The sequence below is a fragment of the Methyloprofundus sedimenti genome, from assembly GCF_002072955.1.
GTDB lineage: Bacteria > Pseudomonadota > Gammaproteobacteria > Methylococcales > Methylomonadaceae > Methyloprofundus > Methyloprofundus sedimenti.
This window is the reverse complement of sequence record NZ_LPUF01000002.1, coordinates 230,687-346,029: the sequence shown is the minus strand read 5'-3', so window position 1 is coordinate 346,029 and position 115,343 is coordinate 230,687. Positions and strand designations below refer to the sequence as shown.

General features: G+C 41.5%; 114 protein-coding genes and 3 pseudogenes (2 of these 117 running past the window's edge). 71 read left to right on the top strand and 46 right to left on the bottom strand.

What is annotated here, in order from left to right:
* The 7 genes from AU255_RS14550 to AU255_RS14520 form a co-directional block, all read left to right on the top strand.
* On the top strand, positions 1 to 615 hold the 3' portion of the coding sequence (locus AU255_RS14550; protein WP_198942646.1) for a sulfite exporter TauE/SafE family protein. The gene continues 339 nt to the left of window position 1, outside the view; the window shows 615 of its 954 coding nt (coding positions 340–954); the start codon falls outside the window, past its left edge; its stop codon occupies positions 613 to 615.
* Between the two features lie 12 nt (positions 616 to 627).
* On the top strand, positions 628 to 1,407 hold the full coding sequence (locus tag AU255_RS14545; RefSeq protein ID WP_080523654.1) for a lysophospholipid acyltransferase family protein: 780 nt from the start codon (positions 628 to 630) through the stop codon (positions 1,405 to 1,407).
* Positions 1,397 to 2,158: a glycosyltransferase family 2 protein gene (locus tag AU255_RS14540; RefSeq protein ID WP_080523653.1), complete on the top strand. Its 762-nt coding sequence runs from the start codon at positions 1,397 to 1,399 to the stop codon at positions 2,156 to 2,158. The genes AU255_RS14545 and AU255_RS14540 overlap by 11 nt, the downstream gene beginning before the upstream one ends.
* Before the next feature lie 165 nt (positions 2,159 to 2,323).
* Positions 2,324 to 2,587, top strand: coding sequence for a phosphopantetheine-binding protein (locus tag AU255_RS14535; protein ID WP_080523652.1), 264 nt, complete (start codon positions 2,324 to 2,326; stop codon positions 2,585 to 2,587).
* Positions 2,562 to 3,239: a COG4648 family protein gene (locus tag AU255_RS14530; RefSeq protein WP_158083141.1), complete on the top strand. Its 678-nt coding sequence runs from the start codon at positions 2,562 to 2,564 to the stop codon at positions 3,237 to 3,239. The genes AU255_RS14535 and AU255_RS14530 overlap by 26 nt, the downstream gene beginning before the upstream one ends.
* Positions 3,240 to 3,872 (top strand): LolA family protein, encoded by a 633-nt coding sequence (locus tag AU255_RS14525; RefSeq protein WP_080523650.1) that lies wholly within the window; start codon positions 3,240 to 3,242, stop codon positions 3,870 to 3,872.
* A 2-nt stretch (positions 3,873 to 3,874) separates the two neighbouring features.
* Positions 3,875 to 6,169, top strand: coding sequence for an MMPL family transporter (locus tag AU255_RS14520; RefSeq protein ID WP_080523649.1), 2,295 nt, complete (start codon positions 3,875 to 3,877; stop codon positions 6,167 to 6,169).
* A 91-nt stretch (positions 6,170 to 6,260) separates the two neighbouring features.
* Here AU255_RS14520 and AU255_RS14515 read toward each other — a convergent pair whose 3' ends face one another.
* The 14 genes from AU255_RS14515 to AU255_RS14450 form a co-directional block, all read right to left on the bottom strand.
* Complete coding sequence (locus AU255_RS14515; RefSeq protein WP_233144690.1) at positions 6,261 to 7,124, bottom strand: sterol desaturase family protein; 864 nt, start codon at positions 7,122 to 7,124, stop codon at positions 6,261 to 6,263.
* Positions 7,125 to 7,219: 95 nt separating this feature from the next.
* Complete coding sequence (locus AU255_RS14510; RefSeq protein ID WP_080523648.1) at positions 7,220 to 7,666, bottom strand: PAS domain-containing protein; 447 nt, start codon at positions 7,664 to 7,666, stop codon at positions 7,220 to 7,222.
* An 84-nt stretch (positions 7,667 to 7,750) separates the two neighbouring features.
* Positions 7,751 to 8,236: an SRPBCC family protein gene (locus AU255_RS14505; protein ID WP_080523647.1), complete on the bottom strand. Its 486-nt coding sequence runs from the start codon at positions 8,234 to 8,236 to the stop codon at positions 7,751 to 7,753.
* Between the two features lie 413 nt (positions 8,237 to 8,649).
* Positions 8,650 to 9,195: a hypothetical protein gene (locus AU255_RS14500; RefSeq protein WP_143735977.1), complete on the bottom strand. Its 546-nt coding sequence runs from the start codon at positions 9,193 to 9,195 to the stop codon at positions 8,650 to 8,652.
* 44 nt (positions 9,196 to 9,239) lie between these two features.
* Complete coding sequence (locus AU255_RS14495; RefSeq protein WP_080523645.1) at positions 9,240 to 10,193, bottom strand: YbgA family protein; 954 nt, start codon at positions 10,191 to 10,193, stop codon at positions 9,240 to 9,242.
* Positions 10,194 to 10,323: 130 nt separating this feature from the next.
* Positions 10,324 to 11,199 (bottom strand): phosphate-starvation-inducible PsiE family protein, encoded by an 876-nt coding sequence (locus tag AU255_RS14490; RefSeq protein WP_080523644.1) that lies wholly within the window; start codon positions 11,197 to 11,199, stop codon positions 10,324 to 10,326.
* A 173-nt stretch (positions 11,200 to 11,372) separates the two neighbouring features.
* Positions 11,373 to 12,665: a sensor histidine kinase gene (locus AU255_RS14485; RefSeq protein WP_080523643.1), complete on the bottom strand. Its 1,293-nt coding sequence runs from the start codon at positions 12,663 to 12,665 to the stop codon at positions 11,373 to 11,375.
* Between the two features lie 5 nt (positions 12,666 to 12,670).
* Entirely contained in the window at positions 12,671 to 13,699 is a 1,029-nt protein-coding gene (locus AU255_RS14480) for an SAM-dependent methyltransferase (protein WP_080523642.1), read from the bottom strand.
* Between the two features lie 12 nt (positions 13,700 to 13,711).
* Positions 13,712 to 14,488, bottom strand: coding sequence for a DUF1295 domain-containing protein (locus AU255_RS14475; RefSeq protein ID WP_080523641.1), 777 nt, complete (start codon positions 14,486 to 14,488; stop codon positions 13,712 to 13,714).
* 41 nt (positions 14,489 to 14,529) lie between these two features.
* Positions 14,530 to 15,057, bottom strand: coding sequence for a DUF2878 domain-containing protein (locus AU255_RS14470; protein WP_080523640.1), 528 nt, complete (start codon positions 15,055 to 15,057; stop codon positions 14,530 to 14,532).
* Positions 15,047 to 16,309: an SAM-dependent methyltransferase gene (locus AU255_RS14465; protein ID WP_080523639.1), complete on the bottom strand. Its 1,263-nt coding sequence runs from the start codon at positions 16,307 to 16,309 to the stop codon at positions 15,047 to 15,049. Before AU255_RS14465 ends, AU255_RS14470 begins: the two co-directional genes overlap by 11 nt.
* An 18-nt stretch (positions 16,310 to 16,327) precedes the next feature.
* Positions 16,328 to 17,086 (bottom strand): DUF1365 domain-containing protein, encoded by a 759-nt coding sequence (locus AU255_RS14460; RefSeq protein WP_080523638.1) that lies wholly within the window; start codon positions 17,084 to 17,086, stop codon positions 16,328 to 16,330.
* On the bottom strand, positions 17,079 to 18,323 hold the full coding sequence (locus AU255_RS14455) for an NAD(P)/FAD-dependent oxidoreductase (protein ID WP_080523637.1): 1,245 nt from the start codon (positions 18,321 to 18,323) through the stop codon (positions 17,079 to 17,081). The genes AU255_RS14460 and AU255_RS14455 overlap by 8 nt, the downstream gene beginning before the upstream one ends.
* Positions 18,320 to 19,267, bottom strand: a complete 948-nt coding sequence (locus tag AU255_RS14450) for an acyl-CoA desaturase (RefSeq protein WP_198942645.1) — start codon at positions 19,265 to 19,267, stop codon at positions 18,320 to 18,322. The genes AU255_RS14455 and AU255_RS14450 overlap by 4 nt, the downstream gene beginning before the upstream one ends.
* A 260-nt stretch (positions 19,268 to 19,527) precedes the next feature.
* Here AU255_RS14450 and AU255_RS14445 point away from each other — a divergent pair, with 260 nt between their 5' ends.
* The 16 genes from AU255_RS14445 to AU255_RS14370 all read left to right on the top strand — a co-directional run bounded on the left by AU255_RS14445 (position 19,528) and on the right by AU255_RS14370 (position 32,835).
* Entirely contained in the window at positions 19,528 to 19,956 is a 429-nt protein-coding gene (locus AU255_RS14445; RefSeq protein WP_158083140.1) for a nuclear transport factor 2 family protein, read from the top strand.
* A complete protein-coding gene (locus tag AU255_RS14440; RefSeq protein WP_080523634.1) occupies positions 19,932 to 20,492 on the top strand; it encodes a chalcone isomerase family protein in 561 nt (186 codons plus the stop codon). Before AU255_RS14445 ends, AU255_RS14440 begins: the two co-directional genes overlap by 25 nt.
* Before the next feature lie 106 nt (positions 20,493 to 20,598).
* A complete protein-coding gene (locus AU255_RS14435; protein ID WP_080523704.1) occupies positions 20,599 to 21,495 on the top strand; it encodes a TIGR01777 family oxidoreductase in 897 nt (298 codons plus the stop codon).
* Between the two features lie 396 nt (positions 21,496 to 21,891).
* Complete coding sequence (locus AU255_RS14430; RefSeq protein WP_080523633.1) at positions 21,892 to 22,518, top strand: SOUL family heme-binding protein; 627 nt, start codon at positions 21,892 to 21,894, stop codon at positions 22,516 to 22,518.
* 127 nt (positions 22,519 to 22,645) lie between these two features.
* Complete coding sequence (locus AU255_RS14425) at positions 22,646 to 23,077, top strand: thiol-disulfide oxidoreductase DCC family protein (protein ID WP_080523703.1); 432 nt, start codon at positions 22,646 to 22,648, stop codon at positions 23,075 to 23,077.
* 91 nt (positions 23,078 to 23,168) lie between these two features.
* Positions 23,169 to 24,611, top strand: coding sequence for a cryptochrome/photolyase family protein (locus AU255_RS14420; protein WP_080523632.1), 1,443 nt, complete (start codon positions 23,169 to 23,171; stop codon positions 24,609 to 24,611).
* A 43-nt stretch (positions 24,612 to 24,654) separates the two neighbouring features.
* Positions 24,655 to 24,918 carry a type II toxin-antitoxin system Phd/YefM family antitoxin gene (locus AU255_RS14415; protein WP_080523631.1) on the top strand — a complete coding sequence of 88 codons (264 nt, stop codon included), beginning with the start codon at positions 24,655 to 24,657 and terminating at the stop codon, positions 24,916 to 24,918.
* Between the two features lie 107 nt (positions 24,919 to 25,025).
* Positions 25,026 to 25,727: a hypothetical protein gene (locus tag AU255_RS14410; protein ID WP_143735975.1), complete on the top strand. Its 702-nt coding sequence runs from the start codon at positions 25,026 to 25,028 to the stop codon at positions 25,725 to 25,727.
* 120 nt (positions 25,728 to 25,847) lie between these two features.
* Positions 25,848 to 26,081 carry a DUF2188 domain-containing protein gene (locus AU255_RS14405; protein WP_080523629.1) on the top strand — a complete coding sequence of 78 codons (234 nt, stop codon included), beginning with the start codon at positions 25,848 to 25,850 and terminating at the stop codon, positions 26,079 to 26,081.
* Positions 26,082 to 26,084: 3 nt separating this feature from the next.
* Positions 26,085 to 26,696, top strand: a complete 612-nt coding sequence (locus tag AU255_RS14400) for a hypothetical protein (protein ID WP_080523628.1) — start codon at positions 26,085 to 26,087, stop codon at positions 26,694 to 26,696.
* A gap of 162 nt (positions 26,697 to 26,858) precedes the next feature.
* The gene (locus AU255_RS14395; RefSeq protein WP_080523627.1) at positions 26,859 to 28,067 is read left to right on the top strand and encodes a beta-ketoacyl-ACP synthase; all 1,209 of its coding nucleotides are present in this window, start codon (positions 26,859 to 26,861) and stop codon (positions 28,065 to 28,067) included.
* A complete protein-coding gene (locus AU255_RS14390; protein ID WP_080523626.1) occupies positions 28,064 to 28,813 on the top strand; it encodes a beta-ketoacyl synthase chain length factor in 750 nt (249 codons plus the stop codon). Before AU255_RS14395 ends, AU255_RS14390 begins: the two co-directional genes overlap by 4 nt.
* 156 nt (positions 28,814 to 28,969) lie before the next feature.
* The gene (locus AU255_RS14385) at positions 28,970 to 30,163 is read left to right on the top strand and encodes an NAD(P)/FAD-dependent oxidoreductase (protein WP_233144689.1); all 1,194 of its coding nucleotides are present in this window, start codon (positions 28,970 to 28,972) and stop codon (positions 30,161 to 30,163) included.
* A gap of 107 nt (positions 30,164 to 30,270) precedes the next feature.
* On the top strand, positions 30,271 to 30,834 hold the full coding sequence (locus AU255_RS14380; protein ID WP_080523624.1) for a hypothetical protein: 564 nt from the start codon (positions 30,271 to 30,273) through the stop codon (positions 30,832 to 30,834).
* A 96-nt stretch (positions 30,835 to 30,930) separates the two neighbouring features.
* On the top strand, positions 30,931 to 31,485 hold the full coding sequence (locus AU255_RS14375; RefSeq protein ID WP_080523623.1) for a hypothetical protein: 555 nt from the start codon (positions 30,931 to 30,933) through the stop codon (positions 31,483 to 31,485).
* A 27-nt stretch (positions 31,486 to 31,512) separates the two neighbouring features.
* Positions 31,513 to 32,835, top strand: a complete 1,323-nt coding sequence (locus AU255_RS14370; RefSeq protein ID WP_080523622.1) for an NAD(P)/FAD-dependent oxidoreductase — start codon at positions 31,513 to 31,515, stop codon at positions 32,833 to 32,835.
* 1 nt (position 32,836) lies between these two features.
* Here the strand turns inward: AU255_RS14370 and AU255_RS14365 are convergent, their stop codons facing one another.
* From AU255_RS14365 to AU255_RS14335, 7 genes and pseudogenes are all read right to left on the bottom strand, one after another.
* A complete protein-coding gene (locus AU255_RS14365; protein WP_158083139.1) occupies positions 32,837 to 33,313 on the bottom strand; it encodes a methyltransferase family protein in 477 nt (158 codons plus the stop codon).
* Between the two features lie 115 nt (positions 33,314 to 33,428).
* The gene (locus AU255_RS14360; protein ID WP_080523620.1) at positions 33,429 to 33,824 is read right to left on the bottom strand and encodes a type II toxin-antitoxin system VapC family toxin; all 396 of its coding nucleotides are present in this window, start codon (positions 33,822 to 33,824) and stop codon (positions 33,429 to 33,431) included.
* On the bottom strand, positions 33,808 to 34,047 hold the full coding sequence (locus AU255_RS14355; RefSeq protein WP_080523619.1) for a type II toxin-antitoxin system Phd/YefM family antitoxin: 240 nt from the start codon (positions 34,045 to 34,047) through the stop codon (positions 33,808 to 33,810). The genes AU255_RS14360 and AU255_RS14355 overlap by 17 nt, the downstream gene beginning before the upstream one ends.
* Positions 34,048 to 34,112: 65 nt before the next feature.
* Positions 34,113 to 35,207 carry an acyl-CoA dehydrogenase family protein gene (locus AU255_RS14350; protein WP_080523618.1) on the bottom strand — a complete coding sequence of 365 codons (1,095 nt, stop codon included), beginning with the start codon at positions 35,205 to 35,207 and terminating at the stop codon, positions 34,113 to 34,115.
* A gap of 34 nt (positions 35,208 to 35,241) precedes the next feature.
* Positions 35,242 to 36,681: an amino acid adenylation domain-containing protein gene (locus AU255_RS14345; RefSeq protein WP_233144688.1), complete on the bottom strand. Its 1,440-nt coding sequence runs from the start codon at positions 36,679 to 36,681 to the stop codon at positions 35,242 to 35,244.
* Between the two features lie 354 nt (positions 36,682 to 37,035).
* On the bottom strand, positions 37,036 to 37,971 hold the full coding sequence (locus AU255_RS14340; protein ID WP_143735974.1) for a hypothetical protein: 936 nt from the start codon (positions 37,969 to 37,971) through the stop codon (positions 37,036 to 37,038).
* 277 nt (positions 37,972 to 38,248) lie between these two features.
* Positions 38,249 to 39,095: pseudogene (locus tag AU255_RS14335) on the bottom strand (IS1595 family transposase).
* A 999-nt stretch (positions 39,096 to 40,094) separates the two neighbouring features.
* On the opposite strand from AU255_RS14335, the gene AU255_RS14330 reads away from it, so the two are divergent.
* A complete protein-coding gene (locus AU255_RS14330; protein WP_080523615.1) occupies positions 40,095 to 40,934 on the top strand; it encodes an outer membrane beta-barrel protein in 840 nt (279 codons plus the stop codon).
* Positions 40,935 to 41,350: 416 nt separating this feature from the next.
* Here AU255_RS14330 and pyk read toward each other — a convergent pair whose 3' ends face one another.
* Both pyk and AU255_RS14315 read right to left on the bottom strand, forming a co-directional pair.
* Positions 41,351 to 42,835: a pyruvate kinase gene (pyk, locus tag AU255_RS14320; protein WP_233144687.1), complete on the bottom strand. Its 1,485-nt coding sequence runs from the start codon at positions 42,833 to 42,835 to the stop codon at positions 41,351 to 41,353.
* An 814-nt stretch (positions 42,836 to 43,649) separates the two neighbouring features.
* Positions 43,650 to 44,762 carry a mechanosensitive ion channel family protein gene (locus tag AU255_RS14315; RefSeq protein WP_080523613.1) on the bottom strand — a complete coding sequence of 371 codons (1,113 nt, stop codon included), beginning with the start codon at positions 44,760 to 44,762 and terminating at the stop codon, positions 43,650 to 43,652.
* Positions 44,763 to 45,216: 454 nt separating this feature from the next.
* On the opposite strand from AU255_RS14315, the gene AU255_RS20155 reads away from it, so the two are divergent.
* A complete protein-coding gene (locus tag AU255_RS20155) occupies positions 45,217 to 45,375 on the top strand; it encodes a hypothetical protein (RefSeq protein WP_158083138.1) in 159 nt (52 codons plus the stop codon).
* Positions 45,376 to 45,420: 45 nt separating this feature from the next.
* On the opposite strand, the gene AU255_RS14310 is transcribed toward AU255_RS20155, so the two are convergent.
* From AU255_RS14310 to ppx, 11 genes are all read right to left on the bottom strand, one after another.
* Entirely contained in the window at positions 45,421 to 45,756 is a 336-nt protein-coding gene (locus AU255_RS14310) for a type II toxin-antitoxin system HicB family antitoxin (RefSeq protein WP_080523612.1), read from the bottom strand.
* On the bottom strand, positions 45,753 to 46,007 hold the full coding sequence (locus tag AU255_RS14305; RefSeq protein WP_080523611.1) for a type II toxin-antitoxin system HicA family toxin: 255 nt from the start codon (positions 46,005 to 46,007) through the stop codon (positions 45,753 to 45,755). The genes AU255_RS14310 and AU255_RS14305 overlap by 4 nt, the downstream gene beginning before the upstream one ends.
* Positions 46,008 to 46,086: 79 nt before the next feature.
* Positions 46,087 to 46,248 (bottom strand): hypothetical protein, encoded by a 162-nt coding sequence (locus AU255_RS20150; RefSeq protein WP_158083137.1) that lies wholly within the window; start codon positions 46,246 to 46,248, stop codon positions 46,087 to 46,089.
* Positions 46,245 to 46,394, bottom strand: a complete 150-nt coding sequence (locus tag AU255_RS20145; protein ID WP_158083136.1) for a hypothetical protein — start codon at positions 46,392 to 46,394, stop codon at positions 46,245 to 46,247. Before AU255_RS20145 ends, AU255_RS20150 begins: the two co-directional genes overlap by 4 nt.
* A 174-nt stretch (positions 46,395 to 46,568) precedes the next feature.
* Positions 46,569 to 47,900: a hypothetical protein gene (locus AU255_RS14300; protein ID WP_080523610.1), complete on the bottom strand. Its 1,332-nt coding sequence runs from the start codon at positions 47,898 to 47,900 to the stop codon at positions 46,569 to 46,571.
* The gene (locus tag AU255_RS14295; RefSeq protein ID WP_080523609.1) at positions 47,897 to 48,133 is read right to left on the bottom strand and encodes a phosphopantetheine-binding protein; all 237 of its coding nucleotides are present in this window, start codon (positions 48,131 to 48,133) and stop codon (positions 47,897 to 47,899) included. Before AU255_RS14295 ends, AU255_RS14300 begins: the two co-directional genes overlap by 4 nt.
* Before the next feature lie 112 nt (positions 48,134 to 48,245).
* Positions 48,246 to 49,217 carry a Tim44 domain-containing protein gene (locus tag AU255_RS14290; RefSeq protein WP_080523608.1) on the bottom strand — a complete coding sequence of 324 codons (972 nt, stop codon included), beginning with the start codon at positions 49,215 to 49,217 and terminating at the stop codon, positions 48,246 to 48,248.
* A gap of 187 nt (positions 49,218 to 49,404) precedes the next feature.
* Entirely contained in the window at positions 49,405 to 50,454 is a 1,050-nt protein-coding gene (gene purM / locus AU255_RS14285) for a phosphoribosylformylglycinamidine cyclo-ligase (protein WP_080523607.1), read from the bottom strand.
* A 455-nt stretch (positions 50,455 to 50,909) separates the two neighbouring features.
* Entirely contained in the window at positions 50,910 to 51,734 is an 825-nt protein-coding gene (gene rlmA, locus AU255_RS14280; protein WP_080523606.1) for a 23S rRNA (guanine(745)-N(1))-methyltransferase, read from the bottom strand.
* Positions 51,735 to 51,925: 191 nt separating this feature from the next.
* Positions 51,926 to 53,182 carry a hypothetical protein gene (locus tag AU255_RS14275; RefSeq protein WP_080523605.1) on the bottom strand — a complete coding sequence of 419 codons (1,257 nt, stop codon included), beginning with the start codon at positions 53,180 to 53,182 and terminating at the stop codon, positions 51,926 to 51,928.
* Between the two features lie 5 nt (positions 53,183 to 53,187).
* Positions 53,188 to 54,699 carry an exopolyphosphatase gene (gene ppx / locus AU255_RS14270; protein ID WP_080523604.1) on the bottom strand — a complete coding sequence of 504 codons (1,512 nt, stop codon included), beginning with the start codon at positions 54,697 to 54,699 and terminating at the stop codon, positions 53,188 to 53,190.
* A 226-nt stretch (positions 54,700 to 54,925) separates the two neighbouring features.
* Between ppx and AU255_RS14265 the strand changes: the two genes are divergently transcribed.
* From AU255_RS14265 to AU255_RS14240, 6 genes are all read left to right on the top strand, one after another.
* Positions 54,926 to 55,846, top strand: a complete 921-nt coding sequence (locus AU255_RS14265; protein ID WP_080523603.1) for an ABC transporter ATP-binding protein — start codon at positions 54,926 to 54,928, stop codon at positions 55,844 to 55,846.
* Between the two features lie 140 nt (positions 55,847 to 55,986).
* A complete protein-coding gene (gene mutL, locus AU255_RS14260; RefSeq protein ID WP_080523602.1) occupies positions 55,987 to 57,834 on the top strand; it encodes a DNA mismatch repair endonuclease MutL in 1,848 nt (615 codons plus the stop codon).
* A gap of 401 nt (positions 57,835 to 58,235) precedes the next feature.
* Complete coding sequence (locus AU255_RS14255; protein ID WP_198942643.1) at positions 58,236 to 58,526, top strand: PIN domain-containing protein; 291 nt, start codon at positions 58,236 to 58,238, stop codon at positions 58,524 to 58,526.
* Complete coding sequence (locus AU255_RS14250) at positions 58,523 to 58,723, top strand: hypothetical protein (RefSeq protein ID WP_080523601.1); 201 nt, start codon at positions 58,523 to 58,525, stop codon at positions 58,721 to 58,723. Before AU255_RS14255 ends, AU255_RS14250 begins: the two co-directional genes overlap by 4 nt.
* Positions 58,724 to 58,916: 193 nt before the next feature.
* Positions 58,917 to 59,861 (top strand): tRNA (adenosine(37)-N6)-dimethylallyltransferase MiaA, encoded by a 945-nt coding sequence (gene miaA, locus AU255_RS14245; protein ID WP_080523600.1) that lies wholly within the window; start codon positions 58,917 to 58,919, stop codon positions 59,859 to 59,861.
* 24 nt (positions 59,862 to 59,885) lie between these two features.
* Entirely contained in the window at positions 59,886 to 60,473 is a 588-nt protein-coding gene (locus tag AU255_RS14240; RefSeq protein WP_080523599.1) for a hypothetical protein, read from the top strand.
* A gap of 112 nt (positions 60,474 to 60,585) precedes the next feature.
* On the opposite strand, the gene AU255_RS14235 is transcribed toward AU255_RS14240, so the two are convergent.
* Entirely contained in the window at positions 60,586 to 61,713 is a 1,128-nt protein-coding gene (locus tag AU255_RS14235; RefSeq protein WP_080523598.1) for a PQQ-dependent sugar dehydrogenase, read from the bottom strand.
* Between the two features lie 191 nt (positions 61,714 to 61,904).
* Between AU255_RS14235 and AU255_RS14230 the strand changes: the two genes are divergently transcribed.
* From AU255_RS14230 to pglX, 10 genes are all read left to right on the top strand, one after another.
* On the top strand, positions 61,905 to 62,384 hold the full coding sequence (locus AU255_RS14230; protein WP_158083135.1) for a DUF4136 domain-containing protein: 480 nt from the start codon (positions 61,905 to 61,907) through the stop codon (positions 62,382 to 62,384).
* Between the two features lie 40 nt (positions 62,385 to 62,424).
* A complete protein-coding gene (locus AU255_RS14225; protein WP_080523596.1) occupies positions 62,425 to 62,685 on the top strand; it encodes a hypothetical protein in 261 nt (86 codons plus the stop codon).
* Positions 62,686 to 63,409: 724 nt separating this feature from the next.
* Positions 63,410 to 64,009, top strand: coding sequence for a DUF1819 family protein (locus AU255_RS14220; protein WP_080523595.1), 600 nt, complete (start codon positions 63,410 to 63,412; stop codon positions 64,007 to 64,009).
* The gene (locus AU255_RS14215) at positions 64,009 to 64,629 is read left to right on the top strand and encodes a DUF1788 domain-containing protein (protein WP_080523594.1); all 621 of its coding nucleotides are present in this window, start codon (positions 64,009 to 64,011) and stop codon (positions 64,627 to 64,629) included. Before AU255_RS14220 ends, AU255_RS14215 begins: the two co-directional genes overlap by 1 nt.
* An 18-nt stretch (positions 64,630 to 64,647) precedes the next feature.
* Complete coding sequence (gene brxC, locus AU255_RS14210; protein WP_080523593.1) at positions 64,648 to 68,268, top strand: BREX system P-loop protein BrxC; 3,621 nt, start codon at positions 64,648 to 64,650, stop codon at positions 68,266 to 68,268.
* A 112-nt stretch (positions 68,269 to 68,380) separates the two neighbouring features.
* On the top strand, positions 68,381 to 68,656 hold the full coding sequence (locus AU255_RS14205) for a type II toxin-antitoxin system TacA family antitoxin (RefSeq protein WP_080523592.1): 276 nt from the start codon (positions 68,381 to 68,383) through the stop codon (positions 68,654 to 68,656).
* Entirely contained in the window at positions 68,653 to 69,150 is a 498-nt protein-coding gene (locus AU255_RS14200; RefSeq protein ID WP_233144685.1) for a GNAT family N-acetyltransferase, read from the top strand. Before AU255_RS14205 ends, AU255_RS14200 begins: the two co-directional genes overlap by 4 nt.
* A gap of 189 nt (positions 69,151 to 69,339) precedes the next feature.
* The gene (locus AU255_RS14195; protein WP_080523591.1) at positions 69,340 to 69,570 is read left to right on the top strand and encodes a hypothetical protein; all 231 of its coding nucleotides are present in this window, start codon (positions 69,340 to 69,342) and stop codon (positions 69,568 to 69,570) included.
* On the top strand, positions 69,558 to 70,007 hold the full coding sequence (locus AU255_RS14190; protein ID WP_080523590.1) for a type II toxin-antitoxin system VapC family toxin: 450 nt from the start codon (positions 69,558 to 69,560) through the stop codon (positions 70,005 to 70,007). Before AU255_RS14195 ends, AU255_RS14190 begins: the two co-directional genes overlap by 13 nt.
* Positions 70,004 to 73,240, top strand: coding sequence for a BREX-1 system adenine-specific DNA-methyltransferase PglX (pglX, locus tag AU255_RS14185; RefSeq protein ID WP_080523589.1), 3,237 nt, complete (start codon positions 70,004 to 70,006; stop codon positions 73,238 to 73,240). The genes AU255_RS14190 and pglX overlap by 4 nt, the downstream gene beginning before the upstream one ends.
* On the opposite strand, the gene AU255_RS14180 is transcribed toward pglX, so the two are convergent.
* A protein-coding gene (locus AU255_RS14180; RefSeq protein WP_143735875.1) for an IS3 family transposase occupies positions 73,205 to 74,346 on the bottom strand; the annotation gives its coding sequence in 2 pieces (ribosomal slippage) (positions 73,205 to 74,091 and positions 74,091 to 74,346; 1,143 coding nt in all). The two genes, pglX and AU255_RS14180, sit on opposite strands and share 36 nt — an antisense overlap.
* Positions 74,347 to 74,522: 176 nt before the next feature.
* On the opposite strand from AU255_RS14180, the gene AU255_RS14175 reads away from it, so the two are divergent.
* From AU255_RS14175 to brxL, 8 genes are all read left to right on the top strand, one after another.
* Positions 74,523 to 75,062, top strand: a complete 540-nt coding sequence (locus tag AU255_RS14175; RefSeq protein ID WP_080523588.1) for a BREX-1 system adenine-specific DNA-methyltransferase PglX — start codon at positions 74,523 to 74,525, stop codon at positions 75,060 to 75,062.
* Positions 75,063 to 75,104: 42 nt separating this feature from the next.
* The gene (locus AU255_RS14170) at positions 75,105 to 75,374 is read left to right on the top strand and encodes a DUF4160 domain-containing protein (protein ID WP_080523587.1); all 270 of its coding nucleotides are present in this window, start codon (positions 75,105 to 75,107) and stop codon (positions 75,372 to 75,374) included.
* A gap of 12 nt (positions 75,375 to 75,386) precedes the next feature.
* The gene (locus AU255_RS14165) at positions 75,387 to 75,623 is read left to right on the top strand and encodes a DUF2442 domain-containing protein (RefSeq protein ID WP_080523586.1); all 237 of its coding nucleotides are present in this window, start codon (positions 75,387 to 75,389) and stop codon (positions 75,621 to 75,623) included.
* A 220-nt stretch (positions 75,624 to 75,843) separates the two neighbouring features.
* Positions 75,844 to 75,981, top strand: a complete 138-nt coding sequence (locus AU255_RS20140; RefSeq protein ID WP_158083134.1) for a hypothetical protein — start codon at positions 75,844 to 75,846, stop codon at positions 75,979 to 75,981.
* A gap of 105 nt (positions 75,982 to 76,086) precedes the next feature.
* The gene (locus AU255_RS20135; RefSeq protein WP_233144684.1) at positions 76,087 to 76,257 is read left to right on the top strand and encodes a hypothetical protein; all 171 of its coding nucleotides are present in this window, start codon (positions 76,087 to 76,089) and stop codon (positions 76,255 to 76,257) included.
* A gap of 8 nt (positions 76,258 to 76,265) precedes the next feature.
* A complete protein-coding gene (locus tag AU255_RS14155) occupies positions 76,266 to 76,706 on the top strand; it encodes a Fic family protein (protein ID WP_158083133.1) in 441 nt (146 codons plus the stop codon).
* 20 nt (positions 76,707 to 76,726) lie between these two features.
* Positions 76,727 to 79,321 (top strand): BREX-1 system phosphatase PglZ type A, encoded by a 2,595-nt coding sequence (gene pglZ, locus AU255_RS14150; RefSeq protein ID WP_080523583.1) that lies wholly within the window; start codon positions 76,727 to 76,729, stop codon positions 79,319 to 79,321.
* Positions 79,321 to 81,117, top strand: a complete 1,797-nt coding sequence (brxL, locus tag AU255_RS14145) for a protease Lon-related BREX system protein BrxL (protein ID WP_233144683.1) — start codon at positions 79,321 to 79,323, stop codon at positions 81,115 to 81,117. Before pglZ ends, brxL begins: the two co-directional genes overlap by 1 nt.
* Here brxL and AU255_RS14140 read toward each other — a convergent pair.
* On the bottom strand, positions 81,097 to 81,621 hold the full coding sequence (locus AU255_RS14140) for an IS630 family transposase (RefSeq protein WP_269844818.1): 525 nt from the start codon (positions 81,619 to 81,621) through the stop codon (positions 81,097 to 81,099). The two genes, brxL and AU255_RS14140, sit on opposite strands and share 21 nt — an antisense overlap.
* A 55-nt stretch (positions 81,622 to 81,676) precedes the next feature.
* Entirely contained in the window at positions 81,677 to 82,048 is a 372-nt protein-coding gene (locus AU255_RS14135; protein WP_158083035.1) for a helix-turn-helix domain-containing protein, read from the bottom strand.
* A gap of 118 nt (positions 82,049 to 82,166) precedes the next feature.
* Between AU255_RS14135 and AU255_RS14130 the strand changes: the two genes are divergently transcribed.
* Complete coding sequence (locus tag AU255_RS14130) at positions 82,167 to 82,436, top strand: S16 family serine protease (protein ID WP_269844817.1); 270 nt, start codon at positions 82,167 to 82,169, stop codon at positions 82,434 to 82,436.
* A 63-nt stretch (positions 82,437 to 82,499) separates the two neighbouring features.
* Here the strand turns inward: AU255_RS14130 and AU255_RS19850 are convergent.
* The 5 genes and pseudogenes from AU255_RS19850 to AU255_RS14110 all read right to left on the bottom strand — a co-directional run.
* Positions 82,500 to 82,616 (bottom strand): annotated as a pseudogene (locus AU255_RS19850) (IS6 family transposase); the annotation flags it as partial.
* A 130-nt stretch (positions 82,617 to 82,746) separates the two neighbouring features.
* A complete protein-coding gene (gene topA / locus AU255_RS14125) occupies positions 82,747 to 85,065 on the bottom strand; it encodes a type I DNA topoisomerase (protein ID WP_080523581.1) in 2,319 nt (772 codons plus the stop codon).
* An 18-nt stretch (positions 85,066 to 85,083) separates the two neighbouring features.
* Positions 85,084 to 85,551: a DUF494 family protein gene (locus AU255_RS14120; protein WP_080523580.1), complete on the bottom strand. Its 468-nt coding sequence runs from the start codon at positions 85,549 to 85,551 to the stop codon at positions 85,084 to 85,086.
* 39 nt (positions 85,552 to 85,590) lie between these two features.
* Positions 85,591 to 86,652: a DNA-processing protein DprA gene (dprA, locus tag AU255_RS14115; RefSeq protein ID WP_080523579.1), complete on the bottom strand. Its 1,062-nt coding sequence runs from the start codon at positions 86,650 to 86,652 to the stop codon at positions 85,591 to 85,593.
* Positions 86,653 to 86,698: 46 nt separating this feature from the next.
* Positions 86,699 to 87,568: a hypothetical protein gene (locus tag AU255_RS14110; protein ID WP_080523578.1), complete on the bottom strand. Its 870-nt coding sequence runs from the start codon at positions 87,566 to 87,568 to the stop codon at positions 86,699 to 86,701.
* A 156-nt stretch (positions 87,569 to 87,724) separates the two neighbouring features.
* On the opposite strand from AU255_RS14110, the gene def reads away from it, so the two are divergent.
* From def to rplS, 11 genes are all read left to right on the top strand, one after another.
* Complete coding sequence (def, locus tag AU255_RS14105) at positions 87,725 to 88,228, top strand: peptide deformylase (RefSeq protein ID WP_080523577.1); 504 nt, start codon at positions 87,725 to 87,727, stop codon at positions 88,226 to 88,228.
* Positions 88,229 to 88,232: 4 nt separating this feature from the next.
* On the top strand, positions 88,233 to 89,156 hold the full coding sequence (fmt, locus tag AU255_RS14100; protein WP_080523576.1) for a methionyl-tRNA formyltransferase: 924 nt from the start codon (positions 88,233 to 88,235) through the stop codon (positions 89,154 to 89,156).
* A 25-nt stretch (positions 89,157 to 89,181) separates the two neighbouring features.
* Positions 89,182 to 90,468 carry a 16S rRNA (cytosine(967)-C(5))-methyltransferase RsmB gene (gene rsmB, locus AU255_RS14095; RefSeq protein ID WP_080523575.1) on the top strand — a complete coding sequence of 429 codons (1,287 nt, stop codon included), beginning with the start codon at positions 89,182 to 89,184 and terminating at the stop codon, positions 90,466 to 90,468.
* A complete protein-coding gene (locus AU255_RS14090) occupies positions 90,446 to 91,009 on the top strand; it encodes a DUF4390 domain-containing protein (RefSeq protein ID WP_158083132.1) in 564 nt (187 codons plus the stop codon). The genes rsmB and AU255_RS14090 overlap by 23 nt, the downstream gene beginning before the upstream one ends.
* Entirely contained in the window at positions 90,997 to 93,147 is a 2,151-nt protein-coding gene (locus AU255_RS14085; protein WP_080523573.1) for an ATP-binding protein, read from the top strand. The genes AU255_RS14090 and AU255_RS14085 overlap by 13 nt, the downstream gene beginning before the upstream one ends.
* Positions 93,144 to 94,511: a sigma-54-dependent transcriptional regulator gene (locus AU255_RS14080; protein WP_080523572.1), complete on the top strand. Its 1,368-nt coding sequence runs from the start codon at positions 93,144 to 93,146 to the stop codon at positions 94,509 to 94,511. Before AU255_RS14085 ends, AU255_RS14080 begins: the two co-directional genes overlap by 4 nt.
* 381 nt (positions 94,512 to 94,892) lie before the next feature.
* Entirely contained in the window at positions 94,893 to 96,248 is a 1,356-nt protein-coding gene (gene ffh / locus AU255_RS14075; RefSeq protein WP_080523571.1) for a signal recognition particle protein, read from the top strand.
* Between the two features lie 106 nt (positions 96,249 to 96,354).
* On the top strand, positions 96,355 to 96,612 hold the full coding sequence (gene rpsP, locus AU255_RS14070) for a 30S ribosomal protein S16 (protein WP_080523570.1): 258 nt from the start codon (positions 96,355 to 96,357) through the stop codon (positions 96,610 to 96,612).
* Between the two features lie 2 nt (positions 96,613 to 96,614).
* Positions 96,615 to 97,118, top strand: coding sequence for a ribosome maturation factor RimM (rimM, locus tag AU255_RS14065; protein WP_080523569.1), 504 nt, complete (start codon positions 96,615 to 96,617; stop codon positions 97,116 to 97,118).
* Positions 97,118 to 97,864 carry a tRNA (guanosine(37)-N1)-methyltransferase TrmD gene (trmD, locus tag AU255_RS14060; protein WP_080523568.1) on the top strand — a complete coding sequence of 249 codons (747 nt, stop codon included), beginning with the start codon at positions 97,118 to 97,120 and terminating at the stop codon, positions 97,862 to 97,864. Before rimM ends, trmD begins: the two co-directional genes overlap by 1 nt.
* Before the next feature lie 9 nt (positions 97,865 to 97,873).
* Positions 97,874 to 98,218 carry a 50S ribosomal protein L19 gene (rplS, locus tag AU255_RS14055; RefSeq protein ID WP_080523567.1) on the top strand — a complete coding sequence of 115 codons (345 nt, stop codon included), beginning with the start codon at positions 97,874 to 97,876 and terminating at the stop codon, positions 98,216 to 98,218.
* 160 nt (positions 98,219 to 98,378) lie between these two features.
* Here the strand turns inward: rplS and AU255_RS14050 are convergent, their stop codons facing one another.
* Entirely contained in the window at positions 98,379 to 98,600 is a 222-nt protein-coding gene (locus AU255_RS14050) for a hypothetical protein (RefSeq protein ID WP_080523566.1), read from the bottom strand.
* Between the two features lie 222 nt (positions 98,601 to 98,822).
* Between AU255_RS14050 and AU255_RS14045 the strand changes: the two genes are divergently transcribed.
* The 3 genes from AU255_RS14045 to AU255_RS14035 are packed head-to-tail and all read left to right on the top strand — an operon-like array spanning position 98,823 to position 104,476.
* Positions 98,823 to 100,796 carry a multiheme c-type cytochrome gene (locus tag AU255_RS14045; RefSeq protein WP_080523565.1) on the top strand — a complete coding sequence of 658 codons (1,974 nt, stop codon included), beginning with the start codon at positions 98,823 to 98,825 and terminating at the stop codon, positions 100,794 to 100,796.
* A gap of 47 nt (positions 100,797 to 100,843) precedes the next feature.
* Entirely contained in the window at positions 100,844 to 102,742 is a 1,899-nt protein-coding gene (locus AU255_RS14040; protein ID WP_080523564.1) for a hypothetical protein, read from the top strand.
* 21 nt (positions 102,743 to 102,763) lie between these two features.
* On the top strand, positions 102,764 to 104,476 hold the full coding sequence (locus AU255_RS14035; protein ID WP_080523563.1) for a ferric reductase-like transmembrane domain-containing protein: 1,713 nt from the start codon (positions 102,764 to 102,766) through the stop codon (positions 104,474 to 104,476).
* Between the two features lie 265 nt (positions 104,477 to 104,741).
* On the opposite strand, the gene AU255_RS14030 is transcribed toward AU255_RS14035, so the two are convergent.
* Positions 104,742 to 104,936 carry a CPXCG motif-containing cysteine-rich protein gene (locus tag AU255_RS14030; RefSeq protein WP_080523562.1) on the bottom strand — a complete coding sequence of 65 codons (195 nt, stop codon included), beginning with the start codon at positions 104,934 to 104,936 and terminating at the stop codon, positions 104,742 to 104,744.
* Between the two features lie 223 nt (positions 104,937 to 105,159).
* Between AU255_RS14030 and htpG the strand changes: the two genes are divergently transcribed.
* A complete protein-coding gene (gene htpG / locus AU255_RS14025) occupies positions 105,160 to 107,088 on the top strand; it encodes a molecular chaperone HtpG (protein WP_080523561.1) in 1,929 nt (642 codons plus the stop codon).
* Positions 107,089 to 107,163: 75 nt separating this feature from the next.
* Here htpG and AU255_RS14020 read toward each other — a convergent pair whose 3' ends face one another.
* Positions 107,164 to 107,823, bottom strand: a complete 660-nt coding sequence (locus AU255_RS14020; RefSeq protein ID WP_080523560.1) for an OmpA family protein — start codon at positions 107,821 to 107,823, stop codon at positions 107,164 to 107,166.
* A gap of 197 nt (positions 107,824 to 108,020) precedes the next feature.
* Here AU255_RS14020 and AU255_RS14015 point away from each other — a divergent pair, with 197 nt between their 5' ends.
* The 6 genes and pseudogenes from AU255_RS14015 to aceF all read left to right on the top strand — a co-directional run.
* Positions 108,021 to 109,106, top strand: a complete 1,086-nt coding sequence (locus AU255_RS14015) for a TRAP transporter substrate-binding protein (protein ID WP_080523559.1) — start codon at positions 108,021 to 108,023, stop codon at positions 109,104 to 109,106.
* Positions 109,107 to 109,318: 212 nt separating this feature from the next.
* Positions 109,319 to 111,166 carry a phosphogluconate dehydratase gene (gene edd, locus AU255_RS14010; protein ID WP_080523558.1) on the top strand — a complete coding sequence of 616 codons (1,848 nt, stop codon included), beginning with the start codon at positions 109,319 to 109,321 and terminating at the stop codon, positions 111,164 to 111,166.
* A gap of 124 nt (positions 111,167 to 111,290) precedes the next feature.
* Entirely contained in the window at positions 111,291 to 111,938 is a 648-nt protein-coding gene (locus tag AU255_RS14005; RefSeq protein WP_080523557.1) for a bifunctional 4-hydroxy-2-oxoglutarate aldolase/2-dehydro-3-deoxy-phosphogluconate aldolase, read from the top strand.
* 102 nt (positions 111,939 to 112,040) lie between these two features.
* Positions 112,041 to 114,722, top strand: coding sequence for a pyruvate dehydrogenase (acetyl-transferring), homodimeric type (aceE, locus tag AU255_RS14000; RefSeq protein WP_080523556.1), 2,682 nt, complete (start codon positions 112,041 to 112,043; stop codon positions 114,720 to 114,722).
* 14 nt (positions 114,723 to 114,736) lie between these two features.
* Positions 114,737 to 114,955: pseudogene (locus tag AU255_RS21445) on the top strand (biotin/lipoyl-containing protein); the annotation flags it as partial.
* Positions 114,956 to 115,063: 108 nt separating this feature from the next.
* On the top strand, positions 115,064 to 115,343 hold the 5' portion of the coding sequence (aceF, locus tag AU255_RS13995) for a dihydrolipoyllysine-residue acetyltransferase (RefSeq protein WP_233144696.1). 1,016 nt of this gene lie beyond the right edge of the window; 280 of the gene's 1,296 nt are visible here — the first part of the coding sequence; the start codon lies at positions 115,064 to 115,066; the stop codon falls past the right edge of the window.

The window sequence follows — 115,343 nt, the reverse complement described above, 5'->3', positions numbered from 1 at the left end:
GCCCTCTTATTAGCTCCTGTATTAGCGCCCGAAGTAATCAGGATGCTATTTACCGTGATGGCGGTTAGTTTGGCGCTTACGCTGACTTTTCTAAACTCGGGGTTTCGTCTGAGTAATAATGCAATGCCTGAGATAAACACCAAAGAAGCCGGTATTCTATTAATGGCAGGAGTGGTGGGTGGCGTAATCTCTGGCTTGGTAGGCAGTGGTATTGATATGATTTGCTTCTCGGTTCTGGTGTTGTTGTTTCGTGTCTGTGAAAGTGTTGCCACACCCACTTCAGTGGTTTTAATGGCAATTAATTCGCTACTAGGTGTTTTATTGCACCTTATTGTTCTGGATGGAATTAATGCACAAGTGCATGCCTATTGGTTGGCGGCAGTTCCTGTGGTTGTGGTCGGCGCACCATTGGGCGCGTTTTGTTGTAGCCGTATGCATCATCTGCAAATTCGCTATTTGTTAATTTTTTTGATTAGCATTGAACTATTTAGTTCTATATGGATACTTTCTTTTGATATGACCTTGGTTATTTTTAGTGTAACTCTGTTGATGGTTTTCTCCAGTTTAATGTTTTGGATGAGTAAGAGCGCTGTTTATGTGCGTAAAACTGAGTAAGAATGCCGTTAAATGAAATCTTTATTGGAATGGCTATTATTAATCGCAGGTTTTATTTATTGGGCTGTCGCAGGGTTGTCGATTACTTTAATAGCTAATATATTGACGCTATTATTACCACCGCGATATGCACTGGTGTGCGGACGATTTATTTTACAAAAGGTATTTCAGCTATTTATCGCGTATTTGAAAATAACCGGTTTGCTCATTTTAGAGGACAGCGATTTAAAAACGTTAGCCGGACAACAGGGGGCTGCTATTATTGCGCCAAACCATTTGGCTTTGTGGGATGCAGTCTTTATTATTGCTCAAATACCTGAGGTCGTATGTATTATGAAAGGTGCTATTTTGAGAAACCCTTTTCTGGGCGGAGGGGCCAGATTGGCAGGCTATATTCCTAATGACTCGATCAGCAAGATGCTGAAATTAGCCGCATTACGCTTACAAACACGGGAAAAATTACTGATGTTTCCCGAAGGAACTCGAACTAAATCTGCAGTACAATGGTTGAATCCTTTAAAAGGGGGAGTTGCTTTGCTGGCAAAGCGCACGAAGGTTCCCGTTGTGCCGGTGTTTATACGTAGCAATACCCGCTTTTTTGAAAAAGGCTGGCCTCTATATCGTAAACCCGTATTTCCATTAAAAATTTCCATCACTGTTGGTGAACCGGTGATTTTCGGTAAACATGAAACTGCACAAACATTTAGCCAGCGCCTCGAGCAAATATATATAGCTGAACTTGCTAGCCCTCATCCTCTCCGTAGACAAGCCGTAGATTCAAATGGACGATAAACAAATACTTTCAAATAGCCATGTGCTTATGATTCCAAGTTATAACACCGGCGCGTTGTTAAAAGTGACTGTAACAGAAGCATTACAACAATGGTTGCCTGTCTGGGTGATTATTGATGGTAGTGATGATGGTAGCGAAGCTTTATTGGAGCCATTGCAAGCGCAGTATTGTGATACTTTTGTGGTGATTAAATTAGCAAAAAATCACGGTAAGGGGGCGGCGATATTAGCAGGCATTACTCAAGCACAAGAGCAAGGCTATTCGCATGTATTAACTATGGATGCCGATCACCAGCATTCTGCGGATTATATTAAGCAATTTATGCAGTTGTCTATCGAAAATCCTGATGCGATGATTTTAGGTGAGCCAGTGTTCGATGATTCGGCCCCAATGATACGCGTTAAAGGGCGACGTATTTCTAATTGGTGGGCAAATTTAGAAACTTTAGGTTGGGGCATTCATGATTCACTGTTTGGTATGCGTGTTTATCCTATTCAGGATTTAATTTCTGTGATGCATTCTACAGCTTGGGCTCGACGATTTGATTTTGATCCTGAAATAGCAGTACGCATGGCCTGGCGCGCTGTACCTATAGTAAATATTCCTACCCCAGTATGCTATATTGCAAAAGAAGATGGCGGTGTTAGTCAGTTTAGATATGGACGCGATAATGTCTTGTTAATCGGTATGCATATCCGTTTATTTACTGGATTTTTGCTGCGCCTGCCTAAGTTGTTTTTGAAGAAGTAGCCAGGGCAGACTTTAGTCCGCTTGTTTGGTGCTTGTTTACATCAGCGGACTAAAGTCCGCCCTACGGTGAGGTATTTGCCGAAACAAATTAAGTCAATAACAGTGACCCGAAGAGTAAATAAGTTAAAATACTCATATTTGGTTTTGGTTTAAGTAAGGAAAAGCATGTCTCAAGAATTGATTGCGGAATTAAAAACACTATTTATTGAAGGTTTACATTTAGAGGATGTTAGTGCAGAGGACATTGCTGCCGATGAGCCCTTGTTTGGTGAGGGTCTAGGTTTGGATTCGATTGATGCCTTGGAAATAGCAGTGTTGTTAGATCGGCAATACGGCGTTAAAATCACCTCCGAAGATGATCGCAATCAAGACATTTTTGCCTCATTAAATTCATTAGCTGAATTTGTCACGGAAAATAGAAGCAAATAATTTTTCCATGCAAACCATTCTACGTAGCATCATTAGCGGTATCATTTTTTTACTTTACCCCTATCTTGTATACAGGGGCGTAAAGGAAGGTGTGGTCTGGTTTGCGCCTGCAGCAATAGCCAGTCTATATTTCTACCAGGCAGTAAAAGCACGCTCAAAGCGCGTGCGAATTCAAAAAACAGGTATTGTCATCATTCTATTTTTCGGTGCTATTTTTTATCAGGATGTAATGGCAAAGCTTGTTCCCATTGTCATTCAGCTCAGTTTAATGTTGTTTTTTGGTAAAACATTACTCAGGGGTAAAGGTCCCTCTCTGGTTGAACGCTTTGCATCACTTGAGTTTCCAGTTATGCCTTCCGCTCTCAGTCGTTATTGTCGTCATTTAACCATTATGTGGACCAGTTTTTTTGCTTTTAATGTCGTGACTTGTATCTTATTAGCCTTTTTTGCGCCGGTAGAGTGGTGGGCAATTTTTACCGGAGTGCTCATTTTTATGTTAACGGCGCTATTAATGGTCGCAGAATATATCTGGCGCTTTTTCTTGTTTCGCAGAATTGATCTACCCGAAGATCAGATTCCAGGAATTAAAGAGTCAGCCAAAGCTATGCTGGTTAATGGTCGAAAAATCTGGCTGGATGTACAGGCGAGTTAAATGCGAATTTTGAAAATATATTTATTCTTGTTTTTGAGTAGTCTTAGCTTAAACTGCCTGGCTCAGGATACTATTGAAAGTGTTATGGCGCGGATGAAACCAGAACTTGCTGTGCAAATAGCCTATCAAGAAACGCGCTACATGGGCTTATTTGATGAGGATTGGCAAGGCAGTGGCTTTTTATACGCGGCAAGTCCCAATACCCTACTTAAGCAGCAATTAAAACCAGAGATTGAGATGATGGCTGCCGAGGGACGTTTGTTGACATACTATAAACCTGTTACTCAGACCTTTCATCAACTACAGTTAGATGAAAGCAACCCGATGATGGCTAGCCTGGTTGCATTTAAAGCGATGCTAACGGGTAATCTGGTTTCTTTACGCCAGCAGTATTTGCTGAAATTTATCACCTCGAAGTCATCCTGGAAGTTAGAAATGACGGCAAAAGAATACGCTGAAGATGAAGCGCCACTGAAAATTATTATGCAAGGTTTGAATGAACAGGCGGCGAATAATATGGAAGTTATTTTGCCTGATGGTGATCGCAGTCAGTATGATTTAAGCCAGCCGCAACAGGGATTAGAGATCCAGCATAATTTGCTGAATTTATTACAGACACTCAAAAATCATTAAGCGTGCGTCCTGCTTTAGTTTCCTTATCTTTTTTCCTGTGTATACCACTGCTGGTTTGCCTGGCTGTTTTTACCACCCAATTTAAGACCGACATTTCCGCTTTTGTTATTGCGGGTGATAATGCCGAAGAAATTTTATTGGCCAGTGAAATACAGTCCGGTGCATTATCCCGGCGCTATATTCTCTCGGTTGATGCAGGAGAAGGGCAGCAAGTTTCTGCCGTCTTTATTGAGCTCTGGCTAAAATATTTAAAGTCTATTTCCGGCGTAGTTGATGTCTGGACAACTGATGAAAAAAGAGGCGCTTTAGAGGCTTTGTCCAGCGTATATGCTAAACATGGAGCGCAGTTATATAGCCGAAATCCCGGGCAGGATTTAGCAGAAATATTCACCGAGACAGCTTTGTTAGCACGAGCTGCGGGTTTAAAACAAGCATTACTCTCTCCGCAGGGACAGTTAATTAAAAAAATAGCAGTACAAGACCCTTTGCTTTTATCTTTAAATGGATTTAAAACCTTCGCAACACAGTTACAAAACCAGACATTCAGACATTCACAGTACGCTAATTTTATATTGGAAACACAAATGTCGGGCATGGATGTACCAGAACAGCGAGAAATTCAGCAACAGATTAAGGATTCTTTTGCCACTGAAGCAACGGGCTATCATTATCAGCTAGATATGACCGGTGTCCCGTTATTTGCTGTAGCAACTCAGACCATGATTGAGGATGATGTCAGATTTATAAGCATTTTCTCTTCACTTGCTCTCATGCTGTTATTTCTGTTTATTTTTCGTTCATTTCGAGTTTTGTTCTGGGTGTTTTCTTTACTGATAACGGTAATGTCTGTTGCTGTGTTAGTGACTAACTTTATCTTTGGTTCAGTGCATGGTATGACTATTGCCATCGGCTCTACCTTAATAGGCGTTTGCATTGACTATCCTATTCACGCCTTGGTTCATGCGCAGGGATTACAGCAGGCGCAGCGAATTAAGGTGATAAAGAAGATTTTTCCCAGCTTGTTAATGGGCGCGCTAACTACGTTAATTGGGTATGTTGCGTTAGGGTTGTCAGGTTATCCGGGCTTTCAACAAGTTGCTGTATACACCGGAACCGGAATTATTGTCTCTCTGTTTTTAACCCGCTATTTATTTCCGCGACTGATGACCGGGGAAGCAAAAAATATTAAACCCTCACGATTTATTGTTTTTTGGCCCATGTTTTGTCAGCGTTACCGACTGGGCCTGTTAGCTGGAGTGGTGCTATTGTCAGTCATCGGAGCTTTGCAATTAGACCGTTTACAATGGATGCAGGATTTACAACAATTAACGCCAGAACTGGATTATTTAAAGCTAACCGATAAAAAAATTCGGGAACGTATCATCAGCGTGGAGCCCGGACGTTTTGTGCTAGTCAGTGGTGAAACAGTTGAACAGACATTGCAAAACGCCGAACAGGTTTATCAGCGACTGGATGTCATAAAAAAAGCGGGAGATTTAGACGATTATTTTGGGCTTTACCCCTGGCTTTTATCCGCGCAACAGCAGCTAGTAAACCAAAAGTTATTATTAAACTCTTTAAATGAAGAACAGCGCAAATCCTGGCGGAGTGCCTTGCAAGCTCATGGCCTGTCAATACGCCGTTTAGGCGAACTGGATTACACGCAGAACGAGACCTTGACGTTGGAACAGGTTTTACAATCACCTATTGCTAAATTAATCAGTAATCAAATTGTTGTTGCTGATCACAGGACTTTGTTAATTATCTGGCTTAGCGAACATAAGCCGGAAGCCATACAACGCGCCCTGGCAGATTTACAGCATGTACAGTATTTTAGTCAACGCGATATGCTGAATCATATGGCGATAGATTATCAGCATCGTGCTGAAATCACTTTACTATCAGGATTGGTTTTAATTACATTATTGTTATGGTTACGCTATAAAAGCCTGGTGCTTACCATGCAAACGCTATCGCCAGCATTTTTAGCGGCCTTAATGATTTTAGCTCTTTGGGCATGGACCGGGGAAGCTATTAGCTTTTTACACTTAGTGGGGTTCTTATTAGCCGTCGCAATCTGTGTTGATTATGGTATTTTCTATCAGGAAAACCGCAGTGGTCATTTGACCATGACTTATCAGGCGATGGCCGCATCCATGCTGACCAGTGCGTTGGTCTTTGGCTGTTTGATTCTTGCCCAGACATCAATGTTACAGACTTTGGCTAAAGTGGTAAGCTGTGGTGTGATATTGGGCTTTTTATTGTGCCCTATATTGATCAAACCTGATAGAGTGTAGTTGCTTAAATCACAGTGATCATCTAGCAAAAAAACATTCAGGCTTGATTAATCAAGTATTAAAACTGTGCTATCCAATTCAAGCACATTGCTTATCTTTTCCCCCTAGGAATTAGATGCAATAGATTTTTCATTTGCTTTTCTGTAAGAAATGCAAGAAAGAATAATTGAATCAAGTTCTCTGCTTCTATAAGATCCAGGCCTATCTTTTTAGGAACAACTTCTTTCCGAGTTCCAAATAACTGATCCCAAATAGACAACACAATGCCATAGTTACTATCATGCTCACTACGTAGAGTAGAATGATGGGTGCGATGTAGTGATGACGTAATAATAAACCGGGAAATAATGCTTTCTTGCGCAAATGATAAATTAGAGTGATGAAAGAAGATAAATGACATTTCAAGCAACTCAATTGCAAGAACTAAATAAGCATTGACACCTATCACTATGACAAAAATGCATTTTAAAATAATTTCCAGAAACAGATCGAATATATGGAAACGAAAGCCAGTTGTTACATTAAAGGCTTTATCGCTGTGATGAATTTTATGAATACGCCATAAAAATTCATATTTATGGCTTGCAAAATGCCAAAGATAAATAGTCAGGTCATATAAGAGAAAAGTAAGCAACCATTTTACGGGGCCATTTTGCATGGTATTTAAAATACCGACATTAGCAAACTGTTGGGCAATAAAAAACAAGGATAAAGCCCTTAGTGCCGTTAAAATGAGATTATTAAAGAGAAAAGCGCTAGTGTTGGTTGCAATAGAATTTTTAGCCACTTTATGCTCAAAACGGCGGTAAGGCTTAAATCCTTCCATAAATAACAAAATAACAAAACTAATCAAGGCGATAATCAAAAAAATCTCATTAAAGAATAGTCCTTCGCTATTTTGTATATTCGGGTTAGTTGCTTGCAATATAGATTCAGAAGTTTTCATGGCTGGCATTTATAAGTGCTGAAAAATAAGGCAGTTGATTGATATGCCGTGATGAACTGAAATAAATTAAGAGTCATAAGTCCTGGCTTATTAACTCAGCTATTTTACTGCTGATTCAGGCGGATATTAAGCGCATCAATTTCCTGCTCAGCTTTAAGCTGGTCGCTGACATCGTATTGTATGCCAAGAAAATAAATTACCTGCCCCTTACGATCAAACAACGGTGTTATCTTCAGCCGGTTATAAAATAATTCGCCATTTTTCTTATAATTACGCAAGGTAACCACCTGCTCTTTTTTTTCTTTAAGGGCTTCTGTTAGTTGATTTATTGCCTCCTGATGTCGGTCGTCGCCTTGCAAAAACCGACAATTGCGACCAATCACTTCATCCTGGCTATACCCGGTCATGTGTTCAAATGCTTTATTTGCATAAACGATGGGCATATCTTCCTCATCAGGGTCCGCCAGGGTAACGCCATTAACGCATTCATCCAAAATAACAGAGAGAATTTGCGGAATAAGCCCGGGATCTTTTTCAGCAATAAAAGTCATACTTGTGCTCCAATGAGTAGAAACTAAATACGTTATTATTTAAATCAAATTATTGAGCTATTATTGAAAATTAGCATATATATCTTACTTGCTTTCAGTTGCTACCTCAGTTTCGAGTAACATTTTAATATTTTCCACAGTATTATGAGCGCCTTCTTCAATAGCGGCACTTATCAATTTAATAAAAGGCCGCATATATACTTCAATTTGCATGATTTCTACAGAAAAAGTTAATAATGTGGCCTCATCATGATGGACAGACTGAAAATGATAGCTGTTTTTAAAAGGTGCAGAAAGCCCACTTAAAACCAGTAACTCATTGTTTTGTAGTGCTTCGACTTCAAAGGTTGTTTCCGCTTTCTGGCCTTGCTCAATTCGAGTTTGCCTTGCTAGTGCCCCTACTTGCATGGGGTTGCTGTTGATGGCTTTAAATTCGATAACTTCTAAAGCCCATTTCGGGTAATTTTCAAAAAAATCAAGAGCAACATAACCGAAAACACGGCTAATAGGTTGCGCAATTTTGATACCGGCATCGCCTGTCACCGATTTTCTCAATTCAAACCGATACATATAACCAATGCTCCAGAATAATCATTACATAAATCAAATGCTTATTAATAATTTATTTCAGTTGAATAGTAAAAAATCTTAACTCAGCAAAGAAAATAAAGGAAGGAATTTATTATATTTTGACAGAAAAATTATTGAGATAATGCAGCCAGATTCATTGTATAGTCAGAGCATTATTGAGCCCGATTTCATTCAGTAGAAGTAAGCTAGTGAAGAAAAATTTTATCAAGCTATTAGTTATGAAATGCATTTGTTTATCTGCAACATATGTGATTCAAACGACTGTATTTATTAATAATACTGGACCTGAAGTAGCTTGATTACTGGAAGTGCACTTCAGAGTTGAAACCACCCATTATTAAATTAATCCAGCAGTTAATAATAAATCCTTCAATATCATGCACTAAGACTAGCTAAACCGCTGTCGCTGTCGATTTATGCTTGTCATAGTAAAAACCAAAGAAAATAATGGGCAAAGCAATTAGAATCGTAAAACCAAAAACGCCTTCAAATTGTGTTGTTATACCGGCTGTTAAAAACAGGAAAAGACCGATAAGATAAAAGCGCACGCCAGCTATTGTACCCAGCAAAAACATGGTTTGAGCAACTATCACATGGCTTGCAAGTGATGCTGATACAGCATTTAAGGCGTCTGCATGCCAGAGAAACATGACCAGTAAGATGGAGATCAATGCACTTAGCCAGTATAAAAAACTGGTGCGCATAAAGTCTTCTATAATCCGCCCTGTTTTCAACTCCCTGGCTTTTTCTTTAACCAGCGTGATTAGGAAAAAAACAGGCACCATAAATATCCAGTAAAAAATAGCGCCCCGGCCAGAAACATCTCCTAGTAAATCCCCGATAAAACAAAGCACTATAAGTGTCATAAAGAATATTTCATTAATGTGTGGATAGTGGGTTAATGTTTCTGTTCTTGAATCAAATTCATTTTTTAACATTTTTATCATTACTGAATACTCGCTATGTGATTTAAATTGAATAACTAAATATCATTTAATACTGCTAACTCTTGCGGATAAGGATTCATATAATAGGATTGGTCAATAAACGGATCCGGCTGTTTACGAAAATGATGGCGTAGTAAGGTAATAGGTACAATCAGTGGCAATTGCCCCAAGCGATAACGTTCAATTGTTTCTATCAATTCAGCTTTATCATCAGTTTCCAGTGTTTTTTTCAGATAACCCTGAATATGTTGCAGGGTGTTGACATGATTACCTCGAGTAGCAGTAATTTTCAGGCAGCGCATCAACCAAAGTATATAATTTTGCGTAACATCTCCAATATTTTGTTTATTGGCACTGGCTACCAGCTGCCCTAAACTTTTGGCCATATTTTGCTCATGACTCATGGCAATCAACTTATGCTGTGAGTGAAAGACCTGTAGCCGGTTTGGAGTTACTGTTTCCAGGCTGAACTGTTTCCAGCGATAATAAACATACACACGTTGAATAAAATTTTCACGTAACTTGGCATCGCCTAAGCGTCCTTCCTCTTCTATCGGCAATAAGGGATAGTGATCTTTAAGGTATTGCGCAAATATACCTGTGCCACTACGATCCGGATATTCATTTCGGTAGACTTTAACCCTCTCCATACCACAACTAGGAGAGTCTTTTTTTAATATATAACCATACAAATCTTTCAACCAGTGATCCTGCATATGATTGCACGATTGCAATTGTTCGGTGACGTCCAGCTTATGATCTTTGATACCTACACAACGGATACCTTGCTCCGTGTGTCTTAGTTGAATAGGGGGGCGGGGAACACCCATACCGCTTTCCAGTTCAGGGCAAAAAGGCTTGAATTCGAAATACTGACATAAGGTTTTCCGAATATAGTCATTACTCTTATGCCCGCCATCATAACGGACTTCATTACCTAACAGGCAACTGCTAATACCTACTTTTATTTTATGTTGATCATCAATCATAAGAACCTTTTGAAATGTAATGTTAATAAATTATTTTGTATGCTCATAAAAGAATATGGACTTAAGAACACTTGAAAGTTTGATGCGCTAACACGATAATAGGATGTTAGTCTGCATCGAGCCTGCAGTATTATGGCAAATCTTTTTTGTCAATAAGCCAATACGTCACGCCTAAAGCCAATACAACCAGCGATGTTGCTGCGATATATTCAGGCTCAAGCTGTTTAAAGTCAAAAACAATAACTTTTCGGGATATAGCCATTAAAGCAGTTGCTACCACCAGTTTTACCGGTATCACATCACTGCGTATATAAAGTGTAATATTGATAAATATTTCAATTGCAATCAGCACGGCAAGAAAGGCACCAAAGGTTGCTAAAAGGTCATTAATAGACAGGAACAAAAAGGGAGGTGAAATCACTTTTTCATAAATCACATGCATGACATCCAGAACTCCGATAATAATCACCCCGACCATCAGCAGAGCCATAAATTTTACTGCGACTCGAATTGTGCGGTGCAACATACTGATAAAAGGATCATCATGTTTTATCGGCAATTCTTCATGTGAGACCTCTTTGACCTGATCGATCAACTTACCTTTCAGCATTTTGATTAAGGGTGAAATAATGGCTTTATGGGCTAAAAAGCCGGCTGGATTAAAATCCTCTTCGGAAAATTCATCTATGCCTTCAAGGTTTTTAAAATCCATCTGATCGAGTTTTTGAAAGCCCATGTTCCAATAAGGAAATTCTCTCTCACTGATAGTTTTTTTTTCAATCAGGGTGACGTCTTTGTGTCGAGGATCTTTTTTTATCTTTTCAAATAACGCTATAAGCTGTTCTTCTTCTCCCTCTAACGCCTGAAAAAAAGTGCGCTTGGAGTAAAGTAGAATGCCGGTTATATCGTTAGCGCTATTATTTTTCCGGCAAGACTTTAAAATTTGCAGCAAATCTTCGGTTTTTAAATCTTTAACTGCAGTACTGGTATAGACAATACGTATCATTTTAACTTCCTCATAATGGGTGTTTTAATCCCAGGCATTTATTTTTATAATTATTAAAGTTTCTTCAGTCTAATCGCTTTGCACCTGTTTTTTTGAAAATAATTTTTATAAATCAGTGGTTTGAGGTGTTTCAAATATTCATCGCAATATAAGCCTGATCAGATGTCATCCAGTTAAGAATTCTTCCTGTTTCCACTAAAGATGACACTCACACAGGTACCTTCATTGAGTTTGCTATGTACTTTCAGAGACCAGCCAAAACGATCACACAAACGCTTGACTATTGCCAGACCTAATCCATGTCCCTTGTTATCGCAGCTGACCCGATAAAATGAATCAAAAACTTTTTGCAGCTTATCCGCGGGAATGCCGACCCCACTATCACAGATATTGAGCTGAAGCGTGTCAATGCTAATCAGAATCTGTCCTTTTTCAGTGTAACTAAAGGCATTCTTCAAGATATTGGTCAGTAAAATACTCAGTACTTTTTCCGGTGCTTTGATAACGAGCAATTGATTTTCCTCAATAATGATCTGTATCTGTGGCTTATTGATAGTGCGTTGCAGTTGTTCAATTAATGTTTTCAGCAGATCATTAACGATAATATTTTCTTCCGGTAAGGGAGAAGATTCCTCGCGTGCTAAAAGTAATAAAGTCTCAATCAGGCTTTCCATGTCACGCACTGTCCGCGCTATTAAAACCACTGCCTTATTTTCATTCGGCAGAAAATCTGTACGTTTTTCTAATAAGGCCAGAGAACTTTTGATCACCGCCAATGGAGTGCGCAACTCATGGCTGGCATCGCGGGTAAAATTGCGCTCACGTTCAATAAAAGCATCTATTTTTTGGGTAAAATGAATCAGCGCATCAATCAGAGTAAGCACTTCACTGTCGGCAGATTCAGGCAGACTAGTCAGGTCAAGTTTATCAAGACTTTGTTCCCGAAAATTAAACTGTTCCACCTGACGAGCTAACTTGATGATTGGAGAGATCGCCTGATGCGTTTGTCGGTAGGCGAGCCAGGCAAATAAATAAATCAGTATCAACACCAGGCTTAAAGGCACAATGCCAAAATAAAAAGCCAGATTGGCTACTTGTTCTTCATCAAAAACCAGAAACAGGCGAGCAGCGTTTAAATCTTCCACATAAACGATAGGCTGGCGACCTGCAAAATCGACACGTGTATAACCCGGTTGTAGATGGCGCAATGCCTCAGGCACTTCGGAAAAATCAGCACCGACAGCCAGATACCCAGTCATATTCAACGTATTCGGTCTGGGATAATCCGTGTCATGTTGATATAGCTTCCAGAAATAAGCGGCTTCACCTTCCAGGGCCGATTGTAACAACACATCCTCGACGACTTTTGCCGCAGCAAATACGCCAAACAGCGTGGCAGCGCTGATCAGAATAATTTGCAATAAAAATACCTTGATCAGTTTGTACTGCAACCCATTCTTACTCATTGTGATTAAGCCTTGCGAAAACGGTAATGTGCCACCAGCCATTCATTGCCCTGGTGATAGCCAAATAGTTCGGCGCAGGACATAAAGAAAATACGCCAGCGTTGCAGCCATAATTTCGCCTCCCTCGGACCATAGCGTTCACTAAATAGCGCTATTATTGCCTGTTGATGCTGGTCAGTATTTTGTAACCAGGCTTCGGCGGTTTTTTGGTAGTGTACGCCGGATAAGTCCCATTGGCATTCTATCTTTAAATGCTGCTGGAAATGCAATAAGGTATCACGCGCGGGCATCAATCCACCAGTAAAGAAGTAACGCCCCATCCAATTATCATCGCCTTCGGTTTCAAACGGGTAAGCGAGATAGCGATGACAGAATAAATGCACAAATAATTTACCTTGCGGTCTCAGCCAGTGGCCTATCCGGCTCAGAAGATGCGCATAATTACGCATATGTTCAAACATTTCGATAGAGACGATGCGGTCAAATTCGCGGTTCAGTTCCAGCTGATTAACATCACAGGTGATCACTTCGATATTGCCAAGCCCTCGTTCCTGAGCTTGTTGCATAATGTAATCGCGCTGCGAATGCGAATTAGACACGGCAGTAATACGGCTATTTGGCAGATTTTTAGCCATAAATAAGGTCAATGAACCCCAGCCGCAACCTAATTCCAGAATGTCCTGATTATCGTTTAATTCAGCTCTTTGCAGATACAATGCCAGCATTTTTGCTTCAGCCTGATTCAGATTTTCGGTGTACTCATCCCAGTAACAGGAAGAATACTTCAGGTGTTCACCTAAAGCCAGGCGAAAAAAACCGGCCGGCACTTCATAATGCTGCTCATTGGCAGCAGCGGTTGCAATGGCAATGGGGCTCTCACGCAGCTCATCAAGCAAGGTGCGATAACGCTCACTCTGCCGTTCAACATCCCGATCAAATTCATCACGCAAACGCACTTTTAATAATTGTCGTATGCCTAAACGAATAAAATAATCGGGTAATTTTTGCTGTTCTGCAAGCGTAATCAGTTGCATGATCTATCTCCTTCAATCTTGTTTATTGCGTGGTGGCCACGGAAAAAATGCGGATGTTGTTTGTTGATAATGGCGGTAATCCTCACCACGACTTAATAAAGCCTGGCGTTCGGTATAAGGAATGCCGGTCAAAAAATATAAAAAAGCAAACATAACCAGCGGTGCTAGGCAAAGCTGCAACTGATATTCGCTGCCCCAGCCCAGCAAGGGATAAACAAACCAGTGCAGCCATTCAAAAAAGTAATTGGGATGACGTGAATAGCGCCACCAGCCCTGGCGACAAGTATGTCCTCTATTTTCCAGTTGCGTTCTAAATTCGGCGAGTTGTTGATCGGCCCTACTTTCTCCCCACAGAGCAATTAACGCGAGCAATAAGCCACTACTGATGGCTAAGGTATTAGGCGTTGTATTTTGCGCAACAGCCCAGAAAGGCAGGGATAATCCCCAGATAAATCCGGCTTGCACTTGAAAGAACACAAAAAATCCAGGACCTGAATAATTGCCCAGTGTTTTACGCAGGGTTTGATAGCGCCCATCTTCCTGTTCTACTTTAAAGCGTTTTAGCAAATGCCAACCTAAACGTAAAAACCAGGCAAACGTTAGCGCGGCCAAAACGGATTGTAATCCTGAGGGAGCTGAGCCTGTAAAAGCATAATAAGGCCCTGCGAGCATCATGCCGAATGCCCAGATGACATCGACAATACCTGCGTTTTTAGTGTGTTGCTGCCAAAGCCAGGCGATAAACATAGCAAGGCTGGCAAGCATGGCTACGATGATTAATTCAGTCATTAAAACATCTCCTTAGGATCTTGAAGTCAAAAGCTAAGCAACTACATTGCATTTGAGCTGCGTAAATTACGCGCCAGCCACAATAAAAACGGCACGACTATCGCCCAGCTTGTTGCAATACAGAAAAAACCTGACCAGAAATGATCGTTAAACTGTAATGCACCCAAACGCTCAGCACCTAAATAAGAAAGTGGACTGCTAATTGCGCTGCATACTGCCGCAAGCCCAAGTCTATGCTGTAACCAGGCTAATGAATGATTAAGCGTCAATGCCAGCCCCACCCATAATAAAAGTATCCACAAAGGTGCCAGGTTGTTAATCGTATTGGGGCTTGAAAACTGAATCAGGCCTAAGCTTATCCAGCTACTATCTAATATAAAACCGATCAATAAAGCGACTAACACCAGGGGAAAATCGCCTTGTATATGATTTGCCGGGTGTAGTTGCCAAACGATAAAAGCATTAAGCATCACAAATGCAGGCCAGACAAGGCCTGATGCCGCACCAATCACGGCCACAAACCACAAGCCCTGCAGCCAGAGCAGGTTGATTAAATTTTTACGCTGCATTATGGGGTAACCACTGCTTACGTCGGTTGCCTGGTTTGGCAAACATCAACTGCACACTGGAGGTCGATTTTTCCAGAAATCCACCTTCGCAATAACACAGGTAAAACTCCCACATGCGAATAAATTCTTCGCTATAGTCTTGTTGCCTGACTGTTTTAAGACGGCTCATAAAACGCTGACGCCAATGATTTAAGGTCAGTGCATAACTCGCACCTTGATCTTCCAGATTAAGCAAACGCATATCACTTTGAGTGGCGCTGCTGTTAACAATGGCGCTGACTGACGGTATAAAACTGCCAGGAAATATATAGCGTTGAATAAAATCGACGCTGTTCAAGGCTTGCTGATAACGATGATCTTCGATGGTAATCGCCTGAATCAAAGCCAGTCCCTGCGGTTTTAAAAGGCTGGCGCACTTATGCATATAAGTATCTAAAAATTGCTGACCAACGGCCTCAATCATTTCTATCGACACCAGCTTGTCATACTGACCTTGTAACTCGCGATAATCCTGCATGATGACGGTGACCTTATCAGCAACACCTTCCCTTAACATACGTTGCTGGGCGGCATTAAACTGTTCCACAGAAATGGTCGTGGTGGTGATCTTACAAGCGTAATTTTTAGCGGCGTAAGCAGCAAAACCACCCCAGCCGGTACCTATTTCAATAAGATGATCGCTTGACTGTAAATCCAGTTTTTGACAGATACGTTCCAGTTTTGCTGTAGAGGCGTCTTCCAGCGTCATATCCGGGCTATAAAAAGTACCTGCTGAATACATGCCATGTTGATCAAGAAATAAAGCAAAAAAATCATTACCTAAATCATAATGTGCCGCGATATTTTTCCGGCTACCGGTTGTGGTATTCTGATTTTTTTCATGCCAGAAAGTCAGCATCTTGTTCGCCAGAGTGGCAAAGCCACCCTCTATACTGTCCAGCAAATCACGGTTACGCACCATGATCTGAATTACTTTAGTTAAATCATTTGCCGTCCAGAGTTTATCCATATAGGCTTCGGCGGCACCAATAGAGCCACCCAAGGCTAATTTACGATAAAATGCCAGATCGGTGACCACGATACTCGCGCTAAGATCGCTTGCTAAATCCGAACCAAATTCGTAATAACCAATCGGGTCATTAATACTTAAACGAACATGTTCAATTTTTGTCAGCTTTTCCAGCAAGGAGCGTCGCAAGAATAAATCCAGTCGGCTGGCAGGTTTTGTTAACGGTTCTACTGATGCATTCATATTGATTCCTCGTATTAGTTAGTTTGCGGGGTGGTCAAATACAGGCAAGCGCTTAAGCCACAAACGCAAAGCCTGCCAGTAAATACCAAAGACTACGCTCAAGGTCATAAAGGGAAAGTGTAACGGTATAGCGCGTAAAGTCTGCGGGTTAATAGCGACACTTTGTAATTGCAGTGTGGCATCAAAACAACGTTGCTGGTCTTGTAACAGTGTCATGTGCACGGTGGTTGACTCATGCTGCAGATTAAAGTGCCAGAAATATTCAATATTCATCGGCATAAAAGGCGAAACATGAAATTGTTTAGTAAAGCGAAAAGCATATTTACCCTGTTTATTAGGCGCAGCAAGACAGTCCAGTACATAACAGTGACGTTCATTCCATGGTGTGTTGGTGATTTCGGAGAGTATATAGTCAGGATTATTAGCCCCGCTTGCATAGCACAGATAAAAACTGACTGAATTAAAACCAAACCCCAGGTAGCGTAAATTAGTTAATAAGCAAATGCGCCCGCTAAAATCCTTACCGGTCTGCTGTTTGATTTTTTCATGCACAGCAAACTTGATAGTCTGCCCCGGCTTACCTATATAATCACGCCGATAAAAACTGACCAGATTAAAGCGTTCTTTTGACCACCATCGGCTGGTGGCAATTACTTGATCCAGCTCATCCAGGTCAATCAGACTCATAAATAGCGGATAGCAAAAATTATGCTTTTTTGGACTAAAGCGGCGGTGGCGCACCGTACCGACCAGTAAACGGCTGTGTAAGTTAGTCATAATCAGCGAGTATACTGTCAACTACATCCTGTGCACTCTTGGCGCCATCTTCATGAAATCCCCATCCCCAGTATGCACCGACATAATAAGTCCGGTTGTGACCGTTAATTTCATGCCGCCGCTTCTGTGCCGCCAGACTTTGAGGGGTATACACGGGGTGATGGTAATTGCGCTTTACAAGAATTGTTTGTGGATCGATCTTGTCATTACAATTTAAAGTGACAATTAACGGCTCCGGGCAATCAATATCTTGCAACAGGTTCATATAATAACTCACCGTACATTGGCTATGTTGTTGATCCAGCTTCAATGCATTCCAGCTGGCCCAGGCTTTAGGGTGTTTGGGCAATAGCCGTGCATCGGTATGCAGGGCAACTTGATTATCCTGATAGGTGATTGCACCTAATATTTGCATTTCTGCTGGCGTCGGGTCAGATAATAAAGCTAAAGCCTGATCGCTATGACACGCCATAATGACTTGATCATAGCTTTTATGGTCTTTTGCCGTGCTGATACTGACACTGTTTTTGCTGCGACTGATAATTTCTACCGGTGTATGCAAACGCACCTGTCCTTTGAAATGTTTGCTAAACGCCTGCACATAACTATCTGACCCACCTTTAATCGTGCGCCACTGCGGGCGCTCATCAACCTGCAGCATTTGATGATTATTTAAAAAAGCGACTAGATAGCGGGCCGGAAACTGTTGCAAAATATGCGCTGGTCCGGACCACAAAGCACATGCCATAGGCAATATGTGGTCGTCAATAAAGGTCTGGCTATAATGATGGCTATGCAGATAGGCGCCGATGGTTTGCTGATCATCTTCGCTGTGCAAAAGCGCAGGGGCTTGTTTATAAAATCGAATAATATCCCAGACCATGCGATAAAATCGTGGGCTGAGTAAATTCTTGCGCTGGCAAAATAACTTATCCAGGGTCGTCGCATTATATTCCAGGCCACTTATCTTGTCGCTGACACTGAAAGTCATATCAGTCGCCTGCGAATCTACGCCCAGTTGCTTAATAAAACGGCAGAAGTTCAGATAATTATGTTCGTTAAAAACAATAAATCCGGTATCCACCGCATAGCTGCGATCGTTTAACATTAAGTGATGCGTGTCAGTATGACCGCCTAGATAAGCATTGGCCTCATACAAGGTTACATCATGTTGTTTACTTAGATAATATGCCGCATAGAGACCGGATATACCACTACCTACGATTGCAATTTTCATATTTTATTCTCTGGTAAACGTTTACTTGTTAGTCGGTGAGCAGGGACTTCCTTTAAATCCCAAATCAGACCCAGCAACGCCATTAAGCGTAATAAATAATAACTAATATCAATTTCCCACCAGTAAAAGCCCTGTTTTGCAGATACCGGATAATGATGATGATTGTTATGCCAGCCTTCGCCCAGAGAAATTAATGCCAGCAAGCTATTGTTACGACTGTCATCGCCGGTGTCAAAGCGCTGACTGCCGTAGATATGTGCCAGGGAGTTAATCATCAAAGTGCAATGAATCAAGACAACAGTAGAAATAATGTAGCCCCAGATGAATAACTGCCAGCCATTGGTATGCAACTGCGGGTAATAATCTTCCAGCCATGCCCCCAGGCACCACATGCTAATCCCATAAATAACCGGCACCACTACATCGAAACGATCCAGCCAGTGTAACTCGGGATATTTCTGTAAATCACGCACACACTGTGTTTTAGTATTAAAGTGTTTCAGAGTCAGAAACCAGCCCATATGACTCCATATAAATCCGTGTCGCGGACTATGTGTATCTTTATCGGTATCCGAATAGCGGTGATGGTAACGGTGATTAGCTGCCCACCAGACAGGGCCCCTTTGTGTCGCTGCTGCACCGAGGACACCAAAGATAAATTGACATACGCGGCTGGTTTTAAAGGCTTTATGCGAAAAATAACGATGATAAAAAGCGGTAATGGCAAACATGCGTAATAAATAAGAAGCCAAGGCAACCCATAAGGCAACAGGACTCCAGCCGACAACAAAAACCAGTAAACAGGCCAAGTGCATAAGAATAAAAGGAATGACTCGCATCCAGTCTATCGCATCAATATTAGCGTAACTACCCGCCTCTTTGCTGCTGTCAAACCACTGCAGTAAAGTGTTTTTTCTGGATTTATCTGCTGTCTCGCTATTCATATATAGTACCTCTGTCATCCTGATGGAACATTTGAGTTGCAGTTTAAGTTATTGAGCGTGAACATCATGTGAACGATAAATAAATAAATGTTCACGCGATGTTCACACGCTATCCTGAATAATAAACTCCAAACAAAGGAGTTAAGACCATGCGAGTAATGTTAATTGTTGTATTCTTGTTTATCACTGCTTGCAGTTCTAACAAGAGCAGCACTATAAATAAATATCTGGATTTGATCGCGACTGAACAGGAGACCGAAATGGACCCCCGCGTAGCAAACTTTGCTGATCTTTATAATCATTTAAATCATAACCATGTCGCTAACCAGGTGACTAAAACCTATGCAGAATCTTTATACTTTAATGACACGCTGGTTACGATTGATAATCGTGAAGAACTGATCAAATATCTTGAGCAAACCCAGCAAGAAGTCGAATCTATGAGCTTGGAGGTAATTCAAGTATTTTCAAAAGACGAGGATGTCTTTGTGCAATGGAAAATGCAAACGGAGTTTACCATTATGGGTAAGCACAGCAATGTAAACTCTATAGGTATCAGCCATTTACGTTTTAATGAAGAGGGCAAAATAATATTGCATCAGGATTACTGGGACAGTACAAATGGTTTTTTTCAACATATCCCTGTTATAGGAGGACTCATCTTATGGGTAAAAAATCGCTTACATTAATTATCACTGGCTTATTAATATGCCAAAGCAGTATTTCAGTTTTTGCTAATGAAAGCCTCCCGCCTAAGCTGATGGCAAATAAAATGCAGTTAAAACGCTGTAGCCAGGGCGAATTAAAAGCGTTTATGATCATTCATGTGGGGTATGCGGCATTGTATCTCAATGCCTGTGAGCAGTTGAATAATGTCTTATCCCCTGAGCCGAAAAGATTACGCTTTGTCTACGAACGCTCGATCCCTGCGAACGCTTTTCAGGAAGCGGCAGTGGAATATTTAAAATTAAATTTAGGCCGCAAATATGATGTCTGGCAAGCAACAATAGAGCAATTCAATCAGGCTTATCAACCCGTCAAAGATGGCGATTACTATGATTTAAGTTACCATCCAAAAGAAGGTTTGACTTTGGCATTGAATGGAGCGCAACTGGCAACCATCAACGACCCTGAAATTGGTCTCGCTTATCTTAATATCTGGTTTGGTAAAGACGCTTTTTCGGAAAATTTAAAAGCCGCCTTATTAACCCCGGAGAGGATATAATCGCAACCTGGGCATAGCTTGATGATCTGCAACAGCAAATAACGTAGTTTCTCGCTTTTCCGTATAAGGCAACCGCCCTATGCGCTATATTAATAGAGGTTCTGAGATGAAAATACTGATAACAGGCGGCACTGGATTTATAGGCAGTGCTTTGATAAAAACATTACTGCCCCAAAAGCACCAGATTACTGTGCTGAGTAGAAATGCAGACAAAGTTGCCAGGCTATTTGCCGATAGTGTTACCCCGCTAAGCGATTTACATGCGCTAACTGCCAGTGATCATTTCGATATTATCATCAATCTCGCTGGCGCTTCGATCTTTGATAAACGCTGGACAGCAGCGCAGAAAACTATTATTCGCGACAGCCGCATTCAATTAACCCAGCAATTAATTGACAGGATTGCCACTATGCAGCAAAAGCCACAGCTATTGATCAGTGGTTCAGCAATTGGGGTTTATGGTGACCAGGGTGACACTGAACTGACTGAACAAAGTCACAGTGTTGCTGATTTTTCTCAGCAATTATGCGCTGACTGGGAGCAAACCGCCTTGCAGGCACAGCAATATGATGTACGCGTTTGTTTAATGCGTACTGGTCTGGTATTAGGCAAAGACGGTGGTTTATTGCAACGGATGCTATTGCCTTTCAAGCTCGGCCTGGGTGGGCGCATTGGTAGCGGCCGGCAATGGATGTCCTGGATTCATCTGCAAGACTGGATTGCCATTGCCGAAAGCATGATCAATGATAGCAGTATGCAAGGTGTCTACAATGCAACGGCAATTAACCCGGTGACTAATCTGGAATTTAGTAAAACCTTAGCTGAAGTTTTACAAAGACCCGCTTGCCTGCCTTTGCCAGCCTTCGCGTTAAAAACCTTATTGGGCGAAATGTCGGAGCTCGTTTTAGGCAGCCAAAAGGTATTACCCGAGCGTCTGGTACAACATGGTTTTGAATTCCAGTTCAGCCATTTACGCCGTGCCTTAAATGATATTTTGAAGTAGTTTATTATTGTTGTTTATCACCCATTAAATTTATTTAGATTAAGGAAATATTATGCTCAAAATACTATATATCTCAGGTCTTATTTTAGTCCTGGCGATTTCAGGCTGTGAAGACATGAAAATGGATAAAAAAGTAGTGCAACAAATAACGCCTGTGCAGTAAAGCGGCCTATCGCAGTTTTTCCACTATGCGACAGGTCACTTCTGATTATCTGCGAGGCGTGAGCAAATTGCCCATATAAAAGGGCCGCCAGCGCGCATGTTAACCTGGTTGTGCATAAGGAGCAGTGACTGTGACCGTTATCAGCAAATGTTCAAGGTAAGATAATTCCCGATACACTGTGGCTGCTTTTACCGGAAAATATAATCGCTACAGTCATTTCAGGAGATTGAACAATGAAAAAGTTAATAACGCTTATCAGTAGTATGTTTCTAACGGGTTGCACCGTTTTTGGTATACGCACAGCAGCAGAGCCTGACTATCAGGTGCTTAAAAAATATGACTCGATTGAAATCAGGCATTATCCGCCGCTGATTATTGCTGAGACTAAAGTAAACGCCGATTATAAGCAGGCAAGCAATCAAGGTTTTCAGCGACTTGCTGGATATATTTTTGGTGATAACAAGCAAAAGCTCAAGCTGGATATGACTACCCCCGTTATACAAGAGCCACAATCTGAAACGATTAGTATGACGACACCTGTTATCCAGGAAAAAACGGATTCATCCTGGGTAATGGCATTTGTACTGCCACCAGAGTACACATTATCAAATGCACCAGAACCCACTGACCCAGCTGTTTTGATTAAACAACTGCCTGAAAAAACAGTTGCCGTGTTGCAATATTCTGGCAGCCTATCGGAACAAACGATGGTTGAAAAAGCTGCACAACTAAAAGTTTGGTTGATCAGCAACGCATACCATCAGGTTTCCCCTTATCGTTCTGCTGCTTATGATCCACCCTGGACTTTACCGTTTCTGCGCCGTAATGAAATATATATTGAAATAGAGCCAGCAATCTGACAGGGTTTTCTGCTAATGATTTGCATTTCTCCTGTATTGCCAGGCATGAAAGTAAATCTCAATCCTGGCATATTAAACAATGGGTAATATTGATGCTGAAACAACCGCTTTTCAAAGAGTAAAACGAATGACATCTGACGACAAGCTGGATAGCCGCTATAGTAAGCCGCAGAAAAAGCCGGACTTTATTTTGTTTTATGATGGTGCCTGTCCGATCTGCATACAAGAAGTCAGGGGCTTAATGCGTATGAATAAACAGGGCAAGCTGGCATTTCAGGATATCAATGCAGCGAGTTTTAAACCCGAGAACTTTCAGTTAAGCCATGCTGAGCTGATGGCTGAGATTCATGGACTGAAAGTTTCCGGAGAACTGATAAAAGGCATGCCGGTGTTTCGCGAGCTCTATAGTGCAGTTGGTTTAGGCTGGTTAATAGTACCGACTGCCTGGCCTGTATTACAACCATTATTTGATTATCTGTATCAGGTATTTGCAAAACATCGGCACAAACTGGGGCAGCTTTTTTCACATAAGACAGCGTGTCAACGTTGTATCAAATAAACGGAATAAAGATGATAGCTTTTACATTGACTTGCTCTCAGACCCCTCAGATTATGCGCTTATTTTTGTCAATATTAAGCAAGTATTGCTCATGAGCAAAACGATTATCCACTGGTTCCGTCAGGACTTACGTTTACAAGACAATCCAGCGTTATATGCCGCAGTGCAGCAAGGCAAAGTGTTGCCCGTGTACATACTGGATGACGAGTCTGCTGGCATTTACCAAATGGGCGCAGCCAGTCGCTGCTGGTTACACCACTCGCTAAAGGCTTTAAATGCATCATTAGCAAACAAATTGCAGATTTATTCCGGTCATGCAGAGGCCATCTTGCTGGAACTGGTCAAGACATACTCGGCAAATGCAGTACACTGGAATCGCTGCTATGAGCCATGGCGTATTCAACGTGACTCACACATCAAGCATAGCTTAAGTGCGCAAGGTATTGCTGTACACAGTTTTAACGGATCGTTGCTTTGGGAGCCGTGGGATGTTCTGAAGCCTGATGGCACGCCTTACCGGATGTTCACGCCTTTTTATCGCAAGGGTTGCCTGAACACCAGATTTCCGCGTACACCACTTGCACAACCAGAAACTATTGACTTTGTGGTAAATGAAAATACCGGGCAATCCATAGAGAGCCTGATGTTATTACCTAAAATACCGTGGGATCAACCCTTAATGGCAACGTGGCAGAGTGGCGAACAGGGCGCGAGGCAAACTTTGCAGCAATTTCTGGATTCCGGTCTTAATGATTATAAAGTAGGCCGAAACTTCCCGGCGCAACATTTTGTCTCACGTTTATCGCCTTATCTGCATTTTGGCGAATTATCGCCATATCAGGCATGGCATGCACTCGAATTCAGGCAACAAGATGATAATAGTGAGCATTTCCGTAGCGAACTGGGTTGGCGCGAGTTTTCCTATAACCTGTTGTATCATCACCCTGATTTAGCGGAAAAAAATCTGCAAAGTAAATTTGATGCTTTTCCCTGGCAGGAAAACACTACGCACTTAATCGCCTGGCAACAAGGCCAGACCGGTATTCCAATTGTTGATGCAGGCATGCGTGAATTGTGGCAAACCGGTTATATGCATAATCGAGTGCGTATGATCGTCGGTTCATTTTTAGTGAAAAACCTGCTCCAGCCCTGGCAAGCGGGAGAGCGCTGGTTTTGGGATAGCCTGGTGGATGCCGACCTGGCGAATAATAGCGCCAGCTGGCAATGGGTAGCTGGTTGCGGAGCTGATGCTGCACCTTATTTTCGTATTTTTAATCCGGTCTTACAAGGTCAAAAATTTGATGCTCAGGGTCAATATACACGTCAGTATGTACCGGAATTAATAAAACTACCGGATAAATATCTGTTTAATCCGTGGGAAGCGCCGGATAGGATTTTGCAGGCTGCCGGAATTCTGTTAGGTAGAGATTATCCAGCGCCGATTGTCGAACTTAAGCAGTCAAGGCTAAGAGCGTTAGCAGCGTTCAAATCGCTTGGGAATATGCATGATAATAGTCGTGCAAAATTATTTTAATAAAAGGCTATGTCTGCATTAACTGTTATTTTGCACTTGTGACTTGAATCCACGCACTAATATTTCTGATGCAAAAGTAAGTCTATCTCAGTTAATAAAAATAGTTCAAGAAACTAATGAACCTATTATTATTGGCAAGACCGACAATCCAGTCGCTATTCTTTTTGTATTTAAAGAAAGTCCATCACCTCGAAAACTAGGTGGAAGCTGGAAAGTAAAGGTAGAAATATGGGATAATTTTGACGAGTCTGCTGATGAATTATCTGATCATTTTTGTAATTCCGTTATTTTTCCAGATAAAAAATGAATTTTTTCTTGGTTCTCATATTACTAGGGGATTAAAAACAACTCTATACAATCAATTATGTGTTTAGTTCTTACTATTTTATTATCTTTATTTGTCCCAAAAAACTTATGAAAAAAAAGATTTTTCTTGCATTATTATCCTTTAGCTACCCACTTCTTCAGGGATGCTATCCTGGGTGGCAAACAGTAAAAATAGAGCCATCCGTAGTTAATCAACCATGTGTATTGCAAGGAAAAATGGAAGTGTGCAAAAGTGTGGATTCTAACTGCGAAATATGGTTTAAGAAACGGGCAACAAAGGTAGATGCTAATACTATAAGTATTGAAACATATGATGAAGTGAGTTTTGGAAGGTACTATAACTGTCAACCAGGTTTCCCACCATATAAGAAGCTGAGGTTTTCTAAAGAAGATTATACACAAGGTTCAAATACCGTTACTGGTCAAGCTTTTTTGAGGCAGAGAGGTGGCGGTGTGGTCACCTGTGCAGGAAACACAGTTATTATGTACCCAAATAATCTCTATTTTTTAGCAAAACGTAATGGTTCACCTGAAGTAGAAATAAACGATGAATCATCCTTCATGGAAAAATCTACTCAATGCGATGCAACTGGAAACTTTGAATTTTCTAATATTCAAAATGGAGAATGGGTTATTGAAACAACTGTAGGATGGGATGTTCCAGAAATCATCCGTATTGGCTATTACTATAGTATTCATACAAATAGGCAAGGTGGGTTGATGAGAAAAGAAATTACAGTAAGAAGTAATGAAAAAAATAGGTTTATTATATCCAACACATCCGAGTAAAAAAATTAAAGGGGAAAATAGCTGAAAAGCCAAAATGTAGAACTTAAGTCTGTTATGTGCAAAGTAACTAAGGTAAAGTTGATTGGTTAATTTAATTGTTATTTTTAAGAGAGAAAAATTATGGAAACAATTTCGCAACATGTTGTAAAAGATGCAGATGGTGGCTGGTCTGTGAAAAAGGGAGGAGCATCAAGAGCCTCTAAGCATTTTGATACGCAAAATGAAGCTATAGTTTGGGGGCGTAATGTAGCCAAAAATCAACATGCAGAATTTTATATTCATGGTAAAGATGGAAAGATTCGCGAAAAAGATAGTTATGGAAATGATTCTTTTACCTCAAAAGATAAGAAGTAGTTAGTGGAGGAGTTTGAAAAAAACATTTTTGTAAATTGTCCATTTGATGATGACTTCCGGCAATTACTCATTTCTATAGTATTTACTATAAAATATTTTAATTATATGCCAAAACTGGCACTAGAAAGTGCAAATTCAGGTGAAAGTAGAATTGATAAAATTGTAAATCTAATCGAAGAATCAAAGCTTGGAATACATGATTTGTCAAGAATAGTTTCTACTAGTGAGAATGAACATTACAGAATGAATATGCCATTTGAATTAGGTGTTGATTATGGTTGCCAAAAATTCAAAGGTGGAATATGGAAGAAAAAGAAAATACTCATTCTTGAAAAAGAAAGGTATAGGTATCAGAAAGCATTGTCTGACTTATCTGGGTCTGATATAAAAAATCATGATGATGAACCTATAAAAATTATTACAGCGGTCAGAGACTGGTTGGTTACGGAAGAGTTACATGCTGGAGCAAGTGGTAGAAAAGTTTGGTATAAATTTAATGACTTCCAAACATATTTATATGAAAAAGTAATCGAAGAAGATGGACATGAGTCAGTTGATGCGGTGCCAATTCCCGAAGTTATTTTTCACATGTCAAATTGGTTTAAAGCTCGGTAGGTTGCGGTGAAATACGAATCCCAATACAACACAATATGCCAAAACCCTAAAAAACCAACCCCCGATTCAACGAAAACACCTTCTCCTGAAATTTATACCGCTTTGCAACTATAAACTGTTAGGGTTCGTACCTCACTCCAAGCTACTACGCTACTGTATTTTATGGACAATAATCACGCTTATATCGCCCCCGTGGCAATAACAGCCTATTCGGCTTTAAGTGCCTGTGGTATGGGCAATAAAGCTTTATACCAATGCCTGGCAGAGAATCAGTCCAGACTGGAGCCATTATCTTTATTTAATATCCCGTTTCCTGCTTATGTAGGAGAAATCAAACAGCCATTATTGGACATTCGTGATCAATTAGCAGAATATAATTGCCGCAATGCACGAGTTGCTTTAACCGCTTTAAATGACAAACAAGGGGGGGGTCGTGATGCTGTCGAAGTGGCGAAAGAAAAATATGGCGCGCATCGAATCGGAGTTATTATTGGCACCAGCACCTCGGGGCTTTATGAAACAGAAGCGGCTTATGGAATTTTGTTGGACACGGGTAAAATGCCGGATGATTTTCATTTTGTAACTGAACATGCTTACCAGGCAACGGCACGATTTGTACAACTGGAATTAGGCTTAACGGGTATTTGTTATGCTATTTCCACCGCCTGCTCATCAGGTGCTAAAGCGATTGCTGCTGGACAGCGTTTAATTAATGGCGGGCTTTGTGACGCGGTCATAGTCGGCGGTGTTGATACCTTATGTCGCTTAACTTTGCGTGGTTTCCGCAGTCTGGAATTAGTTTCAAACCAGCCCTGTACCCCTATGGATAGAGACCGGAAAGGGATCAGTATTGGTGAAGCCGCTGGCCTGTTAGTGCTAGAAACAGTGCATGCTGATAATCGCGATGCGATGAAAGTACTGTCTGTGGGTGAGTCTTCGGATGCCCATCATATGAGTACCCCGCATCCGGAAGGAAAGGGCGCTGCCCTGGCAATGAATAATGCCTTACAGCTGGCAGGTTTAACAGCTGACAACATTGATTATTTGAATTTACACGCTACAGGAACAAAAATAAATGACAGCGTGGAAAGCCGTGCGGTGTTCAGTGTTTTTGCAGACAGGCTGGCATGTAGCGGAACCAAAGGTCTTACCGGGCATACGTTGGGTGCAGCGGGTGCCTTAGAAACAATAATTGCTTTAATAGCATTACAGCAACAGTTTATTCCCGGTACTCAGGGTTTACGGGAACTTGATGATGACTGCCAGTGTCAGGTCATCCAGGCGCCATTACATGCGCAGACATTGCAAATTGCGATGAGTAATTCTTTTGGTTTTGGCGGCAATAATGCCAGTGTAGTTGTATCGCTATGATGAAACAGTTATTTATTAAATCTGCAGTTGTGTGTTGCCCGGATAGAGAACTACTCAGCCATTTCAATTTGCCTGGTAGCGATATAGATAATAGCTTTATTCCGGCCGGAATACGCAGACGCACAAGCATGACCACGCGGATGGCTATTACTGCAGCAAAATTAGCGTGTTTGCAGGCGAATACTGATCCACAAAACCTTGCGTCGGTTTTTGCCTCATTAGGGGGCGAAATACAGGTAACTGATGCACTTTGTCGTTTACTGCCCGATGATAACGAGCTACTTTCTCCAACTCAGTTTCATAATTCCGTACATAATACTACGGCCGGTTATTGGGGGATTTTAAATAAATGCCAGGCACCTACTACAGCGATTGCTGCAGCTGATGATACTTTTGCAATGGGCTTGATCGAGGTATGGGCGCAATTGCAACAAGGGAAAGGTGAGCGATTGTTGGTCTGTTATGATGAACTATGGCCACAATATCTGGCACCCCCTATCGGGCAAACGGCGTTTGCCTGTGCTTTTGTCTTGAGTTCAGAGGCTGAGCAAGCAATAGGTGCGATTACTATGCCCCAGGTTGCGCAACAGTATAAGCAAGATATGCAGGCGGAATGGCTTAAGCTGGCAGAGACTGCACCAGCCGCGGCAGTCATTCCTTTGTTGCTGGCAGTGCAGCACAAGCAGGTGGGTTTAGTGCCGTTAAATATTAAAGCACCTGTCTGGGCGTGCCAGTTTAAAAGCTGATTTTCTCGCTTATACGGGATGATAATTGAATTAACACGGGGCGTAGGCGTTAGTTTACATTGTTATTGCATGTGCAGGCTATAAAGCCCGCACTCCTTACTTTACCTTATTACGCAAAGAGAACAAGGTACAGCTCAGAGTTAAGAGAGATTGAAATTGGACGTAAAGAATTATGATGTCATTATTGCCGGAGCAGGTCCTGCGGGTACAACGGCAGCTACATTACTAGCACAATATGGGCATAGTGTTTTACTGCTTGAACGCGATCTGCTCCCGCGTTTTCATATTGGTGAGTCTATGCTGCCAATGATTGAACCGGTTATGAACAGGTTAGGAATAGACTGGAGCCAGGGCAATTTAAGAAAAGGCGGTGCAGAATTTATTGATGAAGCGACTGGGCGCAGTACTTTTTTTTCTTTTGAAGGCATTTATCGTACGTTTCAAATAGAGCGTTCGGTATTTGATAAAAAGTTGTTGGATAATGCTATTAAGCATGGCGTTGTGGCACATCAGCAAGAACAAGTCATTAGCGTGCAATGTATGGCGCTTGAAGTGCAGGTTGGTACTGATAAAGCGCAGTATCGGGGACGCTATTTTATTGATGCTACTGGTCGTAATGCCTTAATGGGTAAAAAATTAAGTAGTATCAATAAAATAAATCATTTGGGTAAATTTGCCTTGTATAAGCACTATAAGCTGGCAAGCTCTCCTGACGCTGAAAAGCTCTTTGCACAGGGTAATGTACAAATATTTCTTTCTGAAATAGGCTGGATATGGGGCATACCTTTAATGGATGGTCGTTTGAGTGTCGGGTTGGTGGTGCAAAAAACAGCGCCTGTCGGCTTAAAGCAGGAGGCATTATTTGAACATTATATTAATGCTTCGCCGCGCATGAATAGCCTATTGGCGGGGGCAGAAGTACTATCTGAGCTGCGTATGGAGGCGGACTTTAGTTATCTGAATAAGCAGCGTTTTGGACAGCGCTTTGCTTGTTGCGGTGATGCTGCAGGTTTTCTTGATCCTGTGTTTTCCTCAGGATTTTTATTCGCGGTGAAAACCGCTGAGTTGGTCGCAGATCAATTGCATGAAGCTTTGCTGGCAAGTAATGAGGCCGATCCAGAAATACAGATCAGTGGAGATGAGTCTTATCAGGTTGGGTTCAAAACCATGTATTTAATGATAGAGCGATTTTATTGTTCTGGTATCATGCAAAATTTGTTTTTTGAACAGGATCGGCATGTGCGTATAAGAAAAGACATTGCCGCGATTCTGGCAGGTGATTTATGGCGCGAGGATAATGTATTTCAGCAAGGATTACTACGTGGCAGGAGCAAGATTATAGCTTCGTAAGTTTATTGTTTCTTTGGGGGAGTAGACTTGAGTTATGCGGACTCAAGCCATACTCAACTGCATTCTGAATGGTTACACTGTAACTGTTTTAATTTAAGGAGTTTATTATGCAACGCTTAATACAAGTAATGATGCTGTGTCTACTTTTTAGTTTAACAGCTTGTCAGCTTATGTCTCCAGAGCCAGTGCAACTACCAGAGGGTGCGCAGTTAGGAGATAAATTTTACACTCAGGTGACGATGCAATATGAAAAAGGCAAATACCGTACTACCAATTATCGGCGTGGTACTTTATTAGCTGTTAATACAGAAGTAGAGTTACTGGACGTAACGCCAAAGTCAATTAAGGTTAAGCTCATTGCCGCCAATCAAGATTTATTAATAGAAAATGTTTCCAGACATACCAGTGAGAATGTTGATCAGGCTTTTGCCAAATTATTCGCTAAAACAAAAGTAAATTTATCTCAGTTTAGCGCACTGGAACAGAAAAATATCCAGCAGGGAACTGTTAACGTAGGAATGAGTAAACTGGCTGTCCAGGTCGCTATCGGTTACCCGCCTGCTATCAGAACACCTTCGCTGGAGTCGGATTCCTGGACATACTGGAGCAATCGTTTTCAAACCTTTATTGTGGTTTTTGAGCACGATAAAGTGACAGGTATTCAGAAATAAGTTAATTAGCAATGCCATCATGTTAAGCCGAAAGACTGTCAGCCATTCAGAGGCTGGCAGTCTTTCAGGATAATATTTTATCTTCAGGAGACGCGTATGAAATTTTTTAAACTATTGCCTATGTTGTTAATTTTATTCCTTGTTGCATGTGCAAGTAACAAGTCAAACGATAGCCCGAGTATCGGCAAAGATACTGTAAGTTATTCGGGGACGGGGGTTTTAAAAATCGCCCCAGTGGTATTTGCAAAAGACCTGGAGGTCAGGGAGGCGGTACGTAATGAATGCCAATTATTAACCAAGCTGCCTGGTTTTATACAAAGTTATGCCCAAGATCAATATGCTGGAATAGATCTGGATGCGCAAAGATCTAACTCAGCTGATTTTCTGGAAATCGAAATTGTTGATCTGCCAAAATATAACAAGAATGTCTGGGCTGGTCGTGGTGGCCAGTGGGTTACAGTCAAAGGTACTTTACTAAGAAAAGGGAAGGAAACGCTTTCATTTACTGCGAATCGTGGTTCTATGGGTGGTTTTATGGGAGCCTACAAAGGCACTTGTGCATTATTGGGGCGTTGTACCAAAGCTTTAGGTAGCGATATTGCTGAGTGGCTAAAGAATCCTGTAGACGGTGCCACTTTAGGTGATATGTAAGCTTTCTAATGAGGAATTAACATTAAAATGCAACAAACAATCCCCCCAAAATGCACCGTACTCATTATCGGCGGCGGCCCTGCAGGGAGTAGTGCAGCAACACATCTGGCAAAAAAAGGCGTGGATGTAGTATTACTTGAACGTGCAGAATTTCCGCGCAATCAGGTAGGAGAAAGTTTAATTCCTCATTTCTGGAAATTTACTGATCAACTTGGTGTTTCAGAAAAAATTCAGCAGCAAGGTTTCATCAGTAAAGCCGGCGGTATTACCGTCTGGAATGACAAGATTCATCAGATTTTGTTTTCCGACTACGGTTACAAACGTCCGGGTTTACATATAGAACGCGATATTTTTGATCAACTCTTACTGGCGTATTCTGAGGAGCAGGGGGCACAGGTTTTTAATCAGGTCGTGGTCAAAAAAGTTGATTTATCGGGTCCTGAACCTGTTGTTGCATATACTGATACGCGCGGAACCCCTAATCTGGAAGGAAGCATACAGTGTCAGTATGTTGTTGATGCCAGTGGACATAGTTCCTTATTGGCACACCAGTTAGAAACACGGCAAACAATTAGTTCGGCAATGAATTTCTTGTCGCTATGGGGTTATTTCAAAAATTCACGTTACGTAGGCGTGGATCGTCAAAGTCATTCTAATGCAGAATTAAAGACGGTGGCGCCTGTGACTTTTGTGATGTCTCATGATGATGGCTGGCTGTGGCATATTATTTTACGGGAGAAAACCAGTGTCGGTTTGATTGTGCATACTGATAAATTAGCGGGTATGAATAAGGTCCAGCGCGAAGCGTATTTTAAACAGAGTTGCGCCCGGATACCTTATTTAAAAGATTTATTAAGCGATGCCGGGTTTATTGAAAATTCTTTACAGTACCGTCCTGATTATTCCTATTATGCAAGTCAGACCTGCCGTGAGAACTATTATTGCATCGGTGATGCCGCAGGGTTTGTGGACCCCATTTTTTCGCATGGCGTACAGAATGCTTTTTATAATGCAGCGGTTGCCACTTTAGCTATTATGGAAGGATTAAAAAATACTAAAAAAAGAGTGCGTTTTGCCGCTTTATGTGAAAACCGTATGCAGCAGTTTTATAGCTTTTCCAGGGCATTGTCATTAGGTGATTTTGGTTGTAATGGTGTGCACCGTGATTTGGTTAAATCGTTAATGAAGTCAATGCCTACGCTGGAATTAGAATTAATGCTGGTAGCCTCTGAAATGACTAACCGCTCGGAAAATTTTAAACAACTCGCGCGAGAAGCAGGTGTCTGGGAACAATTTTCGGAGCAGTTTGAACAGCAAAAGCGTGGCGTTATAGAAGAGCTACATTTTTAAATTACTTGTCAGGGTAATAGCCTTTAAGTTGTGGTATCCATCGAGGTACATTATTTTTATAATCCAGCCATTGGTCAGCAAAAGTTCTCTCCGCCCAGGGTTCTTCATGAAGTCTCACTCTGACGTAAAAGGCTGTAAACATAAACAGCGAAAACCCTGAAACAATGGGTGATGCTGTGATAATCGCCCAACCGGAAAGAATCAATAAAACGCCGACATACATGGGGTTTCTTACATGTCGATATAATCCAGTTGTAACAAGATTCTTAGGGGGATCCCAGGGTGCCAGGGTGCCTTTTCCAGAGACATAAAAATCGCGTACACACCACACAAGAATGAACAGGCCAATGCCTAGAAGCAGCAAGCCGGCATAGTTTCCATTCGCTTTGTACGGGTCATAGGCGGCGAGCATAAAAGGAACAAATCCAGCAACAACAACTGGAACCATTAAAAAAGCTAAAAGAGCGCGTAGAAACATTATTTTTCCTTGAGTGTGTTGTATAGGAGTTGTAGCCCTGTATTCCGCAAGCTCCATACAGGGCTACATTAAAACTGGAACACGGACTTTATAGCGTTTGAAATAGGCAGTATTATTACCAAATAATGCTTAAGGCATCAATATTCTGTAACTTTGTATCAGCAGATATTAAAGGCGCGTTATTAACGATTGCAGTTGATGCGATTAATCGGTCAGCGGGATCTTTATGGATAAATAAACCTTGTTGTGACAAGGTAGCAATTTGAGGTGTCACTGGCAGCACATTGAGTGTCATAGCCAGGATAATGTCATTCATATATTGCTCAGCAGGAACATCATTTCTTAAGCGACCTGCTTTGAATAACATGGCTATCTCCCAAAAAGAAATATCGGAACATGCCAGGGACTTTGTTGCTAATGAATTTTCTATTGCTTGCGTTGCTTTTGAAGATAAGCGATTGGGTGCATCTTGCCAAAAAATCAAAACATGGGTGTCACAAATTGTCAGCATCGGCACTCCACTCGTTGTCTAATGGCTGCAGAATGTCTCCAACTATCATGGTGCCGCGCAGTGCATCCAGCCTTTTTTTTGCTGCATCTACTTGGTCAATTTCTGGAATAATTCTAGCAATAGTTTTTCCATGGCTGGTAATTTGAATTTGTTCGCCATTACTAACTTTCTTCAAAAAATCAGGCAGATGAGCTCTTAAATCAGTGATTTTAACCTGTAGCATAACGGAAGTCCTTTGTGTACATAAATTATGTACAATTATAAGCTTTGACTAAGCAATAGCATAGTTTATTTTCGTACTTGATTCTTAAATCCCGTTCCAGTGCCAATTAATGCCGCAATGATATTCTTCTGTATTTCCGAAGAACCGGAAAATAAACGACTAGCCATGGCATCCTGAACCAAGCCTGTCATTTTACTTTCTTTGAGTAAACCGGTCGCCCCTAATATTTGCACGGCATCCAGGCTTGATTGTAAAAAAGCTTCACTGGCGATTAATTTAGTTTGCGCACTGGCCAGGCTGATACGTTTACCCGTATCTTTTAAGCGTGCACACTCATTCACCCATAATAAGCAGGAATCCAGGCGGCATTGCATATCTGCAATTTTATGGCTGATCGCTTGATTCGCGCCTAAATGTACGCCATTGCTTTGTCGCTTGCGGCTGAATTGTACAACTTGTGCTAACTGCCATTGCATGATGCCGATAATCCCGGCAAAAATGAACGCTCTTTCCAATTCCAGAGCGTTTTGTATCATCATGCCGCCAGCGCCTGTTTTTCCTAAATGGCGGTCTAAGGATATAAAACAGTTTTGCAGGATAATATCGCCCATCGTGGCGCTGGCACAGCCAGTTACGCTAGGTTGATCGCTGAAATCAGCGCCGATGTCCGTTTTTCTAACTAAAAATGCAGAGAGCTTGCCTTCTAGTTTAGCGTAAATCAGCAATGCATCAGCAATCGGTGTATTGGTGATGAAACGTTTATGACCGTTTAAAATGAAACCGGATTCTGTTGTGACTGCTGATGTTGTAAGCGCATTAACATCAGAGCCGGCTTGAGGTTCGGTAATTGCATGGCCAGCAATCATATCTCCCGATAATAAGGCGGGCAGCCACAATTGTTTTTGTGTTTCGCTACCATAAAGTATTAACGGGAAGATTAAGCCCCAAATATGCGCATTTAGGGATAAAATTAAACCTGTATCCTGGCAGTACCTGCCCAGGCTTAAATGTGTTTTAACCAGCTCTTGAAAACCATCGCCGTATCCATTGAATTCGGTGGCAACAGCATGTCTGAATAGCCCTTGCTGAGCACAATATCGCAGGCGAAGTCTGGAGGCGTTAAGGTCGCCACCAGGGGGAAGTTGCTGATATTCAATCATAAGGTTTATTTTCCAGGTAGAGCGGTTAGATCAGCTATTGATCAAATAAGTCTTGTATCGCCTGATAATCTGTTTTGCCATTAGATAGTACGGGTAAACTATCCACCACTATAAATTTACACGGTTGCATATAAGGTGCGAGCAACTGGCGTAAAGGTTTTATTGCTTCTGCCAGAGAGGCGCCTGCTATTAAGACCACAACTGCTGCAGGGCGTTGTCCGCTGGCTGAGTCTTTAATGCCAATCACCGCGCAGCTTTCAATAAGCTCTAGTTGATTAATGCACTGTTCAATTTCAGCCGGTTCAACGCGATAACCAGAGCATTTTAACATGCAGTCCAGTCGCCCGTGATAGTCGTATTCACCATACTGATTGAGTGAAACTTTATCGCCAGTTGCATAAGTCGAAGGGCTGAGCACCTGGAGATTGCCATGTTGCCAGTAGCCTGAAAAATTATTCAGACTGTTGACCTGCAATTCGCCGGTGTTAGCATCTATCATCAGCTTTGCATTGCAGGCAGCTAGTCCAATAGGAATAGTATGTTCGATATTTAAACGCTGTCGATCCACCTGCCAATAGCAACACACATTAGTTTCCGTTGGACCGTACAAATTATACAGTTCGGTTTCTGGAAGTAAGTTTGCCAGTTTGATTAAGTGTTGCGTGGGGAAAACTTCACCGGCAAACAGAATGCGTTTCAGACTAGGTACTGGCGTGGTATCTAAAGCACCTTTAAGAGCCATAAAGCTTAATAAAGAAGGTACGGTGTACCAGCTGGTAATCTGCTTTTCAGCTAGCCAGGCTGTTAAACGACTAGGCGATAAACTCAGGCGGGAGGGTATAAAGTAAACGCTAGAGCCAGAGGCCAGGCTAGTGAACAAATCAAAAACAGAGAGATCAAAATGAAACGGTGCAAGGCTGGCAATGCGGTCCTGGCTGTTAATAGCAAAGGTTTGTCTTGCCCAGGTAGAAAAATTATCCAGCGCCTGATGACTTAACGCGACGCCTTTGGGATGACCCGTAGAGCCGGAAGTATAAAGAATAGCGGCTAATGCGTCGGATTTGACGACCGTTGGCGTTATCTTGCTGACTGTCGTGCAAAGCAGAGTATCGATATCCAGCCATATTTCTGCTTTACCTAACCACGCAGGCGCTTCGCCCTGCCCAATAACATAACCTGGTTGTGCATCCTGGATAATAAAGCTTAAGCGTGTCGCGGGATTTTTAATATCTAAAGGCAGATAAATCGCGCTTGCACTTAAAACCCCATAAATAGCACACGCAGCATTAATACCACGATCCAGGGCAATGGCGATGCATTGCTTCTGAACTTGTTTGGCTTGCAGAAAAGCCGCTATCTTGCCAATACGCGATTTAAATTCGGCGTAAGTAATGCTTTGGTCTTCTTCAACGAATGCTGTTGCTTCGGGAGTTAGAGCGCATTGCTGAAAAAAAGGAGTAACGATATTCATCATAGGGGGGGGGGCTATTTTTTATGTGTTTAGCAAGTCGCATTATCCGTGACCAGCAATATGCTGGAAAATGCTACGCTATTCCAGCATATGTGTGCACATTTTTTCCCTGTATTGTGCAATACCAGCCAGATAAAGTTTAGCAAGTTATAATACCCCAGCCTTGTATGTTAAACACATCTCAAAAAAGACATTAGTTAAGAAAGCGTTAGCAATGAGTTGCGTAGATAGAATTTTATATGATGACATAAAAGGTAACGCTTGTATTCCTAAGAACCTTGAAGTGTTTTAGTTCTTGGGAGATCACTATAACAAGTAGCTTCCTCATCGCTACACAGCCGTATAACCACATAACAATCAATTCATAATGAAATCTATAAAACTATTGAAGGGTAATTTGTGATTAGCGCCATCGATAATCTTAACAATATCAGGTAAGTCATAAATGCTATACAATCCGGTGCCGTCATATTCACTTGTAAGTTCCTGTATCCAGTCATCTGTAACCTTGTGCATTGATACGTCGCAAGGAGAGTCATACTTACATAAAAGATGGTCACTGCCGCCTATAACAATTCTAACCCCTCCTCCGTTTATTAGCTTATCCAGATACATAGTCCAACGATCATGTACAGTCAAGCTAGTGTCTAATGATGTTAATGTAGTTAAATCATATTGATCCATTAAATCCAGAATAAAAGCACTTTGAAAATCGCTGTTTTCCTGAGCGTTATTATGAGGCCCTGAAAGCATAACAACCCGCCCTACATTATCAATTAACCGTTGGTTTGTTATCTCTCCTTTCTGATTAAAATCAAACATACTTGAAATCATAAACGTACCTGCTGCACCACCAATTAATGTATAGTTTTTTTTTAAAAAACCAGTAGCAAGAGCAACATCAATAATATTTAAAACCTCTTGTGAAGCCATTTTTATAGTATTTCTCCCCTCTGCGAAGTATGGCAAATGTACAAAAACCAACTGCTTTCCTCTAGCTGCATACGCGGCACCCAACTCATTTTGACCCTTAAGAGTTGCTTTAATTTCAGTTGTTGAACCATGAGTAATACCAGATCCACCCGGTAATAAAATCACCTTATCGGCAGATGCGTTTCCGTATTCATTAATTAAAACACGCGTCCCTGATATATAAAAAATATGGCTCACCCAATTATCAGCGTAAAAAACTTGTGTCGCTTGGACAGTAAAAGAACAAATATACAAATAAATAAATACAATAATAATTTGTCTTTTCATCTTAACTAGTTCCATATTTAATAAAATCTCCATTAGAATCATTTCAACAATGGTGAATTTAACTCTGAAGTGCATTCTAGTCTTCAAGCAGCCTCACCTTCACAAGTTAATGCATGTAAAAAATACGGCATGAATAGTTGCATAGTTTAGAGTTTTTCGTAGCCGATAGACGAATATATTTATAACTTCCTGAGCTGTTATCAACTCTGGTGTATGGCTTAATCAAGCAGTTTCCTGTCTTTGAACGCCCGTTTGTTTAATTCCGTCGAGAAACTTAAAACCTGCTATTGCATTGGCTAAATGCTTATGATTACCCATAACCTTCAGTTAATTTCAATAGGTGCCCAGGCATAGGCGGAGTCCGCATAGTCATATGATCCATCCGCAGTAACATGTCATCTAATTGGAAGCGCTGATTAAATCGGTAGCAGAATTCTGCAAGGTAGCGCGGCAAGTGTTTTTTGCCGACGAAGTGATCAGTTCAGTCATTGCCGTTTTTACATTACCAATCACTGTATTCACCCAGGTAAATTCCTTTAAAGTAGCGCAATTATGCTCTCCTTCGGTGATCATATTGGTATGTATGCAGCCTGCCTTTTCGGCAGCCAAATGCTTTTGTATCCACCATTCAATTTCTTTCGATTGAAAATATTAGACTAACACTTATGTTCATGGTCATTGGGTGCCTTTCTCCATTCACTTGAACAGCAGCAATAAAAGCCACTTTATTTTCTGATCCACGTCCTCGTTAACCTCCGCTCCACGGCACCCACTACCTCAATATACATCATCTAACTGAATGATACCTACCAAGGGTTTGCTGTCATCTCGCTCCTTCAGTACCTGCATAATTTTGTGCTTAAACTCCATGTTGTACTACAGGAAACGTCAGTGACGCATCAATGAAAATGAGGATAAACCTGTTTTCGCTTGGCTAATCAAATGTATCACCAAAAACCAAGTTATGGACGGCAATTTGGTGTGTTCAAAGATCGTTCCGCAAATCAATTCCATATACAACCGCATTCAGGGTACTTGAAATAATCAGGCTAACACCACGTAAATAATGTCTCGACACGCGGAGCTTCAGTACTAAATTTACCAAATAAATCAGTTAAACTAAAGCCTGATTGAAACTGCACTTTATTTTTGCTCATTTCCTCGCCTTACATTTTAAATTTATTGTTTCAGTATAGCTTTTTTCATGAAACTTGCTGAAGAGTCTGCCAGATTAAACAGCCTAAAATGATAAAATAAGGCCTCTAATAAATTGCAGTGACAAAAAAATAGAGATGGCAAACTTTATTATATCGTGATAGATCGAAATACTCCCTATATCTTCCCCCTGGCGTTCAAGATTATGTATCTGCAGATTATTTAGCCCGCTTTGCTGTGGATATAGTTGACCAACTGGACTTAGGTAGTCTCACAGGTCCTTATCAAGGAAAAAGAAAAAGGCCCTATCACCTATAGCCATGTTGCATTCATTACTATTCTACGGTTATGTCACGGCACTAATTTGCAGTCGTAAACTGGAAAAGGTCTCCTATGATTCAATGGCGTTCAAATTTATTACCGCTAATAAACATCCTGGTCGCAATACCCATAATATCTTTCGTATTCATCTTTGATTAAATTCTTCCAGATTCCGCATTCTTTTTTCCGTTTGTGGCTACTTATCACGCTCATTCAAAGTCATATTTTTGAAAAGTGCGTTTTAATTAACCGCCAGTGCGTTGAACAACTATGATCACCTTCGGGTAATCGCCAAATACACTGTAAATGTTCGGGTAAAATAACGCTGGCTCTAATCATAAAAGGATGATGACTGTTTAGTCAGACAGAAAACTTCACACAACAATTCAATATTAGAGATCGGCCAATTATTATGGCTACGTTCAGCCAAGTTAACGGTAAAAAAATAGCCCCTCCTGTTGATTTAGCTCGTATGTAATTTCCCACCTTTTTTCCTGATATTTCAATACCAGTCAGATAAGGTTGAACAAGGTATGATAACCACGCCAAATGCTGGATTACGTCATTTTTCTACGCGCAATAAGCTAACTCAGTGTACGGGCTTGGTATTATTATAATACTGCTCACTAAGGCAACAATATACATAATGTTTTGATCAAACCTATTACTGGAAAATAAAAATGAAAAACAAAACTGCGCTTATCCGAGTTCCAATGAAGGTTCTTTTGTGCTCCTTTTCGCTTATCAATGTATGTCACGCTGAAGCATCGACTGATGGTAGAAGCGTCTATCTTGGATTACTCGGTGGTGGCGGGTCTCTTTCAAGTACCAGTATAGAGCAGACTGGAATATCCTTTGGACAAAACGGCCAAGCAAACACTGATGTGGCCGCTCAAGGAACATCCGGAAATACTGGGGCATCAATTGGCGGTGCTCATGTTGGTTACGAGTTTGATGGCTGGGACTTAGGTGGTGAGGAATCGGGATGGGCATTGAACCCAGCCGTAGAAATTGAGGGCTATTATTTGGGAAGCAATCCATCTGCTTATGCAGTCAATCCCTTGGCTACAAATGAGCACGATTTTTCAATCAGAATGCCTATAAATGCAGGCGTTTTTCTCGCAAATACAATTTTCAGCTTTAAAACACCTTATTCAAAAATTATCATTCCATATTTTGGCGGTGGAATTGGTGGGGCTACTCTGTCAGTCAAGGGAGCTTCATCTGAACAGCTATCACCTGCCGAACCTGGATTGAATCATTTCAATACAAATCCAAATGCATCAAGCTCAGCATTTGCCGCATCTGCCAAGGTCGGTCTAAGGGCTGAGGTCTATAATCACTTTTCCTTGTTCGCGGAATATCGTTATCTCTTTATAAATTCTTCGAGTTACACTTTTGGGAGTACTAATGGGGCTTCTCAGGGATATCCTAATCACAATGTTACAACCCCTTGGCATGTTAATTTTGGTAGTCAAAACTACCATATGGCTGTTGCAGGTTTCGAATACAGTTTCTAGAAAAGCTTGGTATCCTAGCCATTAGGTGGCCGTCTGAAAGCCACCAATTACTCCTTCAATAACCCCTGTTGAGGGAGTAAATTTGCATCGTTTAACCTATAAACTGCAGTTGAGTACGGATTTTGTGGAAAATCTGAGTGTGAAAGACAAGGCACTGCTCGAAGGTAATGGCCGTAGTCTTTGGCAATAGCTATAACGCAGTATTTCGTATTCAGATTTATCCACAAAACCGTGAAGCGGAGTATAGTTACTTAACAGGTGACAAGTATCACTTGATGTTAAAAGTGGCCGACCCTTTTGATTTAAGGCAGCAAATAAATGCGGCCATGCCAAGCTGTCTAAAATGTAATTTCTTTAATAATTAAGTTCATCCCGTTTGCGTATCCGGCTCGATAATTTTTTACCCACACAGACACTCATTCTACAGAACGTATTTGTAAGGTATCGATTATCTTTTCTTTGGCTAGAGCATTGCTGATAACAATCAATGTTTGCCCTTCTTTCACCCAGTTTTTCCTTTTTAAATAAGCAAATGCATCTTTAATAGTGTCTTCAGGGTCATCGGAAAAATCCATTTGAAAAGGCTCAACACCCCACAAAATCAAAAGATTTCTGAATAACTCAGGAATGTCAGTGAAGGCATAAATCGGTACCCTTGGTCTTAACGATGAAAGCATACGCACCAGGTAACCGCTTCTGGAAAAAACGACAATCCCACAATCCTCAATATCATTGGCAAGGTAAACTGCTGAACGAAGCATTTTGCCCTTCGGGGTCGGAAGATCAAGTTCTTTAGTTGGCTCATCGTTATGTAAGCTCTCGATGCGTCTAGAAATTCTTTTAAAAACCTTGATACATTCAACGGGATATTTACCGGTCGTGGTTTCGCCGGATAACATAATCGCATCGGCTTTCTCAAGAACGGCGTTGGCAATATCAGTTACTTCTGCTCGTGTTGGTACAGGTGCAGTAATCATTGATTCCAGCATATGAGTTGCCACAATCACAGGCCGGCTTTTTCTAATACATGCCTTAACGATTTGGTGTTGTATTATGGGTAGTTCCTCATATGGACATTCGATTCCTAAGTCTCCCCTGGCAACCATAATGCCATCGCTGGCCTCGATAATATCTTCAATATTGCAAATCGCCTGCTGGTCTTCAATTTTTGCAATAATTCGGGCTTTTGATCCGTGTTCGGTCAACACTGACCGCAAAGCATGCAGGGCATCTGCATCTCGAACAAAAGACAAGGCAATAAAGTCTATACCTTCGTCCAAACCAATCGCAAGGTCGCCATAATCTTTTTCGGTTAACGATGGAAGACCAACCCGTACTCCCGGGAGGTTGATATGCCGACGGTTACCTAGATGCCCTGGAATAACAACTTTACAGCGAATCCTGTCGTCAAGCATGGCCAAGACTTCTAAACGAATCAAGCCGCTATCGACTAGAACTGTATCACCTATTGAAATATCATTGATAAGGTTAGGATAGTTTACGTTGATACAACGGATACCGTCCTGGATTGAATCGACTACCGGAATTGACATCAGGAAATCAAAATGTTCGCCACTCTCAAGATACAAAGCCTCACCGACATCACCGGTTCGGATTTCCGGTCCTTTGATATCCATCATGATGCCTATTTGACGGCCTGTTTCCTCGCAAACTCGTTTAATCTGCTGAATGATTTTCCGTGTCCAATCATGGCTTGCATGCGCCATATTGATGCGGCAAATATCGACTCGTTCGTTGATGAGTTCCTTGAGCACCTCATCTTGAGATGAAGCTGGCCCAATCGTAAATATGATTTTTGTCTGCTGGTATTTCATTTCCAGGCCTGAACTGTCCATAGTCACGTTGGAAGTCGAAAGTGATGTAAATTTATTGTGATGCATAATTTCCTCCTATATTGGGCGCGGCAACTTCAAAATCGAATATTCAACGCATTTTTTCTATAAAAGCGTGTATTCGATATGGAAAAGTTAGGGAATTACCAGGACTGTTGACCCCCTGTTATTCTTTGATAAACCGCATTTCCTGACAACCGGGATCAATTAAAATTAACAATATCTCTTTAGCGCAGTCATCAATCTACCCTCCGAGTTTTCGTTCTAAAGCGAGCCAGATTTACAAAAAAGGTTTGAAGATACAACAGAGAGGTGACGACATAAATGGTTTAATTGATAAGTGTTGCCATGTTGCTGTATATGGCGTCGCTGACAAAAAACACGTAGAAACTATGAATTCACCGGAAACGAACCCCCATGTACCAGTAAGGAGCAGTAGTCCAATCAAGATTTCTTTAAAAAATTTTCATCGTAAACCCCTATCGTGACAGAATGCAATTTGAACTGTACCGAATTTATCGAGAACTATTTTATGAAAGCACCAGTTATGCCAGTTTTTATCACTACTATGATTTGGTTAATTATTGTATTTAAAAATCAATTCCTTATAGAATAATTGAAACTTAAGTAATCTGAAATCTAAATTTTGGCTAATTAAATTCATTGAAATTTTGCTTGATAGTTGTGCAAAATCCTGGTTGTAATGCACCAACAATAAACATTTTAAATATTTCGGTCAGGTGGAGTTAGCGCAGACGATGTTGAAAGGATATTCTGAGAAGCTGGAGGCAGTCTAAATTCGTGGGGATACCTCAGACTCTGCCCCGAGTTATTGTTAATAATTTGGTAAATTATAAGTACATCAATCGATTCTAACCCCCTGATTCGTGTCCGAGTCCGCTGAAGCGATATATTCAGCGGTAAGTTCATCCTGGCTCGGTTCAACATGGGGTTTCTCCAGGGCTTTAAGTTGTTCATTAGATTCCCTGATTATTTCCTCGAGCCGTTCCTTGTCTTCTTCTGATGCTTTTTCAAGATCTGTTTTGCACTCCTTGATTTTATCCAGGAATTGCTGCTTCAATTTTTCAGTCTGTTCTGCTTTCTCGGCCTTGTCAAAGACAACTTCTTCAGCAACGGAAACACTTTCTATGGGTTCCTGTTTGGCCTCGTCGGCGGGAATGATTTTAAAATCCTCTGGCAATCGACGTTGATTCATGAAGGCAGGTGACATAATTTCAACTCCGTTTCCGTGCAAGGTGTCTAAAACATAACGGCAAAGATTAGAGCGGGCGGTCAAAAGGCTTTTAACGTCCGTTAACATCCCGTTTACTTTGTATGTGATTGAGTAATTGCCAAGTTCCAGGATTTGAATGAACGGTTCTTCAAGACCACATTCTTTAGCTGCATCCAGCAAAAGAGATTCGACCTTTGAATGATGAATATCGTATCCTAAAGATAAGGTTGTTGAAATAATGGTGCCGGAACTGCGGGTTACGGAAATGGGGTTGGTAATCATGTATGTATTCGGCAGCGCGACCAATTCCCGATTCTCGGTTTGTATCTCTGTATCTAATAATCCACGCTCTACAACGCGACCAAAATATTCTCCTACCTTGATGAAGTCTCCGGTACTGAATGGTTTTGTCACGCGAAGCATGATTCCAGCCATAAGATTCGCAAAGATTGTGCTGGATGAAAAGGCGAAGATACCCGAAATTATCAGGCCAATAAGCGCGATAATCTGATTACGAGAGCTCTCGCTGACAGGAAGTGTAAGCGCAATTCCGATCACACCTGCAAAAGTTAATACCAGCATAGCAAGCTGTCTGGGAAACAGACGCTCGTTTCCGATATCAGGGTGTCGTGCGATAAGAATTTGATGGCTTACCCAAAGCAATGGCCCGATAAAAATGAGTGTTGCAAAGAGAGGAAGAAAAGGGGTTATGGATTCAATAGGAGTATTCGAAAATGACATATGCGATCCTTTTTTAAGCCTAACGCAGAGCTAAGGGCCGCGAACCGAAACACGTAGGTGTGTTTAATATACAAGACCGGGTTCGCTTATTGAGCGTAGCGAAATAACCTAACTCGACATTCACCCTCAATCCATATCCAGCTAGTTGCCTAATGTCTGGGATAAACCTCTCGTTCAAAGCGATATTTTTTGAAAAGTGCATTTTTTATTAAGTGCCAGCCCGTTGAAAAATTATAATCACCTTCTAGTAAAATAACGCAGGCTTCAATCATAAAAGGATGCTGTTGTTTAGTCAGACGGAAAGCCTCACGCAACAATTCAATGTTAGATATCAGTATGTCATTATTGCTACGTTTAGATAAATTAACGGTAAAAAAATTCTAATTTAGCCCGTATGTAAGTTCGCACATTTTTTTCTGAATTTCAATACCAGCCAGATAAGGGTTAACAAGGTATGTTAACCACGCCAAATGCTGGGTTACGTTATTTCTCAACGCTCAATAAGCTAACCCAGCCTACAGGCGATTTGTTTTTCAAAATTAAAAAAATGCATGATATTGTGATCGGGTTGTTAATCAATAAAGTAGAATTTGGTCGAGACATTCATGTTTAATAACAGATTTAACCCGCTACCGCCTTTTTCTGCCCCACCCTCGCATTAAAAATGAGAAGCATCACTTAATGTTTCTACAACCCACTGATTTAAACTCTTCCCTTCTGCTATTGCAACACTTGAAATATTAGCGTGTAATTCAGGTGGAATTCGCACATTAAACTTGCCTGAATAATTTTTTCGAGGCTCAACACCGTCCTCTGCACACATTTCAAGAAATACTTTAAGAGAGTTTTCCCCCTCTTCTTTCAAGCCTTTTATATCGCTCGCATAAAAATCAGCTCCGCCATTTAGACCGACAAATTCACCTCTAAACATTTCAATATCGGGGTCATACTGAATTATTGCACGATAGTTATTAATTTCCATTATATTCATCATGGTATCACCTCATTTTCTCTTAACCATTCTCGGATATTCGCTACTGCCCCTTTATCTGTATTTGGAGAAGGATGTGAGCGATGAAAGACTTTCCGATCATTAAATAGACGTACGCCAATACGAGAACCTTCACGTTCACTAATTTCTGCCCCAAGCTCAATAAATAAAGACTCAATATCACTCCATTTAATATTCCCGCTGACTGGACGATGGAAAGTTAATTCAAGTGTTTTCTGGTATTTTCGTTTCATTTAAGAATAGTACTTATTTTTGGTACCAAAATCAATTTTAAATAAAAACTGCTAAATTTAAAAAGTCCAAAAATCCTTGCTAAAACCTCTTAAACTGCACAGAATAACGAAAGCTTTCTGGATCAAAATAATCCAGGGCTTTGCCATTCACTTCGGCATACGGATACATTAAATAATTAACCGGTTTAGACTCTTGAGCAGGCTGCTGGGTAATACCTCGGTCACTTCTTTCAAGTGTCATTCTGTAAGCATCAAGCCCACCAAAAAGTATTCTCTAAGCTCTTTTATATCGGCTAACTCTAACTTATCAACCAGCGTTTTCTTCCTTACATCACTTGGATCAACAGCAATCCAGCCAGTTACTAGCCAGTTACTGTGACACTTCACATTAATTTCCTACCTGGAAAAAGACTTAAGCCCAATAACCCTATACGGGATAACATCTATTTTATACAAGATAAACGGATGGAAATAACATTCAGACCTGTAATCCTGGTTAATGTAAAATGCCGTTTTTCCGTATTCCACGAGCTACATAAGAGCTACGGGATGAAGTGAAAGCTACGGAGTCAATAACTCTTCCAGCATATTTTTATGCAAACGCTCTATCCATGCTTGGGTGAATAATGGCTCAATAAAATTATAGCTAAAGGTCAGTTGTTTATTAAACTGGCAGCTTAAAAAGGCGAGGGCGGGTGGGCTGGAAATCTGGCACAGATGGTATATTTTTGTAATATCGCTGCCAAAAAAAGCACTGTTAGATAAATCAACATGGCCTATATCAGAAAACCAGAATGAGTTACGCTCAGCACCGGTGTATACCGATTTACGCAGTTTTTCGCCGTGTTGCTCTAAAGATAACCAGCTGGCGGCCCACATCACTGGCAGAAACGCATAATCGAGTTTTTCGCGCATAGCCTGTGAGTTTTGCTGTTTTAGATGCTGAAATAGCGCGGCTTTATCATGCAGTAAAGCTTTCGGAGCCTGGGCAAATAAAGGGGCGACATGATTGCTTAATAAGGGGCTTAGAGCTTTGTTTTTACGTAAATTAAAGGCATACGGCGTGCAGTATGCTTCGCCCGGCTGTTCAGGGTTCATCTTGTGCAATGCGCGCATAAAACAGCCGGCATAATATAAGCTAGTGCCGGTTAAGCCGACTTGCTGGCGGGCAAGGGTATTGATCGTCCGGGTGTGTTCCAGGCTGAGCGTGTAAGTATTAAAATTTAATTGCCTGGGTGCCAGGCTGGTATCTGCATGGATAATGCTTTGTAAGCTGTCTAATTTAGCAATATAGCGTTTAGCTTTTAAAAAAAAGCCAATTTTTTGCCACCATTTGTATTTAGCTAATTGAATACTGACCAGAGGTTCAAGTTTGGGGAGGTCAAAGTGATTGCGGGCTTCTAAAGATTCAGTGCAAAGATACTTTAAAATTAAATCAGCACCGCGGGCATCGCAGAAAGGGTGTATCCAGCGCATTAAAAAAGTGTTTTTTGAGGCGCTGTAAATCAGATGGAATTCCAGTGGCGGAAGTGTTTCGCGTTGTTGTTTGTGATTGAGCAGTTTTACAACAGTATCTTTATGGAATGTGTCTTCATCGGCATGATTGACATCAGTGTGCTGATAAAAAAGCGGGTGGCGTTGCTCACGTGTACACCAGAAAAAACGTTTACCGCGTTGCTGTAGGCTGGCAAAAGCCAGCGGAAAGCGATCGCCAAATTCATCGATACGCTGTTCTAATGCTTTAATATCCAGTGTGTGGGCAAGCTCCAGGGCAAAGCCACAAAGACTGCCAGGCATCTGTTCTTTGCGTATTTCTTCATCCATTGCCAAAGTAAAGCAATCGGCTGGATTGAGTATTTGAATAATGTCTTCGCTTGCGCCCGTTGTTTTCATGCTTTATGTTGCAATATCCATTGTTCCAGGGCATTGAAAGAGTTGACGTTATCCGGGTCAATTTCAGAATCGGGCAGCGTGACTGAAAACTGCTCTTCTATGTGCATAATCAGGCGCATGATGCCCATGCTGTCCAGACCAGCATCCAGTAAGTCATCATCATCTGAAAATTTTTCAGGCTCTGCGACAAATATAAGTTCGTTAAAAATAAATTCGCGTATTTTTTGTTTCATAGAAGAGAGGGGCAAGATGATGAATATGTTTTCAAAACATTGGGTAGCCTGAGGCTTAAGCCCGCTGATTGTCAGAAAACAGCAGGCTTATTTAGAGTATGACAGCTAAGACTTAATCTGCAAGTTGCTGTAAACCATCCAGATACCATTTTGCCTGCATACTGTTTTTGGGCTTGATAAAAGTCCAGACTTCACGCACCTGTTCTGCATGTGCGCTAAGGTCCTCGCGCATAAGCGTATCGAATAAAACAACGGCCTCCAGATCATTACCTATCTCTCTGATTTCCAGTAACTCGGCCTCTACTTTTAATACATCGGTATGATTCTCAGTGTTTGACCCTTGCAGTTGCGACTGTATTTCAGCAAAGACTTTGTCGGTAGTCAGGCTGCGAATTTCAGCTAAATCTCTTTTATCCCAGGCTGTTTGCAGCATTTTAAAAGCACCTTTCGCTCCATTCAGAAATTCCTGCTCATCGAAATCCTTAGGTAATACAATTGCATCTTCAATCAGCTTCTCTTCTGTGTCATTGTTAGCAGCATCAAAATGAGTTTGCTGGCTCTTGCGTGAGAATATGTCGGTGTCAAACGCTGCCGGATTGGGGGCTGTACTATTTGAGCGCTGATAATTGCTGCTCAGCGGTTCAGCGTGTGTGCTGCGATCATAGCTATTACGATTATAAGCTGCGCTAGTTGTCGATTTTCCTGCTTTAGCGGCAAATAATCTGAATAATAAATAGGCAATACCGCCAAAAATCAGAATATCCATAAAATTAAAGTTTTCAAAAGCGCCACCAAAAAACAGTGAGCCAAGCAGCCCGCCTAGCGCCAGGCCACCCAGTAAGCCCATTAAGCCGCCGCGTTTAGACATGGTCTGGCGGGCAGACTGATTTTTGTTGTAGGCTTGTTGCTGACTCGGCGTTTTCTGTGCGGGGCTCGATTTGCGTGCATAAGACCTGCTGTATTTTGACGAACTGCCAAATGAGCTGGCACCACCAAAACGTTTGGCTTCTGCATCCGAAATTCCGGCAAAGCTTAAGGTAGCAGTTATCAAAATTGTTAAAAAGAAGCTGGATAATTTATTCATAATGACCTGTGGGTTATTTGTTTTCTATAAAACGGGCTATATATAATATAAGGCTAGATATTTGAAAAACCAATCCCCTCCAAATGATAAACATCTCTTAACACTGACTTCAGATTGCTTGGAAAAACACTGAAATTGTGATCATTAGCATTTGCGTTCTGCAGAAAACGCGGGGGTGAAGTCCTTACTACGCGGTGTAATAATCGACTTGTTTTTTATTGGGTGTATGCGTAATTTTCCCAATAGCAAAGGCTTGCTCGCCTAATTCATTTAATATACTTATAGCTGCGGCTTCATGTTCCGGGGCGATACAAACTATCATGCCGATACCACAGTTAAAGGTCGTCAGCATATTGGCCTGAGTCACATTGCCTTGCTCTTGCAGCCATTGGAAAATAGCCGGCTGCGTCCAGGAATTAAGGTCTATGCTGGCGCTTAAGCCTTCTGGCAGCACGCGAGGCAGATTCTCGGTAATGCCGCCCCCGGTAATATGTGCCATTGCATGCACAGGAAGCTGGCTAATTAATTGCAGTAGTGGCTTAACGTAAATCCGTGTTGGTTCAAGTAAATGCTCGGCAAGTGGCCTGCCTTCGAGTGTTTCAGTTAGCGGGATATTGCTACGTTCAATAATTTTACGAATCAAGGAGTAACCATTCGAGTGCGGTCCTGAAGAGGCTATGCCAATCAGGCTATCGCCAGCGGATACTTTGCTGCCATCAATAATCGCTTCTTTTTCGACAATACCGACACAGAAACCCGCAAGATCATATTCGCCATCGGCATACATGCCTGGCATTTCGGCTGTTTCACCTCCGACTAATGCAGCGCCTGCGAGTTCGCAACCTTTACCTATCCCTTCAATAACTGAGGTAGCGGTATCGACATCTAATTTACCGGTAGCAAAATAATCCAGAAAAAAAAGTGACTCGGCACCTTGCACAATAATGTCATTAACACACATGCCAACCAGGTCTATGCCGACCGTATTGTGCTGGTTTAAATCAATCGCAAGTTTTAATTTTGTGCCCACGCCGTCAGTGCCTGATACCAGGACAGGATGCTTATAGCGATCCAACGGCAGTTCAAACATCGATCCAAACCCGCCTAAGCCAGACATGACGCCTGCCGTCCGGGTTCTGGCAGCAATCGGTTTAATGCGTTCAACAAGCGTGTTGCCTGCTTCTATGTCTACGCCTGCACTTTTATAGTTTAAACTCTCTGCTTTATGTTCGCTCACAAGTGTTCTCTTACCGGTCAAATTAAATTATAGTTAGTGCTTATTGTACAAGACAAACATAGGATACGAAATTGCATATTAGGTTTTTATTGCTTTGTTGTTTATGCATGACGCAAAGTATTTCTGCGCTGGAGTCTGCCGTTTTGTTTACTACAGATGTGACCGCGCGAAGTATATACTGGCGAGCAGGCCTGATAAAGTACTGGCCGTAGCATCACACTACGATGTTGCGACCCTATGATCCGGAAAATTGCAGAAGCAAAGAACTTGCTGGCTTTCAGAATGGGCTTTGTATTTTAGTAATAAGCTTGGGCGCAGGACTAGGCCATGCACCGATTTAACACAAATTTATCCAGTGCATTTGCAAAAGTTTATTAGCATTTGTACGTTTTTTATGCGCTGTGACCAAGAGCATTTAATACAAACCATTAAGCATGGCTCAAAGTCGCCGGTGTCTAGCTCCGCACTGCCAGTGTCAAGATAAAATCTGTTTCAATTTCCAGATGCTTGCTGCGTTGTATATTATTTTGTATTTCCGCATTGGCACGCCAGGCAAAGGGAGTCATTTGTAATAATGCCATGCGCTGATCCTTGTCGGGGTGTATTTTAAAGCTGATTCTCTGGCTTTCTATTTGTGTAAAATCTGCTGGAAGAGGAACGTCTACAGCATGATCCTTGACGTCATGGTAGATGAATTCTTTTAGTTGCCATAAGTGTCTTGGGCCTGGAGTTACGATCAATAATAAGCCGCCAGCCTTAATCAACCGGCTAATTTCTAGTTCATTTGCAGGTGCATACACTTTGAGCAATAAATCAAAATACTGGTCCGCATAGGGCATACTTTTGCTGCTGGCAACGACAAAACGAGCATTTTGCTGTTTTTTTGCGGCTGCAAAGATAGCATTTTTGGCTATGTCCAAGCCGTGTAAATCAAGACTTTCCGGGTGATCTGCAAAGGCTTCAATTTGCCTGCAATAGTAACCTTCGCCACAACCGACATCCAGAATATGCATAGGCTTGGCTGTTGGTTGGTGGGTGTTGATGATATTGGCCAGTGCTTCTGCCATTGGCTGATAAAATCCTGCTTCGAGGAAATTACGCCGGGCGTGCATCATCGCGCGACTGTCGCCAGGTTCTTTTGATTTTTTATGTTGGGCAGGTAACAGGTTCAGGTAGCCTTCTTTTGCCAGGTCAAAATGATGATTTTTGGGGCAATAGTAGCTCTTGGAAGACAGCTGTTGCATAAGTGGATTTTGGCAAATAGGGCAAATATAAGGCATGGTTTATCTGGTATGTTTATTTTGCATCAATTGCAGGAGCGGGCGTAGGCAACCCGCAACAAATCCCTCACCCATCTTGCTGGTCTTTTTGTCCGTCTTCTGCGTTGTAAAAATAGTTACGTAGCCAGCTATGTGCCTATTTCTATGCATTGAAGACAAACAAAAATCCTGCGTACTCTGGGGTAGGTTATTTATTGCGCGGCTGCCTTATATATGTCACATTCGGCAATACGCCGGTCTATGTCATCCAATACACGTTGATATTCAGCGCTTTGGATAGATTGATATTGTGCTGTAAATGTCTGTGAACTAAGGCTTTCAGGCAGGTCTCTAATATCCGGCATAAAGGCCTGGTAATTCTCTATATTAGCCATTTTTTCTTGCATCTGCAGGGCTTGCTCAGGGCTTGCAGTGGCTTGTTTGCCAAATTTCATACCTGCCCGATCAGCGGCGAGGTCGATAAAGCTAAAGCCGCTGCCTTTTTTGGCATCACTCAGTTCTTTTTCTATACCAAGCATGTCTGCTAAATGACTATTTCCCATTGCTGAAAATGTAGCGGACCACATAAAATGCTGTGCCATATCGATGCGTTTATATAAAAATACTGAATACTTGGGGTTTGGATTATTTTGTCCGTGCGCACCGGCGTTCGGGTAATTATTAACATAGCGATTGGCGACAATGATAGCTAGACGATTTTCCTCTATGGCGTTCTTTGCTGTTGAGCGTTGCCGAGCTAACTCAAATAAGGGGCGTAGTACATCACTTAGCGATAAGCGCCAATCAGGGTCATGTTCGCGTATTGCTTGATCCAGTTTTTGCTGGTATTGGTCCTGCGCCTGGTTATTATCTTTCGGTGTCATTAACTGCTGTATATTGCTGCTCGCAGTGGTTGGAGATTGATATACTAAATGCAGTTGATTATCCTGTATACGAAAGACTTTTAAGTCTTGGCGGATTAATTGCAAATATTTGTTTACACGCGTGTGCTCAATGGCGGTATCTATTAATAAACCAGCGTAGGCATCAGGTATAATGATTTTCCCTACCCGAAGTTTGCTTATTTCCGGTGGCCGCGTATCTGGTGTGTGTAATTGGAACTGGATGTCGAGGTAGCGTCCAAAAATATTTTCTGGCAAGGTAAAGCGCAGGATAAATAAAATATAATTTTCGTGTAGTTTGATTTGTGACTGAGTACCCGTATAGACATTAAGTAAATAGGCACTGGCGATATTCAGGTCGCGTTCTGTCAAGTACATGCTAAGCGGTTTGTCCAAGTCGTTTTGATTAGCATGCAAGATACTTTTAGCGCGTTGAATATCCGCGCTGGTCAGTTCCCATTCAGGCAGTGTAAGGTCTTTATTGCTGGTACTAAAGATGACTAATATGGCAACAATAACGGCAGGTATACCTATGCAATATAAGATTGCTCGCAATAGAATAAACACTAGAATTATCGGGCTTGCAAGCTAAATTTGGCTTTTGCCAAATAAGCTTCTTCCAGCATTAGATCGGCCTGTGTTAAGGGAGCATTTTCCAGCCAGTTGTCTGGAAACTGGATGCTTAACGCATTTTGTTCTAGCGTGACTTTAAATTCCGGGGTAGCTGCGCTATTACGGTTTCTCTGTAATATAACGGCAAGCCTTAGGATTATAACCATATAGATAGCAACCTTATTCCATGGAGGGGGAAGTTCTTTTATCTTTTTTAAAGGTATTTTGCGTCGATGGGCTAGAACCAGTGTCGACAACAGGTTTTGATCTTGTTGAGAAAAGCCGGCCAAATCACCATGTTTAATAATATAGGCACCGTGTTTATGATATTGGCTATGCGCTATATTTCGGCCTATTTCATGGAGTTCTGCCGCCCAGTTTAGATATTGGCCTATGATCCGGGCTTGCGCTCCGAGAAAAGGGCTGACCTGTTGTAATATAGAGTCGATTGTCGTTTTGATCAAGGCCGATTGCTGGGTATCGGTGTGGTAATGTTCAGCTAGAAAATGTACAGTATCTGAACGTACATCATGATTAAACATCCGTCCCAGGTAATCGTAAATCAGACCTTCACGTAATGCGCCATCCGAGACACTCATTTTGTCTATATCCAGCGTTTTGAATGTCGTATACAATATCGCCAGACCACCCATAAAGACAGGTAGCCTTTCCGGGTTGAGATCAGGTATGTTCAGTTCAGAGACATGTTTACAGTTCAGCGCATGCTGTTTAAGCTTTTCAAGACCTTCCAGTGTAATTCCCCCCGGACTCCATTCAGTGGCTAGCAGTACCTTGCGGATAGCTCTTATACTACCCGATGCGCCGATGGCTTCATCCCATTGATTATGGGTAAACAGTTTTTTATAAGTGTGCAGTTGCTGGTTGACAAAGATCGTTGCTTGCTGGAATCGCTGCGGGCTGATTGCGCCATCCATAAAAAAACGGTTACTGACGGTAACGCACCCCATACTCAGGCTTTCTTTTTGCGCCGGGTCTGAATTGGTACCGATAATATATTCGGTGCTGCCTCCGCCAATATCCATAACCAGGCGACGGCTGGCATTACTTTGCAGGCTATGGGCTACGCCTTGATATATAAGACGCGCTTCTTCAATTCCCGAGATTATATGAATCGGGTAACCTATGGCCAGCTCTGCCTTTTGTAAAAATTGCCTGGCATTTTTAGCAGTACGTAAAGTATTGGTTCCGACTATGCGCACGTTACTTTCGGGGAAATTCTGTATACGCTGTCCAAATCTTTCTAAACAGGCGAGCGCTCTCTGCTGGGTGTCTTCATCAAGAATGTTTTTATTGTTTAAACCAGATGCAAGTCTGACCATTTCTCTTAAGCGGTCTAGAGTTTTGAGTTGCCCTTCATGTACGCTACAAACAATCATGTGAAAACTATTTGAGCCTAAATCAACAGCTGCAACGAGTTCGGGAGATTGTTCCTGTTCAGTAGTCTGAGTCATTTGTTTATAGTGTCGGTAGATTTTCTGCTAAAATTTGTTGAATTTTTTGCATAATGTAACGCATTTAACGGACTTCGTTAAGTATTGACAAAGATTATAACAAAGGCGGTTTCTGATTCAGAGACTTATATTGCTTTCGGGGTCATTCAACCTGTTTTGGGGGCCTGATCGCTGCATCAATCATATTCTGCTTAGCAATCTGTTTTTGAAGGGCTAAATAATATTAATGAAAGCTTTATCTATTCGTAATTTAAAAAAAATCTATGCTAATGGTCTGGTCGCTTTAAAGGGAATTGATCTGGATGTGGAAGAGGGCGATTTTTTTGCGCTATTAGGGCCTAATGGTGCGGGTAAGTCGACCACTATTGGCATTATTAGTTCATTGGTTAATGCCAGTAGCGGCGAGGTGCAGATTTTTGATGCTGATTTAAAACTTAATAAGCAATTGGCAAAAAGCTATTTAGGCTTAGTGCCACAGGAAGTTAATTTTAACCAGTTTGAGACAGCGCGTGATATTGTTATGACTCAGGCGGGTTATTATGGCATGTCGAGAAAAGAGGCAGCGAAGCAAACCGAACGTTATCTGAGGTTAATGCATTTATGGGATCAGCGGAATATAGTGTCCCGGCGTTTATCGGGCGGTATGAAACGCCGGGTAATGATTGCGCGTGCCATGGTACATCAACCTAAATTATTGATTTTAGATGAGCCGACTGCTGGCGTGGATATAGAGATTCGGCGTTCGATGTGGGAGACTATGAAACAGGTCAATGCGCAAGGAACAACGATTATTTTAACCACGCATTATCTGGAAGAAGCAGAAAGTTTATGCCGTAATATCGCCATTATTAATCAGGGTGAAATTGTTGAGCATACGGATATGCAAAGTTTGCTGGCACGCCTGGATGAAGAACATTTTATCTGTGATGTAAAATCCCCGCTGCAAAAAATAGTCAATATACCAGGCTATAAAATCGATTTGATTAATGCCCGGAAATTAAGTGTTTCTGTTCCTAAGGCTTTAGGCCTGAACAAGTTGTTTCAAGGCTTATCAGCGCAACAAATTGAAGTGACCAGTTTGAAAAATGGATCGAATCGTTTAGAACAATTGTTTCTGGATTTGATTGATCAGGATAACAGTGCTTAACTTTGTTTGCACTTGATATCAGGTTGTTTATAAAACTGTAGATAGGTTAAGGCTTTATCCGCCGGTGCTGAAAAAGTCGATAAAGGCGGGCCAAAGCTACGCACTATGCAGTCTATCTTTTAATTATTGAGTTATTACTTATGCGCATTCATGCATTACCGCCCCAATTAGTTAATCAGATTGCCGCTGGTGAGGTGGTCGAGCGGCCGTCATCGGTGGTTAAAGAATTAGTGGAAAACTGCTTTGATGCCGGTGCTAGTCAAGTAAGTGTTGAAATTGAGCAAGGAGGGGCCCGACTTATTAAAATCAGGGATAACGGCTGTGGCATAGACAAGGATGATTTGCCTTTGGCCTTGTCCCGTCATGCAACCAGCAAGATCCAGTCTTTGCAGGATCTGGAGCAAGTTGCAACCATGGGTTTTCGTGGCGAGGCACTGCCGAGTATTAGTTCGGTATCCCGCCTAAGCCTTATTTCACGTGTGGCTGATGCTGATTGTGCATGGCGGGTTCAAGCCGATGGTTCTGAACAAGAACTTGATCCACAGCCCGATCCACACCCTTTAGGAACGACCATTGAGGTCTGTGATTTGTTCTATAACACGCCTGCAAGGCGTAAGTTTTTAAAGGCAGAAAAAACAGAATTTACGCATATCGATACCTTATTTAAACGTATGGCATTAAGTCGATTTGATATTGCGTTTGAACTGAAGCATAACCAGCGCGAGGTTTTTAATTTTAAAAAAGCAGTAACGCCAGCAGAGCAAGAGCAGCGTGTCGCACACATTTTTGGTGCGGCTTTTTTAGAAAACTCTGTGGCGATAGATTTTAATGCTTCCGGTATGCATTTATATGGCTGGGTGAGTTTGCCGACTTTTTCCCGTAGCCAGCAAGATATGCAGTATTTTTATGTGAATGGTAGATTGATTAAAGACCGACTGGTGACTCATGCTATTAAACAGGCATACCAGGATGTGTTGTATCACGGGCGGCATCCCGTGTATGTTTTATATTTAGTGCTGGACCCGGGCCTGGTGGATGTGAATGCACATCCGCAAAAATTAGAGGTGCGTTTTCGTGAAGGGCGTAGTGTGCATGATTTCTTGTACAAGGCATTACATCGTTGCCTGGCGGATGTGCGCCCGCAAACGCAAGAGATAGAAGAAGCATCCGCTGTTGAGGTCAGCCGTCCGGATGTGCAACAGGTAGCTGACTTTCAGCCTTTGCCTGCAAACGTGAGCAGACCGGTAATCCGGCAGAATTATCAGCCTGCCGCTGCGCCTCGCCAATCTTCATTGCCTTTAAATGTGGATGCCCAGATTGACGCATATACCAGGTTGGTTGCTCCTGGCAAAGTGGCTGAGGTACAAGAGCCGCGCGTTGCAGAGTTGCCAAAATCAGAAACGGCACCCGCATTAGGTTATGCGGTGGCACATTTGCATGATGTGTATATTTTATCGGAAACCCAAAATGGTATTATTCTGGTTGATGCGCATGCGGCACATGAACGCGTGACTTATGAGCAATTTAAAAGTCAGTACCATCAAGGCGCAGTGCCATCACAGCCTTTATTGTTGCCAGTGCAAATACAAGTCAGTAGTCGTGAGGCAGATCTGGCAGATGATCAGCAGGCTTTTTTTATGAGCCTTGGTTTTGAATTAAATCGCATGGGCGAAGAAATTATTGTCGTAAGGGCCATTCCTGCATTATTATCAGGCGTAGATATCACTGTATTGATCAAAGATGTACTGGCAGATATTATTGAACATGGTATGAGTCAAAGGATAGAAGAGCAGTCTAATGAAATTCTATCCAGCATTGCCTGTCATGGATCGGTGCGCGCAAATCGTCGTTTGAGTGTCCCGGAAATGAATGCCTTGCTCAGAGAAATGGAAAAAACCGAGCGCAGTGGCCAATGTAATCATGGTCGTCCAACGTGGGTGGAATTGAGTAAAAAAGAATTGGATAAGTTGTTTTTGCGCGGGCAGTAGAATGAGCAAGTGACCTTGGAGCTCAGGAGGAGCACAATATTGAAATAATTAAGGGTGACGTTACCTTTTAACTTTTGAGCTGAAAGTTCGAAGATGTTCCTGATATTACACTTACTCAAAATTCATATGACTAAAAAAATCTACCAGATAAATACGGATGATTTTTGTGTTAGCATTAGGATAAATGATTGAAGTCGGCATAAAGTTAAATAGTGAGGCTGTTGAAATCCAGTTTATTTCTAGAATCGTAGAATTTCGTATGAAAATTTATTTAGACAATTGCTGTTTTAATAGGCCATTTGATGATCAGTCGCAATTGAGATTTCTATTAGAATCTCAAGCTAAACTAAGAATACAGGAAAATATTCGCTCAGGTACATTAGAGCTGGTTTGGTTATATAGTGGATTATGAAAATAGCCAAAACCCATTTCGAGAAAGGCGAGAACAAATAATAAAATGGCGAACTTACTCAAATGAAGATATTGAAGAAAGCGATGAAATTCTTAATTTAGCGACAGCGAATATGAAACATGGAATTAAAAAACTAGACTCACTGCATTTGGCTTGTGCTATTAAGGCAAATACCAATTACTTTTTAACAACTGATGATGGTGTATTGAAGAAAGCTATGTACTTTAAAAATATCCAAATCATAGACCCGATTGGCTTCATTAAAGAGGTAATAATATGATTTCTGATGCAGAAATAAAGTCTAAGGGGGTTCAAATCCTTGCAACATACCTTGGTGATGTTGAAATGGAGCGTTTTATTGCACTTATCCAAAGAGAACCGTTTGATTATACAAAATGGCATCAAAATATGGATGATGATATAAGTCTTGAAGAGTTAAGTCGTAAAGCAATGTCTTTGAAAAATAAATTATCTTGATTGAAAACATAACGATTTAAAGTTGATGCTGCCAATGAAATTAAGTTGGTGAAAATATATAGGGTGCGTTTCGTTCCTCAACGCATCCTATAAACAAATGTAGCCCGAATAAATCTTTTACCGTTCCTAAAGTCTTCGTTTCATAGTTGTATATGTTATTTTGTGCATGTCCCTAAGTTTATAATTATCATTCATGAAAACAACAGTACTGCCACCGGCAATTTTCCTGATGGGGCCCACCGCATCAGGAAAAACGGCTTTATCAGTAAAGCTGGCGCAACAACTTAATGCTGAAATTATCAGTGTCGATTCAGCACTGGTTTTCAAGGGTATGGATATCGGAACTGCAAAACCAACTCTGGAAGAAAGAGCTGGAATCCCGCATCATTTAATTGATATTTTAGATCCCGCAGAAAGTTTTTCTACCGGCGCTTTTAGAACCCGTGCATTGCAACTCATGGCAGATATAACAGCGAGAGGGAAGATTCCGCTCTTAGTTGGCGGCACCATGCTGTATTTTAATGCTTTGTATTATGGCCTGGCAGAGTTACCTACTGCAGATAGCGCTTTGCGCGAACAACTGGACGAGGAAGCCAGACAAATTGGCAAAGCCGCCATGCATGCTAAATTACAGGCTGTAGATCCGGTGGCTGCTGCGCGTATACACCCAAACGATCCACAGCGTGTGCAACGTGCATTAGAGGTACAGATGCTGACGGGCAAGTCGATGACGCAGTTGCATGCACAGGCAAAAGCTGAACAAATACCGTATAAGAAAATTAAACTGATTATTGCACCGCAAGACCGTGGCGTGTTGCATGAGAAAATTGCTCAACGTTTTAAGCTGATGTTAGAGCAAGGTTTTGTTGCAGAAGTAGAAGCTTTATATAAGCGTGGTGATTTAACGGTACAAATGCCATCGGTGCGTGCAGTAGGCTACCGGCAGGCATGGTCTTATTTAGCAGGCGAAATCAATATACAAGAACTGCAGGAACTGGGCATTATCGCAACGCGACAGCTAGCGAAACGTCAATTTACCTGGCTGCGCAGAGAAACTGATGCGCATACTTTTTATACGCAAGATGCACAGGTTTATGCGCGCCTATTAGATACTATAGAGTCGTATATCAGTGAATAATCACGCCCCTTTTTTATACTCAATATGAATACAAATAATCACAAAACAAAAACATTTGTTGCTAAAACGCTGGAAAGCATTTTAGTGATTGGCTACATCCTGTTTGAAGAGTTGTTCTGGAATATTTTTGCCAGGCCGATTTATCAATATTTTAAAAGCCTTATTGTATTAGAGCCTTTAAAAAAGACATTTTTGCAGATGAACCGCTATCTTTTATTGTCGGTTTTTATAGGTATTTTGCTGCTTGCCGAGGCTATGGGCTTGCTGGCAGGCTTTTGCTTTATAGAAGGCTATTTTTCGCTGGGAATTCTCGTTTATGTATTAAAAATTCCCGTTGCAGCAATCACTTTTTGGCTATTTGAATTAACTAAAATGCAATTGATGACATTCTCCTGGCTGAAAACAGTCTATGAATGGATTATGCACATGATTGATAAATTACTTAATTCCGCTATTCATGTTTATATCAAGAGAAGAATCGTGGCAATCAGGCAGAAAATGCAGCAGATAATTAGTCAGTATTTTGGTGAAGCTGGTTTTATTGCCAGTATCAAATCTCACTATCAGGCCTTTAAACCTCTTGTGACCCGCTTTTTTAAAAGTTATCTGTAGCTTTGATGGATAGAGGCTTTTAACCGCAATTTAGGTTGAAATCGCGGCATAAAGCTATGCAAACTCAAGAATATACCTATTAACGTACTGCCGCGAAATCAAGTAGTCTGAATTAGCCGTCATAGCTAATTCTATAGATAACGCCTGCAAGGTCATCAGAAACCAGTAAACTACCATCTACTAATTCGAGTATGTCAACAGGTCGGCCAATTGCTTTGCCATTTTCTCCCAGCCATCCCTCAGCAAAGACCTGTTCAGAAACAACTTTGCCCCATTTAAGTTTGAGCATGGCAATACGATAGCCATGTGGAATTGTCCGGTTCCAGGAACCATGCTGAGCAACCAGCAACTGTAAATGATAGCTTTTGGGGAATTGTACGCCGCGATAAAAATGAATTCCCAGAGGAGCCATATGGGCGTTGAACTTCCATTCGGGAGCCGTATAGGATTTACATTGTTTGCCTTGGCCGTATTCGGGATCGAGAAGTTCACCGCCATGACAATAAGGGTAACCAAAATGTTGACCTTTTTTTGTCCATTTGTTGAGTTCATCTGGCGGAATATCATCGCCTAACCAATCCCGGCCATTTTCCGTAAAATACAAGGTTTTAGTGATTGGATGCCAATCAAACCCCACGGTATTACGAATGCCACGTGCTAATATTTCCATATCACTGCCATCGGTGTTTAGGCGCACTAAGGAAGTGAATATATCTTTTGTAGGCAGGCAGATATTACAGGGGGCTCCTACAGATGTATAAAGTTTATTATCCGGGCCAAAGCGTAAGTATTTCCAGCCATGCATTTTTTCATTGGGAAAGTCTTTATAAACGACGCCAGGCTTAGGCGGACTATCCAGATGTTGATCGATATTGTCGAAACGAATAATACGGTTCAGTTCGGTCACATAAAGCGTTCCGTCTTTATAAGCGACTCCATTAGGTATGTTTAAACCAGAGGCGATAATATGCCGTAGCTCGGCCTTGCCGTTCTGGTCAATGTCTTGCAGTGCATATACATTGCCACTGCTCATCGTGCCGACGAAGACAGTGCCATCTTTACCTAAAGCCATGGCTCTGGCGTTCGGCACATTATCGGCAAACAGGCTGATCGTAAAGCCTTGGGGAAGTTTGATATGGTCTAAACTGTGTTGTTTTTCGGCGGCCGGTAGTTGGCTGGTTAGTAATACGGCAAGCCATCCTGCAGTTAGAAATCGATTGAATAGTTTAGCTTTGAACATGATAATACCTGATAAAGATTTTAGTATCGTAGCCTGTTGTATATTAATCTCAACAGGCTTCCCTGTATTTATAAAAAATATTTAGACTTATGTGTTATAAAAAAATTTCTATACTAGTAAATTTCATATTAATAAGCACCTTGCTGGTTGCTTGCTCAACGACCCAGCATATTCCGAAGGAAGACATGTCAGTGTCATTTATTACTGCTTATCATTCTAAGTTGCTTTTACCAGAAAATGCAACTTACCAATGGTCAAAAGGTTTTACGCGCCATTCCAGCAGCGGGATGATTAAAAATGTTGATATGTGGAGCCTGATAAAACAGAGCATCGAGCAGGAGATGCAGGCAAAAGGATATAGGCCTATTGCTGAAGCAGAACAAGCAGATATCAATATAAGCTTTGTTGCAGTTCTGGCATCAGACATGAGCGACGCAGAAATTGCAACCAGGTATGGTTTAGTACCCGCTTTAATGGTGCATAATGTTGATAAGAATAATTATGAAAAAGGTACTTTGATTTTTGATGTAGTCAACCCGAAAACCAATCAACTTGCATGGCGTACAGCAGGGCAGGCACTGGCAACCTTAAAGGATATTCCCCTGGAGGAAAGAAAATCCAGAATTGATGTTTTTGTTAAAAAATTATTAGCCTTTTTACCTGAAAAGTAATTAAATATAGAATCTAACACTATTTTTAGGAGATTTAAAAATGAAACAGGAATTTGATAAATTAATGGCAAAATTAGCTGTCGAACGCGATGAGCTAAATTTAAAGTTACATTTAGCGTCTATGGAAGCAAAAGAAGAATTTGCCAGTGCTGAAAAGATGTGGGAGCAAGTTAAGCTAAAAGCAGGCGACATTGCTGATGATTCAGTGGAAACCTCCGATGAATTTATTAGCACTGCTAAAGTTGTCGGTGAAGAGTTGAAAGACGCTTACCAACGTATTGCCAAGCGTATCAAAGACTGATTATTATCTACTGGGTGGGGCTCTGATGGATAACTTAGCTGCCCCATCCCCAAAAACCACACAAAAAAGTTATAATGTCTCGTTGTCAAGCCTGGTTAGGCATTAGCTTTATGATCCGTGCGAAGGCGGGGCGTTTAACTCTATTGCTCATTACCAGAAATATCTAAAAGCATTTCCTGATTACCCACAACTCTCAGCTATACTTCGTCATTCCTGCATGTTTCTAACAGGAATCTAGCAGGAATCTAGTAGGTTAAGCATAGATTCACGATATAAGACCTCGGGAATGGTGATGTTTTTAACATACCGATATTTAAATATTTATTCCAATGTGGCTGATAGTTGTGGGGGATTAGCAAGCGTTTTGTCAGCTCATTGCACGCACACAACCGGGTGAAATGTTGATCTTGTTTCATCCGCTCCATACTTTTGGGTATTGTTAAACCCTCGTTCCTGGGTTATTTTCCGCGTATTCTAAAATGAACGGCTCAACGGCTCCTGGCTTAATTGAGCCACATGATGAATGCCACTCTCAAGCAATAAACCACACAAAAGGCGGTAACCAATGAACAGGTTGTGGAAGTGATAAATAAACTCAAACATCGTCTACGGAACATTCTATACTACGAAACTCCTCGTGCTGTATTTTTTGCAGATATTGAGTATGAGGCCGCTTGAATACTGAAATTGCACTTCAGAGTTGAATCCACCTTAATTTAATATAGTGAAGCTAAAAAACTACGTAGGCGACCTAAACGGCGGCAGTCTGTTAATCGCCGAGACTCGCATCATCGCATCTGTTCAATTAGAAAAGCTGTCTGAAGAGCAATGGAAGCAACGTATTGTTAAAGATAATATTCTGCAAAAGAAATCCGCGCAAACCTCATTACGCTTTGCTAACGTGATTCGTAAGCGTTTAAAAGCAATGGGAGATATCTATACTCAGGCCTTACTTGATGTATCAGATCGTGCCTATGTGCAATTATTACTCGCTGGATTTATCGTACAGTCCCCCATCATTGCTGATTTTATGCGAGAATGGCTTGCTGAAGCGAAACGTACCTATAAACCTGCTATATCAGCGCATGCGTGGGGTGATTTTATCCAGGATCGCAGTCGGGTGTTTCCTGTATTGGCGGATTATTCTGAAGCTACGCAAAAGAAAATGGGTAGTAATGTCATTAAGGCATTAGTCGATGCGGGTTATCTTAATTCGTCACGTCAACGGCAACTACAGGTCGTTTACTTATTGCCTGAAGTAATAGCAACCTTGCGTCAAATTAACAAACAAGAACTTATCGCGGTCATGGAGTGTACCCAATAATGAATCAGCGCACAGATAAAGCCCTGCAAGCTCGATTGGATTTAGTGCTTGAGCGGATCGAATGTCCTAAATTTCTTAAAAACGATGGTTTAGGTAATGAGGTTGGCTTCTGGATTTTTGATTACCCGCCTAAATCAGAGTTAATTGTCAGAGACTATCTTAATCATCTCACTGAAAAGCTTAGTAAACATAATCATCATTTTGCGCATATCAATATCTTTCAAGCGCTAACCGATATGCTCAATGCGCGCGGCTTATTAGAGCGCACTTTTGCGCGTGAAAAACAAGTGGGTGCCGATGCTTTACGCAAAACTTTAGCGGGTCCATTAAGCCAGGATAAAGTCGCCAAGTTTATTGCCGAGCAAGCCTTTAAAGCCAATGATCAATCAAACCTGGATTTTCTTTTATTATCTGGTTTAGGTAATGCCTGGCCGTTAGTGCGCGGACATGAATTACTCAGTGCCTTGCAAGATGTTATGGGCAATACCCCGTTTATTCTGTTTTACCCTGGCTCATACAGTGGTCGGGATTTACACCCTTTCGGCATGATTGAATCGCGTAATTATTATCGTGCCTTTAAACTTGTTCCCGAAGACGGCAAATCCTCGCTCCTTAAATAACGCCTAATCCTATTCCTTATGATAGTCGAAGAAATCTTTACCAAGCAACTGACCCGTAATATTAATGGTGTTGTCAAAGCCGAGCAAATGGATAATGACAGTGTTTATGTTGAACTGGATGAATATGTAGTCACTCAAGAATTAGACCGACATTTCAGGGAATTTTTTGAAGCTTATCTGCCTTCATGTAATGATAAATTCAATCCTAACACTAAAATGGGTGTATGGATTAAGGGCTTTTTTGGTTCGGGTAAATCGCATTTCCTAAAAATCCTGTCTTACCTCATTGAAAATAGAGAAGTAGAAAAAGACGGAGAGACACGTAAAGCCTTCGAGTTTTTCAAAGAAAAAATTACCGATGCAATGCTTATCAGCGATATACATAGTGCGATTAATAAAGAAGCAGATGTTATCCTGTTTAATATTGATTCACGGGCTAATACCGATGAAGCAGAAAATGCCATCTTAAAAGTTTTTCTTAAAGTATTTAATGAGCGAGTCGGTTATTGCGCTGACTTCCCTCATATAGCGCATTTAGAGCGAGAACTAGATAAGCGAGGACAATACCAGGCATTCAAAGATAAATTTGCTGAACTCACTGGCGATACGTGGGAAAACAACCGAGATGCCTATGATTTTTATCGTGATGAACTCACAGAAGCTTTTGCAGAAGCCAGCAAACAAAGCCCAGAATCAGCTCGTCAAGTAATAGAAGAGCTGGGGAATAATTTTCCACTCGATGTGAAAAACTTCTGCAAATGGGTCAACGAATATATCGAAAGCAAAAATGGCCGGCATGTTTTATTTTTAGTTGATGAAGTAGGTCAGTTCATCGGCAAAAATACCCAAATGATGCTCAAGCTTCAAACAATAGTTGAAGACCTGGGCACAACTTGTGGTGGAAGGGCTTGGGTAGTAGTTACCTCACAAGCTGATTTAGATGCCGCTATTGGCAATATGGAAAAGCGTGACGGCGATGATTTTTCAAAGATTCAAGGCCGTTTTGCTACAAAACCCTCACTCTCCAGCTCCAATACATCAGAAGTTATTCAAAAACGTTTACTGGCCAAAACGGAACAAGCAAGTAAAGAACTAGGTGAAATCTATGCAGATAAAGGCGATATTTTAAGAAATCAGTTATCTTTTGATAAAACCACCACAGCAGAATTAAAACCCTTTTCTGATGCACCCTCCTTTATTGATAACTACCCCTTCATTCCGTTTCATTACGCATTAGTACAAAAAGTATTTGAATCGATAAGAACCAAAGGCGCAACAGGCAAACATTTAGCGATGGGGGAACGCTCTTTACTGGATGCTTTCCAATCCGCTGCTAAACAGGTTAAAGACTGTCCTTTAGACGTATTAATCCCTTTCCATAATTTTTACAGTCCTATAGAAAGCTTTTTAGAACCAGCCGTAAAACGAACGATAGATCAGGCTTGTGACCTGGACTCACTCACAGAGTTTGACGGCAATATACTTAAAACTCTATTTCTGATTCGTTATGTTGATACGGTCAAAAGTACTCTGGATAACCTGGTCACGCTTTCTATTGATTGCATAGATGCAGACAAAATAAATTTAAGAAAACAAATTGATGACAGTTTAAATCGCCTGGAACGACAGTTATTAATCGCCCGCAACGGTGATGAGTTCGTCTTTCTTACCAATGAAGAAAAAGAAATAGAAAATGAGATACGGCATACCGATATAGAGCCTTCAGAAGTTTCTAATAAACTGGCTACTATCATTTTTGATGATATTTTACGTCGTCAAAATCAGTTCCGTTATCCCGTAAATAAACAGGATTTTAAAGTCAGTCGTTTTTGTAACGGACATCCAAGAGACGGATCAAAATTAGAAGATCTGGTATTAAAGCTAATCTCCCCACTCGATGCCCATTATGAAAATTATGCGCATGATCAACACTGCATTAACCATACCTTAGACGGTGATGGTTGCATCTTAATTAAATTAGGCGAACACAAACGCCTATGGGATGAACTAACAACCTTTATTCAGACAGACCGTTTTTTAAAACAAAATTCAGGTCAACGTCCAGAACAAGAACATCTGTTGCGCGATAAACAGATGGAAAACATGGAAAGAGAAAAACGCTTAAGACATGATTTTGAAAGTTTATTTATTGAAGCAGACCTATTTGCCATCGGTACAAAATTACCCAAAAAAGCAGCAACACCCTCAGCTATTTTGGAAGCGGCTTACACCTATGTGATCGAAAACACCTTTGCAAAACTGAATTTGTTACGTCCCACCACGGGGAGTATAGAAAAAGAAATCCAGGCGGTATTAATGGCAGATGATATTGCCCAAACCAATATGGACTTTGCCGCAGAGGAATGTAATCCACAAGCGATGAAAGAAGTGGAGCAATACATATCACTTAAAGTGGATCGTAACGAAGCCCTTTATTTACGCGATTTAGTCAGTCATTTTACGCGTCGCCCTTATGGCTGGCTAGATGATGAATTATTATTAATAGCCGCCCGACTAGGGTTAGCAGGAAAAATCAGTTTTACCTTGCAAAGCTTGCCGTTAGCTTTAAACAAAGCATATGAACCGTTTACCAACAGTCGTAAACGCGGCGAAATACGCATACAAAAAATAAGACTACATGATGAAAGGCAGCTCAAAAAAGCAGTTGGGTTAGTTAAAACGCTATTCGCAAAAACCTTTACAGGCTCAGGCGAAAAAGAACTGACAGAACTGATTCAACAAGAATTAAAAAAATGGCAAGAGGAACTTAAATCCTTTGCCATTAAATCTCAAACTGGGCATTTCCCAGGTAAAGAAAAAATAGAATCGGGCTTAGTTTTATTGGCGGGAATATTAGAGCAAAGAAACAGCTTTGAACTCATTCAACGCCTGATAGCAGATGCTGATGCCCTGGAGGAATTCGCAGAAGATTTTGAAGATCTGGACGAGTTCTATAACAGCCAATTCCACACATGGCAGTCCTTAGCAGAAGCACTTAATAATCACCAGGCTAATCGTCCAGCACTCGAAAAACAGGGAGAAGCTTTAAAGGCATTAAAGGAACTGGACCGTATTTATGAGATGGCAGAGCCCTATGGACAATTACGCCATATCAAGCCACTAATTGAAAGCGTGCAAAAAATTAATGATCAATTAGTCGCTGAAAAACGTGCGCATGCATATGCGCGTATTGAGAGCCGAATTAACAGCATCACGACCTCATTACTTGAAGCGAATGCGCCTGATACGCTAAAAAATAAAGCCTTATTGCCCTTGCAGGACTGTAAAAAGCATATCGATAAAACCCACTCTATTGCTCAAATTATTAGTGATCAGATGGAAGCCGGGGCGCATGAAGATGCAGCGATTGAATTGATTAATGAATTTATTGAATCGGAGCGGCGCAAAGCCAACATGGTTAAGCCAGAAATTCCAGCAGGCGGCTCGGTTGCTAAAGCCAAAATAACAGCACCGCAAGCAAAACGAACAGTAACGATCAATCCAGCAGCGATTATGAATATGATGGGGGCAGGACATGTATTTCTTGAAAGTGAAGAACAAGTGGAACAATACCTGGCTAAATTGCGAGAACAGCTTATTAAGGCGGTGAATGCAGGTGATAAAGTTAGATTAAAATAGAGGATAAATTTAAGTGTTAAAAAATCTGCAACTAACACATAAACGAAAATACATACTTGCTATTCCTTTATAAAATGTGCCAATATGACACATATAAAAACAGGAGACTCGCATGACATCAACTTCACCCCGCATTACCGCCCGTGTTGATGCAGACACTCAAAACTTACTTTCAAAAGCCGCTTTATTAGCGGGTATGTCCAGCATTAACTCATTTGTACTCAGTGCGGCGATAGAAAAAGCCCAAGACATTATCGAGCGCGAACAAAGCATAAAACTGAGCCAGCGTGATGCCGCTTTATTAGCCAAAGCCTTGGATGCACCGGCACAAGTACATCAACGCTTACAGCAAGCGGCAGAGCGTTATACGAGTAAATCGCAAGCGTGATTACCGTCCCTCTGGATAAAAATAAACATGACCGTAAACGTTTTGACTGTGGAGTTGAACCGTTAAATAATTATTTGAGGCTAATGGCACAGCAGCAATCAAGCAAAGACAATACTCGCACCTTTGTCCTGGAAGATCAGCAACAAACGACATTTATCATAGGTTACTACACGCTAACGATGACTACATTGAATCTAAGCGCCTTACCTCAGAAGTTACAAAAGAAACACCAGAATGCCCAAGCCACTGCACTCATTGCACGACTTGCAATTGATAAACGCTATGCGCAACAGGGTTATGGTGAATGGTTATTAATTGATGCCTTGCATAAACTGCTTGCTGCTAGTGATACAGTGGCTTTTCCCTTAATTATGGTTGATGCCAAACAAGGTGTGGCGAAATTCTATGAAAAAATGGGCTTTAGCTCATTTTTAGATGAACCGAATAAGTTATTTATGACGCTAATGGATGTACGTCGCAGTTTAGGCCAATAAAAGGCAAACCAGCGTTTGATATATTCCCTGCTTAAAGATACTGTTATTGATTTGAAAAAATAAAGACTATGAGTTCTTACGCAGGATCGAGGGAACGATAATAAGGCTAGAAATTTTACCTCGTATTAGGTCAAGAATTGATACACTTACCCAATATTTGTTTTTAATGAAGACAACCTACATACAGACATGAATCATGTACGTTTAGTGTTCAACGACACACCAGAGACTATTGCTATTCCTAAGGCACTACAGCATCGCCGTACTGAAGTCATTATTTTATCGCTAGATGATGAGATCATCGATAAACCAGCAAAACGCCATTTACTTGATTTAATCGGTCAGGCTAAAGGGTGCTATAAAAATGCGGCTGAAATTGATAGCTTAATTCGTGCAGAGCGTGATAAATGGGACGATTGAGAACAATACTTGCCCAACAATATATTTACCTGGACACGAATATTTTTATTTATGCTCTAGAAGGAGCAGAGCCTTGGGCAAGTCTATTATCAGAGGTATTCACAGGGCTAGTGCAAGGTGAATGCAAAGCAATAACCAGTCAATTAACCTTAGCAGAATGTTTGGTTTTCCCTTTTAAACAGCACCCTGAATTAGTTGCTGTTTACCGCGAAGCACTAACGCCTGGTGATTACTTGAACATTATGCCAATAGATGAAGATATTCTTATCGCAGCGGCAAAACTACGTGCAGAAACAGGTATAAAGCTACCTGATGCTATTCATGCAAGCACTGCTTTAATACATTCTTGTACCTGTTTATTAACCAATGATGTGGGATTTAAATCATTATCCAATCTTAATGTCATGCTTTTATCGGACTGGATAAGCGCCTCATGAATACCACTCACATCAAGAAATACGCCCCCCTGGCCAGGAACGCTTTTATCACCGCCGTTAGCAAACGCGCAAATGAACTTGGTATTTTCGCCAGCCATATTGCAGAAGCAAAAGAAGAAGGGCAGGTGCTGACTGTTGAGGGACGTAGTGTTGATTTAAAGCTCAAAGGTGCACGTAATAAATTAATTGCACAGGTTGAAAATACTGGTTTTACAGCCTTAATGGAACTCGTTGCCTATACATGGTTTAACCGTCTTTGTGCGATTCGTTACATGGAGTTACATGGTTATTTAGATCATGGGTTACGCGTTTTATCCCACCCTGAAAATAATAGCGGTTTTGAAATACTGGAACATGCTCAAGATGTGGCTGAGGATTTAAGTTTAAACCGTGATCAGATTATTGAACTCAAACTGGCAGGTAATCAGGACGAGCTTTTGTATCGGACTTTATTATTAGGACAATGCCATGCCTTGCATCAAGCCATGCCGTTTCTGTTTGAAGCGATTGATGATGAAACTGAACTCTTATTACCTGATAACCTAACCCGTACCGATTCTATTTTGCGTGGACTGGTGAATGAGATACCTGTGGAAGATTGGGAGCAGGTGGAAGTGATTGGCTGGTTATATCAATTCTATATTTCAGAAAAGAAAGATCAAGTGATTGGTAAGGTGGTTAAATCGGAAGATATACCCGCCGCCACGCAGTTATTTACGCCGAATTGGATCGTTAAATATCTGGTGCAAAATTCATTAGGACGACACTGGTTAATGCATTACCCTGAGTCACAGCTGAAAAATGACATGGACTACTATATTCAAGGGGCGAGTGACGAGGGATTAGTGGCGAGTCAGGAGAGTCAACTCACCACTCATCACTCATCACTCATCACTGCTTTAAATCCAGAGGATTTAACATTAATAGATCCTGCTTGCGGTTCAGGGCATATATTGGTCGAAGCCTACGATTTACTCAAAGCCATCTATGCAGAGCGCGGTTACCGGTTGCGTGATATTCCCAAGCTGATTTTAGAAAAAAATCTCTACGGTTTGGATATAGACGACCGCGCGGCGCAATTATCGGGTTTTGCTTTGATGATGAAAGCGCGGGCGGATGATCGGCGTATATTTACCCGTGAGGTGCAGTTAAATATCATGGCCTTGCAAAGTTCAAAGGGATTAGAAGCAGAAGCCTTAGTGCTCAATGCGCAACAGCTCTGGCAAGCGCATTATAATCAAGAAGAAATTCAGAGTTTAGGCAGTATCATCCGGGAATTAATTGACACCTTTGCACAAGCAGACTGTTTAGGTTCGTTAATTCAAATTCCTGATTCATTAAGCGCATACCTACCCACCTTAGAGCGCGCCTTAGAAAAACTTGCGGATAATATCCAGGATTTTTTAGCCCAGCAAAGCTATCAATGCTTAATGCCTTTGGTGCAACAAGCCTTAATCTTGGCGCAATCCTATGATGTCGTGGTCGCGAATCCACCGTATATGGGCGGTAAAGGCATGAATGCAGAATTAAAAGCCTTTGCTAAAAAACAGTTTCCTGATAGTAAATCGGATTTGTTTGCGATGTTTATGGAACGGTTTTTGAGGGATGAGTGGGGAGTGACGAGTGGTGAGAAAAATACTTATGTGGCGATGGTCACGATGCAAAGCTGGATGTTTTTATCCAGTTATGAAAAGTTCAGAGAATGGCTTTTAGATGAGCATACCTTTATTACGATGGCACATTTAGGAGCGCGGGCATTTGGGCAAATATCGGGTGAAGTCGTACAGACCACCGCCTTTGTTTTAGCAAAAAATCATATTGCAGATTATAAACCGACTTTTTTTCGTTTGATTGACGGGAATGAAGAAAAGAAACAGCAAGCCTTACTCAATAAAGAGCAAGCTTATAGTACAACTCAGCAAGATGACTTTAAAAAAATCCCAGGCAGTCCGATCGCGTATTGGGTGAGTGATAATTGGTTTTCGGTGTTTGATAAATTTGATTCGCTAGGTACGGAGTCTTTTTCTTCTGAAGGAATTAAAACTGGTAATAATGATAAGTTTTTAAGACTTTGGCATGAGGTTGATTACTCAACAGTAGGAATGCTAGATAAATTAGATGTTAGTTGGGTGTTTCATCATAAAGGTGGTGAATATAGAAAATGGGCAGGTAACCAAGAATTTATAATTTACTGGGAAAATAATGGTGAGTTAATTAAATCAATGCCTAATTCTGGGATTCAAGGGGAACCAACTTTTTCTGAAAACTCTGCTATTTGGTCCGATATAACATCAGGTGGTTTTTCAGCTCGATTAAAACCAAAAAACCATTTATTTGATAGTGCAAGTCCATCTGGTTTTTTAAAATCGAGTAGAGATTTTTCACAATTACTATCGTTTTTAAATTCAAACGTTGTTGATTTTATAACACCAATAATCAACCCAACCCTTCATTTTAAAGTGGGTAATTTTAGAGCGTTACCGTTTAATTCAGTTATTAAAGTAGAATGTAATGATCTTATAAAATTATCTCAAAACGATTGGAATAACTACGAAACCTCATGGGACTTTCAAAGCAATCCTTTAGTGAGTGGTGAGTGGTTTGTTATCGTTCCCACGCTCCAGCGTGGGAATGCAGTAAGTGACGCTCTAGCGTCACGCAACGCAGGAGCGTTGCCGAATGCGTTCCCACGCCAGAGCGTGGGAACGATTAAGGCGGCTTTTGCGGCATGGCAAACCCACAACCGCGCAACCATTGCCGAAATGCAACGTCTGGAAGAAGAAAACAACCGCTTGTTTATCGATGCTTACGACTTACAAGACGAACTCACGCCCGATGTACCGCTGGAACAAATCACCCTGACCGTGAATCCAAAATACCGTTATGGCGGTAATTTATCAGATGCCGACCTGAATAAGCGCTTTCAATCCGACACCCTCGCAGAGCTTATCAGCTATGCCATCGGCTGTATGATGGGGCGGTATCGTTTGGATAAAGCAGGACTGATTTATGCTCATGCAGGGAATATTGATTTTGAGAAAATCTATCATGCAGACGTAGGTTGGGTTAGCGATAGCGTAACCCAACACATCGAAGCCGAAAATGTTGGGTTACGCGATAAAGCCGCTAACCCAACCTTGTATATTAAACATATCTACTGTAGTGGTCAAGTAAATTCGTACATAACGATCGGTTTTTTAAGCGGCTTCTTTCTCCGCTTGGATTGGGGTTAAATAATTGTTATAACTATGTACACGGAAACTATTGTAATACTTGATGTATTGCATAATATCTTTCTCTGCCTGTTCATAAGATGAATAAAAAGTCTTAGGCATCCATTCAGATTTAAAGCTTCTAAAACAACGCTCCATCGGTGCATTATCCCAACAGTTACCACGCCGACTCATGCTTTGCTTGATCTCATATTCCGACAATTGCTGCTGGAATACCTTACTGGTGTAATGGCACCCCTGATCAGAATGAAACATCAAGTTCTTGGGCTCTCCTCTAGCCGCATAAGCTAATTTTAACGCTCGTGTAGTCAATACTGAGTCAGGACTAGTTGAGCAAGCCCACCCCACGATACGGCGCGCATTTAAATCAATCACCAATGCTAAATATATCCAGCCTGTACCCGACCAAATATAGGTGACATCACCACACCAAACTTGATTAGCCAGTTCGGTAGAAAATTCACGGTTTAAGTGGTTATCCGCTATGTTTGATGGCTTTTCAGCCACCTTGTAACGATGTGCGCCTGGCTGTTTACTTGTCAGCTCCGCTTCTTGCATTAAACTCCGTGTTTTGAAGCGTCCAACAGATTCACCTTGCTGTTTTAATTGAGCAGAAAGGGTACGACTCCCCGCTGAACTGCGGCTCGCTTCATGTAACGCAATAACCTTGGATTTTAACCTGTCTCGCTCAGGATCTGCCTTGTTTGCATGCTTACGGTGGTAGTTGTAACTACTACGACTCATCTCAAATGTTTGCAATAATTCGCATTGTTTGTATTGCTCTCTTAACTCATCAATTAGCATTAAAATTGATACACGTCCGATATTAAGAGAGCTGAAGCCTTTTTTAAAATCTCTTTCTCCCTCTTTAGTTTCTTTATCTGACTTTCCAAATCTTGAATCTTTTGCTGATCAGAAGTAATCGCTCGGCTTCCTTTTGGCGTAACACCATGACGCTCTTCTTTTAATTGAGTGACCCAACGGCGCATTGCTGTAGTACCAACGCCCATAGCTTCGCAAGCATCATTTATGGAATATGCCTGATCTAATACCAGACTGGCCGCTTCATGTTTAAATTCTGTTGTATAACTTTTTCGTTTACTCATTGGTCTGCATCTTTGATTAAGGGGTTATTATAAACTCCTATCGTTTAGTACAGGATTATTAGACCACTACATACATTAAACAGACTTTTAAACCTGATAACGACGGCATTCTCCCGCTCACCGATCAAGAATGGTTTGCCGATGATGCCACCCACCGCTTCCGTGAATTTGTCCGTGTGGTTTGGGGAGCAGACAATCTACAAACAAACCTAGACTTTGTAGCCGAAAGCTTATGTCTGTATGCCATTAAAGCCAAAAGCAGTGAATCCAGTCTAGAAACTATCCGCCGTTATTTATCGAGCCAATTTTATAAAGACCATCTAAAAACCTACAAAAAACGCCCGATTTATTGGTTATTTAGTTCAGGGAAACAAAAAGCCTTTGAATGTTTGGTTTATCTACACCGCTACAACGAAAGCACCTTATCCCGAATGCGTACTGAATACGTCACGCCGTTGTTAGGTAAATACGAGGCCTCTGCAATGGTATTAGAAAAACAAATGCAAGATGCCAGTACCACCGCTGAAAGCAATCGCTTTAAAAAATCCCTCACCGCCTTAGAGAAAAAACAAACCGAACTCAGCGAGTTTGACGATAAATTAAAGCACTATGCTGATATGCACATTAGTTTGGATTTAGATGATGGCGTTAAAGTGAATTATGGTAAATTTGGTGATTTGCTGGCGGAGGTTAAAGCGGTGACGGGGGGAAAGTGATGAATAATTTTAGGGTAATTGTTAATACTAAAGGAGTCAGTGATGCCTACTATTTCTATTTTTTATGGCATTCGTATCATGATGTATTTTTATGATACGGGGAAACATAATATGCCGCCTATCCATGCTGAATATCAGGATGATGAGGCTGTGTTTTCAATTATGGAAGGCGATATCATCGCTGGAAATTTACCTCGAAAACAAACGCGATTAGTTCAGGCATGGATTGAATTACATCAAGAATCTTTGATGGTCGAGTGGAAGTTAGCCATATCAGGTGAAGAACCATTACGTATTGAGCCTTTACGATAAAAGGAGAATAAAATGAAACTGATAAATATCGAACCAAGAAATGATTATATTTTACGCATTTATTTAGATGACAATTCTGTTGTGGATTTTGATGTTAAAGCAGAATTAGAGCGTATCCCTTGTTATAAATCACTCTATGATAAGGCTTTATTTAATGCTGTTCAGTTTAAAAATAAGCGTGTTTTTTGGAATGATCAATGTGATTTCCATTTGGATCAGATTTTAGAGCGTGGTCGGGTCGTTGGGTAACAAAACAGTTAAAAGGTGATTTATGTTAATAGAATCTATCGTTCCCACGCTCCGCGTCCCGAAGCAGAAGGCTCCGCAAGCAAGCCAGGTAACACCTTTGTATCCCGTGACGCAGAGCGTCTTGAGATGCATTCCCACGCAGAGCGTGGGAACGATAACAGTTTGGCGATTTATTGGCGAATGTTAAGGCGGTGACGGGTAAGTTTCCAGAGAAATAATAATGGCAAGCTTTACAAAACAACAGCAACGAGAGCTAAGAAAACGGGTTAATCGTTTGCCATTAACAGAGGGGTGTCAAGGTGCTGAAAAGTTTCTCTTGGAGTACGTGGGATTTGAATCTGTTTACCGTAAAGTTTGACATTATTATCGTTGCCGACATAAAACTAAATAAGAGAGCCATGCAGAGAATACCTCTATAGCGTTACGTTTTTATAATTTTCCCTTTGAAGCGGTGGAAGAAGCTGTGGCGAATGCGGTATTCCATAAAGGTTATGATAAGGAAAACCCTATTGAGATTAATGTGCGTCATAACTGTATTGAGATATTGTCTTTCCCTGGTCCTTTACCGCCCGTTGATCAAAAAATGCTACAGGGAAAAAAATTATTGCCAGAGATTGTCGCAATAGCCGTTTAGGTGATTTCTTGAAGGAATTAAACCTTATAGAAGGTAGAGGAACTGGTTTGCCTAAGATCAGGCGTTTTATGGCAAATAATGGTTCGCCTAAACCTGTTTTTGAAACTGATAGTCATAATGTTTATTTTTTAACGACTTTGCCTATTCATCAGCAGTTTGAGCACAAGAAAACTATTGAGAAAACATCACAGCTAGAGTCACAGCTAGAGTCACAGCTAGAGTCAAATCTTGCCGCTAAAGTTATCGTATTTTTGCTTGATAATGAACTTAGCAAATCAGAGTTATCACAGAAACTGGATCAAAAAGTAGTCTCAGGTGAGCTTAATAAGCAAATAAAAAAATTACTTGAAAAAGGTCTGATAGAAAGAACAATTCCGGATAAACCAAGTAGCCGGCTACAAAAATATCGATTGACTGCTTTAGCTACCGAATTAGGCAAGACTATTTAAATAGGGATGAAGTATCAGTTATGCAAATAGAACAACTACAGCAAGGCATTCGCGCCAAATTTGAGCAAAGCCGCCTGGTATTTTGGTACGACCCTGAAGAAAGCTTTAAAGAGGCAGTCTCGATGCTAATAATTGAAGGTGTCACTGTTTTGGATATGTCCGAGCAATCTTTATTTGAAACTAAAAAGCGTCTGGAATTAGACGAGCCGCTAACGCCTTTCTTATTGTATTTTCCTTATGCAGAACCTGAAGCTGATCGGGATTGGCTGTTAGATATACGCTTATACAGTGAGCAATTCTTTGCCGATGTGAGTTCAATATTATTGAATGAGCTAGGGATTCCTAAAATGGCGTTGCGCGGCCATATACGTCAACGTCAGTCGTTTTTTGCTAATAAACAGCGTATGGCAGCCTTAAAGCGTTTTGTTACCGAGAACGAGGATGAAGCCTCTTTAGACCGTAAGATGATTGCGGTGTTAAGCAAAGCGGAATCAGCATCGTTAACGGATATTTTATTTCAACTGGTCAAGGATCATGCGGAGGCTTTACCTTCAGGGAATGATGCTGTCGGCTTAATGGATCAGCTAGATAAATTTGAATTAACTGAGTCCTTGTGGAATGAATTGGCGGCGCAATTTGGTTATGCGAGTAGCAAGCCTTCTTTAGCAGATTTCATCTTGAAATTATTCTGTACGGAGTTATGGAGTCAGATTGAAGCAACGGATCGGGATTGGTTACTGAATAATGTCGTAAAGACGGGCGCAGGTAAAGCAACGGCATTAGCGTTTATGACCGGATGGCGCGATAGTCGCAGCTTTGCAAAGGCACATGATGTGATTGCCAGGCAGATCAGTGGTCAATTAGAGGTGCAATCACGCTGCAGGGATTACCACCCCAACCAGTTAGTCGAATGTGAAACCTTTGAAGTGATTGAACAGGCAATTATTCGCGGTCTGGTTAATGATTTACTGGATGTCAGTCGGCGTTTGGATCGTGTGCAATTTGAGCGTATTTTATCGCGACGTTTGGTGAGTCACTGGTGTTTATCGCGAAAAGAGTACGCAGCGATTTATGAAGCCTTGCGTCAGGCTGAGCGCTTATTATATTTACGTCAGCAATATGTTGATGGCTTTTATTATGACTCCGCCAAGGCGATGTATAGCGCTTATGTGAGTGAGCTTTACTTATTTGATCAGGCGTATCGTCTATTTAATGAAAATGTCGCGTCGGTACTCAATAAAGGGGCGGATATTTTACGCCAGCTCGATGAGGAAATAGAAAATCTTTATACCCATTGGTATTTATATGAAATAGGCCTGGCATGGGACAGGCTGCTGGAAAATGAACACTGTTTAGAAGAGTGGAAAATAGGCGGTGTCCCGCAGCAATACCAGTTTTATGATCGTCAGGTGGCGATTCATCTTAAAAGCAAGCAGTTCAAGCGAGTATTTGTCATTATTTCGGATGCCTTGCGTTATGAAGTAGCCCATGAATTAGTTTTTAGTATTAATCGTGAAAAACGCTTTAAAGCTGAGTTAAACACGCAGTTTGGTGTATTACCCAGTTATACGCAATTAGGCATGGCAGCCTTATTGCCGCATAAAACATTATCTTATGCAACAGATCAGGGTGCCGTTGTCTTTGCTGATGGTTTATCAACACAAGGTCTGGATAATCGCAATGCGATTTTAACCAAAGTAAAAGGCATGGCGGTGAGTGCAAAGGTCTTGTCCGCCTGGAGTAACGAAGAGGGCCGTGAGAAGATTCGTGATGCCGAAGTGGTGTATATCTATCACGATACCATTGATGCCATCGGCGATAAGTTACCGACGGAAGAAAAAACCTTTGAGGCCTGTCGTGATGCTATTAATGAATTAAAAGACTTGGTCGGGCGGGTGATTAATCGCTTGAATGGTAATCGTGTTTTAGTCACCGCTGATCATGGATTTCTATTCCAGCAAACAGCCTTATCTGAAGCCGATAAAACGGTTTTAGACTTTAAGCCTGGCGGAACCATAGAAGCCAGGAAACGCTATATTATTGGCGATCATCTACGTGCTGACTCAGCCTGCTGGAAAGGGCGGATTGCTGATACCGCTAATGGCTGCGGTGACACTGAATTTTTAATTCCTAAAGGCGCACAACGCTTTCATTTTATCGGTGGTTCTCGTTTTGTGCATGGCGGGGCTATGCTGCAAGAGATTTGTGTACCGGTGATTTCTATTGCGGCCTTGCGCGGTGAGAAGATGGTGCAGAATGAGAAACAGCCTGTGGGTATTGTGGTGAAAAGCCAGCCAATTAAAATGGCCAATAATATCGATAAAATCAGTTTTATTCAGACCGATGCGGTTGACGAGCAGCATATCGCGCGGCAAGTGGATATTTTTATTATTGATAGTGACGGTAAAGAAGTTTCCAGTCGTGAAACCTTAAATTTTGACAGTCAAAGCACTTCTATGAATGAGCGTACCCGAGATGCGCGTTTAAAACTGATTGGTTCGCAATTTGATCGTCATGCGGCCTATACACTGGTATTAGAAAATACCATCACACAAACCCGCTATAGTCAGTATGCCGTCACTATTGATTTAGCCTTTACGGATGACTTTTTCTAATGAATGATTTAATCAATGACGGTGTCAATATAGAAGATAAGGCACGCGAAGATTTGGATACACTTTTGAATCGCTACTTTAAAGGGCGTGTGGTCAGAAAGGATCTGACCAAGCAGCTTAAAGAAGGGGCGAATGTCCCTGTTTATGTGTTGGAATATTTATTGGGGATGTACTGTGCCTCTGATGATGCCGAAGTAGTGAATGAAGGCTTGGAAAATGTTAAAAAGATATTAGCCGAAAACTATGTGCGCCCTGATGAAGCGGAAAAAGTGAAATCACTGATTCGCGAACGCGGCAGCTATAAAGTGATCGATAAAGTCAGTGTAAAGCTGAATCAACACAAGGATATTTATGAAGCGAACCTTTCTAACCTGGGGCTAAAGGATGCTTTTGTTCCAGTAGGTATTGTTAAGGAAAACGAGAAGTTATTCACGGGGGGAATCTGGTGCATTATCACTGTGCAGTATTTCTTTGAAGAAGGACAGAAGGCCTCACCGTTTTCTATTGCGACGCTGAAGCCCATTCAGATGCCCAATATGGATATGCAGGAGTTATTTACTGCGAGAGCCCAATTTACGACCACTGAATGGGGTGATGTATTGTTACGTTCTATTGGTATGGAACCGGTTAATTTAGAGACCCGCGCTAAATTGCATTTGCTCGCGCGCATGATCCCCTTTGTGGAGAATAATTATAATGTCTGTGAGTTAGGGCCGAGAGGTACCGGTAAAAGTCATGTCTATAAAGAATGCTCACCCAATAGCTTATTAGTCTCTGGTGGGCAAACTACGGTGGCGAACCTGTTTTATAACATGGCCAGTCGCAGAGTGGGTTTAGTGGGGCTATGGGATGTCGTCGCGTTTGATGAAGTCGCGGGGATTAATTTTCATGATAACGATGGCATTCAAATCATGAAAGATTATATGGCATCTGGATCATTTTCCAGAGGGCGTGATTCGATTGAAGCCAGTGCCTCGATGGTCTTTATCGGTAATATCAATCAAAGCGTCGAAACCTTAGTGAAAAGCAGTCATTTATTAGCGCCATTCCCACAACAGATGATTGATACCGCTTTTTTTGATCGTTTTCATGCTTATATTCCAGGTTGGGAAATCCCGAAAATGCGCTCTGAGTTCTTCACCAATAACTTTGGCTTGATTACCGATTATATGGCCGAATATATGCGCGAAATGCGCAAGCGTAATTTTGCCGACGCAATTGATAAATATTTTAAGTTAGGCAATAACCTAAACCAGCGCGATGTGATTGCTGTACGGTGTACTGTATCAGGATTGCTTAAGCTCTTGCACCCGAACAACCAATTTGCTAAAGAGGATGTTCGTTATTGTTTGATTTATGCCTTGGAAGTACGCCGACGCATTAAAGAGCAACTTAAGAAACTTGGTGGGATGGAATTCTTTGATGTGCATTTTAGTTATTTGGATAACGAATCTTTAGAAGAGTTTTTCGTTAATGTACCGGAGCAGGGCGGCAGCAAGTTAATTCCTGAAGGTATGTCGCACCCTGGCGTGGTGCATTTGGTCACCAAGAATGATTTAACAGGACAATTAGGATTATATCGCTTTGAAACGCAAATGATGGCAGGGCATGGCAGGCATACGGTTTCTGGATTAGGCTCTAATATGGCTGCTAAAGAAGCAATTAGAGTCGGGTTTGATTATTTCAAAGGTAACCTGAGCCGCATCAGCCAGATAGCAAAATTTTCTGAATACGAGTTCCATCTGCATATAGTTGAGCTTTATTACATATCCCACTTAAATAGCGAACTTCATTGAGTGATTAACAAAGCTTAGAGCATTATCTGTACTGATGCATTTCAACCCTTCGGCATAAGCTTGATATAACGCTTCAACGGTTCGTGGTCTTTGTTTGCGTAAGTACTGTTTAATTTTATTCCATGCTAATTCAATCGGGTTAAGGTCAGGTGAGTAAGGCGGTAGATAAATAAGCTTTGCTCCTGTCTTTTGAATAAGATCCTTAATCTCATCTACTTTATGAACTGAGGCATTATCCATCACAACATAGTCACCTTCAGCGAGTAAGGGGCAAAGAAAATGCTTCAAAAAGTAGAGGAATACAAGTCCTGTCATGGTTCCTTCAAAATTTAAGGCGGTTTTCATACCGGCTGATGTCATTGCCCCGACCATACTTATACGCTGCCCTTTAGCAACCGGCGCTTCATCATAAACACGCTGATCTGACGGTGCTCGCCCATAAAGAGGTGAGAGATTCAGTCCTGCGCCCATTTCATCAAGAAAAATGAGCTTATCGAGCGATATATCGGCGATTTCAGTGCAATAGTCTATTTTTAGCTTTTTAGTTCGGTCACAATATTTAGCTGGATCGTACGGACTTTTTTTTATATCGAATATTCATACGCTTAAGAGCTCTATCCATTGAACTTTTCCCCATGCTAATACCAAAGTGTTCAGCATATCGGTCACAAAGATCATTTAGTGTCAAATCAGGCTTTTTTATTAGCCATTCTTTTATCTCAAGAGCACCCGCTTCATCTACTTTTGGTGCAACATGCCCGCCTACTTTTTTGGCTGCAATCATGCCAGTTTCCTGGTAATGTTGCCATAAGGTATAAACAAAAGAATAAGAAACAGCGAAACGTTTAGCTATATCAGGTTTACTTTGTTTGTCTATCTCAATAGCATTGAGCACTTTTTTTCGAATATCGACTGAGTAAGGGGCTGGCACAAAAATATGATTGATAACGGAGAACTGGGAAAGCTATAGTACATTAAAATTCAGTTCATTAATACGGGAAATGTAATATAACTCAGGTGCAAGCACGCAAACCAGTCTTGCGGCATTTATTGCTTTCTGTTCAGTATTAATGAAAAAACCGGTACAGGAGCAAATGGTGGTATTGGGCAATATGACCTTAGGAGGCGTAGTGAATCCTGTAGAAGATCTTGCAGGTACTTTACAAATGGCAATGGATAGCGGTGGCACTAAAGTATTGCTGCCGATGGCTTCTGCTTCAGATATACCTACCGTGCCAGCCGAGTTGTTCTCGAGATTTCAGATTAGTTTTTATTCTGATCCGGTAGATGCTGTGTATAAAGCGTTAGGCGTGCAATAAGGCAGAGGGGGGATGCATAGGCTATGTGGCTAAAAGCATCAACTATTTTTAAGCTTGAATATATTATGCGGGCCATTGACCCTCGCGAATCATATGTACCGTTTTAATTATTTTCTTGATGAAGCGATGGGCGTGTTCGATTATATTATTTAAATATTTTACTTGGCATATACCGATTAACGATTAAGGTAGCGAAAAGCACCTTAATCATCGACAGGTTAATGTTGGCTAAGGAGTGAGGATTTTATTAAATCCTTATTCCTAAACCAGAGTAATTTGCCCCATATGACTGGGGCAATGCCTTTAGTTATTACTGCGTGGGGCCATTAATATCTTCAGGATCACCTTCATAAGGCGTTGCATATTTACAATCCTTTTGCGGGCAAACCTTTTCTGGGCCGCGGCTTTTGGTGCTTTTAAGCGTTAATATAGGCCAGTCGCAAGTTGGGCAAGGTTCTTTTACAGGGACATTCCATAGTGCGTAATCACATTTTGGGTAGCCTGAGCAAGAGTAGAATACTTTGTTGTTGCGGGATTTTCGCTTGAGGATGGTGCCTTTTTTACATTTAGGACATTCAACACCTGTATCCAGTGGCTTTTCTAAAGGTTCTATATGCTTGCATTTAGGATATGCACTACAGCCGATAAATTTACCATAACGCCCGGTTTTCAAAACCAGGTCAGATCCGCAATCAGGGCACTTTCTGCCTTCAATAATTTCTGGCGCATTAGACTCTGTACCGTCATCATTTAAGTTACGGGTATAGGAACAGGTTGGGTAATCGGTACAACCGATAAAGCGACCATTGCGGCCTAAACGGATAGAGAGTGGTTTGCCGCATTCGGGACATTTTTCGTCAATGGCTTCCTGAGTGACATCTTTACGCTGTACCGATTCTTCCTTATCATGGATAAGTTTGGTGAAGGGGATCCAAAAATCTCGCATGAGCGGGATCCAGTCTTTTTCTCCACGCGAAACTGCATCTAAATTATCTTCCAGATTTGCAGTAAAATCATAATCGACATATTTTGTAAAATGCTCGGTCAGAAATTTATTAACAATCCTGCCCACATCGGTCGGGTAAAATCGCTTACTCTCCAGGGTTACATATTCACGATTTTGTAGCGTGGAGATAATCGAGGCATAAGTTGATGGACGGCCTATACCGTGTTCTTCTAGTGATTTAACCAGACTTGCTTCACTGTAGCGCGGGGGCGGATCAGTAAAATGTTGATTGGTAACAATGTCTTCTAGGGGGATTGTGTCACCCACTGCCATAGGGGGTAAAAAGGTTTCTTTATCATCGCCTTCTTTATTGTCATCTTTACCTTCCAGATACACAGCCATAAAGCCAGGTTTGGCGATAACCGAGCCAGTGGCGCGGAAAATATTTTTATCACTACCGCAGTGTAAGTCGACAGATACGGTATTAATGGTTGCATGGATCATTTGGCAGGCAATGGTGCGCTTCCAGATGAGGTCATATAGCTTAAACTGATCGCTAGTTAAATGCTTTTTTAAGTCAGCCGGGACCTGTTGCGCCAAAGTCGGACGGATTGCCTCGTGCGCTTCCTGCGCATTTTTAGACTTGGTTTTAAAGACCCGAGGTTCTGCAGGTATTTGATCTGCACCGTATTTCTCGCTGATTAGCTGACGAATATTTTCCAGCGCTTCTTCCGCTAGATTAACCGAGTCAGTACGCATATAGGTAATTAAGCCAGCTGCCTCACCGCCGCCTATATCCATTCCTTCATAAAGTTGCTGGGCAACCATCATGGTGCGTTTGGTGGTGAAGCCCAGTTTACGTGCCGCCTCTTGTTGTAAAGTCGAAGTAATAAAAGGTGCAGCCGGGTTGCGTTTACGTTGTTTTTTTTCTAGTTTAGAGACGCTTAACTTGCCATCAGCTACGGCAATTAATGCTTTTTGAACTGTTTGCGCGTGCGTATCATTTTCTATACTAAATTGCTCTAGTTTTTCGCCATTATAGTGTGTGAGTTTGGCTTTAAACGCTTGTTTCTCGTGAGCAAGTTTAGCTGTAATCGACCAGTATTCACGAATTTTGAAGGCTTCAATTTCCAATTCACGTTCAACGATCATGCGTAGTGCAGGGCTTTGTACCCGGCCAGCGGACAGTCCTCGACGTATTTTTTTCCACAATAAAGGGGATAAGTTGAAACCAACCAGATAATCCAGGGCTCTGCGAGCTTGTTGTGCATCTACCAAAGTCGTTGCAATTTTACCCGGGTTTTCTATCGCATGGGTAACAGCCTTTTTGGTAATTTCATGGAAAACGACGCGGTGAACGGTTTTATTTTTTAACAGGTTTTTAGCCTTAAGAATTTCCAGTAAATGCCAGGATATAGCTTCTCCTTCTCTATCAGGATCGGTCGCGAGATAAAGGGTGTCTGCACCTTTGAGTGCTTTGGTTATAGCTTGTACATGACGTTGGTTGCGCTCTTGAATCTGATATTTCATGGCAAAATCATTATCGGGATCAACTGCTCCTTCCTTGGGAACCAGATCGCGTAAATGTCCATAGGAAGCGAGCACCTGAAAATCTTTACCTAAGTATTTTTCGATGGTTTTCGACTTTGCTGGTGATTCTACAATGATTAAATTTTTACTCATTCTCTTTTTTAAGCGGTATTAATTTAAAAAAGCCGGTGTATCCTGATAGATGATGTTTTCCATATGCGCGATGGCAAGTTCTTCATCTGCCTGGCTTAGTAAGACGATCAAGGCTATCCATTTTAGTTCTTCGATAGAAACATTCTTATTATCTACGGCCATTGCGCGGTCTATCACAAGTTCGCGGCTGACAGAATTAAGTATATTCATATCCTGTAAAAACAGAATAAAGCTACGGCATTCAATATCCAGTTTATGGCATTCTTCAGCACAAAAAATACGGAAATTCTTTTCAGATTTGAAGATGGGTTCTTCCTGTAATGCCAGTGTATCTAGCCATTCAAAGGCTTTTAAAATAATGCCTGAATTAAAGCCAGCAGCCTTGAGCTCTGTTTGTAGTATATCGGTATCGGGAATGATATCAATTTCACTATCCATATAATTTTCAAATAGATAGATCAATACATCAAAAATGTCTTCAGTCATTAAGGGGCCTCTTGGTGGGCTGGTCAGCTTGAAAGCGGACTATTTTAAGCGAGTGTAAGTACTGCCGTTTGTGGCAATAATATAACCTTGTAATTCTAATATGAGCAAGTGTGAAGCAATATTTTCTATTGAAAAGCCCGTTTCATTGACTAGCCGATCTATTGAAGTGGGGCTATACTGAACATAATTCAACAGGGATTGTTGCTGTTCATCGAGATTGCTTGGATTTTTTGTGTTTGCGCTGATACTTTGTGCAGTGAGCGGTTGAAAAAAATGGCTTAATTCTTCCAATATATCCTGTGTTGTTTCAACCAGTTTAGCACCTTCTTTAATCAGGGCGTTACAGCCACGTGCCAGCGGATTATAAATAGATCCAGGTATAGCAAAAACCTCTCTATTTTGTTCTAGCGCCATACGGGCTGTGATTAATGAGCCACTTTGCTTTGCAGCTTCTACCACTAATATTCCGACACATAGGCCACTAATAATTCGATTACGTCGAGGGAAATGATTTGCTTTCGCTGTAGTGCCCGGTGGAAATTCAGAAATAAGTACACCATTGTTGACGATCTCAGTGGCAAGTTCTTTGTGTGTGGCAGGGTAAACTCGGTCTAGGCCTGTTCCGGTTACTGCGATGGTTTTACCTTGCGCAGCTAAAGCACCACGGTGACTTGCGGCATCAATACCAAGCGCTAAACCGCTAGTAATAGCAAAACCTGATTTTGCCAGGCTGCTGGCAAAATCAGTCGCGATTTGTATGCCTAGAGAAGAAGGGTTGCGACTGCCTACGATGGCTATCTGCGGAAAGTGGATTAAATCGACATCACCTCGGGCAAATAATAATGGTGGCGGGTCTGGAATCTCTTTTAGCTGGCTGGGATAGTCCGTATCTGTGAATAGCAGGAGGTGATTACCTTGCTGTTCTAGCCATAATAAATCCTGATCGACAATATTCCAGTCGGGATTTTTAATGGCATCGATAGTTGCTGGACGCAGACCTAATTTGATTAAGGTTTCGCGTGATTCATTAAAAAGTTGTTCAGGAGGGCAAAAATCCAGACATTTTAAAAAGGTTTTACTGCCTATGCCTGGCGTGCGCATTAGCGCAAGCCAGTATTTTTGGTGCTTTTCTGTATTCAGCTTGGAATTATTCTTCAGGTGTTTGTACCAAATCTAAAACTCGTATATTTTTGTTAGCATACATGACTAATGCATAGCTGACCCGCTCAAAGACTCGGAAAACCATAGCTGTACCAGCTTTTTGGTCAGGTAACTTGACCAGTTCATTTTTGATTTTAAAGAAAGGGTCGGGAATAAGTTTACCTTTTTGCATGATGGTTAGAATATCAGCTACTTTAAGTCCATCGCGTGCGCCTTTGCTTAGAACAATAATGTCATAGGTACCAATTTCCTGAACGCCATTGAGCACACTTATAATGGAACCTTGAATAAATTTGGTCGGAGGTTTGGGGAAATAATCAAATACAACTTCCTCTTCCGAAGTAGGCATTAGGCGATCGCCACGACGAACCTCACTATCCGCATTGGTAATACGCAAAGTGGCCGGGTCCCCCAGATTCATAATGACATTGTCGGCAATATACTTGGCTTCATAACCTAAAATTTCATCAGTTTCCGGGTCTATATAAGTTTTGCCTGGTCGATAAGTAGTATAGGCAAGATAATCGGGCTTTAAAATGGTGCGTACATAAATACTGACTCCTTCTCCTGCCATTAAATGCTCACCTGCAAAATCAACTATATAGGGTGCATTATTTAGTTCATCTTTACTAACGACTTTAGGGGAGTTTAAGTAGGGTGCGATGGCTTCGAAAGGAATCATTGCGATTGCGACTTCTTCGTCTGAAGTTCGTATATGCGGGTAGAGTACACGCTGATCACCTTTAACAACGGCATAACTGCTAGGATGTGAGGCGTTCGAATTAACCACATCAGCCGAGCTGGAAAGACTAAATACCAGGGTAAAAATAAGTCCTATTATTGCTTTAGAAGCCATTCTTTTATTCCAATCAATCAAAAAATAAAGGCTAAGTGTCGTTGTGAATGATTGATTTTCACAAAAGAAATGGGTAACACTGAGCTTGCTAAGTATAAAGTTTAGATGATTTCAGATAGAATTCCACTCATAAATAATTAAAGTTTGGAGAGTTTAGTGAGTATTTTATCAATTCTTGAGTTTCCTGACCCGCGTTTGCGAACTGTGGCGAAGTCTGTGGCGGTGGTTGATAAGGCGATTGAGAGCTTGGTTGATGATATGTTAGAGACAATGTATGAAGCACATGGTGTGGGTTTGGCGGCAACACAGGTAGATATACATAAACGTATTATTGTTATAGATACAAGTGAGGATAAAAATAATCCCATCTGTTTAATCAATCCTGAGATTATTGAGCAAATGGGGGAAGAGGAGTCAGATGAAGGTTGCTTATCGGTACCGGGCATCTTTGAACCTGTGCAGCGTGCAGAAGAGGTTAAGGTGGCTGCATTAGATAAAAAAGGAAAATCATTTGAAATAGAAGCCAGAGGATTATTAGCTGTCTGTATTCAGCATGAAATGGACCATTTGCAGGGCAAACTTTTTGTTGATTATTTGTCGCCTTTAAAGCGTCAAAGAATTAAAAAGAAAATGGATAAACTGCATAAAAGAGAAAAATAAACAGATGAAAATTATTTTTGCAGGAACACCTCACTTTGCAGTGCCGGCATTGCAAATGCTGCTGAATTCTGAACATGAAGTAATGGCCGTATATACGCAACCGGATAGACCAGCCGGGCGAGGCCGGAAGTTATTACCAGGTCCGGTCAAAGCCTTGGCATTAAGTGCGGGAATACCTGTTTTTCAGCCGCTAAACTTCAAACAAGAAACTGATATAGCGCAGTTAAAAGCTCTGGATGTTGATTTAATGGTGGTTGTAGCCTATGGCCTGATTTTATCTCAGACAGTATTAGATATTCCCAGGCTTGGCTGTATTAATATCCATGGCTCGTTATTGCCTCGGTGGCGCGGCGCTGCGCCTATTAATCGCGCCATTATGGCGGGCGATAAAGAGTCTGGCGTGACGATTATGCACATGGTTAAACAGCTGGATGCCGGTGATATGTTGTATAAGACAAATTGTGAAATTGGTGAGCATGAAACAGCGAGTGAATTGCATGATCGCTTGAAGGTACTTGGAGCAGAAGGTTTGCGAGAAACATTGTTATTGATGCAAACGAATCAATTAAGGTCTGAAAAACAAGATGAAGCTTTGGTCACATATGCTCATAAGCTTGAGAAAAGCGAATCGGAAATAGACTGGACACATCCAGCGGTTCATTTAGCGCGTCAGGTAAGAGGATTAAATGCCTGGCCTGTTGCACAGACAAAGTTACAAGATAAAGTAATGCGTATTTGGCAGGCAGAAGTGGTAGATGACAATGTTAATTCAACACCTGGTTTGATTTTAGATGATGACAAGCATATTGATGTGGTAACCGGGGAAGGTGTATTGCGTTTGCTGGAAATTCAGATGCCGGGTAAAAAACGTATACAGGTAGCTGATTTTTTAAATGCACATCATGTAGCTGGTTTACGATTGAGCTAAATGGACTTAGTAAAGGAATGATAAATTGAATTCTCGATTAGTTGCAGCAAATGTTTTAGTGAAAGTATTGTCAGGCAAGTCTATGACAGCGGCTCTTGAAACTGCGTGGATGGAAGTACAGGATGAACAGGAAAAAGCCTTTATTCAGGCTTTGTGTTATGGCACGGTTAGGCAGTATTATCGGCTTGATTACATCTTAAATCAGCTAGTCAACAGGCCAATTAAAGATAAGGATATACAAATTAAAGCATTGGCACTACTAGGTTTGTATCAGCTGAAATATATGCGTGTTAAAGATCATGCGGCTGTTTCTGAGACTGTGGCGGTAATGAACAGAAAACAGTGGGCAAAGTCATTACTGAATGCATTGCTTAGGCGTTACTTACGAGAACAGGATGAATTGGAGGCTTTAGCAGATAAGCATGTTGCTTATGCGCATCCCGACTGGATGATTAAGGCGATTAAAGCGGATTGGGGTAGTAGTGACGCCAAGCAAATTTTCCAGGCAAATAATCACACGGCACCGATGACTTTACGGGTAAATACGCGATTTTGTCAGCGTGATGCGTATTTGAATTTATTGGCTGAACAGCAGATAGAAGCAAGTGCTTTAGCCAGTTCAGGGCAAGCTATTATCTTGTCTGAGCCAATGATGGTTGATAAGTTGCCAAAATTTGCTGAAGGCTGGGTCTCAGTTCAAGATGCGGCTGCGCAACTAGCGGCGGGACTTCTAGATGCGCAGGTTGGAGATCGTGTCCTGGATGTTTGTGCTGCACCAGGAGGAAAAACTGCGCATATTCTGGAGTTACAGCCTGAATTAAAAAGCATGTTAGCCATTGATATTGATGCGCAGCGCCTGACAAGAGTAGAAGAAAATTTAATTCGATTACACCTTAGTGCAGATTTGTTAGCTGCTGATGCGGCGCAGCCTGATAGCTGGTGGGATGGTGTTGCATTTGAGCGTATTTTGCTGGATGCACCCTGTTCTGCTTTAGGGGTTGTGCGGCGACATCCGGATATTAAATTATTACGACGCGCAGAAGATATTGCTCAGTTGCAGGCATTGCAACAGGAGATTTTGCATGCTAGCTGGCGCTTATTAGCCTCTGGAGGAATACTGTTGTATGCAACTTGTTCAATTTTAAAACAAGAGAATGAGTTACAAATTGAGCATTTTTTGCAACAGCATGATGATGCACAGGAATTATTAATAGATGCGGACTGGGGGAATAAGCGGCCATTTGGTCGTCAGGTACTAACTGGCAGCCAATATATGGATGGGTTTTATTATGCGCGGTTGCAGAAAAAGTAAAGCGCTGTTGTTATGTTGTCTTGTTATCATACTCAGTGGATGGGATGTTTGCTATGCAGGTGGTAAATTTGTCAAAATTAAACAGGCGCAGTTAAGTTTGATAGACAACAAGGCTAAGCTAAGTATTCTCCTCGATTTTAAGTTGAGTCCTGAAGCAGAAGAGGCTCTGTATAGTGGTATTGCCTTATTTTGGGATGTATCAATTGAGCTGAAGCAGAAAAAGCGTTTTTGGGACAAAACTTTGTTTGCCCATACTTATCGCTATAGTTTGACATATTATACTTTGCTGGATAATTTTCGAGTTAAAGATGAGCGCAAAAAAACATTCAGGCGATTTTACAGCTTGTCAGAAGCGCTTGCCTTTATGCAACATATTGAAACAGAGGAAATGCCGCTATCGGGATATGTTGCTAAGCAATGTGTCATCAGTGTCTTAAATATATCTTTTGATAAAGAAATGCTACCTGCACCATTACGGCCTGTCGCTTATTTTGACAGCCAATGGGACTTGTCGACAAATGAGAAAAGATGGTGCGAATAAAAATTCCATTTAGCGTTTCTATTCTGTTTCTACTGAGTTTTATTGTACTGTCTCTGCAGTTAATGAGCTCAGCGTTGCAGGATACCTCAAGTCTGGGGGATATGTACTCCTGGCTACTCTTGAGTAATGTTGTGGGGACCATATGTTTACTAGCATTAGTGGGCTACAACATTTTTTCCCTGGCTCGCAGACTCAAAAAACGTGAAGCAGGTTCACGCTTAACGACTAATATCGTCTTGTTATTTATTGTTTTATCTTTAGTGCCCGCTGGTACGGTGTTTTATTTTTCTATGAAATTTTTACATCAGAGCATTGATAGCTGGTTTAATGTGGAGCTGGATGCTGCGATGGAAGATGCGCTGGAATTAAGTCACTCGGCTTTGGAGCAGCGGGTGCGTTGGAACTTAAAACAATCGCAACGTTTAACAGAATCTTTACGCAATAAGACTATACAAGAGATTAGTCTGGAGATAGAGCAATTACGCGAAATAGCGGCTGCAAATGAGGTCACTTTGTTGACCAAAAAAGGCAAAATTATTGCGTTTAGTGGTTTGACTCAGAGTGATATTTTACCTAGCTTGCCAGTTAGTTCCTTGTTTTTTCAGGTACAGCAAGGTGAAGATTTTGTTAATCTTGCCTCGGTAGATGGCAGGTTGGTCGTGCAAACCATTGTTGCGATTAGACCGAGAAAAGACTATTTTTTACAGATAGTTTATCCGGTACCAGAACGTATTAATGATTTAACCGATTCTGTGGAATTTGCCTATGTCAGATTTCAGGAAATGACTTATTTAAGGCATTCTTTAAAGGTCAGTTTTTCTCTGGTTTTGTCTCTGGTGTTGTTAATGAGTTTTTTGGCTGCTGTTTCTGCTGCATTTATTAGTGTGCGCGGCATTATTGCCCCCATTCGTGATTTAGTTCGTGGTACACAGGCAGTGGCCGCAGGATATTATGAGCAATTATTACCAGCAAAACGGCAGGATGATTTAGGCTTTTTGGTTGAGTCGTTTAATGAAATGGTGCGTCAGATTTCACGAGCACAGGATGAGACGCGAAAAAGTACTTATGAAATTGAACGCCAAAGAGCTTATTTAGAAACATTGTTAACCAGCTTAAAAGCAGGGGTATTGAGTTTTGATTCAAGTTTGAATATCCGCACAGCAAACCAGGCGGCAAGCATTATTTTGCATGTGCAGGTTATGCGTTTTTATGGGCAGAATTTAATTCAATTAGCAAAGGGGCGACCTGATTTAATGGCGCTGGTTGACGTTGTTCAGCCTTTATTAGAAAAATCATTTGATATTTGGCAACGCAATATCGTAGTTGACGGACCTGATGGACGAAAGGAATTGTTATGCCAGGGTACTCCTCTGTTTTCTACCGAAGGAGGCTATATTGGGGCTGTGCTGGTTTTTGATGATATAACAGATTTAATACAGGCACAAAAAAATGCAGCCTGGTCAGAAGTAGCGCGGCGCTTGGCTCATGAAATTAAAAATCCCTTAACACCGATACAATTATCTGCCGAACGGTTGCAACATAAGCTATCAGCAAAGCTTGAAAAGGAAGATGCACAGATGTTGAGTCGTTCTACGGGAACTATTATCCAGCAAGTGGAAGCAATGAAGCATATGGTTGATGATTTTTCCGAATATGCGCAACCAGTGAGAAATCAAGCAGCCAATCTTGATTTACTGGCCTTGGTGCAAGAAGTTATTATCTTGTATGGAGCGAACCCTGAAATAGAATTTGAATTGCAATTAGGGGAAAGTATTCCGTTAATTAAAGCGGATGCAGTGAGCATACGTCAGGTCTTGCATAATATGTTTAAAAATGCTCTGGAGGCGATGGATGGTAAAGGAAAAATCATTATTAAATTGCAGGCAGTCAGAAAATATAATAGTACTATGGTGCAGTTAGGTATTTACGATACCGGAAGTGGTATTGATATAAACCAGGCAAAAAGTATTTTTGACCCTTATGTCACTAATAAGCGAAAAGGCACGGGTTTAGGTTTGGCGATTGTGAAGAAAGTTATTGAAGAGCATGGTGGAACTATCCGTCTGGATAGTAATTATAAGCAGGGAGCTGGTTTTATTATGCAATTTCCAGCAATATTCGAAGAGACACAGCAATGAGTGGATATAAAGCAAATATTTTAGTGGTAGACGATGAGCCAGATATTCGTCAGCTAGTTCAGGAAATTCTTCAGGATGAAGGGTATATCGTATATATGGCAGGGAATGCCGAAGAGGCCAGGCGTTTGAAGCTACGCCATCAGCCAGATTTGATTCTATTGGATATCTGGATGCCAGATACAGATGGAATTACGCTGTTAAAGGAATGGGGAGAAGATGAGTTGTTTGTTTCACCAGTTATTATGATGTCTGGGCACGGTACAATTGAAACTGCAGTTGAAGCAACCAAACTTGGCGCGTATGAATTTTTGGAAAAACCGCTATCATTAGCACGCTTACTATTAGTCGTTGAGCGTGCAGTTGATGCGCATATGTTACAGAGAGAGAATGCGGGTTTAAAGCAACAGCTTTCTGTGGTTAATGAGCCTGTTGGGCGTAGTGCCTTTGCAGAGCGTATTAAAGAACAATTAAAACGCCTTGCTCAGCATGACACTAAAGTTATGTTTGTCGGGGAAAGTGGTGTAGGAAAAGAGTTGTATGCGCGATTTTTGCACGAGCACAGTGGGCGAAAGAATGGTCCTTTTATTGATGTTGCTGTGGGCAGTATCGCACCGGAAAACGCAGCGGTAGAATTTTTTGGTAAAGAGATTGAAGGGGCGGTTTTTCCAGGTTTGCTGGAGCGAGCACATGGTGGTGTCTTGTTTTTAGCTGAAATAGCAGGTATGGATGCCCAGACTCAGTTAAAACTATTAAGTGCTCTCGAGTCCCGTTCTTTTTTACGCGTGGGAGGAACTGAGCAGGTACATGTAGATGTTCGCGTGATGGTCTCTACGCGGGTAATTCTCGAAAATGAAGTAAAAGAAGGGCGTTTTCGACAGGATTTGTATTATTTGCTCAATGAAGTCACTATGGAAGTCTTGCCTTTACGCAAGCACAGTGAAGACATTCCCGCATTGTTACAATTTTATGTCGATTATTTTGTCCAGCATGAGAAATTGGCATTTAGAAAGTTCACTATGTCCGCACAGAATTTTTTAAGGAATTATATCTGGCCAGGAAATGTTCGAGAATTAAAAAACCTGGTACAGCGCTTAATGATTTTGGGTGCTGGTGATGATATCGAGCTGGCCGAGGTAAAAACCGCACTCGGCACAGTGTTGGACAGTGTTGCGGTAGAGCAGCAGGATAGTGTGCCGATTTTTTTCAAGCTTTCTCTTAAAGAAGCAAGAGAGCAATTTGAAAAAGCATATTTAGAATATCATTTTGAAAAAAATCAGGGAAACGTTGCCAAGTTAGCGACAGCAGTCGGTGTGGAACGAACTCATTTATACCGTAAGTTACACGCTTTAAATATAAAAGAATAGTGCACTGATCTCTGCATTTGAAAAGCAAACTATAGCAATTCATAGCGTTGTGCGATTTTTTGTTGGGGGGCAATGAGGCAATCCTATTAATAAATACCCCAGCTGGCCAGATGACACCCGAAAAACTGAGAAAGTTCAGTAGCTTATTATCCTGTCTATTTGGTTGCACTGAAGTCTATGGAGAAAGCGAGAATCTATAAATATTGTAATTTTTCCTGTAAAAATTAACTGTATTTCAATCGAGTTCTAAGTTTATTTGTTTACCATCGCATAAATATTTAGGATAATTAAGAGTTAAAGTAATTTTAGACACTGTGCTGAGATATATTTGTGTTATTAAATAAGTCTTAGCCGGCCTTTTTGTGAGATCTAGTACTGATTATGTTTGATAATTTAACCGACCGTTTAGGCAAAACCCTAAAAAATCTTCGTGGCCAGGGCCGATTGACAGAAGAGAATATTCAAGATGCCATGCGTGAAGTGCGTATGGCATTGTTAGAGGCGGATGTTGCGCTTCCTGTTGTTACTGCATTTATTGAGAAAGTAAAACAAGGTGCTTTGGGGCAGGAAGTGCAGGCAAGCCTTTCGCCAGGACAGGCGCTAATTAAGGTAGTGCAGGCTGAACTTGTTAGTATTATGGGGGAGGCAAACGAGGAGCTGGATTTAAAGGCTAATCCTCCTGCTGTTATTCTAATGGCTGGTTTACAAGGTGCTGGTAAAACAACTACAGTTGCTAAATTAGGACGCTGGCTGCAAGAGACAAAAAAGAAGTCTGTTGGGGTGGTGAGTGCGGACATATACCGTCCAGCTGCGATTAAACAACTGGAAACACTAGCTGATGATTTATCGCTGACTTTTTTTGAAACTGATGTAACGAAAAGCGCAGCCGAAATTGCGCTAAATGCCATTGAGCAGGCAAAAAGGAAATTCCTGGATGTCGTTATTGTCGATACCGCCGGACGTTTGCACATCGATGATGAAATGATGACTGAGATTAAGCAGTTGCATGCTGCAATTAATCCGGTTGAGACATTATTTGTTGTCGATAGCATGACCGGACAAGATGCTGCAAATACGGCCAAAGCGTTTGATGAGGCACTACCATTAACCGGAGTCATCTTAACGAAGACGGATGGTGATGCTCGTGGTGGGGCTGCCCTGTCTATTCGCTATATCACTGGGAAACCTATTAAGTTTGTTGGGGTCGGTGAGAAAACAGATGCTTTAGAACCCTTTTATCCAGATCGGGTTGCCTCTAGAATTTTGGGTATGGGGGATATGCTCAGTCTGATTGAGGACATTGAGCAGAAGGTCGATAAAGATAAAGCAGATAAGTTAGCTAAAAAGTTACAAAAAGGAAAATCCTTTGATCTTGCCGATTTTGGTGAGCAATTAGAGCAAATGCAGGGTATGGGTGGCGTCGGTGCAATGATGGATAAATTACCCGGTATTAATGAAGTGCCAAAGGAAATGAGGGATAAAGTCAATGATAAGGAATTGTCGCGTCAAATTGCCGTTATTCGCTCAATGACTAAGCAGGAAAAACGCCATCCTGATTTGATTAAAGGTAATCGTAAGAAACGTATTGCTTCGGGTTGTGGGCAAGAGCTGCAAGATGTGAATCGTGTTTTGAAGCAATTTAAAATGATGCAGAAAATGATGAAGCGCTTCAAAAAAGGAAATATGGCAAATATGATGCGTGGATTAAAAAGTAATATGCGCGGAATGCGAATGTAAATTTCGATTACTTGCTATGTTTTTTAGAATTTTGCTTCACATAAAAATTAAAACGCGTAGAATAGTTGGATTAAATTTGGTTAAATGTAATTTTTGAGGAAGTTAGATGGTAGTTATTCGTCTTGCCAGAGGTGGGCAAAAAAATCGTCCTTTTTATCATGTAGTTGTGACTGATAGCAGAAACAGCCGTGATGGACGTTATATTGAGCGCTTAGGCTTTTTTAATCCTTTAGCTAAAGGATCAGAGGAAAGATTAAGACTTGATGAAGAGCGCGTAGCGCATTGGCAATCAAAAGGCGCGCAGCCTTCTGAGCGAGTTGCTAAATTAATTAAAGATGCTAAAAAGCAAGCAGCTGCAGCATAAGCTTGGCTGAAGAATTTGTTTGTGTTGGTAAAGTTTCGGGCATTTTTGGTGTCAGAGGCTGGGTAAAAGTATATTCATATACTGAAACACGCGAAAATATACTGACTTACTCTCCTTGGACTTTAAAAAAGGGCAAGGAAAGCAAGGAAGTTCAAGTGATTGATGGCCGACGACATGGCAAAACAGTTGTGGCTCGTCTGGAAGGTATTAATGAAAGGGATGACGCAGCTCAATTAAATGGCTGGGAAATCTTTATTTATGCTGATCAATTGCCTAAAGCAGGGCAAGGTGAGTACTACTGGGCAGATCTTGTTGGATTGCAGGTTAAAACAGTCGAAGGTATAGATTTCGGTGTTGTCCAGCAGATGCTGGAGACTGGGGCTAATGATGTTGTGGTTGTCTCGGGGGAAAGGGAGCGTTTAATTCCTTTCTTACAAGGACAGACTATAATCAATATTGACCTGGTAGCGGGTGAGATGGTGGTCGACTGGGATGCTGATTTTTAATGCGTTTTGATGTGATCACAATTTTCCCGGAAATGATGCTTGATAGTGCAATGTATGGAGTTACTGGGCGTGCGATAAAACAGGGAATAGTTAACTTATCAGTCTGGAACCCAAGAAACTATACTTCGGATAGGCACAAAACAGTCGATGACCGGCCTTATGGTGGTGGTCCGGGGATGGTCATGAAGTATCAACCCTTAAAAGATGCTATAGATAACGCTAAAGATTCAGCGGATGCACGGTGCGTTAAAGTTGTTTATTTGAGTCCACAGGGAAGGCCTATAACTCAGCAGCTTCTGAACGAAAGTGTCGCCTTGGATCAATTGATTTTAGTCGCAGGGCGTTACGAAGGGATTGATGAGCGCTTTATCGAGGATGAATGCGAGGAAGAGTGGTCTCTGGGTGATTTTGTTATTAGTGGCGGTGAATTAGCAGCGTTGGTTGTCATTGACGGTGTGTCAAGATTGTTGCCTGGTGTTTTGGGTGATGATGAATCTGCACAGCAGGATTCGCATATGTATGGATTATTAGATTGTCCTCACTATACACGGCCAGAAGTTATTGAAGGAAAAAAAGTTCCTGATGTTTTGTTGAGTGGTAATCATAAAGGAATTGAACGCTGGCGGTTGCAGCAATCATTAGGGCGAACCTGGCAGAAAAGACCAGATTTGTTGTTGAATAAAGAATTAACAACGGAACAGCAGGCGTTGTTAGAAGAATTTAAAATTGAATTAAAGAATAAATAAGGTGCAGTAATGAGTAATATTATTAGTCAATTAGAAGCAGAACAGCTGAAAAAAGATATGCCAGTTTTTAACCCTGGCGATACTGTTGTTGTGCAGGTAAAAGTAAAGGAAGGCGAGCGCGAAAGATTACAGGCATTTGAAGGAGTAGTCATAGCTAAACGTAATCGTGGATTAAACTCGGCGTTTACAGTGAGAAAAATTTCTCATGGAGTGGGTGTTGAGCGTGTTTTTCAAACACACAGTCCTCTTGTTGGCGATATTCAGGTTAAACGTCGTGGTGCAGTGCGTAGAGCTAAATTGTATTATTTGCGTGACTTGTCTGGTAGAGCTGCACGTATTAAAGAAAAACTATAAGCATTACTTCTTGGTGATTCAAATAGAACGAGGTGTCTTAGGGCACCTTTTTTATGCTTGCTGGTTTGTTGGAAGGCGATTCTACAGTGTATATATTATCGAGTGATAGCCTACATATAGTAGGCTGATTAAGAAAACGTCATTGTTGAGCGATATTGCTTTATAAATTCCTGGATATATTAACTATCGTTTCTTCAATCAAAACACGATGGAGTTTTTCTGCTTCTGAGGTTTGTTCAATGATATTAGAATAAAAGGGTAAGTCTTGCTCTTCAAAACGATTGATGCCGCGCGCTGCCGGGTAATTAGTTGCCACGTAGCTTTTCGCTACGGAAACCGGGCGGACCCCGTCGCCGTTTTCGCGAAAAATAGTGGCGCGCATATCGATCTATTTTAAGACACTGCCATCTTTAGGTGGTAAATAAATTAACCCGCCTCGAGCGGTTCACGATTACAAGCCTCCGGCTTTGCCGGAGGTATTTGACTTGATTTAGTTTGCGAACAGCTTTAAACCTAAAATTTGCTTTGGTTTTTTAGTACCTCATAATTATTTGCTGGATTTACTGTGCCTGGATACCTAATTCTGAAAAGTTCAAGGATCCTTATGCTGCTGATATTATTCAATTCAGTGGCCTTCGGATTTGAAAATAAGGGGACCGAGAAAAACTCTTCATCAACATTGGATAGATTTGAAGCGGATGCTGAAGGTCTTGTAAAAGATGCTAAACAAGAAACTAAAAAAGTTCAGCGAGAAGTTAATAGCTATGGTCAAAAGGAACGCCAAAAACTGGATCAATTAAGTGCTGATGCATTGAAAGATCTTGGTGCCAGGGCGCATTACGACTTGGCTGTCATCGATCGGTTTCCATCAGCGTCACAATGTGCAGACTGTCACCCTAGAGAATACCAGGAATGGTCTGCGTCACCGCATTCTTATGCTCAAATCAGTCCCATGTTTAATGCGATGCAAGCTACCTTTATTAAACGTAGTAAAGGGACTAATGGCGATTTTTGTGTGCGTTGCCATACCGAAGTGGGCATGACTCTTAAAGAGCCTTTATTTACTGCAAACGCAAATCGTAGTGCGGTGTCAAGACAGGGCATTACATGTGTTGTATGTCATCGCATTGAAAAACCTTATGGGCGAGTAAGCGGACGATTTGGTCTGGAACAAGGTTCCATTAATGCCCCGATGTATGGCCCGCTTTCCAATGAGATTCTTAAACAAGTTATCGACAATGACAGTGTGTCTCCTGCTCCGGACATAAAGCCAGGTAGTGAACGCATTCATTCGCAGGCAGATAAAAGAGCATATTTCTCAAATGCTCAAATTTGTTCCATGTGCCACGATGTGAATTCACAAAATGGTTTTCGCCTGGAGGCAGCGTATACTCAGTTTCTGAATTCTCCAGCCAAAGCACGAGGAGAGACCTGTCAGGATTGTCATATGGGTAAAAAACCGGGGATAAAATCCGGTTATGCAAAAGGCCCTGTGGCGCATATAGGCGGATTACCCACGCCGATACAGAAAATAACCAATCATTCATTTCCTGGACCTGATTATCCGATTGTACACCCGGGGATATTTCCACACTCTACTGAAGGGCCTGAGATTGCATCGTTTGAAGACTGGTTTAGTTTTGATTACAAGGCTGGCTGGGGTTCTGATGTATTTGAAAGTGTCAATAATGATGGACACCCTTTCCCTGAAGCCTGGAAAAGTCATGAAAAAAGACGCAAAGCCCATGAGTTTATTCAGTTACAAATTGAACGTATGGCCAATTTTGATGTCGCACGTTATCAGTTACTAAGACGAGGTTATCAGTTTGGAAAATTTGTTGTTGAAGAGAATAATGATGAACAGATAGCCTTTAATGTCGAAATAAAAAATGGAACCGACGGACATAACGTGCCGACCGGTTTCGATTCGGAAAGACTGGTATTCGTCCAGGTGACTGTTGCCGACGCGGAAGGCAAAGTCGTATTTCGTTCCGGGGATCGTGATCCTAACGGCGATGTTCGAGATTTCTTATCCCGTTATGTGCATAACTGGGAAGTGCCTGCTGACCCATATTTACTCTCACTTGAATCTGACTTTTTGGGGCTGACTATCCGTGGAGGATACCGTCCTGAAATCCTGACTGTGAACTATTCTCAGACAGCACTTCCATTTATCCGCCCGAATACCGCGTCCAGCTTACTTACCGGAAGACCGCCGGATACCCGGAAGCTGGTCAGGTCCCTGTCTCCTCGTGGTACACGTTGGGGCGAATACAAAATCGATGCGGAGGCATTGACCGGGAATGGACCTTATACTGTTAACCTTAAATTTATTTCCCAGATGATGCCAGTACATTTGACCTGGGATGTCAGCGGTGTGGGATTTGACTACGGCCTGTCCGCTAAGGAAGTTGCTGATCGGATAGTAAAAGGAGCGATGGTCTTGTGGGAACACAATATTGTGCTGGATAAAAAATCTGGCATATTGGATTTGACGCCAACTGAAGATCAGATTATGAATTCACCTCCGCAATTGCATAAAGAGTCCTGGTTGCTAGATCTGGAACAAATTTTTTAGGTTCACTCCAATGTTTACATTCCTCTTAAAATAAACAAGGTAACAGTATGACGATACAAAACCCGGTAATCAGGGGGATGTTTGCTGTTAATCTAGTGTTTTCGGCAACAATAATTAGCTATCCTGATCAGGGCTATGCTCAGGAACAAAATAATAATGAAGCTATAACTTTCTGGCATAAATATGCTGCTGAAGCTCAGCAGCTAAAAGAACAGGCGCATCAAGCTTTTGAAAAAGAGATGGCGCATGTTGCAACGCTCAAAAGCCAGGCCGATGCTGACCTGAAAAAAGCAGTGCAAAAAGCTAAAAACAGAGTTCAAAATGCTGAACATGAAGAATTTGATGCTGCGATATCTGATGCTGTGAAAATCAAAAGCAAAGCAATGACTCAGTACAACAATAAATTAGCCGAAGCAGAGAAATTAAAAAACAAGGCCAATGCGAAGTTTGTAAATGATCTTGATAAGGCTAGAAAAAAAATTGATGCCATTGGGCAGGATGCAAAGCGAAAATTTGACCAGGAAGAAGCTAAGGTTAAATTGCTTGTCGAAGGTCAGAAAGCATCTGATGAAAAAGCACACCATCCTAAGGCGATTTCTTTGGCAGAGTCCGGAGCAACACTCTCTAAAGATGATTTAAAAAACATAACTGAATTGCCTGAACGCATCCAGCATACAGAGTTGAGTTCACGCTCAATTCCTTTACAAGAAGTACCTGAACGCCCTGATACACTTTTTCATCTTGGTGATTCTTTTTTTGGCAGTGGTCCAATTAGTAAAGGATTCGAGCTCCCAACAGGGGCAGTATGGCAGCCACAGTTTTTTCCATTTGGAACCTATAGCACAGCAGTGCAGACTTCCGATGATGGAAACCAGCAGGTCAGCGAATGGGTTAACTCGCTGGATATTTATGGTAACTTGAATCTTACGCCGACAGAACGTCTGCTAATCGGTTTTACACCCTTTGACAATAACGGTCAGTTCTCTGGTTACAATATATATCCGAAAGGGGAGGGTGTTGATGCGACTAATGGTCATGTGCAAGTCCTGTTTTTTGAGGGACGCTTCGATAGTCTTTTTCCTGGGCTGAAAAGTCCAACCGGAAACTGGGCCAGTTTTGACTTTGCCCTGGGGCGACAACCGGTTAATTACCAATCGGGAATATTAATTAACGATACCATTGACTCGATAGGTATTACACGGACATCTTTGAACCTGTTTGGTAGTGCTGAAGCGACTATTACAGGTTTGTTTGGCTGGAATTTTATAAATCGCAGCGATAATATACGCGATGACAAAGCCCAGTTAATAGGTTTATTTTCTACCTTCAATTATGCAGAACACCAGATAGAAGCGGATCTAGTCGTGGTTTACGATGTTAATGATAGCAATCCCAGCAATGGATTAAATTTTGCTTTTTCCTCATACCAGCAATTATGGGGAGTACTGAATACAACATTCAGCTACAACCAGTCAATTGCTTTAAATAAAGATACAACAGTTTCGCAAACAGGTGCGCTACTACTTTCCCAGTTTAACCTAACCCCGCCTTATACGGTTGATAATGCTTATATGAATGTATTCTGGGGAATTGGCGAGTTTACTTCAGCGGCACGAAACTCGAATGCTGGAGGTCCTCTGGGTCAGGTCGGTCTGTTGTTTTCTGCATCAGGTCTTGGAAGCTACGGACCGGCATTGCCCAGTGATGCGCAAAATATGTTCGGAGGTGCTATCGGATATGAGCGTTATCTGGGATCGATTCATAGAAAGATTATCTTTGAATTCGGAGGGGTTACCAAAGACAGTGCAATCGCTTTAGGTGCTCAGTTCGAACAAGCGCTAGGCAGCAATTTTTTATGGACTCTGGGTTCCTATGTAAGCCATCAGGAAAATCATAAGCGCAGCGTTGGTTATGGTGTTCGTTCGGTTTTTAGCGTCTTTTTTTAATCCAGCAAGCAGGAATCCTTAATGAAGTTTATCGCTACGATTATTTCAAAAAAGCTGTTTGCCTGGCCTTTACTTGCCTTTCCAGCGCTTTACATGTTGTTTCTATCTATGGAGGGTAGTTTAGGTGCCTGGAAATATTCTGATATGCAGGATTTTTTTGGCAACACAGCCATTAGTTGTTTGATATTTGTATTGTGCCTGACTCCACTGAAGCAGTTCTTTCCTAAATGGCCTGTTATCGCCGCGTTGAATGTTCACCGACGCGCGATTGGAATTAGTTGTTTTCTGTATGCATCATTTCACGCATTTCTCTATGTAAATCAAGCAGAAAGTCCGGTGGAAATCGTAAGAGATTTTCAGGAACCTGACCTGTTTTATCTATTTTTTGGACTGGCAGGCTTGTGTCTGCTCATTCCTTTATTTCTTACCAGTAATAATTTCTCAGTAAAACATTTAAAATATAAATGGTGGAAACGTTTACATCGCATTGTCTATTTAGCTGCATTTATATTGTTTATGCATCGCGGGTTTGGCGAAAATGAAGATTTATTCGGCACTTTGCTTATGTTCCTGCCATTAATTGTATTGGAAACTCTACGTATAGGCAGAAACTTTTTACAATTGCTATTTAAAGAGATACCCACAAAAAAGCAACCTCCGGTACCTGTCTGGAGCGATGAAAAGTTATTCAGTGTGGATAAGATTGTGGTTGAGTCGGATCAGGTTCATTCGTTTTACTTGAAACCGGGCGAAAAATTTAAATTGCCGAATTACAAACCCGGCCAATTTTTGACCTTTCGCTTTGACATACCTGGACAGGAAAAGCAGGTGGTTCGTTGTTATAGCCTATCTGATGCGCCGGGTAATGATTATTACCGCATTTCAGTAAAACGCATCCCGCCGCCGCGTGATAAACCCGAATTGCCGCCAGGTCTTTCTTCTTCCTTTTTGCACGATCAGGTTAAACAAGGCTACACTATAAAAGTGTTGGCACCCAATGGTAGTTTTTGTCTCCCTGAGAGAGGGAAACTCAATAAAATTGTCATGATAGGTTCTGGTATAGGAATTACACCTGTGCTCAGTATGCTAAATCACTTGCACAAATCCGGCATTAAACGTGGATCTGATATCTGGTTTTTCTATGGTGTCCGCAATGGCAGTGAACAGATTATGAAAGATCACCTGAAATCGATTGCTCAGGCAAACAAGCATCTTAAGTTGCATGTCTGCTACAGTGCTCCAGCAGAACAGGATAGGCTGGGAGAGGATTACCATATTGAAGGTCGCGTTTCCCTTGATTTATTGAAACAAATATTGCCAGGCAATGATTTCGATTTTTATTTCTGTGGCCCGGGACCGATGATGGCAGATTTAGCTGAAGGACTGGATTTATGGGGAGTCGCCGATGAACGTATTCATTTTGAAGCTTTCGGACCATCTACCGTCAAGCGCAAATCAGCTGCAGTTAAAGCCGATAATCAATATCAGGTGAAATTTGATCAGACTGGAAAAATCCTGACCTGGACGGGCGAAGCAGAGTCCACTCTTGAATTTGCCGAGGCTAACGGTATTACACTGCCTTTTGGCTGTCGTATGGGCAATTGCGGCTCTTGCAGCCAAAAACTGGTTAAAGGTGAAGTTCATTACCCGGTAGCGCCATCCTTTACGCCTGAGGAAGGTTATTGTCTGACCTGTAGTTCTATCCCCGCATCTGATATAGAATTGGCTTCATAATCCCAATATCAAGCAATACTTTGTTTTCTTATCTAGATCTAGCTATTTCATGCAAAGTCTATGTTTATCGATAAATAGGCAAGAATTGAAAGATGCAGCATTAGCAGCATAATAATTATATTGGATACTGATATTAGGCTCTAAATGATCTTGAGCATTTACACGAGGTTGTCTTAGTTGAAGTCCTATCGGCAAGGGCAAGATGTTTAGAATGGTTATGTTTTTTTGTTATTAGCAATTCTGTCTTGTAAATAACAGTTAGTTCTTATGACTCATTTTCCTGGAATAACACAATAGCTATTTCACCCTCATGAGAGACTGTTACATCAACAGTAATGGGTTGGCAGCAAACAGGGCAGTCTTCAATGTAGTTTTGATGTGTTTCAGAGCAGTCGATTAAAATATCTATGCTTTCTCCGCAATAAGGGCATTGTTTTTTGCGTTCTTCTAGTTCATTCATGATAAGTACCTCTGCTTAAGTTTGATCAGAAAATAGTGATGTGTCAATACTGCTATTCAATTAATAAAGTCTCCGTATTTTCAAGGAAAAATGTAAAAAATATGCTAATCAAGAGTGAATTACTTTGTGCGTATTTTATATTGCTTAAATTTAGCCCTTGAAAAAACATTCTTTACCCTTATATCGAGAAGATAATTTCAATTATTTTGGAGATATTTACATAATGACCGTTGAAGCTAAAAAAGAAACGCTAGGATTTCAAACTGAAGTAAAGCATTTATTACATTTAATGATTCACTCTTTGTATAGTAATAAAGAGATTTTTTTGCGTGAATTGATTTCTAATGCATCCGATGCGGCTGATAAACTGCGCTTTGAAGCACTTTCTAATGATGGCCTGTATGAAGGTGATAGCGATTTAAAAATTCGTATTGCGTTTGATAACGATGCAAATACAATCACAGTAAGTGATAACGGTATTGGTATGACGCGCGAAGAAGTGCAAGAGCATATCGGAACTATTGCAAAATCAGGTACTAAACAGTTTTTTGATGCACTAACCGGCGATCAGGCAAAAGACAGTGAATTGATTGGTCAATTTGGTGTGGGTTTTTACTCTGCGTTTATTGTTGCTGATAAGGTAACCTTGATTACGCGTAAAGCAGGTAGCCAGGAAGCAACGCTGTGGGAATCAACTGGTGAAGGTGAGTACACACTGGAAACAGTAGAAAAAACAAGTCGTGGTACGGATATTATCTTGCATTTAAAAGAATCTGAAAAAGAATTCCTGAATGACTACCGCTTAAGTTCTATCGTTAAAAAATTCTCTGATCATATTTCTTTACCTATTGTGATGGCGAAAGAAATTCCTGCTGTGACTGATGAAGAAGGCAATGAAACAGAGCCTGCAAAAGTTGAAGACGAAACGATTAACAGTGCTTCTGCATTATGGACTAAATCCAAAGATGAATTAGATGACGAAGCCTATAACGAATTTTACAAGCATGTAGGACATGATTTCCAGGATCCTTTGGCTCACGTACACAGTAAGGTAGAAGGCACTAACGAATACACAATGTTGTTGTATGTTCCTGCACGCGCACCCTTTGATATGTGGGATAGAGATGCAAAGCATGGTGTAAAACTTTATGTGCGTAAAGTATTTATTATGGACGATGCAGAGCAATTAATGCCGCGTTATTTGCGTTTTATTCGTGGTGTGATTGATACGGATTCATTGCCACTCAACGTATCACGTGAAATTTTGCAACAAAGCAAAAAAATCAGCACGATCAAAGCAGGCGCAGTTAAAAAAGTCCTGGGTTTATTGGAAGGGATCGCTACAAACGATAAAGAAAAATACGCTACTTTCTGGGCGCAATTTGGTAATGTGATCAAAGAAGGGCCAATTGAAGATCATAAAAACAAAGAGCGTGTAGCCAAGCTTTTACGTTTTGCTTCAACTCATGCGAATACTGATACACAAGACGTGTCTTTCGAAGATTATATCGGTCGTATGCAAGAGGGGCAGGATAAAATTTATTATGTCACTGCAGATAGTTTTACAGCGGCTAAAAATAGCCCACACCTAGAGATTTTCCGTAAAAAAGGTATAGAAGTTCTATTATTATCAGACCGTGTTGATGAATGGCTGGTTTCTAACCTGAATGACTTTGATGGTAAAGTATTGCAATCAGTTGCAAAAGGTCAATTAGACTTAGATAAATTCGATACTGAAGAAGATAAAAAAGAACAAGAAGAAACATCTAAAGATTTTGAGTCAGTGATTACGCAAATCAAAGATGTGTTAAAAGATAAAGTAAGTGAAGTACGTATCAGCCATCGTTTAACGGCATCACCTTCTTGTCTGGTGACTGAGCAGGACGCAATGAGCTTGAATATGGAACGCATCATGAAAGAAGCGGGCCAGGATATGAATATGTTTGGTATGGGTGCGACTAAGCCAGTGTTTGAAATCAATCCAGAACATGCTTTAGTGTTACGCTTAAAAGAAGAGCAAGACGATACACGCTTTGCTGATTTAACCCGTATTTTGTTTGATCAGGCAGTATTAAGCGAAGGCGGACAGTTAGATGACCCTGCCGAGTTTGTACATAACCTGAATGGTCTATTGCAGGGCTTGTTGAAATAAATACTTGGCATTGAGCTAGTGTTTGACGAAAAAGGCCGCTTTTCGCGGCCTTTTTTGTGTCTTAAATAAAAAAAATTATTTAGGTCGGATATTAATTTCTACTCGACGGTTTTGTTCGCGTCCTGCTGCGCTATCATTTGATGCTACGGGGTAACGTTCGCCAAAGCCACGGGATTGAATTCTGCTACTGCCCACCCCCGCGCTGATTAAATAATTGGCTACACTAGCGGCACGGCGTTCAGATAATTCCTGGTTATATTGGTCGCTGCCTGTAGAGTCGGTGAAACCGGCTATGTCGATATTAGTGTCTTTAAATTCCTTAAAAATGATGGCAACTGAATCGAGGATAGGAAAAAAATTACTATTAAGAGTCTCGGAATTCGTGGCAAAGGTTATATTACCCGGCATGATTAGCTTTAAGTTATCGCCAGTTCTTTGTACTCTAACACCAGTGCTTTCCAGGCGTAAACGTAATTTCTTTTCCTGAGTGTCCATATAGTAACCCACTCCAGCGCCAGTTGCGGCCCCTACGCCAGCACCGATACCGGCGCCAAGTGCAGCACCTTTTCCGCCACCGGCAATAGCGCCAATAGCCGCGCCAGTTGCTGCTCCAGCACCAGCACCTATACCCGTTCCCCAGGCTGTGTTGGATACTTTTTCTTCGCCAGTATAGGGATCAATTACGCAGCCTGTAGTGAGTGCAGCCGCTAAAATAATGCTGGTTAATTTTTTCATTGTAAATCTCTTGTTTAGTAAAAATTTGGGGCTAATACAGTCTGTATTAGCCTGGTAGGTAAAAGTCCTTTGATGTTATTTAAAGTTTAGTTTATAAATAATACAATCGACTGTAATTATAAGCGATAACTCTGACGATGTATAAAACGCTATGATTCAGGTAGAATAATGCTTAATTGATAATTAGGTAATTTAATATGAAAAGACGTGATTTTATTAATAAGGCCAGTGTTGGTGCTTTAGTGGCAGGTAGTTCTGTACTGGTACCTGGTGTAGCTCATGCGCAAGCTAAATTTAAATGGAAAATGGTTACTGCATGGCCGAAAAATTTTCCTGGCCTGGGTGTGGGGGCGAATTTACTGGCACAATTGATAAATGAGATGAGCGGCGGCCGTATTAAGGTGAAAGTCTATGGCGCAAATGAATTAGTGCCAGCCTTTGAAGTGTTTGATGCCGTTTCCAAAGGAACTGCACAAATGGGACATTCTGGTGCTTATTACTGGAAGGGGAAAAATGAAGCGACGCAGTTTTTTTCTTCAGTTCCGTTTGGCTTAACTGCACAGGAAATGAATGCCTGGCTATATTATGGTGGCGGTATGGAATTGTGGCGCGAGTTATATGCGCCGTTTAATTTAATTCCACTCGCTGCAGGAAATACAGGTGTGCAAATGGCGGGCTGGTTTAACCGGGAAATTAAAACGGTTGATGATTTGAAAGGTTTAAAAATGCGTATCCCTGGGTTAGGCGGGGAAGTGTTGCGCAGGGCTGGAGGTACGACAGTTAATATTCCGGGGGGAGAGCTGTTTACATCCCTGCAGTCAGGTGCGCTTGATGCTACTGAGTGGGTTGGGCCTTATAATGATTTGGCGTTTGGCTTTTATAAAGTGGCGAAATATTATTATTACCCTGGCTGGCATGAGCCAGGTTCTACATTGGAAGCGATCATTAATAAACAGGCTTTTAATGAGTTGCCAGCTGATTTACAAAGTATTGTGACGGCGGCTTGTAAAGCTGTGAATATGGATATGCTTTCCGATTATACCGCGCGCAATAATCAGGCTTTGGAAACTTTGGTCAATAAACATGGGGTTCAGCTAAAGGCTTTGCCTGATGATGTGTTACGGAAATTAAAACAGCTTTCTGAAGAAGTGGTGCTCGAGTTGGCTAATAAAGATCCTATGGCTAAGAAGATTTATACTTCATTTAATCAGTTTAGAACGCAGGTTTCTCATTGGAGCGCTTTATCTGAACAGGCCTTTTTAAAAGCAAGGGCTTTGGTATAGAGCGAGCAGTCGTTTGCAAATACACATAAATACAAAAATTATGCTTGTGTGTGTTTTGTAGGGTGTCTTTAATATACCGCTACTTTAGCAGATTAAAGTCTGCTCTTTCTGTTGCTGTGGCTTTTGTTGTTAAAGTGTTTCTGTATAATGCAGCTTTAAATTAGATAAACTGTTTATTTGTTACTTTACGTAACTTAAGAGGAAAAAACTGTATGCATTCAGTAGTCGAAGAGGTCACTCAAAAAATCATTGAACGTAGTCATGTGGTGCGCACTCTTTATTTAAAACATATTGATAAAGCGGCTGAGCAAGGGCCGCACCGCTCAACTCTGGCTTGTGGTAATCTGGCACATGGCTTTGCAGCGTGCAGCACGGGAGATAAGGCTGATTTAGCCAGTGATAAGAAAGCAAATATTGCAATTATCTCTTCTTATAATGATATGTTATCAGCACATGAACCTTATAAAGATTCACCTGTGTTGATTAAAGCTGCGATAAAGGCAGCAGGTGGTGTTGCTCAGTTTGCGGGCGGCGTTCCTGCGATGTGTGATGGTGTGACACAAGGGCAGCCTGGTATGGAGTTATCTCTGTTTAGTCGTGATGTGATTGCCATGTCTACCGCGATTAGCTTGAGTCATAATATGTTTGATGGCGGTCTGTATCTAGGCGTTTGTGACAAGATTGTCCCGGGCTTGTTACTAGGTGCCTTGAGTTTTGGGCATTTGCCGGCGGTGTTTATACCCTCAGGCCCTATGACCAGTGGTATTACTAATAAAGAAAAAGCACGCACCAGGCAGAAATATGCCGAAGGCAAAATTGGTCGTAAAGAGTTATTAGAGTCGGAATCTAAATCCTATCATAGCCCGGGTACCTGTACTTTTTATGGTACGGCAAATAGTAATCAGATGATGGTTGAGATTATGGGGCTACATCTTCCGGGTAGTTCATTTATTAATCCGTATACTCCACTACGGGATGAGCTGACTAAAGCTGCTGCTGAACAAGTTTTAAAATTTACCGCACTGGGTGATGATTATCGCCCCTTAGGTCGTGTTATTGATGAAAAAGCGATTGTAAATGCCATTGTTGGATTATTGGCTACAGGTGGTTCAACTAATCACACGATGCACATTGTTGCGATTGCACGTGCGGCAGGTATTGAAGTTAACTGGGATGATTTTGATGAATTATCTCGCGCAGTACCATTATTGACACGGGTATATCCGAATGGCCCGGCCGATATTAATCACTTTCAGGCTGCAGGTGGCATGAGTGTGCTGATTACTGAGTTATTAAGAGGCGGCTACTTGCATGAGGACGTTCTAACAGTTGCTAATAATCGTGGCATGGCTGATTATTCTCAGGAGCCTAAACTAATCGACGGAAAGCTGGTTTGGCAGAAAGGGCCAGAAGCGTCATTAGATCCAGAAGTAATCGGATCGCTTGAGAAGCCTTTTGCTGTAGGCGGTGGTTTGCATGTGATGCATGGTAATCTGGGCCGCGGTATTTCTAAGGTTTCTGCGGTATCCGAGGATCATCAAGTGGTTCAGGCACCTGCTATGGTGTTTGATGATCAGGATGAGGTGCTTGCCGCATTTCATCGAGGCGAACTGGAGCGTGATTTTATTATTGTGCTGCGTTATCAGGGGCCGAAATCGAATGGTATGCCGGAGTTACATAAATTGACACCGTTATTAGGCTCTCTACAGGATAGAGGGTTTAAAGTTGCCATTGTTACAGATGGTCGCATGTCGGGTGCATCCGGGAAAGTTCCTTCTGCAATTCATATGTGTCCTGAATGTGAAGATGGCGGCCCATTAACTAAAGTACGTACTGGTGATGTGATTAACTTGAATACCCAAACGGGTGAGGTGAATGCATTAGTCGATGCTGCGGAGTTTGCAGCACGTCAGGCTGAGCCAAACAGTGCACAGGAACATCATTGGGGCATGGGTAGGGAAATGTTTGGTGCATTCCGGGTGGGAGCTTCATCCGCTGAAACTGGTGCAACCAATTTATTTGATGAAGATAATCTTTTTTGTCGAGTTGACCGGGTTTAATGCCTAAAACAATAAGCTACCTCGAATAGGTTGATTGTATGGGCTTTAGCCCGCCTTTATCAAGCTGTTTGGCAACTGGCGTGCGTGAAGCTATGCTCTACTTTTAAAACAATAAAAAAGTAATATGACAATAAATAACTGGAAAGTTTATCCCTCTGAAATTTTAAATGCTTCACCTGTTATGCCGGTAATGGTTATTCAGGATGCTGCAGATGCAGTGCCTTTGGCTAGAGCTTTAATGGCTGGTGGTATTAAAGTACTGGAAATCACTTTGCGCACAGCGGCGGCAATGGATTCCATTAAAGCCATTAGTCAGGAAGTTGAAGGTGCTTTTGTGGGTGCGGGGACTATTACCACACCAGAGCAATTACAAGCAGTTGCTGATGCGGGTGCTGTGTTTGCTATTAGCCCGGGTTTGACCCCCAGGCTTTTAGCTGCGGCTAATCATAGTTCTATTGCTTTGATTCCGGGGATTGCCACGGTTTCTGAGCTAATGCTAGGCATGGAATATGGTCTGGATCATTTTAAATTCTTTCCAGCAGAAGCGGCGGGTGGTATTCCCATGCTAAAAGGGATTGCCGGCCCCCTTCCACAAATTACTTTTTGTCCTACTGGCGGGATTTCGCCAAGTAATTATAATAATTACCTGGTGCTTAAAAATGTTGCATGTGTGGGTGGATCCTGGCTAGTTCCAGCAGATGCTGTCAAGAATAAAGATTGGGATAAAGTAACTGCACTTGCTAAAGAAGCGGTTGCTAATGCAAAAAGGTAGTTCATTGATTTCTGGTTCCCATGCACAGCGCGGGAACTGGAAGTAACATAGTTTTTATCGTGCTGTGTACGGCACAACACAAAAAAATCGCAGGAGTATGGGATGAGTAATGGTTTAAATGCCAATATGTTAGATCAACTTGATATAGATCCGGAAGAAACAAAAGAATGGCTTGAAGCATTAATCGCTATTCAGGAGCAAGATGGTAATGAACGTGTCCAGTTTATAATTGGTCAACTGGTCGAAATGGCAAGACAATCAGGAGCGGCTATTCCTTTTAGTGCCAATACTGCTTATATCAATACCATACCTGTTGAACAACAACCCAAATACCCGGGCATGACCACGATTGAGCGTAAAATCCGCGCTTATGTGCGCTGGAATGCCATGATGATGGTCTTACGAGCCAATAAAAAAACCAATGTTGGTGGGCACATTGCCAGCTTTGCGTCAGCGGCGACCTTGTATGATGTTGGGCATAACCATTTCTGGCATGCAGCAACTGAAGAAAAGGGTGCTGATTTGGTTTTTGTACAAGGACATTCTTGTCCTGGTGATTATGCGCGGGCTTATCTATTAGGACGTTTTTCCGATGAAAAGATGGACCAGTTTCGTCAAGAAGTAGGGGGCAATGGTCTTTCTTCTTATCCGCACCCCTGGTTAATGCCTGATTTCTGGCAATTTCCTACGGTATCTATGGGACTTGGTCCAATCATGGCGATTTACCAGGCTCGCTTTATGCGCTATATGCAAAGTCGGGGCCTGGCTATGACTGAAGGTCGCAAAGTCTGGGCTTTCCTCGGTGATGGCGAGACGGATGAACCGGAAACACTAGGCGCTATTACTATGGCGGGTCGTGAAAATCTGGACAATCTTATTTTTGTGGTTAACTGTAACTTGCAGCGTCTTGATGGTCCTGTACGCGGTAATGGTAAAATTATCCAGGAATTAGAAGGCAGTTTTCGTGGCGCTGGATGGAATGTTATAAAAGTTATCTGGGGTCGGCATTGGGATGCTTTGTTGGCTAAAGATAAAGAGGGGTTGATTATGAAGCGCATGATGGAGTGCGTGGATGGTGATTATCAAACCTATAAGTCAAAAGATGGTACCTATGTACGCGAGCATTTCTTTAATACGCCTGAATTAAAAGCCTTAGTTGTTGAATATACCGACAGAGATATATGGGGTCTTAATCGTGGTGGGCATGATCCGATTAAGGTCTTTTCCGCTTATCAGGCCGCTAGCGAGCACCTGGGCCAACCGACGGTTATCCTGGCAAAAACCATTAAAGGTTATGGCATGGGAGATTCAGGTGAAGCACAAAATACCAGTCATCAGCAGAAAAAAATGAGCTTGCTATCGATTACTAATATTCGTGATCGCTGGCAACTTCCAGTGACCGATAAGGAAATCGAGAGCCTGCCGTATTTGAAATTTGCTGAAGATTCTGAAGAATATAAGTATATGATACAGCGCAGAACAGAACTGGGTGGTCTGATTCCAGCGCGTAGACAAAAATCTGATGCCCTGGAAATTCCCGAGTTAAGTGCTTTTCAAGCTGTTCTGGATGGTACCAAAGCAGGACATGGTATTTCTACAACGATGGCATTTGTCAGAATTCTTAATATTCTGGTTAAGGATAAAAAAATTGGTGAACGTATCGTGCCGATTGTTCCAGATGAGTCGCGTACTTTTGGTATGGAAGGTATGTTCCGTCAACTAGGTATCTGGTCACAAGTCGGGCAATTGTATACGCCTCAGGATGCTGAGCAGTTAATGTATTACAAAGAAGATAAAGCTGGCCAGGTATTACAGGAAGGTATTAATGAAGCAGGAGGTTTATGTGACTGGATTGCGGCCGGAACGTCTTATTCTACGCATAACGTACCGATGATTCCTTTCTTTATTTACTATTCAATGTTTGGCTTTCAGCGCGTAGGTGACCTGATCTGGGCTGCTGCTGATCAGCGTACTCGCGGCTTCTTGCTGGGTGGAACAGCTGGACGAACTACCTTGAATGGCGAAGGTTTGCAGCATGAAGATGGCCATAGTCATCTGATGTCGGCAACTATTCCAAACTGTATCTCTTATGATCCAACTTTTGGCTATGAATTAGCCGTGATTGTTCAAGATGGTTTGCGCCGCATGTATGCTGAGCAAGAAGATGTGTTCTATTACATTACTGTGATGAATGAGAACTATGATCAGCCACCGATGCCAGAAGGCGCAGCTGAGGATATTATTAAAGGGATGCACTTGTTCCAGACTGGAATAACACGTAAAAAAGCACCAAAAGTAAATTTATTGGGTTCAGGTACGATTTTTTGCGAAGTGGTTGCTGCGGCGAAATTATTACGCGACGAGTGGGGGGTCGAGGCTGATCTCTGGAGTTGTACAAGTTTTACTGTATTAGCACGTGATGGGGTGTCATGTGAGCGATGGAATCGTTTGCATCCAACAGCAAAAGCACGTGTATCGCACGTTGAACAGTGTATTAGTAAAACTGATATTCCGGTCATTGCTGCAACAGACTATATTCGTGCTTTTGCCGAGCAAATTCGTCCCTATGTTAAAGCTGAATATACAGTTTTAGGTACCGATGGCTTTGGTCGTTCCGATACGCGGGAAAAATTACGTAGTTTCTTTGAAGTTGATCGCCACCATATTACCATTGCAGCATTAAAAAGCCTGGTAGATAAAGGTGAATTTGAAGCGGCTAAAGTTGATGAGGCAATTAAAAAATATAATATTGATGCAGAAATTATTGCGCCTTGGTTAATCTAACAAAAGAACAAATTATGACTCTATTAACAGAAGTAAAAGTGCCTGATGTCGGTGATGTTGCTGATATTGATGTCATTGAAGTATTAGTTAAAGTAGGCGATATTGTCGCAAAAGAGCAAACACTTGCGGTGTTAGAGACAGATAAAGCCAGCATGGATTTGCCTTCTAGCGCTGCAGGTATTGTAAAAACAGTACATATCAACGTAGGTGATAAAGTCTCTGAAGGCGCTTTAGTTGTCACTTTAGAAGCTAGTGCACCTGAATCTGAAGGGACTGAAGAAGTCATTGGGGTTGAGAATGTTAAAATTGATATTCCCGAAAAGGTAGAAGCTCCTGCGGTAATTGTACCGGAGACTAGCGTTAGTATAATTGAAGTGAAAGTCCCAGATGTTGGTGATGTTGCTGATATTGATGTTATTGAAGTATTAATCCAGACGGGCGATAGCGTAGAAAAAGAGCAAACTCTAGCTGTGTTAGAGACTGATAAGGCGAGTATGGATTTGCCTTCGACACATTCAGGTATTGTCAAAGATGTGTGTGTTAAGGTGGGGGATAAAGTTTCTGAAGGCGCTTTAATTGTTACCCTGGAGGTTCAGTCAGCTGCTGAAGCTGTAACGACAG

What these genes read in the sequence shown, in the direction of transcription:
- AU255_RS14420 (WP_080523632.1), top strand. Translation starts at nt 23,169, where the DNA reads ATGAGCAAAACGATTATCCACTGGTTCCGTCAGGACTTACGTTTACAA.
- AU255_RS14225 (WP_080523596.1), top strand. Translation starts at nt 62,425, where the DNA reads ATGAAACAGGAATTTGATAAATTAATGGCAAAATTAGCTGTCGAACGC.
- AU255_RS14120 (WP_080523580.1), bottom strand. Translation starts at nt 85,551, where the DNA reads ATGACTGAAGACATTTTTGATGTATTGATCTATCTATTTGAAAATTAT.
- aceE (WP_080523556.1), top strand. Translation starts at nt 112,041, where the DNA reads ATGAGTAATGGTTTAAATGCCAATATGTTAGATCAACTTGATATAGAT.
- AU255_RS14405 (WP_080523629.1), top strand. Translation starts at nt 25,848, where the DNA reads ATGGAAACAATTTCGCAACATGTTGTAAAAGATGCAGATGGTGGCTGG.
- AU255_RS14170 (WP_080523587.1), top strand. Translation starts at nt 75,105, where the DNA reads ATGCCTACTATTTCTATTTTTTATGGCATTCGTATCATGATGTATTTT.
- AU255_RS14410 (WP_143735975.1), top strand. Translation starts at nt 25,026, where the DNA reads ATGAAAAAAAAGATTTTTCTTGCATTATTATCCTTTAGCTACCCACTT.
- AU255_RS14515 (WP_233144690.1), bottom strand. Translation starts at nt 7,124, where the DNA reads ATGCCAGCCATGAAAACTTCTGAATCTATATTGCAAGCAACTAACCCG.
- AU255_RS14085 (WP_080523573.1), top strand. Translation starts at nt 90,997, where the DNA reads ATGGTGCGAATAAAAATTCCATTTAGCGTTTCTATTCTGTTTCTACTG.
- rlmA (WP_080523606.1), bottom strand. Translation starts at nt 51,734, where the DNA reads ATGCCTTATATTTGCCCTATTTGCCAAAATCCACTTATGCAACAGCTG.
- AU255_RS14345 (WP_233144688.1), bottom strand. Translation starts at nt 36,681, where the DNA reads ATGATGAATATCGTTACTCCTTTTTTTCAGCAATGCGCTCTAACTCCC.
- AU255_RS14475 (WP_080523641.1), bottom strand. Translation starts at nt 14,488, where the DNA reads ATGACTGAATTAATCATCGTAGCCATGCTTGCCAGCCTTGCTATGTTT.
- AU255_RS14455 (WP_080523637.1), bottom strand. Translation starts at nt 18,323, where the DNA reads ATGAAAATTGCAATCGTAGGTAGTGGTATATCCGGTCTCTATGCGGCA.
- AU255_RS14505 (WP_080523647.1), bottom strand. Translation starts at nt 8,236, where the DNA reads ATGTATCGGTTTGAATTGAGAAAATCGGTGACAGGCGATGCCGGTATC.
- AU255_RS14500 (WP_143735977.1), bottom strand. Translation starts at nt 9,195, where the DNA reads ATGTTAAAAAATGAATTTGATTCAAGAACAGAAACATTAACCCACTAT.
- AU255_RS14295 (WP_080523609.1), bottom strand. Translation starts at nt 48,133, where the DNA reads ATGAAACAAAAAATACGCGAATTTATTTTTAACGAACTTATATTTGTC.
- AU255_RS14195 (WP_080523591.1), top strand. Translation starts at nt 69,340, where the DNA reads ATGAATCATGTACGTTTAGTGTTCAACGACACACCAGAGACTATTGCT.
- AU255_RS14330 (WP_080523615.1), top strand. Translation starts at nt 40,095, where the DNA reads ATGAAAAACAAAACTGCGCTTATCCGAGTTCCAATGAAGGTTCTTTTG.
- AU255_RS14355 (WP_080523619.1), bottom strand. Translation starts at nt 34,047, where the DNA reads ATGCTACAGGTTAAAATCACTGATTTAAGAGCTCATCTGCCTGATTTT.
- AU255_RS14005 (WP_080523557.1), top strand. Translation starts at nt 111,291, where the DNA reads ATGACAATAAATAACTGGAAAGTTTATCCCTCTGAAATTTTAAATGCT.
- AU255_RS14040 (WP_080523564.1), top strand. Translation starts at nt 100,844, where the DNA reads ATGACGATACAAAACCCGGTAATCAGGGGGATGTTTGCTGTTAATCTA.
- AU255_RS14430 (WP_080523633.1), top strand. Translation starts at nt 21,892, where the DNA reads ATGAAAAAGTTAATAACGCTTATCAGTAGTATGTTTCTAACGGGTTGC.
- AU255_RS14510 (WP_080523648.1), bottom strand. Translation starts at nt 7,666, where the DNA reads ATGACTTTTATTGCTGAAAAAGATCCCGGGCTTATTCCGCAAATTCTC.
- AU255_RS14440 (WP_080523634.1), top strand. Translation starts at nt 19,932, where the DNA reads ATGGGTAAAAAATCGCTTACATTAATTATCACTGGCTTATTAATATGC.
- AU255_RS14050 (WP_080523566.1), bottom strand. Translation starts at nt 98,600, where the DNA reads ATGCGCGCCACTATTTTTCGCGAAAACGGCGACGGGGTCCGCCCGGTT.
- AU255_RS14450 (WP_198942645.1), bottom strand. Translation starts at nt 19,267, where the DNA reads ATGAATAGCGAGACAGCAGATAAATCCAGAAAAAACACTTTACTGCAG.
- AU255_RS14470 (WP_080523640.1), bottom strand. Translation starts at nt 15,057, where the DNA reads ATGCAGCGTAAAAATTTAATCAACCTGCTCTGGCTGCAGGGCTTGTGG.
- AU255_RS14545 (WP_080523654.1), top strand. Translation starts at nt 628, where the DNA reads ATGAAATCTTTATTGGAATGGCTATTATTAATCGCAGGTTTTATTTAT.
- mutL (WP_080523602.1), top strand. Translation starts at nt 55,987, where the DNA reads ATGCGCATTCATGCATTACCGCCCCAATTAGTTAATCAGATTGCCGCT.
- AU255_RS14380 (WP_080523624.1), top strand. Translation starts at nt 30,271, where the DNA reads ATGCAACGCTTAATACAAGTAATGATGCTGTGTCTACTTTTTAGTTTA.
- AU255_RS14165 (WP_080523586.1), top strand. Translation starts at nt 75,387, where the DNA reads ATGAAACTGATAAATATCGAACCAAGAAATGATTATATTTTACGCATT.
- AU255_RS14110 (WP_080523578.1), bottom strand. Translation starts at nt 87,568, where the DNA reads ATGGCTTCTAAAGCAATAATAGGACTTATTTTTACCCTGGTATTTAGT.
- AU255_RS14460 (WP_080523638.1), bottom strand. Translation starts at nt 17,086, where the DNA reads ATGACTAACTTACACAGCCGTTTACTGGTCGGTACGGTGCGCCACCGC.
- topA (WP_080523581.1), bottom strand. Translation starts at nt 85,065, where the DNA reads ATGAGTAAAAATTTAATCATTGTAGAATCACCAGCAAAGTCGAAAACC.
- AU255_RS14360 (WP_080523620.1), bottom strand. Translation starts at nt 33,824, where the DNA reads ATGCTGACAATTTGTGACACCCATGTTTTGATTTTTTGGCAAGATGCA.
- AU255_RS14525 (WP_080523650.1), top strand. Translation starts at nt 3,240, where the DNA reads ATGCGAATTTTGAAAATATATTTATTCTTGTTTTTGAGTAGTCTTAGC.
- AU255_RS14535 (WP_080523652.1), top strand. Translation starts at nt 2,324, where the DNA reads ATGTCTCAAGAATTGATTGCGGAATTAAAAACACTATTTATTGAAGGT.
- AU255_RS14045 (WP_080523565.1), top strand. Translation starts at nt 98,823, where the DNA reads ATGCTGCTGATATTATTCAATTCAGTGGCCTTCGGATTTGAAAATAAG.
- pglX (WP_080523589.1), top strand. Translation starts at nt 70,004, where the DNA reads ATGAATACCACTCACATCAAGAAATACGCCCCCCTGGCCAGGAACGCT.
- AU255_RS14435 (WP_080523704.1), top strand. Translation starts at nt 20,599, where the DNA reads ATGAAAATACTGATAACAGGCGGCACTGGATTTATAGGCAGTGCTTTG.
- miaA (WP_080523600.1), top strand. Translation starts at nt 58,917, where the DNA reads ATGAAAACAACAGTACTGCCACCGGCAATTTTCCTGATGGGGCCCACC.
- AU255_RS14540 (WP_080523653.1), top strand. Translation starts at nt 1,397, where the DNA reads ATGGACGATAAACAAATACTTTCAAATAGCCATGTGCTTATGATTCCA.
- AU255_RS14350 (WP_080523618.1), bottom strand. Translation starts at nt 35,207, where the DNA reads ATGATTGAATATCAGCAACTTCCCCCTGGTGGCGACCTTAACGCCTCC.
- AU255_RS14300 (WP_080523610.1), bottom strand. Translation starts at nt 47,900, where the DNA reads ATGAAAACAACGGGCGCAAGCGAAGACATTATTCAAATACTCAATCCA.
- trmD (WP_080523568.1), top strand. Translation starts at nt 97,118, where the DNA reads ATGCGTTTTGATGTGATCACAATTTTCCCGGAAATGATGCTTGATAGT.
- AU255_RS14340 (WP_143735974.1), bottom strand. Translation starts at nt 37,971, where the DNA reads ATGGAGATTTTATTAAATATGGAACTAGTTAAGATGAAAAGACAAATT.
- rplS (WP_080523567.1), top strand. Translation starts at nt 97,874, where the DNA reads ATGAGTAATATTATTAGTCAATTAGAAGCAGAACAGCTGAAAAAAGAT.
- pyk (WP_233144687.1), bottom strand. Translation starts at nt 42,835, where the DNA reads ATGCATCACAATAAATTTACATCACTTTCGACTTCCAACGTGACTATG.
- AU255_RS14190 (WP_080523590.1), top strand. Translation starts at nt 69,558, where the DNA reads ATGGGACGATTGAGAACAATACTTGCCCAACAATATATTTACCTGGAC.
- AU255_RS14240 (WP_080523599.1), top strand. Translation starts at nt 59,886, where the DNA reads ATGAATACAAATAATCACAAAACAAAAACATTTGTTGCTAAAACGCTG.
- AU255_RS14265 (WP_080523603.1), top strand. Translation starts at nt 54,926, where the DNA reads ATGAAAGCTTTATCTATTCGTAATTTAAAAAAAATCTATGCTAATGGT.
- fmt (WP_080523576.1), top strand. Translation starts at nt 88,233, where the DNA reads ATGAAAATTATTTTTGCAGGAACACCTCACTTTGCAGTGCCGGCATTG.
- AU255_RS14495 (WP_080523645.1), bottom strand. Translation starts at nt 10,193, where the DNA reads ATGATTGATGATCAACATAAAATAAAAGTAGGTATTAGCAGTTGCCTG.
- AU255_RS14080 (WP_080523572.1), top strand. Translation starts at nt 93,144, where the DNA reads ATGAGTGGATATAAAGCAAATATTTTAGTGGTAGACGATGAGCCAGAT.
- AU255_RS14370 (WP_080523622.1), top strand. Translation starts at nt 31,513, where the DNA reads ATGCAACAAACAATCCCCCCAAAATGCACCGTACTCATTATCGGCGGC.
- AU255_RS14445 (WP_158083140.1), top strand. Translation starts at nt 19,528, where the DNA reads ATGGACCCCCGCGTAGCAAACTTTGCTGATCTTTATAATCATTTAAAT.
- AU255_RS14315 (WP_080523613.1), bottom strand. Translation starts at nt 44,762, where the DNA reads ATGTCATTTTCGAATACTCCTATTGAATCCATAACCCCTTTTCTTCCT.
- AU255_RS14375 (WP_080523623.1), top strand. Translation starts at nt 30,931, where the DNA reads ATGAAATTTTTTAAACTATTGCCTATGTTGTTAATTTTATTCCTTGTT.
- ppx (WP_080523604.1), bottom strand. Translation starts at nt 54,699, where the DNA reads ATGACTCAGACTACTGAACAGGAACAATCTCCCGAACTCGTTGCAGCT.
- AU255_RS14305 (WP_080523611.1), bottom strand. Translation starts at nt 46,007, where the DNA reads ATGAAACGAAAATACCAGAAAACACTTGAATTAACTTTCCATCGTCCA.
- AU255_RS14235 (WP_080523598.1), bottom strand. Translation starts at nt 61,713, where the DNA reads ATGTTCAAAGCTAAACTATTCAATCGATTTCTAACTGCAGGATGGCTT.
- AU255_RS14035 (WP_080523563.1), top strand. Translation starts at nt 102,764, where the DNA reads ATGAAGTTTATCGCTACGATTATTTCAAAAAAGCTGTTTGCCTGGCCT.
- AU255_RS20150 (WP_158083137.1), bottom strand. Translation starts at nt 46,248, where the DNA reads ATGACACTTGAAAGAAGTGACCGAGGTATTACCCAGCAGCCTGCTCAA.
- AU255_RS14425 (WP_080523703.1), top strand. Translation starts at nt 22,646, where the DNA reads ATGACATCTGACGACAAGCTGGATAGCCGCTATAGTAAGCCGCAGAAA.
- brxC (WP_080523593.1), top strand. Translation starts at nt 64,648, where the DNA reads ATGATAGTCGAAGAAATCTTTACCAAGCAACTGACCCGTAATATTAAT.
- AU255_RS14015 (WP_080523559.1), top strand. Translation starts at nt 108,021, where the DNA reads ATGAAAAGACGTGATTTTATTAATAAGGCCAGTGTTGGTGCTTTAGTG.
- AU255_RS14215 (WP_080523594.1), top strand. Translation starts at nt 64,009, where the DNA reads ATGAATCAGCGCACAGATAAAGCCCTGCAAGCTCGATTGGATTTAGTG.
- ffh (WP_080523571.1), top strand. Translation starts at nt 94,893, where the DNA reads ATGTTTGATAATTTAACCGACCGTTTAGGCAAAACCCTAAAAAATCTT.
- AU255_RS14290 (WP_080523608.1), bottom strand. Translation starts at nt 49,217, where the DNA reads ATGAATAAATTATCCAGCTTCTTTTTAACAATTTTGATAACTGCTACC.
- edd (WP_080523558.1), top strand. Translation starts at nt 109,319, where the DNA reads ATGCATTCAGTAGTCGAAGAGGTCACTCAAAAAATCATTGAACGTAGT.
- AU255_RS20155 (WP_158083138.1), top strand. Translation starts at nt 45,217, where the DNA reads ATGTTAACCACGCCAAATGCTGGGTTACGTTATTTCTCAACGCTCAAT.
- AU255_RS14490 (WP_080523644.1), bottom strand. Translation starts at nt 11,199, where the DNA reads ATGATACGTATTGTCTATACCAGTACTGCAGTTAAAGATTTAAAAACC.
- AU255_RS14250 (WP_080523601.1), top strand. Translation starts at nt 58,523, where the DNA reads ATGATTTCTGATGCAGAAATAAAGTCTAAGGGGGTTCAAATCCTTGCA.
- AU255_RS14310 (WP_080523612.1), bottom strand. Translation starts at nt 45,756, where the DNA reads ATGATGAATATAATGGAAATTAATAACTATCGTGCAATAATTCAGTAT.
- AU255_RS14390 (WP_080523626.1), top strand. Translation starts at nt 28,064, where the DNA reads ATGATGAAACAGTTATTTATTAAATCTGCAGTTGTGTGTTGCCCGGAT.
- rpsP (WP_080523570.1), top strand. Translation starts at nt 96,355, where the DNA reads ATGGTAGTTATTCGTCTTGCCAGAGGTGGGCAAAAAAATCGTCCTTTT.
- AU255_RS14090 (WP_158083132.1), top strand. Translation starts at nt 90,446, where the DNA reads ATGCGCGGTTGCAGAAAAAGTAAAGCGCTGTTGTTATGTTGTCTTGTT.
- AU255_RS14480 (WP_080523642.1), bottom strand. Translation starts at nt 13,699, where the DNA reads ATGCAACTGATTACGCTTGCAGAACAGCAAAAATTACCCGATTATTTT.
- AU255_RS14395 (WP_080523627.1), top strand. Translation starts at nt 26,859, where the DNA reads ATGGACAATAATCACGCTTATATCGCCCCCGTGGCAATAACAGCCTAT.
- AU255_RS14465 (WP_080523639.1), bottom strand. Translation starts at nt 16,309, where the DNA reads ATGAATGCATCAGTAGAACCGTTAACAAAACCTGCCAGCCGACTGGAT.
- AU255_RS14365 (WP_158083139.1), bottom strand. Translation starts at nt 33,313, where the DNA reads ATGTTTCTACGCGCTCTTTTAGCTTTTTTAATGGTTCCAGTTGTTGTT.
- AU255_RS14020 (WP_080523560.1), bottom strand. Translation starts at nt 107,823, where the DNA reads ATGAAAAAATTAACCAGCATTATTTTAGCGGCTGCACTCACTACAGGC.
- htpG (WP_080523561.1), top strand. Translation starts at nt 105,160, where the DNA reads ATGACCGTTGAAGCTAAAAAAGAAACGCTAGGATTTCAAACTGAAGTA.
- dprA (WP_080523579.1), bottom strand. Translation starts at nt 86,652, where the DNA reads ATGCGCACGCCAGGCATAGGCAGTAAAACCTTTTTAAAATGTCTGGAT.
- AU255_RS14485 (WP_080523643.1), bottom strand. Translation starts at nt 12,665, where the DNA reads ATGAGTAAGAATGGGTTGCAGTACAAACTGATCAAGGTATTTTTATTG.
- pglZ (WP_080523583.1), top strand. Translation starts at nt 76,727, where the DNA reads ATGCAAATAGAACAACTACAGCAAGGCATTCGCGCCAAATTTGAGCAA.
- AU255_RS14205 (WP_080523592.1), top strand. Translation starts at nt 68,381, where the DNA reads ATGACATCAACTTCACCCCGCATTACCGCCCGTGTTGATGCAGACACT.
- brxL (WP_233144683.1), top strand. Translation starts at nt 79,321, where the DNA reads ATGAATGATTTAATCAATGACGGTGTCAATATAGAAGATAAGGCACGC.
- AU255_RS20140 (WP_158083134.1), top strand. Translation starts at nt 75,844, where the DNA reads ATGGCAAGCTTTACAAAACAACAGCAACGAGAGCTAAGAAAACGGGTT.
- AU255_RS14030 (WP_080523562.1), bottom strand. Translation starts at nt 104,936, where the DNA reads ATGAATGAACTAGAAGAACGCAAAAAACAATGCCCTTATTGCGGAGAA.